Raw genomic sequence first — 111,430 nt, 5'->3', positions numbered from 1 at the left:
GGGTAGAGTTGCACAAGCTTTTGCTTTTCCACCGTTCCCGTCGGCAAGTGAAAAGTGTCTCTTAGAATTAGGGTAGTTTCAGCTATTGGGATTACTTGGCGAGAAGAGTTCTCTTCACCGCCCATCAACTTTGGGTCTTCTGAGTCAAAGCTTGTACACCAGTCAAAAGCCTTTTTGGCAGGGCTTGAGAAATGCTGGCTGAAATGATACCTAACCAGTACAGGCTTCATGGCAACCAATTCCTCATTGTGAAAAGTGATTATATTACATTTTTGCTATCAACACATCGCTAAATTAAGAACTGTTAAATGTGAATACGTAGTTGTGTAAGGTGGGTGAAATCGATTGGTTAATGTGGTTGCCATCTTAGGAGGCTTAATCGTGGTTGCGCTGGGGATTTTGGCTGGTGTATACATTGTTTTTGAAAAGCGACGTGGCAACCTCCTGTTTAGCCCCCTCTCGCTTAAATCAAACGTGACTGGGAATCTCCCGTTTGGCTTGGTCATCATAGGTGCCGTAATTGTTGCCGCTGGCTTTCTGACACCTTAACCTTAGTGGCTGAAAAGAAAAACCATGGTGGGAGAGTAAGCTTTACACTCACGTCTTAACTGCCAACTTGTCACTTATTTAGTGGAATGAGGACAGAGCACACAAGATTTTCTACAATTTAATACTTTCAGCTATCAAACGTCTGTGAACTGTCTAGTCTACAAAAGAGGCATTAAATAGTAAAGTAAGCAGTTACATTTTGAGGAGCCAGTCACATGGAAAATGCAGAAGAAGAGATGAAACGCACCGAAGTTTTTGATGCTCTAAGTCACCCTACACGCATAACTATTCTAAAAGCTTTAGACGAAGAAGTGATGGGCTTTGCCGAGTTAAAGAAAAAAGTAAAAATCGAGAGCAATGGTCACCTTCAACATCATCTAAGCAAACTTAACGGATTAATAAAAACAGACGTTAACGGAAAATACGGTCTTTCCGACCAAGGCAAAGACGCTCTGCTCGCCATACAAACTGTTGAGAACATGGCTGGAGGAACAAAGAGGAAGGGAAAACGCGTGAACATTCTATGGCTTGCAACTACTCTTATAGCGGGTTCTTTGATTGCAACACTCTCGGACATTACTAAACAGACCCCTTGGCTTGTTCTTTACATAGGTGTTGTCTTAGCGTGGATTTTGCTGCTCACCGCAATGGCAACAACACAGGTCAAGGGCGACACAAGAAAAGAAGCCGCAAAATAACCGTTTTCAGGCAGTAGGCTTATTCAACATTGCCTCAAGCCGCTTTCTCGGCGGCACCGCTTGTGCGGCGTGCACAACCAGTCTGCAACCCGAAAAGCAAACAGAAACCAAAAAACAACGTTTTACGCAATCCATAGCTTGTTGTTGTAAGAGGGAAGGAGGTCACACACAACAACAACCAAAAAACAAGTCATGCTGTCTTCTTTAACAAAAGCTCACATATACCATCTATGACCTTAACCGCCTCAATCTCCTTATTCAATAGCGGAGTTTTGCCCAACATATCAGACTCCGTAACTTTAGCATCAAAGGGCACAAAATCAAGAAGCACCAAACCATTCTTGTCAGCATAACTCTTTATTGCCTCTTTCTGCTCAGCGTTCATAACACGGTTACCAACAAGATACAACTGCTTCATCCCAGCCGCTGAAGCCAAATCATGAATATGCTTAGCAATCTCAAGCGACTTCAAGTTAGAATCAGCAACGATAAGCAACACATCCACCTGCCTTGCGGTTCCTCTGCCAATATGTTCCACACCAGCCTCAAGATCCAAAACAACCGCTTCATCACGCTCAACCACAAGGTGCCTAAGCAAAGCACGAATAACAGCTGTTGGCGCGCACATGCATCCCGCACCCATCGACCGCACAGTCCCCATGACAATCAAATTCACACCAAGCGGCGTAGCAACAGCATAATCCTTGACAATGTCATCAACCCTAAAATTTAGATTGTAAACGCCACTGTAACCCGTGCTGGTCTTAGATTCCACAAGCTCCTTATTCTCAGAAATAGGCACAATCTTGCGTGCTTCCTCAGCGGTTAAACCTAAAGTTAAAGCTAAATTCGGAGAAGAATCAGCATCAATAGCGATGGTCTTATAATTGCGTTCAGCAAAGCCACGGGCTAAACCGCCAGCAATGAGGGTTTTGCCAACTCCGCCTTTACCAGAAACTGCAACCTTCATAACAATCACAAACTAAGAACAATTCAGTTGCCCAATTAATTTACGTTTCCGCCAGAAAACACAATAAACGATAGCAAACTTGTCAATCAATGTTTGGAGCGCAAAAACCTATAGGGGGTAGGTGCTGTTGGCGGTTTTTCAAGCCATTGGCATTGGTTTTTTACTGCGACCATACGCTACTACGACCATTACTGCACATTTGCCCCTTAGGTTGGTCGTAGTAAACCCGCCAAGTTCCATAAGCCCGCCTTCTGGATGGTCGTAGTAAAGCGCACAAAACCCCTCAACAAACTCGCTTTATATAGGGGGATAGGGTCTATCGGCAGAGTAACAAAACTTCTGTTAACACAGCGCCTATTTGCAATATAAATAAAGGGAGCTACAGAAAGAAGGCACCACAATCATTTAATAATCAAGCCATCAAAATCTAGCCACACAGCAAAGAAGGCAAACTAATTGTCCATAAACGAGAACTTAGAAAAACTCTCAAACGCCTGCGGCGTAACAGGCAGAGAAAACCAAGTTAGGGAACTGATGATTAAACTTCTCAAACCATACACTGACGAAATTCTAGTGGATAAGCTAGAAAACGTAATAGCCATCAAAAAAGGCAAACCAAAAGCGCCAAAAATCATGCTTGCAGCCCACATGGATGAAATCGGCTTAATGGTTAAAGCCATAACAAAAGAAGGCTTCATAAAATTCGCAAAAATCGGCGGCATCGACGACCACATCCTTCAAGCCCAAAAAGTAAAAATCCACACTAAAGATGGCAATTGCACAGGAGTAATAAGTTCAAAACCACCACACCTGCAAAAAGAGGAGGAACGCAAAAAAGTCATCACGTTTGACGAACTCTTCATCGATATCGGAGCAGAAAGCAAAGAAGACGCAGCCAACAAAGGCGTAGCAATCGGCGACACAATAAGCTTCGACATTAAGTATGAAAATCTAGGCAAAGGCATCGCTGTCGGCAAGGCATTCGATAACCGAGCAGGATGCGCCACCATGATTGAAACCTTAAAACTCATCCAAAAGACCGATTACACCATCTGTGCTGTTGGCACAGTTCAAGAAGAAGTTGGTTTACGGGGAGCAGCAACAGCAGCGTTCGGTGTAGACCCCGACTTAGCATTAGCCCTAGATGTAACCACCACTGGCGATGTCCCAGGAATAAAAGAAACTGATACCAGCATCAAAATGGGCAAAGGACCAGCGCTAACAATTTCTGACGCTGGATTAATCACGCCGCCAAAAATTTTACGCTGGCTAACCCAAACTGCTGAACAAGAAAAAATCCCCTTCCAACTAGAAGCAGGCTTACCTGGCAGCACTGACGCAGCAAGAATCTTCTTATCACGAGAAGGAATTCCAAGCGGAGTAGTCTCAATCCCAACGCGGTACATCCACAGCCCAGTTGGTATGCTAAACTTACAAGACATAGAAAACGCGGCAAAACTCACAGCAGTAGCCAGCCAAAAAGTGACAGATTACTTCTAGCTTTGAAAAAATAAGGCGAGTTAGACATGACTAAACCCGACAAATTCGCAGGAAAATTTGAGTTTCTAGAGCACACAGCAGACGTTTACATCCGAGCGCACGGAGCAACCATGCAGGAAGCCTACGAGAACGCTGCTCTTGCCATGTTTGAAACCATGACAGACACCAGCAAGGTTGCGCAAACCCAAGAAGAAACCGTTGAGGCTGAAGCTGAAGACCAATATGCAATTCTCTATAACTGGCTAGAAGCATTACTCGTAAAGTTTGAAACCGAGAACATGCTTTACTCCAAATTTCAAATCACCGATTGGCAAGAAACAAACGAAGGCTTCAAAATTAAAGCGAAGGTTTGGGGCGAAAAATTTAACCCGCAAAAGCATGCGCAGAAGGTTGCTGTTAAAGCAGTAACTTATCATCGCATGGTTATAATTGAGGAACCTGACAGGGTTCTGTTAGAGTTTATTTTAGACATTTAGACTATACTTAGCTTTTTTAGTTCAATTATCATTTGTTCAACTACGGTTTCTGGTGGTGTTTCTAGTGATGTTGTTGTGGATACTATGACAGGTATGTTTTTCTCCTTAAAATATTGCAGAATCGGCAGGGTTTGTTGTTTGAAAACTTGTAGCCGTTGCTTTATAACTTCAGGAGTATCATCAGTCCTTTGGTATAGTTCTCCGCCGCATTTGTCGCAGATGCCTTCCACTTTAGGCTTCAGGAAGCGGATGTTGTAGATGGTACTGCAGTTTCGGCAGATTCTTCGGGTTGATGAGCGTTCGATAATTATCCAGTCAGGGACATCTAGTAGTAGTATGACGTCGATTTTTGTTATTGTTTCCAAGGTTTCTGCTTGCTTTAGGGTGCGGGGATAGCCGTCCATCAAGAAACCTTTGTTTTGGGGCAGTTTGGCTAAGCGTTGTTTTAGTGTTTCTATGACTATATCGTCGGGAACAAGCAACCCTTTCTCAACGTAACTCTTAACCTTCTTACCTAGTTCGGTGTCTTGTTTTAGGATTTCGCGGAACATATCACCCATAACTATAACTTCTATGCCTAGCTTTGCTTGAAGTCTAGATGCGTATGTGCCTTTTCCTGAACCGGGTGCACCAAATATAATCGCCCTCAACACCAATTATCTCCCTACAGTCTTCATCATAGAAACATTGAATAATTAAATTTTTGTTCAGCCCCAATCAAGTTAGCTAAAACAGGATTCCATCAACTATTCGTACACCAAATAGGAAATATTTATGCCTCAATTACTTCACATCGGTGTTAGTGAAAAATATGCATACAACCCGAATTGGAAGAAATCTCTACCAAGTTGAACTCGACACTGGCGGCATTAAGCAGCTTATATGTAGCTACATCATAGCTGGCTCCAAACCTATGCTTGTTGAGTCAGGACCAACAAACTCTGTGCCTAACCTCCTCTTGGGCATACAGGAAATAGGAATAAAACCTGAAGCTATCGAGTACGTTGCGGTTACGCATGTGCATTTAGACCACGGCGGCGGCGCAGGAACCCTACTAAAACAGCTACCTAACGCTAAAGTTCTTGTTCACCCACGCGGCATGCCACACCTAATTGACCCTGAACGGCTTTGGCCATCCTCACAAACTGTTCTTGGGTTTGTCAGCGAAATTTTTGGCAAACCTGAACCAGTGCCAAAAGACCGCATAATTCCGTTGACTAAGGGGGCTTTCGATTTGGGCGATGGCGGCAAACTCACAGTTCTGGAAACGTTGGGTCATGCGTCGCATAATTTGAGCTTTCACGAATCATTCAACAACGGCATTTTCCCAGGCGACGCTGCGGGCACGTACCTTGCCAAATACGACGTGGTGGTTCCAACCACTCCGCCGCCGTTTTATCTTGATTCAGCTTTGGCTTCTTTGGATAAACTAATCAGCCTCAAGCCTACGGCGCTTTACTTTAGTCATTTCGGGAAAGCTACAGATGCAGTAAAACGGCTCAAAGACTACAAGGTGCAGCTTCAGTTATGGGCTGATGTTGCCGAGCAAGGAGTTCGAGAAAACTGGAGTCTAGAAAAAACTCGTGATGCAATCATCGCCAAAGACCCTGTTATGGGCAGAATAGCAAACTATGTAAAAAATCACCGCATCTACTCAAAGACAGTACTGGAAAACTGCGTGAGAGGCTTCATTGAATACGCCAAACAAAAGCAGACAAGGGAGACTTCATAAACATTTTATAGTCTCCGTCAACTTTGTTTTGGAAAGGTGAAAAGAGTTTTGGGCGAAAGTGAAAGCCGAGCTGCTCCCGAGAAAGTTCCGCTAGAGAAAGTTAACGATTACATGTGGCAGATTCCCAAATACAAGTCTGCGATGCGTGTGCCAGGCATGGTTTTTGCCAACGAGGCACTCTTGGATAAAATGAAGACGGACCGCACGTTGTGGCAGTGCTCAAATGTCGCGCAACTACCAGGCATCTACAAGCATGCAATAACTTTGCCTGATGGGCATGAAGGTTATGGGTTTCCCATCGGCGGAGTTGCCGCAACCGACTATGAGAACGGCGTTATTAGTCCTGGCGGTGTCGGCTACGATATTAACTGTGGCGTTCGCCTACTAGCAACTACACTCTCCGAAAAAGACATCAGACCTAAGCTTGCGCCGTTGGCGGAAACAATTTTCCGTAACGTGCCCTCTGGCCTTGGAAGCCGACGCAAAGACCTATCCGTATCCAACCGTGACCTAGAAACGTTAGTCGTGGAGGGTGTGCAATGGCTTATCGACCGCGGTTTAGGCTGGGCTGAGGATGCGGCGCATTGCGAGGAAGGCGGGCGCATGGCTAACGCTAATCCTGACAAGGTTTCAAACACCGCTAAGAGTCGTGGGCTAACGCAGATTGGCACGTTGGGTTCAGGCAACCATTTTTTGGAAATCCAAAAGGTTGACAAAATTTTCAATGAGAAAACTGCTAAGGTTTTTGGGTTGACGCATGAAGGGCAGGTTACGGTTACTATTCATTGTGGTTCACGCGGCTATGGGCATCAGGTCTGTTCTGATTATCTTCGAGTGATGGAGCACGCGGTGCAGAAGTACAAGATCAGTTTGCCTGACCGCGAATTAGCTTGCGCACCCGGCAACAGCAGTGAAGCTAAAGATTACATTGAAGCGATGGCTTGTGCAGTGAATTATGCGTTTTGTAATCGGCAGGCGATTATGCATTGGGTGCGGCAGAGCTTCCAGCAGGTTTATCGTGAGGACCCTGAAAAGTTTGGTTTAAAGCTGGTTTATGATGTTGCTCACAACATTGCTAAGGCAGAAATGCACAAGGTTGACGGCGGGGAAAAGCGGGTTTGGGTTCACCGCAAAGGTGCGACGCGTGCTTTTCCAGCAGGGCATCCTGATATTCCCAAAGACTACCGCAGTGAAGGCCAACCTGTGTTGATTCCTGGAAGCATGGGCACGAGCTCTTGGGTTCTGGTTGGAACTGAGAAGGCTATGGATTTAACGTTTGGCTCCACGGCGCATGGCGCTGGCAGGATGATGAGCCGTTCAGCTGCGAAGCGTCAGTATTGGGGTGGCGACATTAAGGCGGGTTTGGAGAAGCGTGGGATTGTGGTTCGCGCTGCCAGCGCGTCGGTTTTGGCTGAGGAAGCTGATCCTGCATACAAGAATGTGGATGTGGTTGCTGAAGTCAGTGACAGGGTCGGGATTGCTACTAAAGTTGCGCGGCTTGTTCCAATAGCTGTTGTGAAGGGTTAAATTCGCTGAAATAGCGCAAGCTTTTTGCTCTGCCGATAGACCCTATCCCCTATATAAAGAACTTAGCATAAAGTTAGCATAATGATGAAAGCGAATAGGCAACAGCCGGTTGATGCAATAGTCATTGGAGCAGGCCCAGTTGGTTCCTACGTAGCGTTGCAATTGGCTAAGCTAGGCGTTAATGTCTTGGTTTTTGAGGAGCACCCAACTGTCGGTGTTCCTTCGCATTGCGCTGGGCACATCAGCATAAGAAGCCTCAAAAACATGGGGCTGTATCCGCTTCCAGAGGGTATGGTGGAGAACACGTTTAGCGTAGCCAACTTTTACTCGCCTGCAGGCACCAAGTTCTCGCTACATCTTTCACGCCCAGTCACCGCCGCAGTTAACAGGGCTATGTTTGACCAGTACTTGGCGAAGCAGGCGGAGGCGGCTGGGGCAAGTTTATCTCTGAATTCTCGCGTGCAATCACTGGTGATTGAAAACGGCTTTGTCAGAGGCGTCGATGTTAATTTAGGTGGAACTAAAGAGCGAATAACTTCTAAAATTGTTTTAGACGCTGAAGGAATCTCTTCAAGGCTTCTAAGACAAACGGGCTTAACAGCGCTCAAAGCAAACGGGTTACTTTATGCGGTGGAGGCTGATGCAGAAAATGTTCAAGACTTTGAGCAGGATGCTGTCAGCGTGTTTTTCGGCAAATCTTATGCGCCTGGCTTTTACGGTTGGCTCATCCCACGGCGTGATGGCACTGCAAAAGTGGGGTTGGCAACCAACAATGGCAACCCGCAGGAGTTTCTCAATCGGCTCATGTTTAAGCATCCCATAGCCTCCAAAATGTTGTCTAAGTCAAAGATTACTAAAATAAACTATCATGCCATCAGCTTGGGCGGTCCAATCGAAAGGATTTACGCTAATGGGTTTTTAGCTGTCGGCGACTGTGCTTCGCAGGTTAAGCCGACCACGGGCGGCGGAGTTATTTTTGGGTTAACTTGCGCCAAACTGGCGGCGGAAGTTGCAAGTCAAGCGCTCAAACAGGGTGATGTTTCAGCAGATTTCTTGCGGGTTTACCAGCAACGTTGCGATGAGCTATACAGGTTTGATTTCCGTGTCATGCTTAGGCTGAGACGTTTTCTAAACTCTCTTTCTGATGATAAGTTAGATGAAATGCTAAGGTACTGCGGCAAGCTGGGCGTTGACAGAGCACTCAGCAATGCTGACGAGATTGATTTTCAGGGAAGACTTTTGCTTGAGGTATTATGGAAGCCTTCAGTGCTGGCGACTCTAATGTATTTTGGCTTCGCCTATCTGTTTGCAAGCTCGTAAGAATACGGTTTGATTAGGGCACATAAACGCTTGCTTCCTTGAACACACCCGTAGCTGGGTCAAAACAGTAAGTTCCAGCCGTTATCGAGTAGCCCGCTAAGGGGTCTCTGATGCCGCGAATGGTGCAACGGATTTTTTTGCTGAAAAAATTGCAGTCAAAGCTTTGTTTTTGTTTGCGAGTGTATGTTTTGCTTTCTATATTCAGTATCATCTCTATCCAGTTTGAGACTTTTAGGTCTGCAACTTCTTGTTTTATGAAATTCTTGTCTTCTTCAGAAAGCTCCGCCACATTGTGGATGTGACTGTGATATTCTCCCACAATGTTGAAGCCCATGGATTTTATAGTATCAACTATTCGATGGTACGCACGTATGTTTTCAGGCTGCCAGAAGGATTTGCCGCTTTTGCAAGTTCTAATTTGGTAAGCAACGTCCACTGTTAGGCACGCAGTTCTTCCGCCGTTTATGAAACGGTTTTCTTCTTTGCCTATAAGGAATCCGCCGACTTCTTTGTGCGGTATTTCCAGACATGAAGTGATAAGGGCTACTAGGCAGTTCTCTGTGATGTATATGGGGCGCTCCATTTTCAAGCATCCATCACGGGTATCTGCTGGTTGTGCTAATTAGTTTTTTCTAAATGCTTAAAATCTTGGGCGCTAACCTATACGGTGGGACATCACTATGGGTGAGTTTGAGTATAAACAGGTGCTTGTGTTTCGTTCAGATTTAAAGATGGGTAAAGGCAAAATTGCAGCACAAGCAGGGCACGCAGCGATTTCCGCCGCTCAAGACGCGTTTGTTCATCATAAGAAGTGGTGGGACGCATGGATGTATGAGGGGCAACGCAAAATCGCGGTCAAGGTTGAGGGAGAAAAAGAGCTCTGTGAATTGGAGGAGGCTGCTGAAGATTTGGGTTTGCCGCACGCGTTGATTGTTGATAGAGGTTTAACACAGATTCCTGAGGGTACAATAACTTGCCTAGGAATTGGTCCTGCGCCAGCTGAAAAAATTGACCGTTTAACTGGCAAACTTAAGTTGTTGTAGGCGATTTTTTGTCTGCCCCCGAAATCGATAAGCTTCTTGGAATTGAGGCTTACGCAACCAAGACCAGCGGTGTTGGCGGTGCCATTCGGGAGGCGGTTGATGATTTTGTTGTTGAAGAAATTCTTGTCGACGGTTCTAAAGCCAACATCAATGGTATTTTGCCAAGCAAAGTTTTAGCATCCACCGCTCATAAGCAGAGGTTTCTGCTTTGTGTTTTGGTCAAGCGGAACTGGGACACCTTTGTCGCAGTCAAAAACGTTGCAAAGACATTGGGGGTTGAGCAGGGGCGCGTCCAGTTTGCAGGGATAAAAGATGCTAAGGCGGTTACTGCGCAGTTTATCACTCTGGAAAACGTTGCGATTGAGGATGCTAAGAAAATTAGCGTCAAAGACGTGGCGGTTTATCCTATCGGTTACCTTCGGGAACAGTTAGCGCTGTTTTATCTTTTGGGCAACCACTTCACCATAACAATAAAACACCTAAAAGAGCCGAAAGAAATTATTGAAAAACAAGTTGCCCAAACAATACACGAACTTGATGCTGTCAGCGGCATCCCAAACTTTTTTGGGCACCAACGCTTCGGCACCACACGCCCCATCACACACTTGGTTGGGAAAGCGCTGGCTCAAGGCGATTTTGAGGGCGCAACCATGCTTTTTTTGGCTAAACCAAGCGTACATGAGCATCCCGCTTCAAGGCAAGCGCGCCAAGAGCTAGCGGAGTCTGGCAATTTCAAGCAAGCAGTGGAGAATTTTCCCAAGCAGCTTCGTTTTGAGCGGCTAATGCTGAGTCATCTGGCTGAGAACCCCTCTGATTTTGTTGGCGCATTCAAACGGTTGCCCGTTAAGCTTTTGGCACTTTTTGTTCAAGCACACCAGTCATACTTGTTCAACCGTTTCCTAAGCGAACGCATCAACCATAAGTTGCCTCTAAATGAAGCTACGGTTGGAGATTTCGTGGTTGGGGTTGAGCGCTCAGGATTACCACTCACCAGCATGGTTAAAGTGGCAACGGCTGAAAACCTTAACGAAATTAACGCTCAAGTAAAGGCAGGAAGGTTGCGTGTGGCTCTCCCAGTTTTCGGCGTTAAACAGAAGCTTTCTGAGGGTGCCATGGGTGCGCTTGAAAAGGAAGTTTTATCGCAAGAAGGCGTGGAGCCAGACAAATTGCGGTTTAACACAGTGTCTAGAGTCGGCGGCAAGGGCGGTTTGAGAGTTGTCAGTGCTCCAATTAGAGATTTCAAGTTGCAAAGCGTTTCTGAAGGCACAAACGGCGAAGGCTGCCAAGCTAAACTTAGTTTCATGCTGCTTAGAGGCTGCTATGCAACAGTGCTTCTCAGAGAACTCATGAAGCCCTCTGATTTGATTGCGGCAGGCTTCTAATAGTTTGGCAACGCTGATAAGGAAGTACCTAGTTCATTGTTTACTGGAGCCTTATAATTATGGAGAATCAACGGCAATGCGTTATCCCCATTCATAAACCTGGCATAAAAGAACTAATCTTCTTCTTTTCCTCGGGAATATTGGTGAGCATTCCGTTTACGTTTTTCTTTTCCCAAATTTACGTTTACTTTCCAGCGTTCATATCGATTGTCATTTTTGCTCCCCTCATTGAAGAGCTAGCCAAAGTTTTCCCACTTTTCTATCGGCACGGTGAAACAGAACGTTCCATAGTAACTTTGGGTTTGCTGATTGGGTTAGGCTTTGGAATCGCTGAATTTGTCTTATACGTTTTCTTTTTAGATACGCCGTTCATAGCTAGAATTCCAGGGATAGTATTTCATACCTCAAGCACAGCCATAACCGCCTTTGGCATTGCCAAGAAAAACTTTCTGCCGTACTATTTTATCGCTGTGTTGCTTCATTTAGCTAACAACCTCTTTGCGGTCATAGATATTCCCTTTAGCCTTTTTGTTGTTTTACTAGTCATAATTACTGCGTATTACCTAGCTTGGAGATACTACCATCAAGCATCAAAAGAAAAAATAGTTGTTTAGGTCACCCTGTCAGTTCGCGCTAAATCCCTAACCCTGTTAACGCCATCTATCTCCAAAATGAACTCAGCCACGCTCTTGGGGACAAGTTTTTTCCAGCTGTCGCCCTCAGCCATTTTCTCCCTGATGATGGTGGACATGTAGACTCGCCTATCAAACAGGGGGATGTTTTTGACCTCGTAGCCTGCTTCCATGAAAAGCCTCCGCGTCAACGGCTCATTAGAATACAGGGTGTTGAATTTTGGCGTGTAACCTTCAACCGCGCTCACCCATAGCATGTGCAGATGCACGTCTGGAACTGGCACAACCCACAGCTTCGAATAATCCACTCCTGCCTCTAAAAGTGCTCGGCGAATCATAACCAACCTCTCCCCAGCGGTGAACGGGTTGTTGCTGTTGTGGCTGTACTGGGCACTGCCGATGACTATCACTAACTCGTCCACTTGGTCTAAAACATATTTTATGGCGTCAAGGTGCCCAATATGGAATGGCTGAAACCTGCCAACGTAGAGACCACGGTTAACCACGGTTTGCTCCTCAACCTTTGAGGTTGCGCTCGCCTGCTTTTATGATTTGCGTAACCACGCACACTGAGGAAATTTCCTTAGAACATATTCAACGGGAAAAATCTCAAGTTGCCCGCCGCCAACTTGAACCTCTTTTGGCGATGAATAGCCGCGCTTTTCTTTGCCTAAAAGTTCCAACTTTACTTTCAAGCCGCCGCCGTAACCGCCTAAGGTGAAATCTGACTTCACCACCCTGTGGCATGGCACTATGGGCATGAAAGGGTTAGACGCCATAACGTTCCCGACTGCTCTGGGTCCACCGCCCGCGGCTTTTGCGATTGCCCCGTAAGAAGTCACGTAACCGACTGGAATTTTTAATGCCGCCGCAAGCACTTTCTGGCTGTAAGCAGGTAAGCCATCCATTGCTAAAGCTACCTCTTCGCCTGCATCCTTACCGTCATAAATTTTCTTTAGAGTGGCGAGTACTTTTTTGGCGAAAGCTGAAGGGTCAACGAAAACTTGGAAGGGCTCATTATAGGGGATTCTGGGCAAGAGGCTACTTAGGGTGGCTTGCTGATTAGCGCTGAAACATGAGCCTACGATTGCTTTTTCTCGGAGAGCTACGCCGAACCATACCCCATCAATGTTTTGAGTATAGACGCCTATCATCTTGCTTTTCCCCTTGCAGTCATGTCTTGCAAAGATATGGCTGTTGTTAAAAGTTTCTGCGTTCAGTTTGTTTTTCGGGCGCATTCCATGCAAATCCCCACCAACTTAACATTCGTTACTGGTTGCTGGAAACCAAGCAGTCCTTTGGCAAGCGAGGTTACGTAACCGATGGGTTTTTTGCATTTCTGGCACCTCAACGGTTGAGAATCATTCATTGAAGGTCACCTTGTCAGGCTACAATGGTTATAAGTAACCTTAATAGATTGTCTTGTGTATATCAAACCGAAAAGGCGAAAAATTATGGAAGGATATGGTCCACAACTCCCTCAATTACCAAAAATTCCTCAAATTCCGCTCCTGCCACAGCAAGAACAGCAGCCACCGCAAGGTCAACAAGCCCAGCAGGGTTACGCTTGGGTTCCAGGCGCCAGCACCGTCGGCGTAGTCTTCAAAGACGGAGTCATCTTGGCTGCTGAAAAACGAGTAACTTATGGCTATTTTGTCATGAGTAAAGGCGGCAAAAAAGTTTTCAAAGTAACTGACAGCATCGGCGTAGCATGCGCAGGGCTCGTCGGAGACATGCAGATTCTCGCTCGCGAAATGGAGGCGCAAGCCAACCTCTACAGCATGGATGTGGGCAGAAAAATCAGTGTGAAGTCAGCAGCAAAACTCATGGCAAACGTACTGTTCAACCGCAGATACGCACCACTAATCACACAAACCATAGTAGGCGGCTTAGATGAGGATGGACCATCGCTGTATGTTCTGGACGTTTTAGGCTCACTTATTCCCGACAAGTATGCCGCGGTCGGCTCAGGAACAGAGATCGCAATAGGCGTCATCGAAGAAGGCTACAAGGAACACATGACCGCCAAAGAAGCAAAAGAACTTGTCACGCGGTCAATAAAGTCAGCCATAAGCAGAGACGCCATGAGCGGCGACGGCATAGACTTCCTCATCATAACTAAGGAAGGCGTAACAGAAGAATCCACAAAGCTTTAACCCGCTCTTCCCAATTACTTTTCTATCAAAACAAGCAATCGGCTAGACATCTGCCAGTAGAAGGTAGCATTATGAGCTTTGAACTAACCCCCCAAGAAGGAAAACTCCTAATCCAACTTGCCAGAAACGCCGTCAAAGAATACTTAGAAAACGACAAAACCATCAAACCCCCAAAAGGCACACCAAAAAAACTCTTCCAACACTGCGGCGTCTTCGTAACCATAAACAGCATCAACAAAAACAGCAAAGAACTTCGCGGCTGCATCGGCTACCCCTACCCAACCAACCCGCTTGCGGAGGCAGTTATTGATTCAGCCATAAACGCGGCAACACAGGACCCACGGTTCTACCCCTTGGCGCTAAGTGAACTGGACAAGGTTGTTTTTGAAGTCAGCGTCTTAACACCGCCAGAACTCGTCGAAGCAAACAATCCCAAAGAATACATGAGCAAAATCAAGGTCGGCGAAGACGGCTTAATCATTGAACGAGGCTACAACAAAGGATTGCTCTTGCCGCAGGTGCCTGTTGAGTGGGGCTGGTGTGAAGAAGAATTTTTGTGCCAGTGCTGCATGAAAGCAGGTCTACCGCCTGACAGCTGGCTGACTAAGGATGCGAAAGTCTACAAGTTTAGAGCCATAATTTTTGAGGAACAAGCACCCAACGGCGAAGTGAAACGCCTAAACCTTGCAGAACAGCATTAATCCAGCAGAGTTTCTACAATAGCTACTGTCCTGTCTAAGCCGTTGAATTTACCTGAAAACTCCGAGAGCGCCTCAACGTTTCTTGTGTAAATACCCAGTTCAGACTCCATCTTCTCTACGGCTTCTTGCAACTGATTCCTGCCTTTTGCAACTATTGCGCACTTCATCTTTTCCAGTTTAGCCGCGTTCCCTAACTGCTCTGGCTGAGTCGGGATACAGATGCTTGGCTTAGCATACTTTATGGTTTCGAAACATGTCGCATGGCCACCGCTGAAAATCACAAATTTAGCATTCATCATAGCTTGCCTGCGCTCCTCAGCCGAGAGCCAAGTGTAAAGTTCATGAATGCGGATTTTAGCTAAAGCCTTCTTGCCCGGTGTACCCAAACTTATGATGCATTTGCTTTTTTGCTTCTCAAGCACCGGTAGCAACGTTTTGAGCAGTTTAGAGCGGGTTCCAATTGGCCCGCTGATTGGTGCAAAAATGTGTTCTTGTGCACCTTTTACTGGTGTTGTGTCTATGAAGCTTCCAACGTATTCGGTTCGGTCAGCTAAGCCCATGTTGGCTATGTCGCCGATGCTGTATTCTGAAACCGTGTAGGGCGGCGGATTGTCGGGGATGACTATTTTTTTGCAGGTTTTGTAGTAGCGTTCGATGAAGCGTTCGCCTGGACTGAGGAATGATGAGAAGCCATAGCTTGGTCTAATCATGTTTTCAATGTAGACCGCTGGGATTTTCCATCGTCCTGCAAGGCGAAGCGCGTTTACGTCTCCGTCCGATATCAGGATGTCGGGTGCGATTTTGAGTATGTTTTTTCTAAGGTCGTAGTAGCGGTGGATGGTTTCCATAGCGTTAGAACTCTTTATTTCAAGCGTGTTTTTTTCCAAATTAAAAAGCGGCAGTGGAAACAGGAGGTTGATTAAAGAGGCAGAAGTAATTATGCCGTGTCCGTTTTCGTACCAAGAGATTGGCGTGCATTTGTAAACTTGCTTAAACTCTTTGCTCAAAAGTTCGTAGGCTTTGCCGCCTGAAAAAAAGAACAATTCGTGACCATGCTTCTCAAGCCGTTTCCCCAAAGGTATGATTCTTGAAACGTGTCCTAAACCGAGTTCGGAACAGCTGAGTAGCAGTCTCATAATGTAAACTGTAATGGCTGATTCATTTTTAACTATCGCTTTTAAACCTAAAAAAGCAAGAATTTTAAGCAGTAACCGCCACAAATACACAGTATGTTTATTCCCCGCAGGATTATAGAGGAGAAGCTCAAGCAAATCCTAGCTGAAGACATTGGACAAGGCGACAGCACAGCAGCGCTTGTTCCTAAGAATTTAACCGTAAAAGCAGACGTGATAGCTAAAGAGGAAGGCATAGCCGCTGGTATAGAAGAAGCAACGATTTTAGCCGAATACGTAGGGCTCAAAGTGAAAGCCAAAGTTGCTGATGGCGACAAAATCAAAAATAAGCAAGCTCTAATGGAACTTTCAGGAGACGCCCAAACAATTCTCTCAGTTGAAAGAACACTGCTTAACCTTTTGTCACGTATGAGTGGCATCGCAACCAAAACCCGGCAGCTTGCAGAAAAACTGCAGAAAGCAAACGCTAAAGCTAAAATTGCAGCCACACGCAAATCAGCGCCTGGGCTACTTTATTTTGACAAAAAAGCAGTAGTGGTTGGAGGCGGAGACCCGCACAGGCTCCATCTCGACGACATGATTCTCATAAAAGATAACCATTTAGCAATCATCGGCAACGCTGAAGAAGCAGTAAAAAAAGCTAAAGCTGAAGCATCGTTCACCAAAAAAATCGAAGTTGAAGTAACAACAGTTGAGGATGCCCTCAAAGCCGCAAAAGCGGGGGCAGACATTGTTATGCTGGACAATTTCTCTCCAGCAAAGGCAAAGAGTGCAGTGGAAATGTTGAGAAAAGCTGGGTTTGGCAACGTGTTGCTTGAGGTCAGCGGCGGAATCACAAGCGAGAACCTGTTAGATTATGCCAAAGCACAGATTGATGTCATAAGTATGGGCGAGTTAACTCACAGTGTTAAAGCCTTAGACATAAGCTTGGAAATACTAAAAAATTAAAAAATGGTTGTTAAAGCCCAAGCGATAAAGTGTACGTTTCCACGATAGCTCCCACTATCAGCAGCAACGCAACAATTCCAATGAAGATGGCAAGGTACTTGAGTTCACCCTTCCATCGATTCTGTAATAGTCGGCGGAACAGCCATATGCTTTCTGTCATGCCGATTGAGTAGGAAACGTACTCAAGCAGGAATACTACTCCTATCAGCGCTAAAGCTAGAATCGCTGTCGATGCTTCTATCTGTGTAGTTGCCCCTGAAAGCCCACTAGCGGCTTGTGCGTCAAATATAGCCCTAAACGCCATGCCTGTGCTAAATAGTATAAACAGGCCTATTGCTAATCCAATGAGAGGAATGAACATGAGCAGGCACAGTGAAAAGTTGTTTATGAAAATAGCCGGGATTAATGTGCCTTGAGCAGTATTTTCAGTTACTGTTCGGTTTAGTTGGTCAACTATTAATTGCGCTTCTTGCGGGCTAAGAGGAACTAACATGCCCACCAAAGTTGCTATTATGGATAGGATTAACACAAAGATTACAGAGTAGATTCTTTTGCGTCTAAGCGAAGCTTCCTTCCAGAACTGCGGATAGTTCATTCAAAGTCAACCTTAAGTTTGTTTTGGCACTATTTTTACAGCGCGGAAACCGCGCGCATTAGGGTTTAACGTTTCTGACAATTTAACCTTTCTTAAAACTTGTTGTGCATCAATGCTGAATCCCCTAAGGTCATGCTCAGCCGCAATCAAAGAATGCATGTAAACACGGTCATCGAGAACTCTTGGCTGGCACATGCGCGGTAAACCAAGCAAAACCTCCGCGCCATCATCAACCGCCTTTTTGCAGGCAAACAAAACCGCCTCCGCACCAGCAGTTAACTCAGCAACCCTCACAGGAACGCTCTCTTTACCAATAGCTAGCATGTCAATGCCGTGGAGCCGTTTTATTTCACCAGCAACCTTTCGTAGCCTTGGAAGAATTTTAAGGATATTTTGCCTTCCCGTTCTTGAGGCACGCAGATACGAAAGCTCCACAGGCGATAAATCTTCAATCGAAACACCGCCCAACGACATATCTAAGTGTACCACGTCAGCTTTCACGTTGCCAAGCAAGCTAAGACATAACTCCGCCTCATGCACAATCGCTTCGAACCCCGTATCAACTTCCTTAAAAATTGGGTCGGCCAATCGGCATGAGGGTTCCCTGTATGGCGGTTCAACCAGCACAGAAACCGAAGCCACAAGATAAACTGGCTTAAACTGACTGTCTAGTATTGCAGCGCCTGAATCAGCAGAGATAATTCTCAGTTCCTTTTCGCCTCACAAACAGTGAACTGCGGAGCGGAACATTAGCTTTCTGTTTCGTCGGCGCTAGGCGATTTCAAGCCCATTGCTAAAAGGTACATTTCAGAACTTTTCGCTCGACTTGCTTGAGGCTTCACAATCTTAACAACCTCAAAATTAGCCTTTACTGATTGGATGAAGTCATTTAGCAAGTCGCCCTCGAAAACTTTGACAAAAAAGTTGCCGCCTGGCCGCATTATGCGTTGGGCGATTTCCATGGCTTTGGTTGCTAGGTCAATTTGTCTTGCGTGGTCAACTTCCCAGACGCCTGTGATGTTTGGTGCCGCGTCAGAAATTACCACGTCAGCTTTGCGGGGCAGAAAAGATAGGATTTGCTCTGCAACGTCAGGCTCGGTTAAGTCAGCAACAATGGTGCGAATGTATTCTTGGGTGAAAGGGTCAATGGGTTTCAAGTCTACGCCTAAAACAAAGCCATATTTGCCTGTCATTTTTCGGGCTGCTTGAATCCAGCCGCCTGGAGCAGCGCCTAAATCAACAACTATGTCGCGTAGTCTGATGAAGCCGTATTTCTGGTTAGCTTGAACCAGTTTGTATGTAGCCCGAGAGCGATAGTTTTCTTCTTTAGCTTTCCGGTAGTAGTACTCGCGTTTTCTATCTTTGATCCAAGCTTTCGGCATCCGAATCATCCTCTGGCATGCTGGGTTCGCTTGGACCTTGCGGGCTATCTGGCGCCTCCTTGCCTAAGTTAAGTATCCAATCGGTTAATCTTTGACAACTCTTCGGAGAAATCGCAGTAGTAGGGTCACATCGCGGGTTGTCAGGGCACAGCAAGCAGGGGCAATCCACAATGGTTTCAATGGAGGCTGGCAACCTCTTTGGGTAGAGCCTATATGTCCATCTTCCTTCTTGGAGCTCTTTTTCTCGTCTAATTAACCCCTTCTCTTCGAGTTTAATCGAGACGCGGGAGCCTTCACGGCTACTTGCGCCAAGTTCCCGCCATAAATCTGATTGAAGCACACCCTGAAACCCCGTGTTAACGATGTAGTGGAGTGCTTTCTGTTCAAGGTCATTACGCTTTGGCATATCTAGGTCAATTCCAAATAATACAGTAATATAAGCGTTGGATTCACATAAAAATATGTATCCCCCGAATAACTGTGGAACAGCATGAAGAACATTAGGAAACGCGAATCGGGCTCTTACTGCTTGGGAATCGAATCATCAGCCGACGACTTCGGAGTAGGCATAGCCACCTTTGGCGGCGAAATCTTAGCTAATCAGTCAGACGGCTACATACCAACCGAAGGCGGCATACACCCAAGAGAAGCCGCACGACACCACGCCGAAGTAGCAGACAAAGTTTTAAACCAAGCCCTAAAAACCGCTGGCATAAAACCAAAAGAACTTTCAGTTATCGCTTTTTCGCAAGGTCCAGGCTTAGGACCATGTTTACGCACAGGAGCCACTGTTGCCCGAGCCTTGGCTTCGTACCTTGAGATTCCGCTTGTGGGAGTTAACCATTCCGTAGCTCACATTGAAATCGGAAAACTAAAAACAGGCGCGACAGACCCAGTGACGCTATATGTTTCAGGAGGCAACACTATGGTCACTGCTTTCGAGTCGGGACGTTACCGCGTGTTCGGCGAAACGCTTGACATTGCGCTTGGCAACTGTCTTGACGTTTTTGCGCGTGAGGCGGGGCTTAGGCACAGGCGGGGTTTGCCTCTTGGTGCTGCCGTGGAAAAACTGGCGGCGAAGGGCAGAAGGTTGGTAAACATGCCTTACGTTGTGAAGGGTATGGACCTGTCGCTTAGCGGTCTGTTGACAGCGGCAACTGCTTTGCTACAGAGGGGCAATTGCAAACTGGAGGATTTGTGTTATAGTCTCCAAGAGCACGCTTTCTCCATGGTTACCGAGGTTACGGAGCGTGCGCTGGCACACACCGAAAAGAAAGAAGTCTTGCTAACTGGCGGAGTCGCGGCGAACAAGCGGTTGCAATCAATGCTTGCAGTCATCGCGGAAGAGCATGATGCGCGTTTCAGCGTGGTTCCGCTCGAGTTTGCAACCGATAACGGTGCCATGATTGCTTGGACTGGTACGTTGGCGTTTAAGCATGGGTTAGTGTTGCCAATCGATGAGAGTTACGTGAAGTTGCGGTGGCGGGTTGACAAGGTGGATGTGCCATGGATACAATAGACAAAATAAACCAAACAAAACTTCTAAAGAAAGGTGCAGAAGCCAGCCTCTATGTCGTCGATTGGCATGGCAGAAAAGCTGTCATCAAAGTGCGCATACCTAAACGGTACCGTCCAGACGAGCTTGATAAGCAGATTCGTGGTTACCGCACAATACATGAGCCACAGTTGATGCATGAAGCCAAAACCGCAGGAGTGGCCACGCCCCTCATCTACATGGTGAATGTGCCTGAGAGCACGATTGTTATGGAGTTTATTGAGGGCGAGCAAGTTAAGCAACTTTTGAATAAGGCAGCTAAAGCCCAGCGCCATGACGTTTGCGTTAAAATCGGCGAATCCATCGCGCGACTGCATCAGCATGGCTTGATTCATGGCGACCTTACCACGTCAAACATGATTTTGAGCTGCAACGGCAGAGTGTTCTTTGTTGACTTCGGCTTAGGAGAAAAAAACACCGAGATAGAAGCGCGTGGTGTAGATTTGCATTTGATGAAGCGTGCCCTGCAGAGTACACATTACAAGTTCTGGGAAGAATGCCTTCAAAGCGTTCTGTGCGGTTACACGTCGGTTTTAGGTGTTGAAATGGCGGAAAAGGTTTATGAGAAAATCAGGGAAATAGAGAGGCGGGGGCGCTATGTCGAAGAACGCAAACAATGACTTCAGCCTCAAGGGCAGAGTTGTTTTTTTCGCCACAGGCAACATCAACAAGTTCAATGAAGCATGCAGTATCCTGAGCCAGCACGGTATTGCTGTAGGCATGCTAAGGTTAAAGGGCGATGAAATCCAAAGTGAAAACCTAAAGGACATAGCCAAAGCAAGCGCAAAAAACGCTTACCAGCGGAGCCGCTTGCCGATTTTTGTAGAAGACGCTGGCTTATTCATTGATGCATTGAGCGGTTTTCCAGGTCCTTACGCTGCTTACGCTTACAAGACAATCCACAATAGCGGAATACTAAAGTTGATGGAAGGCGCAACGGATAGGCGAGCGGTTTTTCAGTCGGTCATAGCGTACTGTGATGAAGAGACTTCTTGTGAACCTGAATGTTTTTGTGGCGAGTCCAAGGGCGAGATAACCACAGTTGAGCGCAGAAAGCAGGGGAAGTCAGGGTTCGGTTTTGACCCCATCTTTCAACCAGAGGGAAGCAAGAAAACTTTTGCAGAGATGACCATCGAAGAGAAGAATGGCTACTCGCACAGGGCAAATGCAATTAGAAAATTCGCTGAATGGTATAAACGGAAGCAGTAATTGACGGATTGTTTATTGGCTACTAATGTCGATTGCCCCGATTTTCTTTTTGAACTCTTCAATTAAACGCTCTATTCTCTGAGCGGCTTGCTTTTGCTCATCATAGAAGCACTCGGGGCTTTCGCCTTTTCTGAGCATTTCTCTTGTGTAGGGCCACTTGATTGACAATTCAGTGCCGCCTTCGACTTTCTGGAACATGAATTCGATTTCTAATGCTTTGCCTACCCAGCTTGGGCTGTACTGCATAAGCAAGTATCGTGGCGGCACAAACTTTTTTACAGTTACATCTTTTAAGCCTACTTCGTTTAGTGCTCTCTCGATTAGTTTTGAAGCGTGTTCAACATCCATTTGCAGGAGGTATTTCTCTTCTAGAGCTTTCAATCGCATCTTAATCCCGTCGGATGAGAGCAATTTTTTAAATAAATGTTTCTAAGCGAATGTAAGAAAAATGACTGCCAAAGCTGAGGCGATACAAATTGTTAAATTCTAACCCTCACATAAGAGATTATGCAGGTGGATTGAACAGTTATGAGTCAAACACCCAGAAACAGACATATCTACGAAGGCTTAATCACTGCCCTAGCAGTAGGCGGATTCTTCATAATATTAGGCTTTGTAATCGTATCAACACCTAACATAATCGATGGTACATTTGATTTCTTTTCAGACATAACCTTTCAACACTTTCCACTTGGAGGCTCAAGCACCCTATCTTTGCCTGCGCCAGCCCATCCAGCCCAACACATCACTGTATTCACGGCTGTGATGAATTTTTTCTTAGCCATCGGCATACTACAAATTGTCATCTTAGCGCTCAGGTTAACGTTTCGGTCACCACTTGGGCGCATTTCTGAAACTGTGGGCAACTTGGTGTTCTGGCTTGGCGGAGCCCTTGTGGCGAACATTTTCCTGCTGACTGGCACACTTAACGGTTGGTTCCAATTCTGGTCAGCACTAATAATACTTGTAGGAGCATCCTTGATAGCCAGATTCTTCATCTACTTAGCAGCTAGAGCGACACGACGGTCTCGGTAGAACGGTTAAATGGCCCTTAAATTTCCAGCTTTTGGCTTTCGATAGGATTACTTTTAAATATTTGTGCAGTGTGGTTTAGGTGCACATTGTGGTGTAACGATGCCAAAGCAGGAAAAAGGAAAATCACATTCAATTCGACCAGTCAGCAGGCGCCCTCCAAGCTGGTGCAAGTACCAGCCTGAAGAAGTAGAAGCCTTCATCATAAAACTCGCCAAGGAAGGTCACAACACAAGTAGCATAGGCACTATCCTAAGAGACCAATACGCCATACCGCTCGTGAAGCCAATTACGGGAAAGAGCATAAGTGACACGCTTGAAGCCGCAGGATTAGCTCCAACCATGCCAGAAGACCTTGGCAACTTGGTTAAGAAGGCGCAGAGGCTTGCGGTTCATATGGACAAGAACAAGAAAGACCTCCACAACAAACGCAACATGCAAATTATCGAAGCCAGAATCCACAAACTTTCACGCTACTACAAACGGGAAGGCGTCTTGTCTAAGAACTGGAAGTACGAAGCAAAAATCGCCTCCGTAACCTAAACGGTTTTCTTTCCCCAAACTTTAGGGTTTTATTCTTTATTGTGGATGCGCCAGCTTTAAATCCAATCGTAGCCTTTAAGCCAAAGAAGTGAAACAGCAACATGGCTGAGCAGCAAGCAAACATCAAGCAATTCTTAGCCTCAGCAGAGGAAGCCGCCAACGCTATTCGAGAGACGGCAAAGAAAGACGGCTTCATTCATGTTTTTTCGCATTTAGACGCTGATGGAATTGCTGCTGCAGGAGTCATGGGAAAAGCGCTTTTTCGGCTTGATGCGCGGTTCCGCATCAGGGTGATGCAGTGGGTTGACGAGAAAATCATCAGCGAAGTTCTCGCTGACAAGCCGCAACTGGTGATTCTAACAGACTTTGGAAGTGGCTACCTTGACCTGCTCAACGAGAAAATCCCAAACTTCAAAATAATAATCCTTGACCACCACCAGATAACAGGCACTGCCTCGAACGGTAATTTTGTTCAGGTTAACCCGCACTTATTCGGCATTGACGGCGCAAGCGACGTCAGCGGTTCAGGCGTGGCTTATTTTGTTGCTAAAGCCGTAGATTCAGCGAACGTGGATTTGGCGCCAATCGCTTTGGTGGGTGCTCTGGGCGACATGCAGGACAGGTATGAGCAGAGAAAACTGTGTTGTTTAAACGAGATAATCGTTAATGATGCTGTCGCCGCTGGCTTGCTTAAAGTGGAGAAGGATTTGACTTTTTTCGGCAGGGAAACACGACCCATTCACAGAATGCTTGCTACCACGACCAACCCGTTCATTCCAGGTTTGAGCGGCGAAGAAGACAAAGCCTTAGTGTTCCTGTCAAATTTGAACATTCCAATCAAGCGGGGCGATAAGTGGCGGGCACTGGTAGACTTAAACGATGAAGAGCGAAAGCGGTTATGCTCTGCTTTAGCTGATCACCTTTTGTCTAAGGGTCTGCATCTGGAAGTTGAGAACTTAATCGGTTACATTTACGTTTTAACCAAAGAAGAACCAAACACTCCACTACGCGATGGAAGAGAGTTTGCGGTACTGCTGAACTCGACGGGACGAATGGACCGCCCGAGCCTCGGCATAGCCATCTGCATGGGCGACCGCCAAGCCGCCTTGGAAGAAGCAAACAAAATCCTCGAAGACTACCGCAAAAACATAAACAAGTACCTCGGTTGGGTGATGGAAAAACCTGAACGCATGCGAGAATTCAACAACATCTACGTTATATATGGCGAGGATTTTATTAACGAAAAAATCATCGGCACAGTATCATCCATAATCGTCTCAAGCCTAGCAAACAGCGAGAAGCCGCTTATAGCCTTCGCAAACGTGAAAGAAGAGCAAGCCGCCAAATTCTCAGCTAGAACAACCGAAACCGCAGTCAGCAAAGGCGTCAACCTTGGCAAAGTTATGCTTTTGGCTTCTGAAGCACACGGCGGCAAAGGCGGCGGGCACAACATCGCGGCAGGAGCACAAGTGCCCCTAGACAAGATTGAGGATTTCGTTAAGTCAGTAGATGATTTGGTTGGTAAACAGTTGCGAGGCGAAAAGCTTGGAAGCGACAATAACGCTTGAATACAAAGACGAGAAGACTGCTCAAGCTGTTGCACGAGCGGTTTCACCTGATAATTTCAAAACCCCAATCGGTCTACAAGTTAAAACCATCAGAGAAAACAGTAAAGTGGTCACGCAAATAGAGTGTGATGGAAAACTCGCAACTTTCACCGCGACCATCGACGACTTGCTCTGCAGTGCATCCATAGCTGAAAAAACGCTTAAAACAATAAAGAAAAAGTAAAGCAGCATTCTTCAAACCCAAGTGATTTTGAACATATTTGTATCCTAATAGTGGTTCTATGTTGAAACCTATAGGGGGTAGGTAGCTAACGGTTCCCAGAGCATGTTTTAGTTTGCTCTTTTAGTAAGCGTTCTGCAAGTTGAAGTTCCTGCACTGTGTTTATGTTGACGGCAAGTTCTTCGCGGTCAAAGAGGAAGATGTCTTGGTCGAGCCATTCATCGCCATAACGTTTGCTTCCATCGATTACGTTAATGCCTACGGGAACTACATCGCGGTTTTCCATTTTGAAAGAGTACTCGATGCACATTCCAAGCTTTGTTTTTGTTTCAAGCGGTGCCGCAACTGTTAAGGCTGGCTTACCGCATCGCTCATAACGCTCAACTATAGTATCTATCATTTCGGCTCGCACCAACGGCAAGTCAGCCGCGATGGCTAAAAAAACGCCTAGTTTGAGGTCTTGAACGGCATACCCCATGTCAGAAACGTAGTCTTTGCCTGGTGTTTCTATGACTTTTATGTCTAATTGTTTGATGAACTGTGTTGTTTTCGGCGTCGAAGCTGAAGTTGCAACTATAATATCATCGATTTTTTTAGCGTTCTTTAACGCCGCAAGCACGTATTCGATGACGGGTTTGCCGCAGACTTTTATGAGCGGTTTTTCCTCGGCGAGTTTCATGCGTGTGCCTTTGCCGCCAGCCATAACAAGCGCAATTACCATGCAGCCACCGCCAACAATGCAATCACACTAACCATTCGGGCTATCTCGTTGGTAGCACCAAACACGTCGCCTGTTACGCCTTTAAAGTGCTTGTGTGCGATGGAAACCATAACTAGACCCGTAATAACTCCAGCGATTACCGCAAAAACACCTCTCCAACTCAACAATGGCAAAGCTACAACAAAAGACAACGCTAAAGCCGCAAGCAAACGCCAATTGCCACCACGACCATGCATGGCTTCCAGAAACGAGGAGTTCATTCCTTGATGAACCGATTTTCCAGCCCAAGCAGCCACAACCATAGAAAGCTTTGCCGACAACTCAACTACAATCAACGCTGGAACAATAATGGGAATAACAAAACGCCCGATAAACACGTTTCCACCGAGAGCCACGAAAGCAAAAGCCGTAATCAAATAAGTCATCAAACACAAACCAATCGCTCCTGCACCTGTTAACTGGTCATGCATAACTTCAACCTTATGCTCGGCTGAACCATGCACCATGACACCGTCACCGAAGTCCAACAATCCATCAGTGTGGTGCAAACCAGTCATCCATAGCAGTAGAGCTAAAACTAAACCGCCAACGACAATGCCTGGCAAGAAGTATAACATCACCCAGCCGAATAAGCCAGCTAACGCACCGATGAAGGCGCCGATGAGTGGAAAAGCCCACATGTTTTTAGCACAATCAGTGAGCAAATCCTTATCCATCGCCACTGGAAAAACGGTTAGGAAAGATAGGAGATTTTTTAGTTCTTTAACGACCAAGCCTTGTCACTTTATACCCATCAACAAGGCATAATTACGCTCAATCTCCTTAAGAAGAATTTCCCTGTTTACTGCACCGCCAGTCTTTGCCATAGCTGCTATCGATGCCCCGCCAGCGCCCACGCCTTCCTTTACAAGCCCAGTTTCATAAATTTGGAGCCCCGGGAACTTTGAGGACCCAAAGTTCAAATCGGCGGCTAAGATGGGCACTTGACAGAACTGTTTAACAATACCGCATATGTCCGATGATTTGTCTTTTGCAACCCACCTTGTCGTTCCCACAGCCACGTTACAGAGTGCATCAGGCTCCAGAGCATTAATCACAGCTAAAACAGCAGTCATCTGGGTTCCACCAGCCATCAAAACAGGCACCTGCCTCGCACCGCCGATGACCAATCCAGCCATCGCGGGCATCATCGGGTCGCCAAGACAAGAAATCGCCTTCACTGGGTTGCCTTTTAGACTTCCGAATTTTTCGCCCGCAGCTCTAAAGCCAGCCGCAACAACCTCAGCCTTCAAGCCATGCGGGTTTTCTGGAAGTGTGCTGCTGACTTTACCCTCGGCTTCAACGCCCAAAGCCGACAGAACACCAAGCGCAGTTGTGGTTCCGCCGGGAATGCTCTCTCCAATAACTAAGTAATCCGACGCTTTAGCAAGCTGTTCGCCTAAAATTTTTGCTCGCTCAATAACTTCCTCAACATTGTCAACAGCATCGCCGCTTCGAATGTCTCGTCCTGAGTTGCCGCCTAAGTCAACGTAAGGAATCTGCGGTTTAACCTTCACACCACCATTCACAATTAACACTGGAATGTCGGCTAAGTGCAAAGCAGAAGTTGTTATAAGGGCTGGTGTCGGAATGCCATCAGGAGTAATTGGGACACCTTGAATGGATTTGCATTTGCCCAACAGCAAAAGTTCAGCATCCGCTGGCGGGGTGAAATCAGTGAAATCTGGGTTCGCACCAGCCGCCGATAACCCTGGGATTTTCCCTGTTTCAGTGGTGGCGATTGTAGCGATGAATAAGGGGTTTTTGCCTTCGATTTCTTCCATGAAGGCTTTTGCTTTTAACTCATTATTAGCGATTAGAACATCCATACGGCGTCCTTCCTCATTTTGGTGTTACTTTGTATTTTTTGATTTCTAGATATCCGTAGCCGCCGTCTAACTTGTGCTTTTCTGTTTCTGTAAGCTCAATTTTTTCCTTGAACGTAGGACCGTCCGTAATCACGGTGTGGTACTCGCCGCCTTCACCGCATGGATCAACATTATCAAGTTTGGAGATGTCGTCATAGAATTTAGAGTCTAGCACTCTTCCAAGCCAGTCCACGCCGAGCAAGCTCAGTTTGGTGCGGACGACCGTGGCTTTAAATCCAGTTTTGAGGTAGTCTTGAAAGATTTGTTTTGTGTCGCCCATCCACAGCGGCTTTACAGGTGTTAAACCTACTTCTCTGCAGATTCTGCCAAGCCAACCTTCTTCATGTCCAGCTACTTCGTAAATGTCGCCTGTGACTAAGCCTTCTGCGCCTCTATCTTTGCACTGCTTCAGTACGGCTTTGAAATCTTGCTCGTAAGTTTCGGGAGTTGTGGTTTTTTTAATCAACGGAATCCCAAGAGCTTTTGCTTGCGCGTCAAGAATACCGACGGGTATCATGTGGAAGTTTGATTTGGACTCGCTCATCATCATCGTTAAAAGGTTCATGACTTTGTGTCCTTGCTGGACAGCTAAATAATAAGCAAAGCAACTGTCTTTTCCGCCGCTCCATGATGCTACAACTTTCATTTTTTTCCTCCTCTATTTTGCCTTCACCATAAACCATTCGTTGTGTATCTCAAAAACATGCAACCATAAAAACAGGCTTTTACTAATCAAAATTTCAATTAATTTTCTTTTCAGTAAAAGTTTGAACGAAATAAGGTTTCTGTTCTTGATGTTCGGCAAATTATCACTACTAAGTGTGGTTGGTTTATCCAACGTTTTCATATAAGGCTTACGGTAATCAGGTCACGCAACACTTAAAACAAACTTCACCAGTAAACCGTGAGGTAAAACAAAATGACTAACACTGTTCCGCCATTGCTGGAGTACCTCGAAAAGAAAGATATTTCGTTAAAGAGCCTGATTCATTGCGCGCTTGAAATGTTTGTGCCTCACCCAGGCATAGAAAGCGAGGCAAAAGCCGCTGAGTTGCTTAGGGAAGAGTTTCTTGATGCTCTAAATGATGTTAACGTTTCCACTCTCATAGTTGCCGCCTTCCGTGCGCAGGAAGATGCGGAGAAGGGTTTGATTCCAGGGTTAACCAAGGAGAGGTTTTTGGGAAGGCCAGGACTAGTTGCTGATGAACTCATCGGCATCGCAATTGCGAACTACATTGGTGGAGCAAGAGGCACGTTTGAGTTTGTCCGCTTCGACCAAGCAAAACCTGGGGTTCTGAAGCTGTTGCCGCCGCTTACCAATGATGCGATTGGCGGTTTGGTGGCTGGTGTGTCCTCAAACGTGTACACTTATGCTTTGAAGGCTGCAGAAAAAGCGTAGAACCGCCTTTTGCTTATTTTTTCATTAGGTTTATCGTTTGCCGTGGTTTACCATAAGTTATAATAGTTTGTGATTGAGCATTTACCCGCTGGGCTCCCATGGTGCAAACAAGGCTATGCATAGTTACACACACCTTCCTGCCGCATGTCGGTGGAATCGAGAAAGTTGTTTATGAGCAGAGTAAGCGTTTGCGCCAAAAAAGTTTTGAGCCCATGGTCGTCACGAACCGCATCGACACCCCCAAGAGTTATGTTGTTGAGGGCATACCTGTTGAGTGTTATGAATCGTTGAACACTGGCTTTCGCCTTGGAATTCCTTATTCGATTCCGACAGTGACGAGCCTTCAAACATTTATGAAAGCGGTCAAATCAAGCAAGATAGTTCACGCGCATGGGCACCCATACTTGACTTCACTTCTTGCGGCTAAGCTGGCTAAATGGTACTCAAAGCCTTTCGTGCTCACGCAGCACAACACTTTCATTGAGTACGACAATTTTTTTAACGAAATTGAAAGGTTAAACGACCTTGCCGTTGGAAAGCAGACGCTCAGGGATGCGGACAAAATTATTGCGGTAAGCAACGCCACCAAAGATTACGTGTTGAGTCTAGGTGCCAAGCCAAACAAAGTCACTGTGCTCCATAATGGGGTTGATTTGGTAAAATTTAGACTGATAGAGGGCAAGCAACGGGAAATGCGCAAAAAACTCGGCATCGCACAGGATGCTGTTGTGGTTTTGACGGTTAGGCGACTTGTTTACAAGAATGGCATTGACACGCTAATTGACAGCGCAAACATTGCGGTTAAGAAGAATCCGCGGATTGTGTTTGTTGCTGTGGGTAAAGGTCCAGATTCTAACAGTGTCAAGTTAAAGATTGAGCAGTTGGGAATTGAGAAGAACTTTAGGCTTGCAGGTTTTGTCAAGGATGAGGATTTGCCATCTTATTATAACGTTGCAGATGTTTTTGTGTTGCCGTCAAAGTCTGGGGAAGGGTTACCTTTGGTGGCGCTCGAAGCGATGGCTTGCGGGTTGCCTGTGATAGCAACCAACGTTGGCGGAATAAAAGAAATCATGGTAAAGGATTACGGGAAGCTGGTGCCTCCTAATGAGCCAGAGTTGCTTGCCGAGGCAATTTTGGATTTTGCCAAGGACGACTTTTCTTCGCGTAGAGGCGAGCTTCGAGCGGTGGCAGAGGAGAGATTTGGTTGGGATGCTAACGTTGAGCGGCTTTCGGAGATATACGAAGAGCTTATTTAACATCGTTGCGGAAGATATATAGCCCTTTGGAAAATTGGATGTTAGCAAATGACATCAAAAGTTGAAATGGTCTCGGTGGTCATTCCGACACTTAACGAAGCAGGAAACATTCAAGAAGCAATTGAAACGATACACAAAGACTTAGCGTACCCCAAAGAAATCATTGTGGTAGATGGAAATTCCACAGACGGCACCATAGAAAAGGTCAAAGAAACTAAACTCTGCAGGCTAATAATTGAACCCAGACGTGGCTATGGTTTAGCTCTCATGACAGGCATGAAAAACGCCAAAGGCAACATCATAATCATGGTTGACGGCGATGGCACTTACGAGTTTAGACACATGAACCGCATGATAGAGAAAATGATTGAGAAAGACGCCGACATGGTTTTAGCCACACGCATGTATGACCCCAACAAAGCCATGGGCTTGATGAATTTTATCGGCAACAAGGTCATCACTTTCGTCTACGACTTTGTCTTTAGCCAGTTCTTAAGTGACACGCAGTCAGGTTTTAGGGCTATATCGCGCGAAGCAATCAATAGCGTCCACTTGAAAGAGGGAGACATGGCTTTCGCAACAGAGATGCTCATACAGTTCGCTAGGGAAGGCTACATTATGGTTGAAATCCCCACAACGTACAAGGCGCGAAAGTATGGCAAGCCGAAACTGAGAAGATTTAAGTCAGGGATTGAAATATTTAGCACAATATTCAGAGGATTTCTGGATGCGGATACGTTTAGAAAGTGCCAAGAGAATTGGAAGAAGAATCGGTTTAAACGATGACAATGGCTACTTGGTCGCCATTCTTTTAGCATTAATAATTGTATCCTCTATAATCGCAGGGTACTATCTTGTGCTTAGACCGCAACCAGAAGCATACAATACGATTTACTTGCTTGACGCAAACAATAAAGCGGTTGATTATCCTGAAGTTTTAGTGGTAAACCAAAGCAGCACTTTTAGTGTAAAGGTCATTGTTGAAAACCATATGGGCGGAGCTGAAAACCAGACTTATCAGGTTCAAGTCAAAGTTACCGAATACATCTCTACATTTCCGATTGATAGCCAACCCATCGAAATTTACGATTTTACCCTAAAAGATGGCGATAACTGGAGCCACTCTGCAACCATGACTCAAAAGGAAGTGGGCAGTTACTCAGTGATTTTTGAGCTTTGGCGGCTGGGGGACTCAGGAAGCTACGAATTTACACATAACTACTGCGTTTTAAACATCGAAGTAACAACTAACCAATAGTTTAGTGGGAAAAGTCACGATTTTATTTTGGGCTTCTTAATGGTTGCTTTTACGACAAGTTTAGGTTTGTTTATTTGGTTTTGTCTTTCAGCGTATGCTTTTTCTATGGCTACACGGTGCACGTTGTTGTAGGCGCAGAACGGAATTATCTTCTTATCAGGCGTAATATAGTGGACTACGCATCGGCGTACACGGTTAACGTCAAAGTTGTATGAGTCCATGAATGCCATGCACCCGAGCAGAAAGATTCTTCGGCGGATTTTGCCCAGTGACTTATAAGATGGCGAAAGATGCATCCGTATGATTGAATTCATCAGGGTATGCATGCCGACTTCCTTGGTAACTAAGACCATGTTCATCGATATCATCGAAGCCATGAAAAGTGATGAAAGCAAAGACATTTTACCTCTACTTTCAGCCGTCTCAGCAGTTTGGCGAATGGTATTGAAGAACCTTTCAAAGTTTACAAAACGGTTAATGGGAAACATTTTGCCGCTTTTTGAAACATAAACCCAGTTAACAATACCACACTGGGGGCTGCAAGAGAAAAGCGGCCAAGGTTTCTGCATAAATTTCCGCATTATCTTAATCGGAGAAGTCATAACCGACATGGGAAACAAATCAGTCGTTTTTATTTCGCCGTAGGTTTGTTTTTCCACGTCTTCAGCAAAAGACCATTCCCTAAAATTCTCGCGGAAAGGGTTCTCAGTTGCTCTGCCAGTGAAAGCGATGGGCTGAAAAATTAAGCCTCTGATTATGTCAGTGTTTTTAGCGGCGAAACGTATCATGTCGCCGACTTCTTTATCGTTTAAACTTTTCATCAAAGTGTTTACGAGTATAATTTCAATGTCGTATTTGCGGCATACATCGATAGCTTTGAGTTTTATGTCTAAGAGTTCTTGTCCCCTGACTTTCTTGTTAAAATCTTCATGAAAACTGTCAAATGACAAGTAAACAATGTTTAAGCCATTATCTTTCAACTTTTGTGCCAGCCCTGGCGTGTCAACTAAATGTGTTCCATTCGTTGCCAAGATAGTCATGAAGCGCAGTTTATGGGCAACGCCGATGATTTCAGGCATGTCTTCGCGTTCAAGGGGTTCGCCACCAGAAAACAGGATGGCTGGCGGTTTGGGGTTGGCTTTGCTTACGAACTCAAGCATCTCGATTAGTGCTTCTTTGGTGGGTTCATAATCTACTTCCTGCTCTGGAAACGTAGAGAAGCAAATTGCACATCTCATGTTACATCTTTTAGTAACATCAATCACGCCGATTACCGTGCCTGAAGCGTGAATTTTACAATTTTCACAGTTGTAGGGGCACCCTTCAGGGTTTTTAGGCGCGTTCAGGTCGCCCAGATACTGGTACTGGTCATATTTTAGCATGTGATCAAAAATGGGTTTGCTTTGCCAGTGAGTGGCTTTGAATTCGCCGTGCTCTGGGCATACTTTTGTAATTAAGATTTTGTCCGTAACTTCAGTTAATTGCGCATCGATTTTTTTCTGGCACTCAGGACATATACTCTTGGTTTTTGTCACAGTAGTCCTCCAATCAACGGTACCAGTGCCTCAATTATCAATGCTAAGGGAAGCAGCATCATCGACATGGTTACGATACGCTCGTACTTTCGTACATTTTGCAGTGAGGAACCTGAAGTTATCAAACGTATGGAAGAATAAATGAGGAGTGCACTCCAGAGGAGAATAAGCGGCAAGTAGTAAACTGTAAAGTGATTTTGGAACAAAGGCAAGGCAGGCAGAGGCGCAAGCAAGCCTGTCAGCAAGAAAAACACTGCTCCAACTTTGGTGGCGTTGTAGTTGCCGATTTTTTGCGGAAGCGTGGGGTAACCAACTTTGGAATCTCCTTCTACACTAAGTACGTCACGAAGGACGTTGCCGCCGATGGTTCCGAAAGCAATCGGATAAAGACTCAATGAAATCAAAGTTAGTGTGCCAGAGATTGAGGCTTGACCGTATAAGAATGCTGTACCAGTTAAAATTCCAACCAAGATATTCGCGATGAAACCAGATTTGCGTTTAACCATGTAAGAGTAAACTAAAAGCAAACTTGAATCAGCCGCAATAATGGCGAAGCTTAACCAGTTGATGAAAAAAGCCATTACCAAACCTAACGCAAAAAGCACGCCTGAAACAGCCACCACCTGCTTTAGCGAGAGTGAACCTGCAGGAATGGGGCGTTTCGGCTTGATTACTGCGTCGCTTTCTCGGTCAAAGTAATCGTTTATGGCAAATCCTGCGGATGTGATAAATGCCATGGAGAAGAAAATGAGCAGGATGTTTAGTGGTTCAATCATGCTTTTGGTGATGGCAAACGCCGTTAGAAGCGAGAGCCCGCCTGTCATGAGCCAGTAGGGAAGCCGCAGAAGAGCGAGTAATCCTCGAATTGGTGAAGAAGGGTTCATATCGAGATTTTCCTGTCAGCGATGACTTCTTTTATGCTGTCTTCTAAGGTTACTCTGGGGTTCCAGTTGAGTTCTTTCTTTGCTTTTTCGTTGTTGAACCATATGGTGTGGATGTCGCCTTGCCAAGATACACCTGTAGTAGTCACAACAGTTCTGTCTTGCAGGTTAAGGATTTGAAGTATCATTTTGGCTAGGTCGATGATTTTTGTGGTTTTCCCAAGACCCACGTTGTAGGTTTTGCCGTTAGCTGATTCAAGCGAGCCAACAGTAACTAAGAGGTCAACAACATCAGAAACATGAACGAAATCGCGTGATTGCTGACCAGTGCCGATTATCTCCAGCTTATTTGGGTTTTTCGCAAGTTTATCAAGAAAATCGTGGATGACTCCATGGCATCTTAACCCGTAAACGTTGGCAAAGCGTGTGATTACAATATCTAAGCCATATTGTTCATGGTACATTTGGCAGTATTCTTCCCCGACTACCTTGGATAAGCCGTAGCAGGAGAACGGGTGAAAACCGTAATCTTCGCTGGTTGGCAATTGTGTTGGGTTGCCGTAAATGGCGGCGCTTGAGGCAAAAACTAGTTTTGCATCGTCTTTACGTGCCTTTTCAAGAACGCATAGCGTGCCTTTCGCGTTGGTTTCGAAGTCTTCCAGCGGATTCTCCATGGAATAGGGCACGACGACTTGTGCCGCTAAGTGATAGATCAAATCGGTTTTTTCTAGTCCGTAGAGTTTTTTGGTGTCTAAGATGTCGCCTTTTACGAATTTTGCTTTTGGCACATCTTGGACGTTTTCTATTTTCCCGCTTGACAAGTTATCGTAAATCGTCAAGTTGTCGGTTAATTGTGAGAGTTTTTTGCACAAGTGGAAACCTATAAAGCCTGCTCCACCAGTGACTAGAATTTTTTCCCCCTTAAGTTGCGCCATCGAGTTCACGACAAAGCCTATATTCTTTATTGGTAAGTTTTAGGTATATGTCGCCTGTGAAAACTATAAAAACTTTTAGGGATTTGCTATCTTTCCTAACCATCATACCGGTAGGAGGAAAGGAAGATTTTGTTTTCACTACAGCTGAACATGTGTATCTGTTCCCGTTGATTGGCGGGTTCATTGGCTTGTTGGCTGCATTGTATTTTGTAGCTACAAGCTACATCGTGGGGTTTCTGCTTGGTTTAGCGAATTCTTTGGTCTCGTTGCCTTTTGGTTTTTTGGCAACCTTGATTCCTGCCGCGATGACCGTGGCTTTTCTTTTAGTTATAACTGGACTCCAGCACTTCGACGGCTTAATCGATTTGGGCAACGCTTTTGGTTTGCGTAATGTTCATGACCGCAAAATGGTGGCTCACGCTTGGACTGTTACGTCTGCTGGTGCTGTTTTGGCAATTGTTGTGGAGTTTTTGGCTTGTGTTGGGTTGTTTTTGGTTAATCCAGCGTTTGCCTTTGGAGCGATTATTTTGGCAGAGGTTTCTGCAAAGTTGGCGATGGTTACAATAGTTTGGGTTGGCAAGCCTTCGCATAAGGGGTTAGGCTCGATTTTTCTGTCTAAAGCCAAAAAGAAGCTAAACATTGTTGCTTATGTGATTGCTGTTTTGATTGTTTTTCCGCTTTTCTATTTCTTGGATAATGCCTTGTTAGGTTTAGCCGCCGTTGCTATAGTGCTGGTTAGCATTCCAGTGGCTTTTTTGATGGAGAGGGTTTCGCGGAGCGTTTTTGGCGGAGTTTCAGGTGACACTATTGGGGCAACTAACGAGGTTGCGAGGGCTGTGGTGCTGGTTGTGCTTGCGGTGGTGTTGATGCTGCTTTGAAGGTTCCTGCTTTGATTATGGCTGGCGGCAAAGGCACCCGCATGGGATTGCAAACTGAGAAGCCACTGTTGCCGTTTTTGGGTAAGCCGCTTATTGATTGGGTTTGCGAGGCAGTGGAGGGAGCAAAGAAAGTTTCAGAGTTCTATGTAATTACTAGCACCAACACCCCTGAGACTGAAAAGCATTGTCAACAAAGAGGCTGGCGGGTTCTGCGTACTGATGCGAAGGGTTATCATAACGATTTAAAGCAAGCTGTTCTGAAAGCTAATTTGATGGGGCCAGTGCTGACTATGCCTTCTGATGTGCCTGCGATAACTGGACAGTTCTTGGACAATGTTGTTGATGCGTTTGAGGTTTGCGGGAAGGATTTTTTGGCAGTGTTTGTTCCTATAGAAAAAAGGGCAGAGTTGGGATTATCTGTTTCTTCCACTGACGAGTACAAGGGCGTGTGGTATGCAGTTTCAGGCGTCAACATCGTTAACGGTGCTAAAATTCAAGGCGAAGGCAAGATTGAAACAAGCGCCATAATCACCGAAGACACAGAGGTTGTTTTAAACGTGAACACAACCAAGGACTTTGAAATCGCCCAAAAGATAATGGCTAAAACAAGAAGAGAATAGTTTTTTAATTTTTCAATAGCCCCCATAATAAATACTATAAGTTTTTCCAAGCTTCAGGTTGTGCTGTGCACACTTGAGCCTTTCCATTAAACCAAATGTTCGCTTAAGCGCCCTTTTTCCGCTTGAAAATTAGAACAGGAGCGGCGTTAAAGCACCCAGCAATGTGAACAAACCAACAATCAACGCTATTAGAGCAACTACGGTACGCTCACTTAAGGGGCGCTTGTAAGTTAGCACCGTAACTAAGCTTCGCCTATTTTCAGAATACATTTTTTGCCCGTCAAAGTGAACATCTGCTTTTTTGTGCGTAAAGAAAACTGAGAGCAGGATTATGGATGAATTAAAAATGTAGGGCAAAATCGAAACCAGCAAACTAAATTTGAGGTCGGAAATTATTGCAAACGCGGCTATGGTCATTCCAATTGCAAAGGAGCCAGAGTTGCCCACGAAAATCTTGCCCGTGAAGTTTAAGGTGGCTAGGACGAGCCAAAATATTAGGGGTCCAAGCATAAGCAAGTACGATGGGGATAGCACCGTCAAGCCTGTGAGCACTATAGCTGGGCAGACTGATTCTAAGCCGTTTAAGCCGCCGAGCTGGTTCACTGTGTTGGTTACTATCATGACGATTAACGGGATAATCAAGTAAAAGTACCAGTCGCCGAACTGTATGGTGCCGATTAATGGTAGCGAGATTGAAGTTCTGATGGTTTCGGCGTTGGCGAGGGCGAAGTAAATTAGCGGCAAAGCAGCGATGAGGGGCATGAATGCTTTGTAGCGCCATTTCAGGTCCATCCAGTCATCAAGCAGCCCCATGAAGCCTCCGAAAAGTATGCATGCCGCTAAGGTTAAGGGTGCAGACACAGCAGAACCAGTTCCAGCAAGTCCTGTGAAGTAGAGTAGGAAAAGGTAAACGGTTGTAAACAAAATGTAGAGAACGCCTAAACCGTTGGGGATTAAAGGTCGATCAACTTTGTGCTGATCTGGAACCTTTGGAAACAATCTGCTCGCTTCCTGTTTAGCCAGTTATGCCCATTGCCGCGTTGTATGCGTCCCAGTTGATTTCGTAGATTGCAACGATTGGAACTATGCCGTATTGGGTTGGTGATACGTTTATGCCTGAGAAGTATGCTTCTTTGAAGTATGTTGGTGTTCCGCCTTCTTCATGTGGACTTACGCTGACTCCGCTTTCTGTCATTCTGGTGCAATATTGCGTCTCAACATAGCTTAACAGTTTGTAGATTGTTGTTGCTTTACCTTGAGTGTTCCAGTCCCACAGATTGGTTTGCTGATTGGTGCTTCCGAAGGCTGTTTCGTCAGTCCAAGTTGAAGTTGGCGTCATGTATCCCTGATTCGTAAGCCTTTGTTGGGCTTGACCTGAGATTTTTGCCATCCAATAGAATTTGCCTTCATCGCCGTAACCTTGCGGGTATGCAACGTATGATGAAGTTCCACTGGAGGATTGACTTATTCCAAGCACGGTGAAAACAGCTATGTATTTGGTGCGTTCTGGATTATAGTTAGATAGCATCCTCATTGATTGGTTTTCGTTGCCCATGAATATGAAGCCGATGTTTTCTATTTGCGTGGCGTTCACTGTAGTGTTATCTGCGAGGCTCGTTACGTTCCCAAGGTCGCTGAGCCAGTTGCCATAGTCCCACCACATAACCACAACGTCGGTTGATTTTACGTTGTTCTTGAGCCAATTCACTGCGTCAAGCCATGCGCCTACAGGTTCCGAAAGACCTGCGCCGCCTACGGGTATACTTGCTGAACTTATGGCTGTTGGGACGAAAGCGCTGTTGATTACACGCGGCATTCCGCCTGTTTGCGGTGAAAACGCCAAGTTTGTAACAAGAATCATGAATATCACAAAGACGGCGATGCCGCTGTACTCTTTGCTTACGCGTGCCAATTTATGTTTAGATTTTGCCAAAGCCCGCGGCGTTTCCTGTAGCAGAGTGTAGAATGGTTTGAGTAAGCCAAGGATGCCCATTGCTGCGATTATAGCGAAGGCGGGAGCAAAGATGACTAGCAAGCGAACCATTGATGTCGCGAAATAAAGTGATGTTGCGGCAAACACCACTAGGAAAATGTTTCTGTTTGTGGGGTTCTTTAGAACGAAGTAAAAGCCTACTAAGAAGAATAGAATGCTTATGCCAAGTTCATAGTAAATGTTGCCCCAAGCTGAGATTCTCTGTTCAGCTACTGAATCGACCAGCGGCGAAGCAGCTCTGATAAAGGGATTGAGGACTGTGAGGAATTTACCAGCGATGCTTCCAAGTTCCCCTGTGATGGCTAGAACAATAAATCCGCCCACAATCGCTACTATTGCAGAGATTGTAAGTATCATTTTGCTTCGCATGGATATGTTGTTGCGTAACAGTTCAGCGACAAGAAGAACGATAAACACTGCTACCACTGGAAGCACAGCCCCTGAAATTAAGTAGTTGAGTGAAATGTAGGGCACTTTGGTTCCGATAAACAGCGCCAGACCAAAGGTTATGCTGTAGGTTATGAGCATTCTCTGGCTGTAACGCTTTAGCAAAACCAGTATGAATACGAACAGGCTGGCTAAGCCGATAGCGTAGTATGCCACACCCCAACCAGCAATAAAGTATGCAAGGGTAAGTCCTGCACCTAAGGCGTAAAATATTGATGCTCTTAATGACCTGTTGCTATCTAGTGACCGCAGGAACAGGAAAATGAATAACACTAACGCAAAGACACCGGGGATTTCCGTGTCAAAAAAGCCAAGAGAGCTTCTTTGTAGGAACGATGGTGATAACGCAAGGAAAAGAGCGGCGAATAACCCGACTGTTCTTCCGCCCATGTCTTTGCCGACGAAGTACATTATCAAGCATATGACTACAGCGATGAAAGCAGGTAGAATTGAGCAGAAAGTCATTAAATTAATGTTTGCTCCAAATAGTGAAACAATCTGGTAGAGAACGGCTGCTGTCATTGGCAAAGCAGGCAACGAACTGGACATGTCTAAGCCGTCTGGGTACCATTTCTGCATGTTAACCCATCCGTCTGGCCAGTAAGGTGAAAGCAAGCCGTTGTTTACCATGTGATTGGTTATGCTGTATTGGTAGTAGGGGTCAAACTCGTTGAGAAGGACGGGACCTTGTGCCATGTTTTCCCAACGTATCGGCAACATGCGAACCGTAAAGGCGATGAAGAGTATGAGAAAAAGCGCTGAGTAAGCTATGATTGTGCCATGGCTTACTTGGATTCGTAGTCTACCGAAAATTGAGTTTAAACTTCCGAGCCGTTCCTTAATAGTTTCCCCCACTTTAGCCATCTCTCACGTGTATATGCGATTGTTAGTATTTTTCGCGGTTAAATATTAATCTACTCATTAGACGTTTATTTATGGCTTTCCAAAAGGCACTCATAAGATTCAGAGCGTTCAGGCTGGCTTTAAAACATGTATTATTACCCAAGGACTAAACCTGACAACTCTTCGAAGCCCCAGATACTTTTCGAACGCTGTAAAAATTGGCACCAGCGGGCTTTGAGAAGTTCTGCCAAAGAGTAACCAACTATACCCTTTCTTGCTTTTTATCATGAACCCTGTTTTAGACAGCTTCTGCATGACTTCTTTGTAGGAATGGCGATAAGGTTTTCCTTGCATTGCTTTTATTTTTGCTTTTAAACTGGATTTGTTACCAAAAGATAAAACACAGGAAGCGTTTGGCTTCAAAGTTCGCTTTGCCTCTGCAAAAGCAGCTTCTACGTCAGGGATATAGTCGAGAACCTCAATCATGAAAACTATATCAAACAGTTCTTCTTTCAAGGGGAGATTTCTTGCATCGGCTTGGATAACATTAACTTGGTTAGTCTTTAACTTGAGCCGTCTTAGCGCATAAGAATCCAAATCAACACTTACAACTGTAGCTTTGCTGGTTTCTGGCAATAATGAAAAACGTCCCGCTTCTGCACCAACATCCATGACAGCAATGTTTTCTTGGGAGAGGTCTACTGATTTAGAAATAAAATCGGTTTCAATTTTTGTTAAGTATTTGCCCATTCTTGTTTTTGCAGCTTTCTCCCAATGCGTTTCAACTGACAAATCACTATATTTTTTTATGGAAGCCGCCAATTTTGGTTCAACGCTTACTTACAGGTTTAACTTCCACATCTATGGGCAACAAAGACAACTTCTTGTTGCATTTTGGACATTTTCCACCATTCTCTTGAATAACTTCATCTGGCGGTTTAAGCTCAACCCCTTCATACAAAACATGGTTGCATCCATGGCAGATGACACGTTGCGGCATCCCAATACCTCTCCGTAGTTACATATTTATGAAATATTTATTGGTTGCTAGAAAACCTAACCGCTGACTTGCTGTTGAGCAGATAGCTTTTTCTGTAAAGCTTATGTGGCTGAGAGAAACATTGCATTGATAGCGGGTTAACAGCGCTTGAAAAAATATACTCTGGTCATAACAGAAAAGCCTGATGCAGCAAACAGAATAGCATTGGCGATAGACACGAATAGCGCACCCAAAAAAGCCGTCAGCAGAGGCGTGCCATATTATGAAGCCTACAGAAACGGCGACATAGTTGTGGTTCCAGCGTTAGGACACCTCTATACAGTTACCAGCAAGGGCAAGCGTGAGTTTCCTGTTTTTGATTACCATTGGGTTCCCCGCTACCAAGCCGAGCGTGATGCCTCAAGGATTCGTGTTTGGCTCAAAGTGATTGCTGAGCTAGCAGAAAATGCTGATGTCTTTGTGGACGCTTGCGACTTCGATGTGGAAGGCAGTATCATAGGCTACACTATACTCAAGTATGCTTGTGGTGGCAAAGAAAAGACTGCTAAACGGATGAAATATTCAACCCTAACAGTGGAGGAACTGCAAGAAGCGTACGCGCACCTGTTGCCCCAACTAGACTTCGCCCTCATCGAAGCGGGATTAACCCGTCATGAAATTGACTGGTTATACGGCATAAACCTCTCCAGAGCCCTAACCTCAGCGGCAAAAGCAAATAGCGGAAAATACGCAACACTGAGCACGGGCAGAGTGCAGGGACCAACCCTCAAATTCATAGAAAAACGAGAAAAAACCATTAACTCTTTTGTCCCGACGCCTTACTGGACCATAACTGCAAAAATAAGCATACATAACACTGCTTTCGAAGTCCAATACGAAAAAATCATTGATTCTTTGGCAGAAGCCACAACCATAAGGGACGCTTGCAAAACCAAAGAAGGACAAATAGACAAGGTTGCAATAGAAGAGTTTGCGCAGAATCCGCCGCTACCCTTTGACTTAGGCACCTTGCAGAGTGAAGCCTACCGAGTATTCAAGTACACACCTATGCGCACCTCAAACATCGCCCAACATCTGTACTTAGGCGCGTTAATTTCTTATCCTCGCACAAGCAGCCAAAAACTTCCACCAGCAATCGGCTACAAAACAATACTAAAGAAACTATCAAAAACTCCTGCTTACGCAACATATGCCGCTGAACTCCTCTCTAAACCGAAGTTGAAACCTAACGAAGGCAAAAAGTTTGACCCTGCGCACCCAGCCATTTACCCGACTGGAAATCTGCCTGAAAAACCGCTTGCGACTGCAGAAAGAAACATCTTCGACCTTATTGTTAAACGGTTCATGGCGGTGTTTGGTGAACCTGCAATCCGCCAAAGCGTAAACGTGACCATTGGTATAAACGGACACGCTTTTCTTTTGAATGGCGCACGGACGTTGATGGAGGGCTGGCTCAAGTTTTACAAACCCTATGTCCAGTTGAAGGACACTTCTCTGCCGCCCATTGCCGAAGATGAAAAAGTAAGCGTTAAGCAGGTAGTTTTAAACGAGCAGTTCACTAAACCGCCTCCACGGTATAATCCACGCATACTTCTGCAGAAGATGGAAAAAGAGGAAATTGGAACCAAAGCCACACGCGCGGCAACGATACAAACCCTCTATGACCGCAAATACCTGCAGGGAACAGGCAACATAACCATAAGTGACCTTGGTTTCGAAGTTATAGAAGTCCTCTCAAAATACTGCCCAAAAATCGTCTCGCCAGAGCTGACAAGAACGCTGGAAGAACAAATGAATAAAATACAAGAGGGTAACGAAACAAAGGCAAACGTCCTTCAAAGTGCCGTGTCCACGCTTAAACCTGTCCTTCATGAGCTAAAAGTGAACGAAAACGCAATCGGCACCCAGTTAAGTAAAGCGCTACAAAAAGCAAGGATAGAGCAACTAACCATTGGAGCCTGCCCACGATGCGCTGACGGAAAACTTGTAATTCTACACTCCAAGAAAACTGGTAAACGTTTTGCAGGTTGCACAAACTATTTTGAGGGAAAATGTAACGCGTCTTATCCATTACCCCAAGGCGGCACCGTGAAACCGTCAAGCAGCGTTTGCAGAACATGTCATTGGCCTACTGTGCATGTCTGGTTTAAAGGTAAAAAGTCTTGGGAGTTATGCCTCAATCCTGACTGCCCAGCAAAGGAGACACGCAAACATGAAATGCAAAATATGTGAAAGAGAAGCGCAAGAAAACGGTTTCTGTGCCCTGCATTTGTTGGCTTATAAGAACATATTGGAGAAATTTGACGTTTGGGAGAGGGCGTCAAACGTTTCTTGGAGGCAATATCTCGTTGAGATTCAGAAAAATTCATTAACTGGAGAATGGGCTAAAGAAGTAATAAAGCACCTAATCAAGGACGAGAACCAAGAATGTCATCATATAAAATGAAGAAAAAACAAGAACAGGCAAGATCCTCGTCTGTACCGTTTTCGCTGAGCAGATGGTTCCGTAAACTCTCCACAAACGCACCTTCAGCAGCCCTAGTCACTATAGCAGGAATCTCTTATGCTATCTTTCTCTTCGGCGGTGGCTTGTTTACCCTAATTACACAGCCACAAGCCTCAGGCTACTACAGTGGACGGTTCCTTTTCATCTACCCAAGCCTCAGTGGTCAGTTCATTGCTGACACCATCATTTCAATAACCCTCTACGCACTCGGATTCATTGGACTATTAGCGATTTACAGAAGCACAAAAAGCGCTTACAACCCCAGACAAGCCTACATGATGCTAATCATAGGCGTAACATTCCTGTTGCTGGCATACATATTCTTGGAAGGAGCAATTCTATCCAAAGCAGGCTCATAGCAACCTTAGAAGCCAAAATACTTCCTTTAAAGCACCATAGTGATGCTACCAAGGGTTCTTTTTCAGCTTCAACTTGTAAGCCAAGAAATTAGTAAACAAGTGAATCGGCGGAGTAATCAGCAAAACCACAACCGCCACTTCCCAACTCAAACCCTGCCAACTTATCAGACTCAAAGGAAGCGCAAACACAACTGCGCCAACCACGAAGTCAATTTGGTCCACAACTGGCAACAGCCCCCCCGGCGCAATGTTTAATCTCCTTTTTATGAAAGCGCCCGTCAAGTCGCCTAAGAGTGCACCCAGCGGAATCAGCACACTAAACAGCACCGGGTATTTGTCAAAGCCAAAAACTAAACCCTCAACTAAACCTACGCCAAAGCCCACCGCCCAGCCGAAGAAGAAGCCGCGAAAAGTTTTGTTGTTCCCGAAGATGCGTTTGCCGTCAATGAAGTTGCGTCCGAAATCCATGCGTGTGCCGCCTCCCGCAAGCACTGGCGTCGCGTTGGCACAGTAGGCTGGGAAAATAAAAATTAAGGCTTGGGCAATTAGCAGCAGTATGTCCATGCAGTTTTTCAACCATTTTTTCAGTGGAATTCAGTATCTTGTATTCCCGCTTCACCTATTTGTATGTAGCAGGTGGCTTCCTGCATGTTTTCTTGAGGTTTCTCGATGACCGCTTTTATCGTTTGAGGGTAATCCGCTGGCTTAAGGTTAATTATTATGTCAGCCCAAAATTTGAGAACCCTCGTCGCCACAGGCCTAACGCTTGAGCTTTGCTCATCGAAAACGCTGCGCACTTGGCTGGTTATTATGACTGGGATTTTGCGGATTTTTGCGGTTTGCGCCAAAATGGCAAGTTGCCTGTTCAACTCGCGGTTTACGCTAAACGCTTTAGATGTTTCAGCGACTCTTGCGCTGTACAGCGAAGTGAAGGTGTCAATGATGATTAAGCCAAAGTTTTGGCTTATGTACTCTTGAATGTTGTCTATGAGCGCGGTTTGCTCCCTAAAATCCTTGGGTTTAACCAGAATAATCCGTTCTGCCACTACATCAAAGCGGTCACCTGCAACCTGCGAGAGCCTCTTAGCTGAGAACGTGTTATCGCAGTCTACAAAGAGCACCTTCAGATTCTGGGCGGCGCAGCTAACGGCGCATTGCATTGTAAGCGTGGTTTTTCCAGTTTCAGGTTCCCCATAGATGAGCGTGACCGTTTGGGGCGAAATGCCTCCGCCGAGGTGGCTGTCAATGCATTTGCAGTTGGTCTGGATTTTATCCATGGGTTACACGTCAAGGATTATTAACTGGAATCTAATATTGTGTTTTGCACTTAAACGTATAACTCTTAAGGATTGCTTTATGAAAGAAAAAGCCGCTGTCGCCACAGTTGAGGGCAAGGCGTACTTCCTCATAGTCAACGAGTTAAAGGAGCAGAACATACCCTTCATCAGCTTAGTTCCAGGCGAAGCCATACCTGCTGAAGTGAAAGCGGTTATAACGACGGAAAAAGAAAAGCCTAAGGTTAAGCATGAAAAAACCCTCATATTTCAAGGCGAAAAGGAGCTTGATGTTTTAGTTAACGAGGTAAAACGCATCCTAATAGGAAAGGATGTTTACGAGCGTATAATCATCGGCGTCGACCCTGGCGAAGCTGTTGGGTTGGCGGTGGTGGCTGATGGGAAGGTTATTGTGGAAGGCAACTGCTACAGCATCCCAGAAGTAATCAATACCACTACGAAGACAGTAAGAAATGTTGATTTTTCTAAAACTTCAGTTACTATAAAAATGGGAAATGGTGTGCCGCTTTACAAGGATTTGCTCGAAGAGTTAGATGGCGCGCTGCCGTCCAAGGTCGGGCTGGAAGTGGTTAACGAGGCGGGAACCAACAAGCCCTTAAAGGAGAATGGACACAGTAGAGGCATAAGGCACATTTCTTCAGCCATACGCATAGCCGGAAGATCCGGACATATCTTTCCAAGGAGAAAACACGTTGCAGCAAACAATCAAACCAGATAGAACCTTAATAGTTGATGGACCAGCCGCGGTTCAGCTTGTTTCAGGGAATGCTGAAGTGTTCGGCTACCCAATCAAACAGGCAAAAATTTTAGTTAGGGTAGGGAAACGCTTGCCGTTTTTCGTTTTAGAAGAAGCGCTTTTTGACATTTCTTTAGGCGCAGGCGCAAGTATTCAAGAGGTTGAAGGCAATACGATTCCGTCATCATGGAATAAGCCTGTGGAAGCGGTTTTAGCTTTAGAAAAGCGCCCTGCGGTTGTTTTGGTCGTGGGGCAGGCTGATTCTGGAAAAAGCAGTTTCTGCACCTACATGGTAAATAAGTTGGTTGAGGCTAACTGCAAGGTTGCTGTTTTGGATGGCGATTTAGGGCAGTCAGACATTGGGCCGTCAGCCACGGTTGGTTACGCAGTTACCTCTAAGCAGGTGACTGAACTTTACAATCTGCGGTTGGCGAACGCGTTTTTCGCTGGAGTCACTTCTCCTGTTATGGCTGTTGCTAAAGCCCTTGGGGGCTACAATGGTATGTTGAATGAGATTATGCAGCGTCAGGTTGATTTTGTCGTTGTTAACACGGATGGTTGGGTTTCAGGTGATGACGCAGTTAGGTATAAGGCGTCGCTGGTTAAAGAACTCAAGCCAGATGTTTTGGTGGGTGTTCAGGTTGCTGAAGAACTTGCACCCTTAGTTCCTAATTTGGAAAGTAACCTTATTGTGGTTGAGTCGTCTTCAGCGCTTAGTCCGCGGAGTCCTGAGAAACGCAAGAGCCTGCGTGAAATGAGTTATGCACGCTACTTGCAGGGTTCAAAGGTGCAGTGCTACCCCATGAGCCAATTGACCGTTGAACCGAGAAACGCTGTCCCCAAAGACCTTGAGCCGCAAAAAAGCATACTCGTAGGACTATACGGTTCCGAAAACAAATTCTTAGGCATCGGCGTATTGCGCGAACTCAATCCAGAGCGCAAGGTGCTGAAGGTCCAAACTGCAGTTTCAGCCAAGCCTAAACGGCTTGTCATCGGAAAAGTTCGGCTAAACGAGAAGCTCCAAGAAGTAGAAGATTAGACTTTAAAGAAGCTGCTGACTTCGCTGGCTAAAACGCCTGCTTTGTCAGGTAACACTTTCATGTCTTTAGTTACCCATGCTGGGAGAAAGCTGCGGCAGTAGTTAGTGGCGTAGCGGTAATCCAAAAAGATTATAGCGCCTTTGTCCTCCAGCGTGCGGATTGGTCTGCCAGCGGCTTGGGCTGCCTTCTTCATAGCGGGCAATACATAGCCATATTCGCGACCCAGCCCGGGGAAACATTTCTCGTAATAATCTATTTGGGCTTTGACGCGTGGCGTCGGCTCAGCGTAAGGCACTCCGACAACAACTACAGAGTTCATTTGGTTGCCTGGAAAATCCACACCCTCAGAGGTTCGTCCGCCTTGCACACCTAGGAATACGGCGCCGCCTTTGCTGCCGCAGGCTTTAAAATCTGAGACCAGTTTTTCGTTGGCTTTCGAAGTCATGCCCCGCTTCTCGGAGAAAAGCGGTTTCAACAGAGAATCCTTTAAGCCTGCTGCCAGCAGTGAATTTAGCACTTCGAATGAGGCTGCAAAAACGCCCGTGTTGGTTGGGGTACTGTTCACAACTTCGTTTATGCGTTCTATCATAGTCTGGTACATGGCTGGCGTCCGCTTCTCCATGGATGTCGTGACGCCTAGGCAAACGGCTGAGAACACGTGTTCTCTTGGGAACGGCGATGGCGCGATGAATCTCAGTGTGCTCTCTGGCAGATGCGTGATTCTTGCAAACGCTTCTAGCGGTTGGAGTGTGCCAGACATTATCACGTTAGCGTAAGTTGATGAAAAAACAGGTTCTGTGACTTTCGCAGGGTCAAGCGCGACTATCTCGAGTTTTGCGGTTTTGTTGTTTTCCTTGTTAAAGTAGCGGCTGGCAATGTTAATGAACGAATCATCGCTCCGTGTCTCCTCCCATTTGAGCAGAAACTCGCCCATGGCGTGCACGTAGGAGCGTGGATTTTTGCCCTCCGCTAACAGCGCTTTTTTTATGGCGATGCCTGCTTCATGGAGGTGCTCAAAGAAGTCTTTTGGTTTATCGATGTTTCCCTGCTTTTCGATGGTTTCAATGATGCTGTCAGGTGAGATTATTTGTTCTTTGAAAATGTTCTCGGTTATCTTTTCCACGTGAGCTCTAAAGAAACTGGCGAACTCTTCGATGTCTTTGTACCCGAACTTGTTAGCTTCCAGTTCTGCTTGCCGCATAACGAAAAGCGAGAGAGTGCTACTTGAGATGTCGATTGCGGTCTCTGGCAAGTTATGCGCTTCATCCACGACTAATATGATTTTTTGTAGGTCAGTCTCCAAGTTTTTCAGAAAAGCCGTGCGTATAACGGGGTCAAAAACGTACAGGTAACTTAAAGCAACAACTCTTGCATCTGAGAGCGCTGCTTTTATGAGTTCGTAGGGGCAGATTTCTTTTTTCTTGCAGGTTCGCATGATTTCCGATGCCGTGTATGGGCGAGCTGCCACTTGCTGTTGTAGTTGTAGGTAATCGTAGGTGCGCTCGTCTACGTTGACGTAGTAGGGGCATCGGCTCTTGGCTTTGAGCAGTTCGCAGACTTCCATCATCGACTTAGAGTCGAAAGCACCCCTAGCGGCGAACACGTTGAGGCACATTTCGTTGCGTCCACGGATGGAAACGCCGGAGATGTGGTGTTGCTTGTAAATTGCCCTCAACTCCTCAATCACACGGTCATGCTGACGATGCGTGCGTGCAACGTAGAGTATTTTGAGGTTCTTTCTTATGGCAACTGGCAAACAAGCCGAGAGCGCGGAGATGGTTTTTCCAAGCCCGTTGCTGCCTTCAATTAGAACGGATTGCCTGTAGTTAACAGCGTTGTTGATTGTGGTTATGAAGTCGTCTTGGTGGGGGCGCACGCTAGTGTAGGGAAAATATTGAGCAACTTCGTCAGGTAACTTGATCATGCCTTATCCCCCAGACCGTTTGATGGACAGTAAGTGTTCACGGGGCAATCTGGGCAGTTTGGTTTGCGTGCTTTGCAGTACTTTCTTCCAAGAGCAATTAAAAGCAAATGAACTGCCAAGTAATCTTTTGGCTTGAAAAGTGATTGAAGACTCAAACGCACCTCTTCGTAACCGCCGCCTGCTGGCGCAAGACCAAGCCGCTTCGATACACGATTAACATGAGTGTCCACTGGAAGTGAGGGCTGGTTTGCTGAGAAGAGCAACACAACATCCGCTGTTTTTGGTCCAACACCTGGCAATTCCATGAGAGCTTTTCTTGCCTCTTGTAGTGGCAACGCCAAGATAGGTGCAAGTGAACCGTTAAAGTTTTCAAGAATTATTTTTGAGATTGTTTGTATTGTTTTGGCTTTGCTTTTGTAGAGCCCGCCAACGTGAAGGCACGACTCAACCTGGCTAAGAGGAGCATTTGCCAATGCTTGGGGCGTTATTTCGAAGTTGTTCGAGAGGTTTTCGAAGGCGCGTTCGGTGTTGATGTCGGCGGTGTTTTGAGAAATAATCGTGACAATGAGTGTTTGGAAGGGGGCGTTGTTGGTTTTTACAAGTTTAGGAAGGGCGAGAGTTTCACGTAGTGCCTTTAGAATTGTTGATGCACATTCTTGAGTTAACGTTCGCCTTCACCCGTCCCGATAGATTATCGCCAGAGTAAGGTTTGTTAGGCTATAAATACCATCTTAACAGGAAGATGAAAAAATGACAAAAACAGCAAAAGGTTACCTTTGCCTTTGGTTATTACGCTTTGACTGAGAAGTTTTTGTACTCTTTCGCGGAGCTATGCGCCTAGGAAGCTTGCAAGCCTAGTTAACCCGATTATCTCGTCAAAATTCAAGCCCAACGCATCCAAAACTTGGTCAAACGTGGACTGCAGGTACGCGATGTATTTGTCAACGTCAACTTCGTTTCTTGTTGTGAGCTCCACTGGTTTGACGTGGTCTTTGCTTTTGACTTTAACGAAGCTTATCAAGTCTCCTGCTCTCAGTTCTCTGCCGCTTTCCACCAGCATTTTTGCGGCTTTAACGTGTTGAGGCGTAGTCTTAGTGTAGCGTTCCAAGTTGTCGCCTAAAACCACGTGGAAAGCCAGTTCATTCATGTTTTTCCATTCTCTTTTTTTGAGGGTGGCGTGGCGTTGGCGGATGATTTCGGCGATGTCTCGTTTTGCCTTCTCGAAGTCTTCAGGTGTTTTGACTTTTGCAAGCCTTTCTTTCATCTGGTTGAAGGCATCTTTTATGAAGAGGGGGATGTGTTTTTTCTTGCCAGTTAACCCCTTAACGTCCACTGTGCCGTCTTCGAGCACGCCAAGGTAGTTTTTCTTGCGTGAGCTAAACACGGCGTAGCGGTAGGTTTTTTCCATGTCGATGCCCATGCCTAATTCGTGCTCCGTGTAATGGATTACTTCCTCGATTTGTTCTTTAGATGGGTTTTTGAGGAATAAGCTGTCGGTGTCGCCGTAGAGGACCTGAATGCCTACGGCTTCGGCATGCTTTAGTATTTGAGTGATGGAGTAGCGTCCGATGGCGGCTGTGGCTTCTGCGACTGGTGGGCAATAGAGGTCAAAGCTGTCAGCACCGAAGACGCCATAGCTGGCGTTTAAGATAACTTTTAGTGCTCCTTGTGCTATGCTGTACCAGCTACGCAGTTCAGGCGGCAGGGACTTGTCTTTGGCTCGGTTCTTGTACCAGCGCACACGCAAATCCCGCAGTGAACCGATTAGGAGACTTTCGAGGGCACGTTTTTCTGTGCACACCCAATGTTGTGTGTCGGGGATAACGTGTTCCCTGCAGTTGGGGTGGTTGCAGCAGATTGATTGGTAGCCCAAGTTCCAGACTTTTATTATTGACGGGTATAGGCTGGGAAAGTCCATAACGGCAACGTTAAAGTGCACGCCTGGCTTTGGGTCAACGACTATTGCGCCTTTGTATTTTTTGCCTTTTATGATGGCGGTGGTGCTGGTTTTGCCTTTTTTTGTCAGGATGTCTTCAGCGTTTGGGATTAGCATATTGCGTTTGCGGTGTTCACGGTGCATGAAGTTGCGTATCCATCGGCTTACACCTTGACGGCTGACGTCTTCCATGGGCATGCTGGCGATTCTTGCCAAAACAAGAATTAGTTTCATGGCGGCGTCGTTGTCGTAGCTGGTTAGTTTGTAGGTGATTTCTGAGTCGCGTAGGCAGTATGCGGCTAGTTCGTTGCAGGAGAGGTCGCCAAAGTCCTTGTCTAGTTTGATTTTTGTAGTGCCGATGAGTGCGTTGCCTACGTCGTCTAGGCTTACGTCTTTGTAGCGGTTGCTGTAGGCGTAGATTTGTACTGAGCGGTTGAAGAAGAACTTGTAGAGGTCAATATGAATCCCATAGCGCAAAAGGCAGACGCGTTTGCCGATGTCTATAGGGATGTCGCGTTTGTTAAAGCCCAAGTTTTCGGCGCGGTGCGCAAGGTAGCGGAGGTCAAAGTCGTCTCCGTTAAACGTTAAGATGAATGGGTAATCCATGAGGACGTCGAAGACTTTTTTGAGAAGTTCTTCTTCGGTTTCGCAGTACTCGAGTTCTATGCCCGCGCATAACTGGGGGTCTCCTTCAATCATGCCTTCCCGCTTGAGCAGGAGCACTTTTTTGTCGCCGTCTGAACTGTAGATTGAGCAGGCGATGACGGGGCATGCGCCTTCGCGGGGGTCAGGAACCCTGTTGGCTAGAGGCGAGTAAACTTCGATGTCTATGGCTGCCCTGCGGAACTGCGGTGCTGGGTACTCAAGCAGTTTAGCCCACATCATTGAGAATTCAGCGTACTCGCGTTCAGCGTCATTTTTGCAGTCAGCAAAGAGCGCTTGGATTCTGTTTAGGTTTTCCGTTGCAGACTCCACGACCACGGGCACCAAGTTGCCTTCTTTTACTTCGTAAATCATGCCGGGCAACAGTTGCCTGTCGTAGATGTATGATTGGTAATACTTGATTTTTGACTCCCAAATCTTGGCTCCGCTGTCTTGCATGCTCATGCCGAAAAGTTTGGGGTAGTCTTCGGGGATTATGTCTCGGATTGTGCCTGCGGGTCTGCCGCCGATGGCTAAGGGGTCTTTGGTGACAATTTTTGTGACTTCGATTACTGTGTTGTTTAGGGGGTCGAGTTTTTTTTCGGTTTGGAAGCTGTCGAAGCCCTCGTGGTTTTTGACGCGCTCGAATTTTTCCATTTCTTGTTTGGGTATGTTTGTAAGGCAGTAAGGTTTGTGCCCCGTATTATCATACCAAAAGTACATTTGCCCTGATTCTGGCTCGTAGAGTTTGATAACTGCCTTCCTTTGGCGTCCATCATAAGTGGCTGAAACAAGGTATGAGGGAGGCAAGTTCTCAGGCGCAATCGGTGGGAAGGGTTGGCGTTGGCGCTTCTTTTTCTCATGAGGAATTGGGGCTTGTGGTTCGGGTGTTTTTTGTGGCGCTTCCACTTTTGTTTGTTGTGTCTGCGGTTTAGCTTCTTGAGTAATGCAGTAATCTAAGAGAGTGCGCGCCATCCCTGTTTTAACCTTAGTGTTACATGGTGGGAAGAGACTAAAATCTTTACTCTCTCAAACTAGCGGAACTGCCCGTTAACTTGCAAGAGCAAAATTTGTGTTTAAACGATTGCTCCGATAGTTCGGAGGTGGTCTTCATGCTCCTTGCAGAGGTGCCTGTCAACCTGTTTTTTAGTATCAAAAATTTTGCCGCATTGTGGACACATGTACTGTCCTGCTTTAGTTTCAGGAGTGCTTTTGCGCTTTACGGCCGAACTCAAAGTTTCACCTAACTAAGAAAAAGGAGCAAAGTGTCTTAAACTGGTGTGCAGGGGAGTTTGTGACGCACTATTCTTCTTCTTGTTCTTTTCCTTCGCGTACTAGTTCGCGGACTCTTGGACCGCCCCTTGCTCCGCCGCGTCTGCCAGCTTCGCTCACCGACATTTTTCCTCTTGCAGTCGCTTCTTCATCCCTTCGCCTCCTTGACAAAAACACGTCACCTCCGTTTTTGGAGTTTGGTTTTTTAGAACATAATGGTCTAGCACGATGAATGATTCATAAACGTATGTGGCTGTGATAATGCAGTAACAGCGGCCTTACTTTGAAGTCTTATTTAGAAGCTTTGCATCTTGTTTACGCTGTGAACTGTAATTGTTGAAGGATGCTTGGACAATCGCCATTGAAACGTTAAGCTGGATGGACATGCGCCGCTTAAATGAGCGCTCAGCACTAATGCGAACAGTCAAGCAACTGGGCATCCGCAACCCCGATGCCGTTCGGTACGCTTACGGCTTGGTGGTTGAGACAACACGACGCAAAAACCTCATCGACAAATTCATCGACAGCGTGGTGGCGCCTAAAAAAGTCGGCGAATACAACCTTGGAATCCAAGCGTTCCTGCGACTCTACGTTTATCAGGCGCGTGTTGTGAAGAACTGGGGCAAATTCAACCTCAAAGAAGCAGAAAACATCGCAAGCTTAGGCAGGTCAATTCTGGGCTGGAAAACCCTGCGCGAAGTCGAACCATTCTTGGGCTTTCTGCTGACCCGCCAACTCCAGCCGATTCTGCAATCGGTAAACGATGAGGAAAAAGTTAGCTTGCAGACTTTTCATCCGCAGTGGTTTGTAGAGTACTGTTTTAAGCTGTTTAGCAGAGACGAGGCAGTAGCGTTTTTGGAGGGCAGTGTTAATCCGCCTCCCACGTACATCCGCGTGAACACGCTGGCGGAGACTGAAGAGAAAATCGTGCAAAGGCTGGGTTCTGAAGGGGTGGAACTAGAAAAAGTTGAGCCGTTGCGGTACACTTACAAAGTCAAAGCAACTAAACAGCCGCTAAACGCTTTGCCCAGCTACAGAGAAGGCTTATTCTACGTTCAAGACAAAGCCAGCTGTTTTGCCACGCTAGCCGCCAACCCCAAACCAAACAGTGTGGTCTTGGACGTTTCTGCTGCACCGGGCGCAAAAACAACGTTTCTTGCTCAACTCATGCAAAACCAAGGCACCATCTACTCACTTGATTTTTCAGTTAAACGCATGAAGACTTGGCAGAGCGAAACCAAACGCATGGGAACAAAAAACGCGGAACCCGTGATTGCGGACGCTACCGTTTCTATCCCTGTTTTGGGTGAGGCTGACTTGGTGGTTTTAGACCCGCCATGCACCAGCACAGGAGTCTTCGCCAAGCAACCCTCAGCAAAGTGGCGTTTGAGCCCAAACTCCATAGCGAACATGGCAGAAATCCAGTGGAAAATGATTAACAACTGCGCCGAAAAAGTCGCCAAAGGTGGCTACCTAACCTACTCGACATGTAGCATAACGGTTGAGGAAAACGAAATGATAATCGAGCAGTTCCTCAAAGAGCACACCGATTTCCTTCTGGTGGATATTGAGCCGAAAATCGGGTTGCCGGGGCTACATGGGCGTGCTCAGTGTCAGAGGCTTTATCCGCATCTGCATCAATGCAACGGGTTCTTCATAGCAAAACTACAAAAACAATAGAAATCTTGCGCTTTTTCCCTATACCATAGTTAAAACAGAGCAAGACTGTTCGCATAACTTGAGACTATTAATTCAGCATTCCGAATCGGTATAATTTTTTAAAGGAACAAGGAAAAAACTATTAAATATAAGCGTAGTGGATAGAAGGACTTGATATGAACTTTAGGCTGGGAGAATTATTTTGCGGTGCCGGCGGCTTAGCTTACGGAGCAGTTTCATCCAAGATAGTCAAAGATGGTGAAATATTTTCAATCACTCCAACATGGGCTAATGACTATGATGAAGATGCTTGTAAAACATACCTCCACAATATCAAACCCGGCGGTTCAGAAAGTGTCATTTGCCGAGATGTCTCAAAACTTGACATGAATAAACTCCCAAAAATCGATGCTCTTGCATTTGGCTTTCCATGTAATGACTTTAGTGACGTAGGAGAGAAAAAAGGCTTTAATGGTGTTTATGGTCAGCTTTACACTTACGGTATAAAAGCACTTAGGCATTTCAAGCCTCTTTGGTTTCTGGCAGAAAATGTAGCGGGATTAAAGAATGCAAATGAAGGAGAGGCACTCAAAACAATATTGCAAGAAATGGTTAACACAGGGTATAATATTACCCCTAATCTCTATAGATTTGAGCAATATAATGTTCCTCAATCGAGGCACCGTATTATTATTGTCGGAATACGAAAGGATTTAGGCAAAACTTTTAGAGTGCCAGATATTTTAAGCCCAAAACCAATAAAATGCAAGGACGCTTTAGAGAACCCTCCTATACCAGATGATGCTCCTAACAATGAACGCACAAAACAAGCTAAACATGTAGTAGAAAGATTACAATACATTAAAGCGGGCGAAAACGCTTTTACAGCAACAAATATGCCTGAGCACTTGAGGCTTAAAGTTAATGGTGCAAAAATAAGTTCAATATACAAACGATTAGACCCTGAAAAACCAGCTTATACAGTTACAGGAAGCGGCGGTGGGGGCACCCACATGTATCATTGGAGAGAGAATAGAGCACTGACCAACAGAGAAAGAGCCAGGCTACAAACTTTTCCAGATTCATTTCTTTTCTTTGGTTCAAAAGAAAGCGTAAGGAGGCAAATCGGCATGGCAGTGCCACCGAAAGGCGCTCAAGTAATCTTTGAAGCAATTCTCAAGACATTTGCAGAAGTAGAATACAATTATATTGAACCCAATATTGCATCATCACTCTACAGTAGCCTTCAGACAACCCTAATTGAACCCCAACAGATACGCTTATAAATAATTCAAGTTGGAAATAGACAATTATGATTACCAATGATTTATTCAATCGTGTTCTAATAAAACCAGCAGAAAAAGGGTGTAATAAACTTCGCATCATATCGGGGTATGCTACTCCAGCTATGGCTTTTCATCACTTAAACACATTGAAAAACATAGGCGCCAAAGTAAATGTCGAATTAATAGTAGGTATGACCTCACAGGATGGACTGTCAAAAAGCAATCACCGTGGCTTCCAACAGCTTGTTAACGAAGATTTCAAGAATTCCTTTTATTGTAGCTATTTTGTGAAAACTCCTCCAGTTCACTCTAAAGTTTACGTATGGTTCAAAAACGACATGCCGTTATTTGCATTTACAGGCTCAGCGAATTATACGCAAACTGCTTTTAGCAACCAACAAGAATTAATGGTTGAATGCTCAGCTGAGAATCTTTCAGAATATTACAAAAGTTTAATAAGTGACACAATTTATTGCAATCACATAGACGCCGAAAATTTTGTAACTATTTATAATGATCAAACGTACAAGCGACTGCAAAGACAGAAAAAACTCCTTGAAGATAAAGAGATACCCCCTGATTTTGTTCTACAAGGTCTACCGCAAATACGAGTTTCCTTGCTTGATAACTCCGGAAGTCTTCCAAAAAGGTCAGGATTAAATTGGGGGCAAAGACCCGAGTATGATAGAGACCCTAATCAAGCCTACATCAGATTGCCTTCGACTGTTTACCGCTCTGACTTCTTCCCTGCCGTCGGGGTTCATTTTACTGTTTATACCGATGATGATAAAGTGTTAATTTGCACTAGAGCACAGGCTAATGGTAAAGCTATACATACCCCTCACAACAATAGCTTAATAGGGCAATATTTCAGGCGTAGACTTGGCTTGAGGTCTGGTCAATTTATCAGAAAAGAGGATTTAAATAGATATGGTCGAACACATCTCGACTTTTATAAGATAGACAATGAAACTTATTATATGGACTTTTCTAAGTAAAAAATATGGATAATTTAACGCCCGAACAACGCAGAAAGACAATGCAAAGGATACGTTCTACAGATACAAAGGCAGAGCGAATGATAATAAATGAACTCAAAAAAAGAGGTCTTCAATTTACTCGTTATGATAAGGCATTGATTGGCAAACCTGACATTGTTTTTTCTGAAAAAAGAATCGCTGTCTTTATCGATTCTGATTTTTGGCATTGTAATCCTAAACGCTTCATTAAACCTCAATCAAATGTTGAATACTGGAGGAAAAAAATTGAGCAGAATAAAAAAAGAGACCGCCTAGTTAATCGAGAGTTAAAAAAGGCAGGCTGGACAGTTATTCGAATTTGGGAATATGACGTAAAACATGACTTGGAAAAAAGTATTAAAAAAATTCTTAGTAAACTATACGGTGGGTAACCAAACTATCTGTCTTCATAAAATCTATTTCTTAACATGTTATGTTCAAATGGAACCAAATTCGGTTAGTGTTTTTTGCGGTGTTTCTTTGCTGTATAGTGGATAGGTTATCTTTGTTCCTTCCACATGCGCCATCTCGTTTAGTTCATGATTAATCGTGCTGTCTTTGCCTATGATGTGCTCCACTTTCACATGCCGTACCACGAGGGCATCGCTGATGAGGTTTCGGTGGCAGCGCCAAGGCAACGCTTCAGCACACATCAGTGCCAAACGGTTCTCCCGTGCAAGCGCGATGATTTTTAGTAGGTTGTCGGTGAATTCTTTGGTTTGCATGTAGTCGGCGTAGCCGCGGAAACTGCTGTTCTTCCAAGCCAAGTTGACGGAGTCGGGTTTGGGTCGCCTTAGTCCGCCGATTTCTGGCATATGAATGTAGCGTATGCCAAACGGTTTGAGGGTGGCGGGGAGGGTTTCTTTGTTGAATTGGGGGTTGTGTCTGCTTCTTGGAACCGTGCGAACGTCAACCACCAGCGCGACGGCGTAGGCTTGGAGCAGTTCGATGAATTCGTCTAGGGTTCGGGTGGAGTGCCCAACCGTGTAAACCACTGTTGCTGGTTCTTTAGCCAAACCGTAGACACCAAAACTAACTATACTCGCGCGTGGAATATAAGAATCAAACAAACGCCAGTTGCAACGCCTGCGCTTCTAGGCATATTTGGATGCTAATAGAAACTCTATGCAGAAACCTATAGGGGGTAGGTGCCATTGACGCTTTCTCAAGCCATTAGCATGTTGAAAATCAGCGCTTTAAATAGGGGGATAGGCTCTATCGGCAGAGCAACCAAACTGCGTATATACAAACGTATATGCAAACCGTATATACACCGCCACCACTCCCCCCTGAAACCTTCACACACAGCGCTTATTAATACTATAAATAAGGGGGCTATAGTTTCCCCTGACAACAAAACATGACAGCCTAGAAAAGGCGAAAAAACTCAAAAAAGACCTAAATTGCATTTTCAACAAACTGTAAAACACGCGTATGAAAACATCAACAAAACAAAGAAAATAAAAGGGCTGGTTTACTTCAGCGGCACATACATCGAAGAACGCGACGCACCAATACCAGGAGTTCCATGCCTAACAGGCTTGTTAGTAATGGCAAACTCACCAAGATAGTGCCCAATCATCTCAGGCTTAATCTCCATAGCAACAAATTCTTTACCATTATGCACCTGAATCTTCGCACCCACCATCTCGGGCAAAATAATCAAGTCCCGAACATGAGTCTTTATCCCAGCATCTTTACCCTTTTTCTGAGCCTCTTTAGCAACACGCAACTTTTCCAACAAGGTACGCTGCTCTGCAGTTAAACCACGCTGCAAACTTCTCCTCTGCCTAGACGGAAGCAAAGCAATAAACTCATCCATAGACATAGCTGACAAACTTTCAAGATTGTGCCCACGATAGCTAAATTCTTTCGGCATCTTTCATCTACACCTAAACTTCATTTAAACCTCTATTATACTTATCCGCGAATAGCACGCTTTTTCTTCTGTCCTGGACCACGAGCAGCAATCAAACCGACCTTCTGCCCTGGAGGAGCACCATGAGATGTTGTAGTTGTTCGCCTTGCACTACGTTTGCTGCTTCCATAAGGGTGCACTGCAGGAACCATTTTGCGACCGCTAGTTCTTGGATACTTGTGACCCTTAGCCTTCATCAAATGGTATTTCTCGCCTGCTTTAAGGAAAGGCTTCTCTATGCGTCCAGACGCAGAAACCACACCCACAGTTGCCAAACAGTAATCGTTAATGTACCGTGTCCGTTTGGAAGGCAGACGAATCATCGTACCCTGAGGAGTGTGACCAACAACAGTAGCATAAGCACCAGAAGACTTCGCCATCTTGCCACCATCACCAGGATGCAACTCAAGAGCGCAAACCAGTGTTCCTTCAGGCACTTTCCCTAACGGAAGAATGTTTCCTATCTCGGCAGGCGCATTACCTCCGAAACAAATCTTTTGCCCAGTAAATACTCCTTCAGGAGTAACAGTGTACATGGACAAACCATTCTCAAACTTAACCAACGACAACGGCGAACCACGACCTGGGTCATGCACAAGGTCTTGCACTACACCACAAAGCAAACCATCAAAAGCTTCCTTTGGTGGAATAGAGGGATACTTGGCAGGAGCCACACGTTTGTGAGTGGAAGCGCGGAAGTTCTGTCCACCGCGACCACGCCTTTGAACACGAATTCTCTTTCCCATAAATCATACCTTCTATTAGTTTAGAGTATTCCAAGTTTAATAGCAACATCTGAAGCCCTAAATTCAGGAGATAGCTTCACGAACGCCTTCTTTACTCCTTGAGGAGTGATGAGCAAGTTTACTTTGCTGACTTTTACTTCGTAGAGTTCTTCCACAGCACGTTTAACGTCTGCTTTGCCAGCTTTCAAGTTAACAACAAAGATTAGTTTGTTGTCTTTTTCAACCATTAAACTAGCTGACTCAGTCATCAGCGGGTACGAAATTACCTCATTAGTATTCATTATGCTTTCTCTCCATAAAGAGTGTTTAATTTTTCAATAGCGCCGTTAGTCCAAACAGTTAATCTTCCAGGATGAGTCCCTGGCGCAAGCATCTCCGTGTTAAGATTGTTTACGGTTGCTACTTCTACACCGGGAATGTTGCTTGCAGCATTAACTATACTTTTGCCGTCAACAACCACTATTAGTGGCCCAACGGCTTGCTTCATTTTTCTGCCTCGATGCTTACCCTTTCCCGCTCGAATGTTGCGGCTTTCCTTTACGCGTAAGATGTCAGCGGCAACACCAAGGCTTGCAAGTGCCTCTTCAACTTCTTTAGCCTTAGTTAATCCTTCAAGCGCATCATCAACCACCAAAGGCAACCCAATACCCTCGATTTTGTGACCGCGAGAAGCCACAGTTTCTTTCTGCGCTGTTGCCGCAATGGCAGAAGTTAAAGCTAACTTTGCTTCTTTCTTCGGTATATTTTTAACTATAATTTTTTCTACTTTCGGCGGATGAGGCTGTCTGCCTTTAACAGTGCTGGGAGCAAACGCTGCTCTTCCACTTCCGCCTTTAACACGAGGAACCCTTGCAACTCCGCTGCCTGTTCCGCGTGATTCTGCAGTGGTTTTCTTTCCAGCCATGGGATCTCTGCCTTGCGGTTGCAACCTGCGAGATTGTATGGATAGCACTGCACGTTTAATAACGTCTGGTCTTAGCGGTGTTGAAAACACAGCTGGAAGAGTTATTTTTCCTTTTGATTTACCTTGTAAGTCGAAAATTTCTGCGGTTTTCTGTTGCGCCATGGCTTATTTTCACCTATTTTCCTTGAGGAGAATCCAGCGATACATATGTGACTTGTGGTGGAGCGTCTGGAATTTCTCGCGGTGGACGTGCTGGAACTCGGAGACGAATTTGGCGTTTTTCTGGTCCAGCTATGCTGCCTTCAATTAGTATGTAGGGTCCTTTCACTTCGCCGTAACGGATGAATCCGCCTTTAACGGTGACTTCTTTGCCGTCTTTGCCGATTTTTAGAATGCGTTTGTTGTATTCTAATCGTTGGTGGTAACCCATTTGTCCTGCTCGGGCTACTGAGTACATGAGGTGGTGTGGGTTCCATGGTCCAAGGGTAGCGATGCCACGTTTTGTTTTTCTGCCTTTGTGTTGGAGTTTGGTTACTCCCCAGCGTTTTACTGGTCCTTGGAAGCCTTTGCCGACCGTGACTGCTGCAACATCGATATATTGTCCGTCTTTGAAAACTTCTTCTGGTGTGACTGTTTTTCCTAAGAGCTGCTTAGCGTATTCAAGCTGCTGCTGGATTGTTCCTCCGCCAAGCTGGATTTCACAGAGGTCTGGTTTCTTTTTTGCCAAGTTTGTTTGTGTGGGTTGAGTTGCGGTGACTACACGGACTGCAGCTGTTTGTTCAAGGTTTTGTTGGAGTTTTTCGAGCATGGCTTCGGTGTTAAAGTTTTCTGGCAGTACCAGTGCTCTGTCTAGGATGGCTGGTGGGTCTTTCATCCATGCTTCGGTTATGTTTTGGAGCCCATACGGTGTTTTTCTGTAAGTTCGAATGCCACATACAAGGATTGGTGGCGTTTCTAGGATGGTTGCAGCTCGCATGACTTCTTTGCCGAAATGTGGGGAGCGTTTTCGGTCTTCTATAGTGAAGATGTAGGTCATGCCTGCTTTGTAGGCTGAGAAACCTAAGAGTCTAGGAGAGTCCGCGTTTATTTGTGGCCAGTATCTGATGCGTGCGACTGGTTTTTTGGCGCGTTTCCTAGGTAAGTATGCTAGTGAACCATGTCTTGGAGCATGTACTTTTCGATGTCCCATTGTACTTCAGCTTCGCGCCTTTAGCAAATAGTAAAAGAGGTTATAAACGTTACCATCAAAAACGCAAAACGACGTCGCGAGCATTGAAAAATCAATTAAGTTTTTTGGGCGTGCTTTGCGGTGCTAGATGCGATTTTTGCAGTTATCTTTCGTTTGCAACCTTTTTGCGTAAACGTTATGTTTTGTTGCTCTCTGGCTACCCCCATCCCCCTATATAAACAGAGGCGCATTTGCTGTTTTGTCATATTTGGTCGTTCTTTGCGCAGTGAAGCCTTAATCGATGGGCATAGCCTTTTTTAAATTGGAATAACTTTAAATTTTATCTTGATTAAAGGAATGATTTCCTCGATGAAAAATTCTTTTCAGCAAAGCAGAGCAACCGCGCTCAAGTTATTGCCCATAATCGCGTTCATTGTACCCTTAGCGTTGTTGTTCTTGCTTAACCCCTATGACCCCTACCTCAAGCTGTCGGGGCAGGACTCGTTTAACTTCATGTGGAAAGGCAGAACCTTCCTGTTGTTCTTTGTCTGGCTCATAGCTCTGGAGTTTATTTTGAGTTGGGAAAAAATCGTGCCGAAAATCAGCAGGCAAAACAAGACACGCCTAGTCGCCCTTACAGTGGCGCTGCTACTACCAACGTTGTACGTGGTGCTGGCGAACTATTTTGGTTTGAACGGTGCAATCGCAAACTGGGCACAGACAAGCGGGGTTGCTTTTTACGATTCTATGCCGCTTGCCATCGAATACCTTGTTTTCTCAGGCTTGTTCTGCCTGACAACGCTTCTGTTGTACGGAAAAAAAGGCTTGATGGCGTTTATTTTGCCAGCCATATTCGTGGCGCTAGTGGGCATTCTCTATACTATAGACAACGTATTTCCGTATGGAGAGTTCACACCTTTCCAGCTACTTGTGCCGACAACTGCCATGCTGGCATCTAATCTGCTTGGCTTAATGGGCTACACTGCAGTGCTTGGAACCGAAGTCGGCACGGGCATGCCGACCATACAAGCCACTGGACCGTTGGGAACAGCAAAGTTCGCGATAGCGTGGCCATGCGCAGGCATCGAGAGCTTGCTGATTTTCACGGCTGTGACCTTGTTGTTTTTGAAGCGGATTCCAATGTCGTGGAGGGCAAGAATAGGATACTTTAGCATGGGCATCATAGTCACCTACTTCATCAACGTGCTACGTATCGCAACCATATTCACCATTGGCATGGAGTTTGGCACAAACTCAAACCAAGTGCAAATGTTCCACTTCTACTACGGGCCACTCTACGCAATGGCATGGATAATCTCCTACCCGCTACTTATCATAGCAAGCCAAAAACTCTACCGAAAATTCAACGGTAAAAAACAAGCCGCGCCCACAGTGCCGCTAGGAAACGTCAACCAAAACGGCTAAACCCTGTTTAACCAAAATCTTCGCGTTATCCGCTGGCAGAGAAGCCACGTCCTCAGCGGCAAACGGGCCATACGACTTGAGGTCAGCGCCCATGATTGCTGGAATGCTTTTCGAAAAGCGGACTGTCAACCGCTTATTAGCCACTGAGGGGGCGCCGCATGAGGCAGTGGATACGTCAAGTTTGGTTGCAGATTGCCCCTGCATCAAGCTTTCAGAGAACTTTTGGTAGTTATCAGTAAAGGTGAGAAAACACTCGCACAGTTTGGTTTCTTCAACCGTTAACAATTCTGACGGCACTTTTTGAAGTTCCGTGACGGCGTCGATTATTTTTTGGTACCTTAATTTTAGCAGTTCCTCAAGCATGCGTTTAACATTTTGCGCTTCATGCTCAAGCAAGTTTATCTTTACGGATCTTTTGTCAAGCGATTTGTCTTCTTGATTAATGCGTTTTATGTAGTCTTTGATGCGTGCGTAAAAGTCAGGTGGTAAACCACCAAGGGATTTCTCAGTGGTTTCTCTTAGCCATGCCGAGTAAAGTTCATTATACACTAGTTTGCCACCTCAGCCCGCCTCTTACAGATAAGCAACACTGCCGCAGCAATGGGCAGCTCAACCGTCTCGTTTTTGTATGGACCAAACGTTTCCCCACTCATCCTAAACTCTGGCGCATCAGACACCAACACTTTCACTTCACCCTTTTTAAAAGCTACTGCTCCAGAAAACGGGTCAAAATCCGCCAAGTCTTTGGCTGGAAACTCAACTTTTTTTAGTCCCGTTTTGCCGTGCAGGGTGCCGTTCATTCGGATTAAACGGTGAATATCCGTGGTTACAACCGTGTCAATTTTTGATGCTTGTGTGTCTTTTACGTGTTCGGCGAGTTTTAGCCATGTTTGAACGCTCACGCCTTTGATGCTTTCCCATCTGCCTTCGTTTATGGCGCGTTTGATTATGGTTTCTTTGTTGTTTAGAAGTGCAGCGTTTTTGATGCCTACGGCTTTGAGTTCTTCTTTGGTGGCGGTTTGCAGAAAATTTTCCATCCCCAATTTCAACCGCTTGTTCCAGCCGAAGTTGTGCAAACTAAACTTTTTAGCAACAGAACGTTTGCCCCGACGTTCCGTGGCTTCCCTATCCAAAACTGTTAAGCCTAAGCCAGTAACGTAATCAACAATCTCTTTTCTTGCCATAGCATCCAGCGAGCGAACCGTTTCCTCCTCTACATGCACGTGGTAACCGCGGTGCCCAGAGAAGAACACATGCAACTCGTCAGTTGAGAAGCCGAAATCATTCGCAAGCATATCAAGCAACTTAACGGCTTCGTCTCGAGCGGATTCTATGCAGAGGTCGCAAGCCCAAGTTTTGGCTGCAAACTTGGTTGCGCCGCAGCAGGGACATTCCTCGGGTGTTATTCCTCTGCCGCTAAAGCCGCATTTAGTGCACGTGAATTCGTCGTGGATTTTGTTGCAACTGGTAGGTATGTGGTCTGCGTCTATGTCAAAGACCAAGTCTGCGCCTAACCAGCCTTTCTTGTCCATCTCAAAGTCAGGGTTTTCATAATAGGCACATGAATGATAAACATCTGAGGGCACAGTCTGGGCAAGAACTACTCGGAAGTTGTTGAAACTGGTAAACTTTTTGTGTCTAACCATGAATCGTTCTTTGAACATTAGGTAGCCGAATTCTCTTTGGTCAAACCCAACAGGTGCGGGAATAACTGTGGCGGGGTCTTGGTAGTATTCGCAGAACTTTTGGTAGACGAAATCTCTAGAAGCCTCCAGTTGCCTCACACGCTCCCTCTTTTGTTAGTAATTGGGGTTTCCTAAATTTAACTATAACCAACTCGGCACTTTAAAACTGTCAATAAATTACAAGTCAAATTATTAAACAGAAATTGAAAATCACGTGCCTCAGCATATATTGGAAGTGCTCAAAAAGGCTAAAGGGATTGAAGGCGGCGCCGCCAAACGAGAGCACAAAAATCATGAAGATAAGCCAAATAACTGTTGCTTCCAACTCTTTTTTCTGTTGAGGAATTAGCACGTAAATGAATATGAAGGGTAAATACCAGTTTTGGAAGTAAGGTAACATAAAGCTCGGTAACAAGAGGAAAAGCGCTGAGAAAGCAAGCAAACTATTCTTATTTAGCATATAGAGCACGTATAATAAGGTAATTGCAAGCGCCAATAAAACAGAGGAAGACTGCAGGCTCCAAGAGATTTGAGTGTTAGAGGAAAAAGCGTTGATACCATTCATCACCAACTCGGGTCTGGTGTTCATAAGAAAAGGCGCACTCAAACAAGCCGTTACCCCGCTTGCAACCATAAAGGCAGTACCGCCAAGAACAGGTTTGTTTCGCAGTAAACCGCTGAGTTGATTCTTATCATACAACTTTAGAAAAGCTACGACAATTAAGGGTGCAAGAAAAATTCCTGTTTGATATTTAAAAAACAACGAGACGGCGATGAGCAAGAAGAAGAGGTCGTAACGCTCTGTTAGAAACATTGTTAACGCCAGCAGGGCAAACAGGAAAGGAACTGAATCAAACATGCCGTTGGCGGCATAAATTATCAAAGTAACATAGATTATGTAAACACCCACAAGCTTCAGCAACATGTTCATATCTTTTTCCCAATAAGAGTTTAAGAAGAAATACAAACAAACATGAGCTATAACTAAGAAGAGCGCAATCTCAAGTTTGTAAACCATAACTGCGTCAACCCCGTTCTGCAACAAAGCGCCAAATGGTGAAAAAAGCAAAATGCTACCCAAAGGGTACACGTGAGGCATTTCAGGCCAAGTCACAAACTTAACGGGTGAGTTGTCTTGGCTTGCTAACTGTCCTAACGATTGGTCAAAAACTGAGAAACCGTCTTTGAAGAAGAGACTGGAAACATACGAGTGTCTTGCATGGTCAGTGTACCAATTCTCGAAGGTAGCAAGTGGAGTAGAATTCACCGCTAAAAGAACAAGCCAAACCGCAAGAGAAAGCAAAACCAACGCTCGTAAACGGCGACGACCAGTTTGACCCAGCAACAATGGTGCCCCATTAAATGAGAAGGTTTGCTTGGCTAATACAAGCCTCAACACACAGAGCATCACTAAACCCAAACTAATTAAAAACATGATTTTTGCAGGAGTAGTTAACCATGAAAAAGGAAAAGTTACCTCAGCATTTTCAACAGATACTTCAAAATGTACCATACCAGCGTTAGACGCGTTAGAGAAGAATACTGCTTCGTAGTAGTCAGCACCTGCTGGAAAAGTGAAAGCTATATCCACGTTTGAATAATTAGAATAAAGCACCCCACTATAGGTTACAATTGAAAAATTTTTCAGAAAAGTTGTTTGGGACGCTACCAACACAGAAATGTTTTGTTCTTTACCGTGAAAGGACCCCAATCCTTGTCTTCGTGTTTCATTCGGGCTTAAATTGAATGAATCGTTAATTATGACAGTTGATTGCCTTTCGCCTGTGGCTACTGGAAACAAGCTTACAACAGCAAGGATGATGCTTAATACCAAAACCATGATGGAAAACAAGAGAAAAATTCTGTTTGTGCCGAATCTCTTCATCAAGCGCCGCCGTCGTCCCCTGCTGAGAATTATCAAGCCCTTATCTGCATTACTCCTAAAGATGTAAGGTTGCTTTGAGCGTGTAAGAAATAAAACTTGTGATTTCAGTCCACGTGAGTTTTGATTTTCCATGTTTCCTGTTCATAAAGACAATGGGTGTTTCTTTAACACTGAAATTTCTTAAAACGGCTTGCCGTACAGTTTCTATCTGGATCTCATAAGTCTGGCTATGCAAACTTCCAATGACTAATTTCAGAAACCGCGTTGAGTAACAACGGTAACCGCTAGTGCAATCTTTCAGTTTCAATCCTAAAGAAGCCTTAGCGACATAATTAGCAACTTTACTTATAATTTTCCTTGTTGATGGCCAGCCAACAATTTTTCCACCTTTTACGTACCTGCTACCGATAACTATTCCGCAACTGTCATTATTCATCTTTGATAAAAGTTGGGGAAGCGCCTTTGGATCATGCGAGTAATCAGCATCCATAGTCACAATGTACCGAGGAACCTGTTTTGATGACAAGAAAAATTTAAAGCCGTCAGTTATGGCTGAACCTAACCCACTTTTTTTGGGTCTAACATACAATAGCACATTATCGTATTCCTTCTGTTTCTTCTGGACAATTTCGGCTGTGTGGTCGGGACTGGAATCGTCAATAACTAAAATCGAGACATCCAAATTCAAGCCTTCAAGGTCATCAATTAATTTTGAAACATTGTCAGCTTCTCGATAGGTTGGGAGAATTACTCCGATCTGAGAGGGTACCATATTATCGCTTATTAATTGATGACACATAAAAAGCCTTCAGTTTACTATTCAGAAATTGACTAATAAATCTTAACTGAACATGCAAGACAACAAATTTTCAGACTTAGGCTGGTTTCAAAGTAGCTTGCTTGCGTCTGTAATATGCAAGCGGATGATAAACGCGGCGGCACAACTCATCGCGGTTCTTGCAGACACCGTGCGTTTGCAGAGTTGAACATTGAGGCGGAGTATATCGTGTTGCCGAGCCGCGCTCCCCCGCGATATGTTCGATTTGGTAGCGTGTTAACCGTTCATTGAAGTCTGAAAAACTCTTGAACAGTTCAGCCACATTCTCAGGCGACATGCCGATGTTAACAAGAAAAGAAGTTAACGTGAAGCGACCAATATGCGAAAGGTGATGATTCGCAGCCATATCAGCATACAAAGCATTAATGCAGGGAGGAAAAGCAGCTTGCACAACAACCTTGGGAAACTCTTCCATTTCACCTTGCCCAAGTTTCTCAGCCGCCAATTTCTTTATTCTTTCAGCTATAATGCTGAGTTCCTCAGGGTAATGTGGAAGTTTTGCCTCAAGCCTTTTCTCGATGCGCCTGCGAATCTCTTCCTGCAGAAGCCGCGCTACATCTTTTTGGTTTAAGTAAATCTTGCCGTTTGAGAGGATACTGTTTGTCAGCTTCCATTTTTTATCATGCAGGTGACCTGTGTTTCTCAGGTAATCAGTAAAGTGAACAAGGAATTCTAATGGAGATTCGCTAGTTTCTTTTTGGTTTAGCGTTATCTTCCACCCAAAATCTAAGGCGACTTTGAGAACTTTTTCTTTAGGCTCAAGGACTAAGTCATTTGTAGCCTGCTTTGCCTCCGACAGAGCATACCGTTTTTTAATAAGCGAGTTCTCAGTGGCTACCACAAGCAGGATTGCCACGGGAAAAGAGAGAATTTCAAGGTCTAACTTCTTGAGGTTCCTTGTAACTATGCGGTGCTCGATTGCTTCGTTAACTCGCTCTTCAGCACGCTTTAGAATTTGGTCCATTCCTACGCTTTTTAAGTCGCCTATCTGCAGGTCTAAAGGCTTAATGTATTCAGCCGTGTCTTTTAAGAAAGGGTACTTCGCCAAGTCAACTCTAGTGAAACCCGCCGTTTCCATCTGCAAGGTTGTCACATTATTCGGTTTCGATTCTTGGCGCCAAGAAGAACGTTAATTTGCCCTCTTTTGTCTGCTGAAAGTCTATCCTAACAGGCATGTCCGTGGAGAACTCTAGCGTTGCAATCTCTGATGTAGCCGCCGCAGCCTTGATGATTTCTGAGAGGTAGCTTAAGCTAAAGGTTGCTTTTGCACTTTCTTTAACTTCCAAATCAAGCAAAGCATCACTGCCCTTCTGAAGAGTAATGGTTGCACCCATCAAGTCACCCGAAGCAGTAAGAGTCAACTTTTCTGGCTCAGCCTCAATGCGCACATGGTCGCTCACAAGCTGTGCATCTTCAATAGCTTGACTCAAGCCCTGAGTAGTGGTTTTCGCTTTAACGTTAAAAGTAATCTTGGGCGTGGGCACTTCTTCTTCAGAGGCTTCAAGCGTAGGCATCGTAAAGTTACGACTATACTTACCAGCAATAGTTACTAGTAACCGCCCAGTCTTATCGTCGAGAGATAACTCAACTGACTCGTCCTTACCAGCACGCTTTAGGAGTTTTAGTAACTCACTAATATTAAGGCAAACCTTTGATGGTTCGGTAGCTTCATATTCCTGAAATAGGCTTTTTGGCCATTCAAAATCAATCATTGCTACGCGTGACGGATCCATGGCGCGGAGTTTTAACCCTTCAGAGTCAATTTTGAAGGTTGCTTCATCTACAAGAATGGAAATGGCTGTAGCCATATCTCTTAGGAGTTTAGCGTCAGACACTTTAAGCTTAAACATGCTCTTCTCTTCCTCGCTCTAATGCTTATTACACTGTAAAGTTATATCGCTTATCATTACACTGTGAGCTAATAAATAAATTCTTCTAGATAAACCCACAAACGTGCAAGAGTTAGCTAAAAAGTGGTGGAAAGCCGAGAAACCCCTAAAAGTAAAAAAGAAACAGGGTTAACTGTATTCTCTAAACGTATAATTACATTTAGTGCAACGCAAAAACTGTGTCGAAGACTCGTCTGCCCCGCGCGTTTGCACTTGCCAAACGTAAGCCGTATTGTTCCCACACTTGGGACATTCAATGCGCACAGTAGGCAGAGTGCTAAGTTTCTGTTCTTCTTTACCGATGACGGCTACAAACTGCTGAGGATTATGCTGAATAACTTTTTTCGGCGCAACTTTAACCTCAACTTTTTTACCAGCTTCAGACTTCTTATAGCCGCATTTTGGGCACGCAAGAACCAGAGTTGCTTCTTTGCCACTCTTAGATTTTTTCGGTTCCAACCGCGAACCGCATCTGGGGCAGAATTCCATGTTTCGTTTACACCGTATCCGTTTTTGATTCCCTTAGCATTGAGACTTTTAAACTTTTTCTAAATCGCCCTCTCAAGGGCTGATACCAGAAGCGATTAGATGGGCAACACGCAACGGTTCAGGATAACTACTCCTAGTAGAAGTTAACTCAACAATCCTCAAAGCATCTGGCAGTGAAATACCAGCCAGCCCCATGTAACTTTTCGACCCCTTACAATTGACCTCGTGGATTTCTCCAGCCTCAAGCACCATACGCCTTCGCTCCTCGCTATCGGGCAAGTTTTTGAGCGCTTGGTGAATCGCTTCTAAATCGGGCATATCTCTGGTTAACACTATGACTGGAAGTCCAGTTGCCACATTAAGCCGTTTAATGTCAACAATGTTGAAACCTGCAAACGTCAGCCCATTTAACATTACTATCCGCAACTGCTTACGGTGAGGCGAATCATTAATCATCAAAGCCAACTTTTCTGTAGCATCTAACCCGTCAATGGCAATTCTAGTATGCATGACGCCGTCAATCCAGCAGCCCCCGCGGAAAACAACCCCGACCACAATCACAGTGCCTTGCGTGTGAGGAGTAAACTGACCATCATCTATGCCGAGCACTCGAATCTCAGATTTTATAACGCGGAACCTTTTTGGGCGACTCAAGCTTTAACGCCTTAAACTATTCAATTCAATTAATATAGCTACCGCTTCTTAATTAAAACCAATTACGCCAGCACGCACGCTAAGAGGCTAAAAGGTTTGAAAAATAGGGGAAGTTACTTCTTAGCTTTTAGAACACGGTCTAACTCTTTGCCGAAAGCATCGTTTGCTGCACGAACTTTCTCGGCAGCCTCAATCAAAGCGTCCTCAGGCTTAGTTCTGCCTTTCATTCGAACATAAATGATTGGGCTTGACGCTAAAGGATGGGGGACATCGTAGCCTGCGAAGTCCACTCTTTTGTCCTCTAAAAGCCTCTTCTGCAGTAGGTTGCATAAGCCGTGGCTTGAACCTTGAATTTCAATCTTTAATTCCTTATCAGATCTTTTCAAGACATTTACTTTCATGCCTTTTTCTCTCCTCAAAGTGGTTCTTTTCCATAGTCAGGAGCAAGTTTTCGTCTCTCAACACTTCCACATTTAGAGCATTTTAAATCATAGCGCTGTTGCTCAAGCAGATTTCCGCATTTTGAACAGAAAGCGTACAGGACACCTAAGCCCTTGTCATTGGTTGACAAATGATAGATTTTGTTCTTTTCGCTGATAACTTTAGCCCTAACAATGTCTCCAGGCTTACAAACATCGCTCATGGCGTTAACATAACGGTCGGAAACATCAGAAACATGAAGAATACCGCCGAAGTTGCCTGTTAGTTTCTTTTTTCCAATTTTAAAGATTTTCACCAAAACATTGTCAGATTGAGCGTTGCCAATTTGCCCAATGACAACCGTTGAAACTTTCGGCACAGTCGCGCTATTGGCCACTGGGTAAACAGAAACTCGCTTGTTTAGCAAATCTAATAGCGAACGACCTACAATCTTAGAGTATATGACGCCGTCTTTGACGTATGTCCCTGAGTCAGGGATGAACTCTTCAATAACGCCCAATCGGTCGCCGGGCAACACTAAATGACCACTTTTTTGTTCAGCAGGTTTTAGAGTCATGATGATTTCCCTTTATCTTTGCGAAATAAGTTTGATTTTGGAATGCATATGCTAAGTTTCTATTCCTCGCAATAAACCTTTTGATTAATAAGCATATTTAATCCCTCTCAGAGAGCAGGGAACACTATAGCCTTTTTATGACGTACATGTCGATAACGAAATCATGTTTTAGTTTTTTATGGAAATCAAACATGCGTGGTATGGTCATTAGCATAGCGTATACAGCTTTAACAGTGCCGCCATGCTTAGCGATGAACCGCTCAAGGAAGGGGTTAGGTTGAACTTGCAAGAAGCCTTGGCTGGCTTTAAGCTGCCTAATCAGCTGTGGGTCGGTTTCAGGGTGATTGTGCAGTGAATAAATTGATGTCGCAGCTTGCAGTGCTTTCACTAAGAAGGGGCGGTCAGCCTCACGAGCCTGTACTCCAAAGGGGGGATTTTCAAGAACAGTATCAAACTTGCCGCCGATTGCGTTTATGTCTCCAAGAATCCATTGAACATTGTCTAAACCCGTTTTTCTTTGGTTTACATGGGCGGTTTCAATTGCTGACCTGTCAATATCAATACCCACAACACTTTCGGCACCAAGATACGCTGCTCCAAGCGATAGCCTGCCTGTTCCACAACCCAAATCCAGCACTGACTTCCCAACGATATCATTGTGTGTGTATGCAACGATGTAGAGCATCGTTGAGGCAACATGCTCAGAAAGTGTATACTGCTCCAAACGCGCCTGAGGGGTTGGCTGAGGCGCGATTTTTGAGAGGAACCGCTCTAAGTCTAATTTTCGAATAAGCCTTTTTTGAGTAAACTCTCCCATGAAATTTCGCCGCAAACCACCATAAACTCGTTAACGGTTAAAACTGGCTTTTGAAACTTTCCAGTAGCATCCAACGAAATGCGTGGGCAAGCCGTATTAACATAAGCGTCAATGCTTGGAAATTCCATAAACGTTTCAGGAGTAAATTCTCTGCCAGCCAAAAGTATAACTGTTTTTTCATGTTTTTCTGCTAGCTCTTTGGTTTTTATGGCAGTTTCAAGGTGTTTTTGTCCTGGCTTGAGTCCTATGAGGATTCCGAAGGTTTTTGCTTTTTTTGCTTCTTGGATGGATGCGAAGCGTTGCTTTAGAATTGTCTGTGCTTGCTCGTTAATTGGAAAGGCTCTGTCGTCATATGGGTCGGCTACAATTGTCGGTTTAGACGTGCTCAAGGCTATGCCTAGGGCATGGAATATTCCGCCGCCGACAAAAAGGAAAGTTTCGACCTCGTTGGCGATTGATTTGACGTTGCTATAGTTGCAACCGCTGACCTGGCCAGCGTAGCTTATGTTGCCTGTGTCGCCTATGATTACTGTTTTGCCAGCGCGGACAAGGATTTCTCTGGCTTGGTTTAGTGTTTGCAGATGCTGCACGCTGGTGGCTAAGCCGATTTTCTTGTAGTCCCTCAATAAGGGAAGCGCTTGTTCTACTGCCTTGTCTACGGTTATGGTGGCTCTTGCTTCAACGTAGATTGTTGCCACTTGCTCATGCTTAACCATCTTAGAGTGGCCAAAATGCACTATCAAACCTGCCCCTAAACTATCTGCTTCATTAACCGCTATGTCGCAGGCTCCGTAACATGGGTCTGATGAAATTATTGGAAGCGCACCACTCTTCTCAATAATCTTTGCCAGCTTAGTTGCTTCGGGCTTTAGACCTTGAGGTAGCTGAATCAAAACTCGTTTGGCATCACGTTTGATTATTTCCTGCTTTATTCTCTCTTCTTCAAAATCAAAAGCTAACAGCGTTACCACCCATAAAGATAATATTAAAACAAAGGAAAAATAAGTGTTGCACTGGATTTGTGCAGACTCAGTTTACTGTGGCCATTCCCAGTCGGGAGTTGGCTTCTTTAATGGTTGACCCCGAGCGATTGCTGCTTGTTCAGCGAGGCGTTCAAGAATTATCTTTTGCTCAATGCTTGCAATATTCTTTCTAGTCGTAACTACGGCATCGTTGTTTACGGATATGCTGTCGATTCCTGCGCGAACAAGGAATTCTGCGAAGTCAGGCAGGTTCGATGGCCCTTCGCCGCAGATGCTGACTGTGCATCCGTTTTCATGTGCAATTTTAATTAGGTGCGCAATGATGCGTTTTACTGCTGGGTCGCGTTCGTCGAAGTATCCCATTTGGCCTAAGCGTTCGGAGTCGCGGTCAATCATGAGTACGCCTTGTGTCATGTCGTTTGAGCCTATGCTGAAGCCGTCAACAAGCTTGCTGAATTCGTCTGCCATGATGGCGATTGAGGGTGTTTCAGCCATGAACCAGACTTTGAAGTCTTTGTTGCGTTCTAAGCCTTCTTCCTTCATGATTTCAAGTACTTTTTTAGCTTCCCAGACTGTGCGAACCATCGGCAGCATGACGTAGACGTTTTTGAGCCCCCAGTCTGCGCGGCATTTCTTTATGGCTTGGCACTCAAGTCTGAACGCTTGGATGTACCATTTGCTTATGTACCTGCTGCAACCTCTCCAGCCGAGCATGGGATTTTCTTCGAGGATTTCGTATTTTTCTCCTCCTTTTAATCCGCGGTACTCGTTGGTTTTGAAGTCGCTTAACCGTACTACAACTGGTTTTGGCTGGATTGCTCTTGCAACGGTTGCTATGCCATCAGCGAGTTTGTCAACGAATTGTTGTCCTTGACCCGCATCGACAAATGCCATTGGGTGCTGTCCTATGGCGCTGGCTAGGATGAATTCTGTGCGCATTAAGCCGATGCCTTCGAACGGCAGGTTCTTGTATTGTTCAATCATCTCGGGGGTTCCGAGGTTCATGTAGATTTTTGTAGCAGTTACTGGAGCAGAATCTGCCACTTGAGTGACTGCGCCGCCGTTTTGGGTTGTTGCTGGTTGAACGGCTTGTGCCATTATGCCTTCGTAGATAACTCCGTTTCTTGAGTCCACAGTATATTCTTGACCTGTCTTCATCACCTGTGTAGCGATTTCAGTGCCTACAACACAGGGAATGTTGAGTTCTCGGCTCACGATGGCTGCGTGAGAGGTGATTCCGCCTTTGTCGGTTACGATGGCGCTTGCCATTTTCATAAAAGGCACAAAGTCAGGGTCAGTCATAGTTGTCACGAGAATGTCGCCTTTGGTCATGTCTCTGTGTGCATCTTCAGGGTTTAGGACAACTTTGGCTTTGCCTGCGCCATAGCCTCTTCTGCCAGCAGAGATCCCACGGACAACAATTTTTAGGGCTTCTTGGGGAGCTTTGGTTTCTTCCATTTTAGGTACTTCCATTGTTTTTGAACCGAATACGGTTTCTGGGCGAGCTTGAACTAGCATCATGTTCTGTGGGAAAGACAGGTCTTGGTCGATTGCCCATTCAATATCCATGGGTTTACCATAATGCTTCTCGATGCGTTTAGCAAGTTCAGCAAGGAAAATGATTTCCTTGTCGCTCACGCAGGTAACTTTCTGCTCAGCCTCAGGAACGTCTAAGTGCACGGTTTTACCTGTTTTGGGGTCGCGAATGTACTTGATTGTTTTGCGGGAAATTCGACGCTCTTTAATTTGTAAGGTGTTTTTGTCCACAACAAAGTCGTCAGGATTAACAGCACCAGAAACAACTGATTCGCCGAGACCATAGTTACCTTCAATAACAATTTCGTCATGGTTACCGCTAACAGGGTTTATGCTAAACATGACTCCGGCGGCTCTGGAGTTAACCATCTTTTGAACACCGACGCTAATGAAGACTTTTTCATGTGCAAAGCCTTTCTCGTTTCGGTAGAAGATTGCTCGCGGCGTGAAGAGGCTTGACCAGCATTTCACAACTTTAGCAAGCAGGTCGTCAACACCTTTAACGTTGAGGTAAGTTTCTTGTTGACCCGCAAACGATGCGTCAGGTAAATCTTCGGCTGTGGCACTTGAGCGGACAGCAACAAACATGTCCTCAAGCTCTAGGCGCTTGTTCAAATCAAGATATGCCTGCTTTATAGCCTTCTCGATAGCCTTCGGTATCGGAGTTTTTTCTATTAGTGCACGAATCTTTTTTGACGCTGTATCATATTGTTTAGGATCATTTGGGTCTGTGATTGTTTCCTTAAGAATTTTGTAGATTTTCTCTGCAATTTTTTTCTCTAAAATAAATTTCTCGTAAGAATGGGCAGTTACCGCAAACCCAGGTGGAACGGGTAAGCCTGCATTGATCATTTCGCCCAAGCTGGCGTTCTTGCCGCCGACAATAGGTACATCAGTGTTTCTTATATCATCAAACCATAAAACCAATTCTTTCTCTTTTGCTACATTCAAGGCGTTTCCGTCTCCGGTTGAACCTTTTCGGGGGTGCTTGGAGAAACTGGAATCTTGTTGATAACTATTTTACAGGCTATTGGAAGTTTTGCGCTTCCTCGTTTTAGGGACTCTTTGGCTATTTCAGCCGCTGCGGCTTTTACTCTCACAGTTATTATGGGCTGGTCTACTTCTACTTTTGCTGCTGTGCCGATAGCTGTTCCGAAGGAACGTCTCATTCCCTGTTGGAGACGGTCAGCATGAGCGCCGAATATCATCTTGTTTTCCCTCAGGATGATGTGCGGGTATGGATGGACAACCATGTAGTAATCGTTTATGAGTTTGTCCATTAAGACGCGGTTTGTAGCGACACGCGCGGCTTCTAAGGCACTGTGGCGCACTTGGGCTCGTTTGGTAGAGATAAGTTGACCTTCAATTTCAAAGGTAGCTTTCGTATCACCCATAGTGAACTTTACAATTTTGGGTGGCGGGAAGCCTCTAGCATATTCTTTCCGTGTGTAGGCTCGATTTTTCACGTGCCTATAATTTCTTGCGTGCATGCACTGTCCCTTTCGTAGCATACTCACAGGTTTAGCGATATTTAAACGATTTGTAAGTCACGGTTAACTTTACGTATTTTTCCGTTTAGTTTCATTACAGTTTACTTTATAGCGTCATTCTCCCATGCGCGGTCTTTCACTTATATAGGTATTCTACTTTTTATCTTGACAATGCCCACTTTATTGTTTACATCAGGTAAAAACTGGATGCTTTCCTTAGCGGAGCTTACTTGCTACTTTAAAGCCAGAGCGATCAAGTTCCAAATTGAGTATTTCTCAAGAGAATTCTTCACCATCAAATTCGAGGAACCACTTGACGCCTCAATTATCGATGATTTGGGTGGAACAATAAAAATCGCCCAAACAGAAGCCAAGCTTTCAACAGAAACCCTCAAAGAAGCCTTCCAGCAGAAAAACAAGCAGGCAGAAGCCCAGTTAATTAAGGTCTTAGTATCAAGTGGCGCCATAGATGCTATGGGAAAGACAGTCGGTAAAGTGTTTTTTGGAGTAAGCATATACTGCTCTGAAAACTCACTACGACCATTCTCAGGCATCATGCAACGATTCGTAGGCAGCGCCGTAAAGAGGGAGTTGGCTGGGCAGGGCAAGAAAGCAAGGTTCATGGGCTTTTCCAAAGACAGAAAACAAGCTCAACTCAGTCATGTTGAGGTTCTAAAGAAAGGGTTAGTTGAGGCAAAAGCGGAAGTATTGCTTTGTATTGGCAGAAAAGAAGCGTGGGCTGGCACAACAATTGCCGTGCATAACCCCTTTGAGTTCCAAAAAAGAGACATCTACAAGCCCAACCAACGGAAAATCTTTGCCATGCCCCCACGCTTAGCTAGAATTATGGTTAATCTTTCTGCTTGTACGTCTGGCAAGGTTTTGCTTGATGCTTTCTGCGGCGTGGGCACGATTCTTCAGGAAGCACTACTTGAAAAAGCAATGGTCGTAGGCATGGATGTCAATTCTTGGTGCGTCAAGGCAGCAGAGGAAAATCTTGAATGGCTCAAAAGAGAGTATGCTTTGGAACAGGCTGATTTCAGGGTCGTACAGGGAGACGTTGGCAGGTTAGCGGAGAAGATTGGTCAGGAAGTTGTGGATTGTATCGTGTCTGAGCCTGATTTGGGACCAGCTCTGCGGCAGGTGCCTACTCGCCCGTATGCACAGAAGATTATTGAAAAGCTTGAGCCATTGTTTTTTGATTTTGTTGAGCAAGCGTACAGGGTTTTGAGGAGCGGTGGGCGGTTGGTTTTGGTTACTCCCTACATCAGGACTCGTTCTGGGCAAGCGGTGACTATGCCTATCGGCGAGAGGCTTGAGGCTTGCGGGTTTAGAAGAGTACGAGCTTTTTCGAGAGACATGTTCTCTGAAGCAGGGGTTGATGAGTATCATTTGATGGATATTTCTTCACTGGTTGAAATGGATGAGCGCCACAAGATTGGCAGAGAAATACACATCCTCGAAAAATAGCAACTTGAAATGAATAGCAAATTTATTAATTTGTTCAGTGAACTATGTTTCTAAAAGGTTTGAGGGCAAAGCGGTTGGAGAAGAGTTCAAGACCAAACTGGGACAGGTACTTTTTAGATTTATGTGAAGCAGTTGCTAAACGCGCAACTTGTGACCGTGGAAGAAGCGGTTGTGTGATTGTTAAGGACAAGCGCATCATGACGACGGGTTACGTTGGTGCTCCTGCAGGGTTGCCCCATTGTGACGAAGTTGGGCACGACATGCGCAAAGTGTTCAACTCAAACGGAGAAGTTACTCAACATTGTGTACGCACGCTTCATGCGGAACAGAACGCGATTATTCAGGCAGCACGGTTTGGTATTCCGCTTGAGGGGGCAACACTTTTCTGCAAGATGACGCCGTGCCGAACATGCGCCATGATGATAATCAACGCTGGCATAAAGCGTGTTGTCTGTGAGAAACGTTATCATGCTGATGCTGATACGATTGAGATGTTTAAACAAGCAGGGATAGAGCTCACGATAGTTAATAATGAATTCGAGAAATATGACAAACAATAAATCTTAAACTCAGGGCACCATACTTTCACGCGACATATTTGGAGCCTATTAGTGGTTCTATGTTGAAACCTATAGGGGGCAGGTTACTATTGGCGCAAAATCAGTTCAGTAGCTTGTTGTTTTACTGCGACCATTGTTACTACGACCAGTACCCAATTAATCCCTTACAGGATGGCCGTGGTAAAACTGCCAAAGCCGCATCAGCCAAACCCCTGATGGCCGCGGTAAACCGCGGTGCGTGCAAGCAATTGTCTAGTCAACAACTACTAAAGAAAAAACATTCAAGCTTTATTAAAAACGCTGAAATTAACCATTTTTGAGGAACCACCCCTTGTCATACGACGAAAACGCCATCTTAGAAATCATCGAAAAAGTCAGCAAAAGCGTAGTAAACATAAGCACAATAAAACTAATCCACAACATCTTCTACCAAGCCGTTCCAGTAGGCGGCATGGGTTCAGGCACAATCATCCAAGCAAACGACAACAACGGACTAGTCCTAACCAACAACCATGTGGTAGGCGGTGCAGAAAAAATCAGCGTAACCTTATGGAACAATCAAGTTGTAGAAGGCATCATTGCAGGCTCATGTGCCATCCATGACCTAGCAGTTGTGAAAATAACGGCAAAGAACTTGCAGGCTGTTGAGTTAGGCGATTCAGACAAGCTTAGGATGGGACAACGAGTTTACGCCATCGGCAACCCCTTCGGTTTAGCAGGTGGACCCAGCGTAACTTCAGGAGTTGTCAGCGCAATAAACCGCACTATCGAATCCGAGAGGGGCTTAATAGAGAACCTTGTGCAAACTGACGCTTCAATCAACCCTGGAAACAGCGGCGGCCCACTCGTCGACATAACGGGAAAAGTCATAGCGATAAACACTGCCATCATTCCATATGCGCAAGGCATCGGCTTTGCAATCCCCATAAACGCCGCTAAAGTTTGTACTGATGACATCGTTGCTGAAGGTGTAGCTAAAAGACCTTGGCTTGGAATAGTCGGTTTAACCATAACCTCACAAATTGGGAACTATTATGATTTGCCAGTGGAACAGGGGGTTTTAGTTACCAAGGTTGCTGAGGGAAGCCCTGCAGAAGCCGCAGGTATGGCAGACGGCGACATAATCCTAGAAGTTGACGACATGCAGATTCATAGCATTGAAGAGTTAGTTAGTGAGATTCATAAGCGCAAGGTTGGCGAAGGAATTAAGATTTATGCGTTGCGTAAGGGTAGAGAGCACTTTTTTGAGCTAAAACTAAGTGAAGCTCCTTAAAGCACAGTGGTGATTAATTGAGCCGAGAAGTGATTAAGGAGATTTTAAGTAAGTACAAAGTTATTGCAGTTGTCGGGTTATCCGATAAAATTGGCAAGCCAAGCCACAGGGTTGCGGCTTACCTTAAAAACCATGGTTATTGCATCATTCCTGTTAACCCGTTTGTTGATGAAGTGTTTGGTCAAGAAAGCTACAAGAGCCTGCTTGATATGCCCCCAGAGATTCAGAAGACCTTAGATGTTGTTGACATTTTCAGGAAAGAGGAAGATGTTCCGCCGATTGTAGAGCAAGCCATCAAACTCAAGCGGACGGTTGGGCGCCCTTTTGTGGTTTGGATGCAACTGGGGATTGTTAACGAACAGGCTGCGGAAGCCGCCCAAAAGGCGGGTTTGATTGTGGTTATGGATAAATGTTTAATGGTTGAGCACCAGCGTTTACACAAAGACAAGCACCAATGAAGCAAAAGGCATCTGAGATTTTAGAAAATGTTGCTCTGCCACAGACCCTACCTCCCTATAAAAACACGATTTTCAACATGCCTTTGGCTTAGAAAACAGCCAACAGCACCTACCCCCTACAGGATTCTGCAATGAGTTCCTAATATGCTCCAAATATGTTCGTCTGGACCATTTTTTCTGGGCTGAGTACTGTTGAGCTGAGAACACCAACGGTGACGCATAACAAGTTTATATAAAAATGAGTTATTAGTGTACTGCGTATTAAGGTGACACCCGCTGAAGGCATTGATTTTAGCAGGCGGCTTTGCTACGAGGCTACGACCGCTAAGTTGCGCTAGGCCAAAAACTCTTTTCCCAATCGTTAACAAACCATTACTCCAATGGATTTTTGAGCGGTTAGCAAGAAACGGTGTAGACGAAGCCATATTGGCAGTAAACGCGCTAACACAGTTCTATATTCGACAGCAGCGCCCGCCCAAGTGCGGCTTAAAAGTCAAGTTTTCCATTGACCCGCCAAAAATGCCCTTAGGAACCGCTGGGCCAATCAAAAAAGCCGAGCAACTCATCGGACACAGCGAGCCTTTTATCGTCTTGAACGGTGACATTTTTGCGGACATAAACTACCGAGAACTGCTTGCTGAACACAAAAAATTGAGCGCTCTGGCAACAATCGCGCTCTGCAAAGTTGAGGACCCGTGCAGTTTCGGCGTCGCTGAACTAAATGGCGAGCAAATCAAAAGATTCATTGAGAAACCAGCCAAAGGGGAAGCGCCAAGTAACCTCATAAACGCTGGAGCATACGTTCTCAGCCCAAAAGTTTTCGATTATATTCCGCAGGGAAGAGCAGTCTCCATCGAACGCGAAGTCTTCCCCAAACTAGCTGCTGAAGGCAAGCTTTACGGTTACTGTATTAATGGCTTGTGGATGGACATTGGCAAACCCGAAGAGTACATAGAGACAAACAAGGTGATCCTTGATTCAATCGCCAATAGCCTAAAGCAGAAAAACGCAGAGAAGTTTGAGGTGAAAAAGCCAATTGCGCTGGATGGGGACGTTTCTGTGGGTGAAAAATCAGTAATCGGTCCATATGCCATCATAGGAAAGAACACCAAGGTTGGCAAGAAGGTGCATATTTCTAATTCCGTAGTTTTCGCAGACGTGGAAATCGGCGATTTTGCCACGCTCAATGGCGCCATAGTTGGCGAGGGAGCACGAGTAGGGAAAAACGTGAAACTGTCTGAAGGCTGCATTGTCGGTGACCAAGCCAAAATTAAAGACGGCGTTCACCTGCCTGAAGGCTTAGCTATATGCCCAGCTAAGGAAGTCTCTGAAAACGTTTTAAAACCCAAGATTGACTGTAAAAGAGTATTGAGCTGAAAATATTATGAGCGCACGAAAACTTTTTGGAACAAACGGCATACGAGGCCTTGTCAACGTCGAATTGACGCCTGAAATGGCCATAAAAGTCGGAGCCTCTATTGGAACGTTTTTTGGAAAAAACAAAAACTTACTGTTAGGTTATGACGCACGAACCAGCGGCCCCATGTTTGCTAGAGCAGTGATTGCTGGCTTAACAGCTGCTGGATGCAACGTTTACTTTGCTGGGATAGCTTCAACCCCTGCGATTCAATTCGCGGTTAAGAACCACAAGATGGACGGCGGAGTCATAATCTCAGCTTCGCATAATCCGCCAGAGTACAATGGCATTAAGGTGATTTGGAGCGACGGCATAGAAACCTCACATGAGCAGGAGACAGAGATAGAGAACATTTACTTTGATAACAAAATTGTCTTCGCTGATTGGGATAAGTTAGGCGAAAAGCACGATTTGGAAGGGATCAACGATGAATATGTTCAAGCCATTAAAAAGCACGTTGATGTCGAAAAAATCGCCAGCAAACACTTCCACGTTGTCGTTGACGCCGCAAACAGCGTCGGAGGAATAGCCGCGCCAGTGCTTCTGAGAGAACTTGGCTGCAAAGTCACCAGCATAAACGCAAACATCGACGGCACTTTCCCCGGCAGAATGCCTGAACCCAGACCTGAAAGCTTAGGTGATTTGGCTTCGACTGTTAAGGCAATAGGCGCTGACATGGGAGTTGCTTTTGATGGCGACGCTGACCGCTCAATCTTTGTCGACGGAAACGGCGTGATTTACTGGGGCGACAAAACCTTCGCAGTAGTAATTAAGCAGTATCTTCTCCAGAACCAAGGCGCAAAAATCGTTACACCTGTAAGCTCATCCACCTTAATCAAGGATACTGTGGAAGCATACAAGGGCAAGTTAATCTGGACTAAAGTGGGAAGCGTCACGGTTTCCCAAACCATGAAAACTGAAAACGCTAATTTGGGCGGGGAAGAGAACGGCGGAATTTTTTACCGTCCACACCAAGCAGTCCGTGACGGCGCAATGACCACTGCACTGTTGCTCAACATTATGGCACAAACTGGTCAATCGCTAGCGCAACTCGTCGCTGAGCAACCGCAGTACTTTATAGAGAAGGGCAAAATCAAATGCCCCGACGAGAAAAAAGAGATTCTGCAACAGAAAATCTTTGAACAAGTAAAAGGCGAAAACGTCAGCACCATTGACGGCGTCAAAATCTGGTTCAGCGACAGTAGCGCCATTTTGATTAGACCAAGCGGCACCGAACCAGTTTTCAGGCTGTATGCTGAAGCGAAAAACCAAGAAAAAGCATTAAAGCTAGTTGAGGACTACAGTTCAAGGCTCAAAAAACTCCTTGAAACAATATAGAGCCAGCTTGTACTCGGAGAAAATACGGTTGCCGTCAGTCCTACATCTCAAACCCGAAGAAATCGATTCTGCGGAAAAACGCTCAGCATACACTGTAAGCGTTGTAGGCTGCGACCAAAGAGGAGTCACCCTTGCGAATACCTTCGCGGATGCAGGTTTCAAAGTTGTATGCTCAGATGCTGACCCAAGCGTCATGAAAAAACTTGCCAGAGGAAAAGCACCGTTCGCCCAACCGAACGTTGAAAGCAAACTAAAAAGCCACATAACGGCAGGAAGAATAATCACCAGCAACGACCTAAAAAGCACGGTTCCTCAAAGCGACATAATCCTCTTAACCGTCTCCCCTAAACTTGATGACAAAAACAAGACGGATTATTCACCAGTCATAAATGCCTGCAAGCAAATAGGAGCATCCCTGCGAAGCGGCACGCTGATAGTTTACAGCGGCGTTGCAGGCTTCGGCTTCACAGAAGGCACAATAAAAGAAACATTAGAGAACACGTCAGGGCTCAAAGCAGGTCAGGATTTTGGTTTAGCTTACACCTCAGTCCCCTCAACGGAAACATCAAATGTGAACTTGAAAGTTGCGGCTTCTGACCAAACCAGCCTTAACGCAGCGACAACAGTTTTCAACACGTTATCCAGAAACGTGAAAACTGTTAATCAAGTAAAAGTCGCGGAGATTGCCGCGCTATTCGCCGCCGTCAAACATGATGCAAGCAGGGCGTTAGCCAATGAGTTGGCGGTTTTCTGCGAAAAGGCGAACGTGGACTATTTTGAGGTTTTAAAAGTACTAGACCTTAATGACTCAAGTTTTCTTCCAACCACCGTTGAGGAAGAAAACAAGAACGAAGCCTATATGCTACTTGAAAGCGCAGAGAACTTGAATGCCAAGCTTCGGCTTCTAGCGTTAGCGCGTCAAATAAATAAGGACATGGTTAAACACGCAGTTAACCTCGCTCAGGAAGGGTTGCGGAGTTGCGGCAAGACCTTGAGGAGGGCAAGGGTTGCAGTCATAGGCTCAGCTAACCCCACATTGGCTATGGATGTTTTTGTTAAAATGCTCGGAATGAAAGGCGCTAAGGTCAGCATCTATGACCCCAAAGCAAAGAAGGAGCAAACAAATTTGCGAACGGTAAAAACGGTTTTGAATGAGGCAGTGGAAGGCGCCGACTGCATCGTTATCCTGTCAGGACAAGAGCAGGTTACCCGTTTGAACCTAAAAAAAGTTAAAGCTATTATGAAAAAGCCCTCAGTCATCGTGGATTTAACAGGTACAATGGAGCCTAAAAAGGTGACAACAGAAGGATTCATATACTGTGGGCTGGGAAGAGGAACAGGTAGTTGGCAATGAAAAAGCTGGGTGTTGCAGTAATCGGAACAGGGCAATGGGGAAAAAACCACGCTAGAGTCTACCATGAATTGCCCTCAACAGAACTCATCGCAGTATGCGACGTTAACCGCGAAAGAGCCCAAGCCATGGCTAAACAGTACGGCGCCAAAGCCTACACCAGCAGCGCACAAATGCTAAAAAACAAGGAGATTGAGGCAGTCAACGTTTGCACGTGGTCAACAATCCTTGCCAAAGAAGCCCTAAAAGCGCTGAGGGCTGGAAAGCATGTTTTAGTTGAGAAGCCCATGGCAACCAACCCCAAACAAGCAGAAAAACTAGTTCAAACTGCGCAGGAGAATGGTTTGCACTTGACGGTGGGCTTCCTCATGAGGTTCATACCTGGCCTGCAACACATACGGCAGTCGGTTGAGAACAAGAAAATCGGGGAATTAGTCTGCGCAACAGCCAAACGTGTTTCACAGTGGCCTGAAAGAATCGGAGATGTTGGCGTCGTGAAGGACACAGCCATCCATGACATTGACGTTATGCGGTTCATCTCAAACGAAGACCCCCTTTCCGTCTACGCAAAGATGGGCAGCATGAGAATCAAAAAATTCGAAGACTACGCCCAAATAATGCTTACCTACAAGGATGGCAAGACCGCGTTTATCGAGACCAACTGGCTCACGCCCTACAAGACCCGCCTGTTAACTGTGACGGGGAGCGAAGCCATAATGAAACTTGATTACATAACGCAGGACCTGTGGATTGAACAGCAAAAGGAAACTGTGCAACCGCGGTTGCCCTTCCAAGAACCCCTTAAAATGGAGCTCCAGCACTTTGTGGATTGCATAGTGGAGAAAAAGAAACCCATTGTTACTGGAGAGGATGGCGTGAGAGCGCTACAGGTCGCTACTGCAGCAATCAAGTCTTCAGCAAAAGGTATGGCAATAAAATTAGAAAGTTTTTAGAAAGGGCTATTTCAAGTTGAAGGGCTTGCCTTCAGAAACGATTTTTTCTGGAATCTGCGCTTTCCACTTCTTTAGAAACGGCAAATCTTCCGCTTCTTTGCGCAACTCGTCAGGCAGCATTTCTGGGATTTCCTCACGGATTGGGTACCAGCGCAGGCATTTGGGGCAGACGATTAAGCCTTCAACTATTTCGTCTTTTTCTTCGAAAACGTGAAGTTCAAGCGGATGATACTTGTCGATTGGGCAAGCCAAGATTTCCATTAGCTTTCTCTTCATCGAAATCACAGCACAGATAGATGTATCAGTGATAGCTATTAAAATATTCTCGCCTTGATAATTTAGAGACCGAGTTCTAAGAGTTTTCGTGGACTATTGATTTCTAGGGCTTTTGTACCTGTTACTACACTTGACAATTTAGGTTTCGCTTTAGAACCCATAGTAGCAACAAGGTCGCCTTTGTAAGAGAGGGTGACTGTTATGCCTGCTTCAGAGAGTTCTTCAGCGACATCCTTAAGCATGCCAAGAGTGCTTCGGGCAGACTTGATTAGCCCAACGGTTCCCTTGCTTTTGTTTCCCCGCGTAGCTGCAAGAGTTTGTTTTATGAAATCCTTGTTGACGGAGTTTACATCGATTTGTTTATTGTCTGCAGTGATTTCTACGGCTTCGACATTGTTGGCGGATACAGTAATTTTTCCTGATTTGAGCATCTCAGCTATGAAAGTAGCGAGAGGCATCTTCAGCCTGCCTTGGCGTACTAAGTAGTGACGTCTTTAGAGTAAACGATGTCTAAAACGACTGCGCCGTTAAGTTTAGCCTTAAACATGCCCATGTCGAGGGTTAAGTCTTCAAAGCTTAATTTTATGTCGGATTCTTTTCCCGCAAGCTTATCCATTATGGCTAAGATTGTGTCAGCCATTTCGTGGCTGGCTTTCTCTAAGGTTGAAGAAGCCGTTTCCATTTTTTCGGTTTTCAAAATTCAACACCATATTAGGATAGAGTGCAATAACATAAATAGTTACCGTAAATTAGATAGCTCCATCTTTTAACAGGCAAAGATTGAAGAACAAAGGCTACGTTGCTTTCTCTCAAGAAGCAGTTTGCACATTGATTATACTTAAAATGGATACGTAATGCTGTGGTTAGTTACCCAATGAGCGCATTTATATCAGCAACAGTTTGGTACCAATTTGGACCCGTACTACGTACAACACGAGAGTGGGCAAACGTGTACCTTACACCTATGTGATCAAGTTTTTGGACTATCTTTGACTTCGTTTTCTCCAGTGGGTCTTCGTTTCCCAAGACATGCTGGAAATCGTAATAGTGAATCCAGCCGCCCCCTTTCTTTAACGCTGAAACCGCAACAGGCAAGTACTCGAGTGCTTTTTCTGGCAGGGGCATCAGAACCCTGTCAGCGACACCTTGCAGTTTTGCTTGAATGATCTCTTTTGCGTCACCAAGCAGAGGAATAACCCTGCCGTAAACACGATTGATTCTTACATTCTTCTGCATGCACTCAAACGCGGTCGGATTAACATCGATAGAGTAAATCTGGACTTGAGGCACGGTTTTGGCAATGATTACGCTAAAGCAACCTACTCCTGAAAACATGTTTACGACTACTTCACCAGCCTTAACTTGGCTGGCTACTCGTGCACGTTCGTGAGATAGGCGGGGTGAAAAATAGCATTTTTCCACGTCAACCGCAAAAATGCAGCCTGATTCCTTGTAAGTTGTGTTTGTGTTGCCTTCGCCTGCTAAAAGCCTTAACTCGCGTACTCTAAAGTCGCCTCTGACGGCGCTAGTTTGCGCGAACACTGTTTTGACGTTTTTGTGCACTTGCATGATTTGTTTTGCGATTATCTTCATGTCGACATTGCTGTCGGGGGGTGTTTTTACAATGGCTATGTCACCGATTATGTCGAACGAATTGTAAACCTGACCAAGCTGCCCTGATGGAAGCGCAAGCTTTTCTTTGAGCCTTTTTCTCAAGTATGCATCCTCTTTGATGTTAAGGTATTGGAAATGTTTAAAAGTAAAATGCTTTTCTTTGTAGGAAGAGGCGTTTCGTTGGAAAGAACAGGAATTGTTTATGAATGCATGCGTTGTGGCTCAAGAGTGCCATCTGAAGAGCTGGAACTACGTGGCGGAGAAACCAAATGCATCATTTGCGGTTATAGGATTTTAAAGAAAGTTAAACCGCCAGTTGTCAAGAGAGTTCAATCGAAATAAGAAATAGGAAACCGTGTATAGTACACGGGAATTTTTGTTCACTTAAGTTTAGTAAAATTCTTTGTCGCCGAGTTTCCGCAGTGCCTTTCCTTTAAGCTTCACTGATTCACCTAAGAAGTCATCTTCTATGTCTTTTTCAACAGTTTTCCGTTTCACAGTTTCGCCGCAGATTCCGCCGGGCAATAAGCGTCTTTTCATGCACATTGAATAGGTGCAGTTTGCGACGTTGCACACGTCTTCTGTCCAATTGCACCAAATGCTATCTCTTCGGTAGAATGCTGAGTTTTTAGCGCATTTAAAAGATGGACATTTTGGGGAACAAGCTTTTGATTGAGCCAATAGGTACACCTCAATGCCATAATCAAAATCTATGGGTTGTTGTTTCCTCGTCTTTTGTTTATGACCTTTAGTTGCCATATAAACTTTTTTCTAGTAAAGGGGGCAAATTTAGGCGGGGGTTTCGCTGCTGGAAGGCTTGGTTTTTCTTCGTCTGTATATCTCCACTAAAGCTAGCAATATTATACCGATTAGTATGATTATTACTGTGAACAGGGAACTTACGGGTATTAACCATGAGCCGAAAGCAACGAATTTGTCTATTTTCAGTTGCACGGTAGTTGGCTTATCAATAGTTAACGTTATGGCTTGGTAATCTTGGCTTCCAAGAGCACAAGCTATTATCTGCATGTCTCCGCCTATTATGTTGCTAAATGTTGCCACGCCATTACTCTTGGTCATATCCGAGAACCTTTCGTTTTCTGGACCGTTTAATGTAACATTGGCATTTGATATGGCTCCACCAAAGAAGTCAACAACTGAGACTGAAACTTCGATGCCGTAGAGGGTGCAATGTATTTGTTTTTGGGCTGTGCTGAAGGCTTGTATGGTTGTTTCGTTGATTAAGATGTTGTTTTTGTAGATGCGAGCGCGATACATGCCGAAAGTGACCTGCGTGCTGACTGTGCCAGAGTTGTCTGTTGTTGCGGCGTAGAATAACCCGTTTGTTAATTCAACAAGTTCTATACGTGCCTGAGGAATTGCTTCTCCGCTGTAGCCGATTACGTTGAGTGTTACGTTTTCATCTGGACAGGTAATTATGATTTCTGCCGTTGCCTGAGTTGGAAGATTTGCGAAGGTGTTGTTGTTTGGATTGAAAACTTGCCCATAGAGCGAAGCTTCCACCGTGTATGTTGCTCCTGCTAACGTTGACTTTAAGTAGTAACTGCCTGAGGGACCTGTTTGTCCGGTGGCATTGCCTGTTTTTGATCCGATAGTTGTTGTTTGATAATTGTATTTTATATTTAAGTCGACAAAGGGCATTGCAATACCCTGCGTGTTTTTAACTGTAATTTTAAGGTCGGTTAATTGGCACCGTAAATTGAAGGTGCCTTCGCCAGTGACGGTTACGTTTGTTTCTCCAACGTTAACGCCGTTCCAAAAGGCAGTCAAAAGGTGAGGACCTTTCTCAAGTTGAAAGCTTGCTGTGCCCTCCGCATTGGTAGTTGCATTGTACGTGTTCTGGCTTGAGTAGTCTAGTGCTTTGACCTCGATGTCAGGTGTAGGGTTCCCCGATAAACTTGTGGTCTGAACCTTGACGGCGTACCCTGGAACCGTGAAAGTTTGTGAGTCCTGTATTGACTTTTGGGTGCCTTCCGCCACTATTTTTAGGGTGTATTCGCCAATACTTGCTTGGGCTGGAACTACCCATGAGGTGCTGATTACTCCGCTTGCCGAAGCGGTGACAGACTCGGTGGCAAGAGTTGAACCTGTCTTGGTGTTGGTTACGGTTAGCGTTGCGGCTTGATTAGGCTGGTACCCTGTTGCCTTTATGTTTACGGTTTGGCCTCTGTGATATGAGGTTAAATCAAGAAAGTTAACCGTGAACGTGTTTTCAGCCAGCGCACTGGAGTCTGATTGGTTAAAGTAGATGTTGTAGGTTCCTGCATAGTCAGTGAGGGAGCCATCAGGCGAAAAACTATTATCAGGATAGTTAACTTGAGCATTCGCAGTTCCTTTGATGTTTGCGGTTCCCAAGGAAACCGTCTGAGTATATGTGGTGCCCAGTGAACTGGGAAGTTTAACTGTGATAGTAGCACCATATTGAGTGCTTGGTTGACCTCCTAAAACACTGACGTTTAATTTGAGGCTGCCTCCTTCCTGCAATGTTGATGGAACAGCGTTTATGGCGTAGCTTGTTTTTACCGTGAACTGTTTGGTGTAGTTAACGTTTATTGCAACATCTCTTAGAGTTAACGCGTAGGTACCGCTTGGAACTTCTGGCACGGTGAAGCTTGTATTGACGTAATATCCTTCAGCCGCGCCGCTTACGATAACAGTTTTACCGAATAAAAGTTGGTAGGCGCCGTTGCTGGTGTATATGCTTCCTTGAATGCTACCGCTACTGCCTACTACTCCGCTTGCGTCGTCTGGCTTGAGTTCATATATGTATACGCTCATGGTTGAGCTCTGTGCGAGGACCTGAAGAGGCAAGAACACAGCGCCGAGCGCTATTAAAAGCATGAGGGTAACGGCAACAATTTTGTTATTCAAACCACTTTGCTCTCCTAAATAGATAGCCATCTTCTTGTAATGCTCATGATAAACTAAGAGAGGATTTTAAACCTTACCATTTAATCGTTTATACATACTTGAACCCGAAAACAAGTCGCCATTTCTAAAGCGCAAAATGGGTTATTTCCATAGCGATTTTTAAATGTCTGTTTTTCTTTGGTCTACTAGAATTTCGGTGGAACCTGTGGAAAACACCCCTTTCTCTTCGCTTTCATGCGCATTAAAAAAGCAAAAATACCATTTGGTTGGTAAGCATTCAGCGGTTAAGCGGTGCAAGTGGCTCTACGAATCCATCGTTAACAATAGACCATGTTATAAACAGAAGTTTTACGGCATCCAATCACACCGTTGCATCCAGATGACACCTTCGCTCTATTACTGCACGCAGCAGTGCCTGTTTTGCTGGAGGGCACAGAGCGGGGACTTAGGCGTTACATGGGACGAGATGAAGAACCCTAACAAGGATACTCCTGAGGAGATTGTTGAGGGCTGCTTTAGGGCACAGGAGAAAATTATTAGCGGTTATAAGGGCAATGAGAAGACGGATTGGCGCAAGTTTCAAGAAGCCCACCGACCCAATCAAGTTGCGATTAGTTTGACAGGTGAACCTACGCTCTATGAACCGTTGGGTGAACTTATCCGCGCATTCCACCAAAAAGGGTTGACAACTTTTCTGGTTTCAAACGGTACCCTGCCCAGTAAACTTTCAAAGCTAAGCCAAGAGCCCACGCAACTCTACATTTCCGTCTGCGCTCCAAACGAGCAAGTGTACAAGCGCGTTTGCAGACCGCAATTCCCAAATGCTTGGGCTAAGCTGAATGAGACACTTGGTTTGTTGCAGAGTTTCCGTTGCCCCACCGTGACCCGCATGACGTTGGTGAAAGAGCACAATATGGACTTGGTTGATGAGTACGCTAAACTTGTTGAAAAGGCTAATCCAACATACATCGAAGCAAAAGCTTACATGCATATTGGCTTTAGCAATCTGCGGTTAGTGTTTGACAGCATGCCCATGCACAAGGAAGTCAGGGCTTTCGCCGAACAGCTATCAAAGAAAACTGGGTACAGTGTTATTGATGAAGCGCCAGAGAGCCGTGTTGTATTGCTGAGCAGGTTAAAGAAGCCGATACAAGTTAGTGCTATGTGAGTATCGTTTGAAAAGTTCAGATAAAACTTATATACAATCTAGTCCCTTTCAATGAGCGGTTGCTACCATGGTAAGCGAAGGAAAAGGACGCCTCTTTCGAAGAAAAGACGGCAAGTACCTTGTCTATTTGCCAAAAGACTTGGCAGAAGACAGCATGTTTCCCTTTAAAGGCTCAGACACAATTTTCGTCAAGGTAAGCTTCGAATTAGGCGACAGGAAACTACTGGTTGAAAAGTGGGGCAACTCAGAAAAACGCTAAAGAACAGAGCGCATTTAAGAAATTGAAATAAATAACAGCTCAATTACCTTACTTTGTGGTGTTGTTTTGGCAGCTTTAGAAAAAGTTATTCAAGAAGTAAAACAGGAACTGGTGGAGAAAAACAAGGTTCGTGACGAAACGCATGAAAGCATGCGGAAAGCCACGAGCCTTTCAAAGCAGGCGATTTTGCTTATTCATCAAAAAAGAATCAAAGACGCACAAGAAATGATTGCGAGCGCTAAAGAAATGATCTCAAACCTCCAAAAATTAGCTGATGAGTGTCCTGAGATTATTTACGGAGGCATGTTTAGCGCTGCCCTACAAGAGTATTCGGAGGCTAACATTTTTCTGATGCTTGTCAAGGAAGGCCGTTTTGTGACGCCTTCAGAGATACATGTACCATCTGTCGATTACGTTTTGGGATTAGCGGATGTAATCGGCGAATACCGACGCTTAGCATTGGATAATTTGCGTGAAGGCAAGGTGGAAGCAGGCGAAGAGTGCCTTAAAATTATGGATCAAGTTTTCATGCAGTTGTTGGCTTTGGATGAGGCTTACATGCTTGTGCCGGGACTCAGGCATAAATCAGACATTGCCCGAAGAATAATAGAGAATACCCGCGGTGACATAACGCTTGAAGTACGCAGAAAGTCACTTGAGGATCAACTAAAAAGAGTTGAATCAGCCAAACGCACGACTAAGCGTAAGAAGCAAAAAAAGAGTTAAGCACTTGAATTGCCCAAACTGACGAATTTTTCAGTAAAAAAAGCTCACGAAATCCAAGTTTGCTTATCAAAGAAGATTATCCGTGAAGACAGACTACCAGAAAAGTTGGAGACCGTCGGCGGCGTTGACGTTTCATACGTGGACAATGCGGGCATTGGAGCAGTAGTGGTTTTAGATTATGAGTCGTTGCAGCTTTTGGAAGCCCAAGTTGCGGTGCGCCAAGTGAAAATGCCCTACGTTCCAACTTTGCTGTCTTTTAGAGAAATCCCTTCTGCAGTGTCAGCCATCCAGCGGCTAAAGATTCAGCCTGACGTTTTCTTAGTTGACGCGCAAGGCTTAGCGCATCCGTATAGGTGCGGGTTCGCCAGTCACCTTGGGCTTGTAATAGGCAAACCGACTGTGGGTGCGGCAAAGAGCAGATTGATTGGCACGCCAGTTGAGAAGGGCGGGAGAACTTTTTTGGTTGACAATAGCGAAGTCATCGGCGAAGCAGTAACAACCAAGCAGGGTGCCAAACCCGTCTACGTTAGCGTCGGTCACATGGTATCCTTAGAGACCTCAGTTCGAATCGTAAAGCACTGCGCAAAAAACCGAATCCCAGAGCCGCTAATTCAAGCTCACAAGTTAGCGACTCAACAACGCATACAGCTTGCCAGTGAAAGCAAAGTAAATATCTAAAAGCTCAGTAACTATCCGCTTGAGGGTTAAACATTGGCTGAAGAAGTATCGTTTGCTGATTTCCAAAAGTTTGATTTTCGAGTAGGAAAAATAATTGAAGCTACGCAAGTCCCTGAATCTAAGAAGCTGATTAAATTAATAGTTGACTTTGGCAGTGAGAAGAGGCAAGCGGTGGCGGGGCTTCTCAAGTATTATACGCCTGAGGAGTTGGTGGGTAAAAAATGCGTCTTTTTGTTGAATCTGCAGAGGCGCATGTTGGCGGGTCTGGAGTCGCAGTGCATGATATTAGCCGCTGAAGACGAAGCAGGAAACGTTACAGTTTTGCAGCCAGAAAAGGACATTGCTGAAGGAAGCAAAATCGGCTGATACCTTGCCAAACTATTTTTTCTTGTCAGGGAAAGATAAATTAGTAAAGTAAAAGCACCTATTGTAATAATAATTGTTGAAGGTTTACCTTAATGGCAGCTAATGAAGAAGGACTTATGTGGGTGGAGAAGTACCGCCCAAAAACACTCGATGAAGTCGTAGACTTAAAAGAGATAGTAGATAGCCTTAAAGCGTTCATGCGAAACCCAAAAACCATGCCGCATCTGTTGCTGGCAGGCATCCCCGGCACAGGAAAAACCACCGTCGCCTTATGCATCGCTCATGAACTGTACGGCGCAAACTGGAAAAGCTTCACGCTTGAGCTAAACGCTTCCGACGAAAGAGGCATCGACACAGTCCGTGACCGCATCAAAGACTTCTCCCGTTACAGCCGCTCAGGCTTCGGCAACATACCATTCGCACTAATCATCCTTGACGAGTCTGACCAGATGACTGGTCCCGCCCAAACGGCACTCAGGCGCATCATGGAAGTTGGCTCCCGCACGTCAAGATTCATACTTATCTGCAATCAATCCAGCAAAATAATTGAACCCATCCAGAGCCGATGCGCAATTTTCCGTTTTTCACGCCTAGATAGGCAAGCCATGAAAGACCACCTGCAAGCAATCGCCAAAAAAGAAAACGTGAATCTGCTTCCTGAAGCCGCAGAACGGATTGTGGATTATTCGGAAGGCGATTTGAGACATGCCATCAACGCGTTACAAACAGCCTCAGCCTACAAGGAAGGCGTCGTGGACGAGAAAACTGTTTCTTTAGTTATCGGCGAAGCAAGTCCCGTGCAAGTTCAAAAGATGATTCGCAAGGCGCTGTATGGCGATTTTATGGAAGCAAGAAAAACAATGTATGACATCATGGGCTCCTATGGCTTCTCAGGCTCAGAAATCGTGCGCCAAGTTCAACGGGAAATCTTTAAAATGTCCGACCTCACCCCAGAACAGAAGGCTGACTTGTCAGGCATCATTGGCGAGTATGATTACCGTTTAACACAGGGCGCAAACAGCGACATCCAGTTAAGCGCGCTTTTGGCTCAGTTTGCCAAGTTTGGGAAAGGCATAGAGGAAAGTTATGCTGCGAAATGACCTACTGTGGGTTGAAAAGTACCGCCCAAAAAAAATAGAAGACGTGGTTGGGAACGAAGAAGCTAAATCACTCTTTGTTGAATGGCTGAAAAATAAGAGGCACACCAAGAAAGCTGTGTTGCTTTATGGTCCGCCTGGCGTGGGCAAAACAGCGCTGGTTAATGCTACCGCCAACGAGTTTGGGTTTACAGTAATTGAGATGAACGCAAGTGACACCCGCTCGGAAAAAGCTGTGAACGCTGTGGCGAAGCCTGCCACGTCATACGTTGCCTTAGACAACTTTTCTGGCTCAACAAAGACTGGCGGAAACGTGCTTTTCCTAGATGAGGTTGATGGCATCGCAGGCAACGAAGACCGAGGCGGCGTTAACGCCATCCTAAAGATTATTGAGCAATCGCTTGTGCCAGTAATCATGGCGGCTAACGACCCTGACATCGACAAACTTCGCCCGCTAAAGAAAGTGTGCTTGCTTGTGCGGTTCCACCAAGTGAGAATCCCACTGATAATTACTCTTTTGCAGAAAATTTGTTTGCTTGAGCACGTTAAAGCAGAGTTCGAAGCCCTTGAGCGCATAGCACAAAACAGCAAAGGCGACGTGCGCTCAGCCATAAATGACCTGCAAAGTCTCAGCGAAGAAAACCATGTATTGACCCTGCAAGACACTGTGATGTTGAGTTCTCGAAATAAGGACATAAGCATGGATGAAACACTGCACGGCTTTTTCACTGCGCCATCAATCGCTGAAGCCTCAAGACTGCTAAGTTACTCAAGCGTTGATTATGACGATTTTCTGTTATCAGTTGGCGATAACTTGCCAAAACGGTACACCAACCCCGTGGAGTTGGCTACCGCTTACGATTTTGTGTCTCAAGCTGACGTTTTCAGGGGCAGAATTGGAACCGAAAATTGGCATCTGCTGAAATACTTTTATAACTCTTTAGCGCAGGCTGCCGCGGTAAATCCTGAGTCGTATAAGCCCTTCACTTTCATTTCGCCCCCAATAAGAATCATCACATTATTTTGGACTAAGGGCAAGCGAACCACACTAGACAACATCTGTGCAAAGATTGGCGCTCAATGCCACGTTTCAATCGAGACTGCCAAGCATGATTTTGTTCCTTTCGTAAAAGCAATTTTGCAGAAAAAACGAAAAAGTCCACTTGCTGATTGGTTCAAGTTTACGCCTGAAGAAGTTGATTTCCTAACAAAAATGAACAGGTTCTGAGTAGGCATGGTGGTTTTGAATAGTAAGGCGTTTAAGCTTCCTCGTGTTGATAAGGAAAAATTCCTCACTCTGCTTCGCCTAGGGTTGGAATATGACCGCAACGAAGGCATCTTCTCCATCAAAAGCTACAATAACATCGAAAAGTTACTGGGTACCATAGAAAGCATATTGGGCACAGAAGTAGTGTTCCTGCAGAGTTGCACGCGATGCGGCAGAGACTTCCCCTGTAAAGAGTGCAATTACAAAGACATATGCACTACCAAGGATCTACCGTTCAGTTGCGTTTGCCCCCAGTGTCTGCGTGACAGGAAAAATTTTGAAGAATATCTTGAAAAATTTTAGACAAATATCCAACCGTTTGTAAGTTAATTTTGTTCTTTTGTCACCATATATTGTTGAACGTGTGTTTCATTTATTTTCCCTAGCTGTCGTTTATTTGCATATAGAAGCTATTGAATAACATTATATATTATACGAGTGTTCATGCTCATCAAAACATCGCAACGAAACTTGGGGAATTGAACAAATGAGCGAAAGAGTACATAAAAACAGTTCATATTTAAACGGTAAATCAACAGTTGGAACAAACACACGTGTGAAAGACACAAGCACAATCAGCGGCATGTGCCCCATATGCATTCGGGACTGCCCAGTGCTCTGTGAAATCAGCCTATCAGCTTTCAGGGGAAGAGAAGCACTCTATCCTGAACCAGCCCAATTCGGAACCAGCACAGCTGGTGCACTAAAGAACTTTGGGTTAGACTGGTCGCATTTTAGCATCCAAGCAGGACTCTTCGAAGCGCAAGGCATACCGGAAACATCAGAAGCAGCCATATTCCCAAATGTCAACACGGAAACAGTCGTCGGTGGAATGCCACTCAAACTCCCAATTCTAACAGGCGCTTTCGGCTCCACAGAAGTAGCACGCGCAAACTGGGATGCCCTAGCCATCGGCGCAGCTCTCTCAGGCGTATCAGTAACCATCGGAGAAAACATTGCAGGCATGGACGTTGAAGCATCACTAGCTAACGGAAAGATAACCCATTCACCAGAGCTAAAACGCAGAGTTGATTCATTTAGGAAGTTTTGGGATGGAAAATACGGAGACGTAATCATTCAGACAAACGTCGAAGACCAAAGACTAGGCATAGATGTATACGCTCTATCGAAGCTGGAAGTTAACATTATTGAACGCAAATGGGGTCAAGGTGCCAAAGCCATCGGCGGCGAAGTACGCTTAAAGAGTCTAGAAAAAGCCCTTCTGCTCAAGAAACGCGGTTACGTTGTCATCCCAGACCCTGAAGACCCAGTGGTACAGCAAGCATTCAAAGACGGCGTATTCAACACTTTCGAGCGCCACAGCAGAGTCGGAATACCCAAAGAGAAAAGTTTCCTAGAAGACATCGAGTGGCTCCGCAAACAAGGCGCCAAGAAAGTTTTCCTCAAAACAGGTGCTTACCGACCCAGCGCGGTTGCATACACTATGAAATGGGCTTCCGAAGCAAAAATCGATGCACTCAGTTTTGACGGCGCAGGCGGCGGAACAGGCATGAGCCCAGTGCCCATGATGGATGAAATGAGCATCCCAACACTGTACCTGCAAGCGCTAGTGCTACAGTGCGCACAGATACTCAAAAAGAAAGGCAAATACGTTCCTGACCTTGTGATGGCAGGCGGCTTCATCGAAGAAACTAGCATATTCAAAACAATCGCCCTCAGCAACTTCGGGCAAGGACCACTAGTCAAAGCAGTCCTGATGGGACGCTCACCAATCACTGCAGCCATGAAAGCAAGCTACTTCAAACAACTCGCAGCAGAAGGCAAACTGCCAAAGAATTTCGTGGAAAAGTTCGGCGCAACACCAGACAAATTCTTCATAGCTATCCCAGAACTCAAAGCAAAATACGGAAAACGCTTCGGCGAAATCCCGCTGGAAAGCATAGGCGTCTACACTTACCTAACCGACAGAGTCGGCGTTGGCCTCAAGCAACTCATGGCAGGCAACCGCAAATGGAAACTTAGCTTGCTCAACAGAGGCGACCTCATGAGCCTGAGCACAATAGCCACACAAGTCACAGGCATTCCATTGGCACATGAAGTAGAAAACGACGTAGTCAAAAAAATCCTTGACTACTAAACCACTTCTTTTATTTTTTATTTTATAAAACAAAGGTCATAATTTATCATTCGATACAAATCTTTAATTCTGAAAACTATCTTTTTTAAATAAGAGAGATGCTCACAGCTGAGACCAATAGGTATTTTTGTATACGAAAGCATCAACCAAACACATGAAAAAATAAAACGGCAATTCTTATCTAACCATTCCCAATTACAATTTAATAGAGAAGGCGTTTTCATGTCGGAAGAACAAACAACATTAACTACCGCTTTATCCCAGCTAAAACTGGCATCCGAAAAACTCGGATTAGATTCAAGCCTCCAAAAAATGCTCAGCCACCCCAAACGCTCCATAACCGTGAGCATGGACATCCGCATGGATGACGGCTCAATCGGCGTCTTTAACGGCATCCGTGTTCAGCACTGGGATGCACGTGGACCATTCAAAGGCGGAATCCGATATTACCCAGACATCACTCTGGATGAGGTGAAGGCGCTGGCTATGCTGATGACTTGGAAATGTGCCATAGCCGACATACCTTTCGGCGGAGCCAAAGGCGGTGTTTGCGTAGACAGCAAAAAACTAAGCAAACACGAACTGGAACGCTTAACACGAAGATACGTGAGCCTAATTGGCGATTATCTTGGTCCACACCGCGACATCCCAGCACCCGACATGTACACTGACGCGCAGACAATGGCTTGGATAATGGACACCTACAGCCAACTAAAAGGCTACATCATACCTGAAAGCGTCACAGGCAAACCCGTAGAAATCGGCGGTTCATGGGGTAGAACCGAAGCCACGGGACGAGGAGTCATCCACTGCGTCAAACAGGCAGCAGAGAACAACGGCTTAAAACTCGGCGGCGCCTCAGTAGCCATTCAGGGTTTTGGCAACGTAGGCTACCACGCGGCAACGGCGGCGAGGGAAATCGGATGCAAAGTCGTAGCTGTTAGCGATTCTAGCGGCGGCATATTCTACGAAGAAGGCTTAAACCCTGCAGCAGTTTTGGCGCATAAAGAAAAAACAGGCAGCGTGCAGAATTTTGAGGGATGCAAGGACATAACCAATGAAGAACTGCTTGAGCTTGAATGCGACGTGCTTATTCCAGCGGCGATTGAGAACCAAATCACCAGCAAGAACGTTGACAAAATCAAAGCCAAAATGGTGGCTGAAGCTGCTAATGGACCGACAACCCCTGAAGCTGACAAGGCGCTCTACGAAAAAGGCATCTGTCTCATCCCTGACATTCTAGCAAACAGCGGCGGCGTCACAGTAAGCTATTTTGAGTGGGTGCAGAATTTGACGCGTGAGCAGTGGACACTTGAAAAAGTGAATCGGAGGCTGGAGGAGAAAATGACGAAAGCCTTCAACGATGTGGAAGCGATTGTTGCACGGGAAGAGAGCGACATGCGAACAGGCGCCTTGATGTTGGGCGTGGGCAGAGTGGCAAACGCCATAAAAACACTAGGACTATGGCCATAATCCCTTCACCAGATATGATTGAGAGAGGTTTTTAAGCGCAAGCAGCATAATGGGTTGAGGGCTCTGCTGTGAAGAATTAAAGAGTGAGAACAACACTCGCTCAATTCTGCCCTTGAAAACTAGGCAGGTGTTGAGAGTTAAATAAGGGGGGCTATAGAAAAAAATCACACGACCGAGTTGACGAATGTTGGTTTTTGTTATGCTTGTAGAATCAGCCTCAACCAACCTCCAACCTGTAGCAGGTGCAAAAGCCAAAAGGAAGTTGACCTCCAATCCCGCTTGAAGAAGAGTAAGGGAAACCACCCCATCATCAACTAATTTTAAAAAATCAGCCAAAAGCAGAAAAAACCCACAAATCAGCGTTGGGAAAAACAGTTACCGTATACACATAAAAAAGGCTAAAACAGCCAAAAAAAGACCTAAATTTCCTTTCCACGGCATCAAGCAGTCAGTGCAAAACGCTTAAAACCATTATCGCTATATCTGTTGAACCCCACAAGCATTAAGGGGAAGAGGGACGAAGCGTTGGCAGCCAAAATTTGCACACTAGACTTTTGCTATGAAAACTCAATGGTAAAAATCGTTGCAAACCGCAACTGCCCAGAAATCAAACTCGCAGGCTTAAACGTTGGTCCATTCGACGAAGGCAACGAATACGAAACTTACTTCTGGGTAGCTAAAGAACTCGCCAACGCAGGAATAGCCCATTTCAGAGAAGACGAAATCCTTGACGCTACCAAACTATTCAAAGTCCAATGGAAAGAAGGCGTACAAATCCCAAGTCAAATCTCTGAACTCCCACCCAACTTCTACCCCAAACTTCGCAGATTCATCTCTGAGTTGAAAGAACAAGCATCAAAACAATCAGAGAAATACCAAGAATACGACCGAGCAAGACAACTGGCACGTGACGTTGTCAATTCAAGGCTAAAGAAAATCGTTGCCTTATCTGCCGCTCCAGCACAAAGCGAACAAGTCCTCAAAAAATTCTCAAGCGAAGAAAAAATCATCTACGAACAACTAGTCAGAATAATCTCCGAGTGGAAAACTAAAATCTTAGAAAACGGAGCTGAAAAGTAACATGACACTAGAAGCCATCGACCCCCAACAACGCTTCCAAGAATTCTTCAAAAAAGAAAAGTATCGACAACGTATAGCACAGTTAGCAATCACAGGTAAAGGCTCACTCACAATTGATTTCGAAGAACTCTACGGATTTGACCAAGCACTAGCCGAGCAACTCCTAAACAAACCCGAAGAATACCTCCAACACGCAGGCAAAGGCGCATACGAACAACTCAGAATCGAGGACGCGGAATACGCTGAAAAAATCGAAAAAATCATCGTCAGAATCGTAAAGCTCCTAGGAAAAGAACAGCTCCGCAGACTCGGCTCAAGACAAATGAGCAAACTAGTAATGGTCGAAGGCATAGTCGTCCGAGCAACACCTGTGCGACCCATGGTTCAAGTCGCAGCCTTCAAATGCAAACGCTGCGGCACCATAAACCAAGTTGAACAAACAGGACAGTTCCTCAAAGCACCAGCAGTCTGCATGGCTCCCGACTGTGGAAGAGATGGACCCTTCGAATTTGTTCAAGAAGAATCAAGCTTCATAGACTCACAAGACCTAAGACTACAAGAAAAACCCGAAGACCTTCCCCCAGGGCAACTGCCGAGAGTTTTAGCGGTCAAGCTAGTCGGCGACGAAATAGTTGACGTGGCAAGACCAGGAGACCATGTTTCAATAGTCGGTATCGTGCGAGCTTTTGCTCCATCGCTAATGGGCATGGGAAAACTACGTACATTCATTCTCCAACTAGACGCCAACTCGATAGAAGTGCTTGGCAAAGAGCCCGAAACATCACCGCCCACACCTGAGGAAGAAGAAAAAATAATCAAACTCTCAAAAGACCCGTGGGTGCACCGCAAAATCATGAGTTCAATTGCGCCCTCAATCTTCGGTTATGAACACATCAAAGAAGCCATCATGTACCTGCTCTTCGGCGGAGTTTCAAAAAGCCTCCCAGACGTAACGGTAAGAGGTGAAATGAACGCGCTTCTCATCGGTGACCCAGGCACAGCCAAATCCCAAATGCTCCAGTACGTTTCAAGAATAGCACCAAGAGGGCTCTACACTTCAGGCAGAGGCACCACCGCGGCAGGATTAACCGCAGCGGTAGTCCGAGAAAAAGGCGGAAGCATGAGTCTTGAAGCAGGAGCACTAGTCCTCGCAGACAAAGGCATCGCATGCATCGACGAAATGGACAAAATGCGACCTGAAGACCGCGTTGCCATTCACGAGGCCATGGAGCAACATACCGTCTCAGTCGCGAAAGGAGGCATAGTCGCCACGTTAAACGCTAGAACCGCGGTTCTTGCAGCCGCCAACCCATCACTAGGCAGATATGAACCCAACCGAACCGTAGCAGAAAACATCTCACTGCCAGTCACCATCTTATCACGTTTTGACTTGATTTTTGTGCTTCGTGATGCCCCAAACAAGGAGGCAGATGGAAAAATGTCGCGGCACATCCTAGAAATTCACCGAAGAGGAATGAGCCCTGTCGAAGCGCAAGTTGATGCAGAACTATTGCGCAAATATATCAGCTACGCCAAGGGAGTCAAACCTGAACTCGGTGAAGAAGCACTGAAACGGCTCAGTGACTTCTATTTAGCCATGCGTTCGGCAAGTGAAAGTGAAGGCTCGCCAGTGGCAATTACTGCTCGCCAGCTAGAATCACTTGTTCGTATTGCTGAAGCTCGAGCACGCGTTGCCTTGCGAAACGAAGTGACTGCTGAAGATGCAGAAGCGGCTATAGCGATAATGAAGAGGTCGCTTGAAGAAGTCGGCATTGACATGTCATCCTACAAAGTTGATATTGATTTGATTATGACTGGCAGACCCAAAAGCATCCGTGACAGGTTACATGTTGTGTTGTCAACGCTCATGAGTATGGAGAAAGTAACAGGCATGGTAGAAAAAGACCTGCTGGTGAACGAGTTGGAAACCAAGCACAAGATTCCAAGAGGCGAAGTAGAACGCATGATAAGCCAACTGCTCCGTGAAGGCACAATTTACGAGCCAAGAGAAGGCAGCCTAAAGAAAACCTAAAAGAGGAAAATCATGAAACATGTTGCAGTGATTGCAGGAACTAGACCTGAAATAATCAAGATGGCTCCGATAATTCGAGCCCTCCAAAAAGCCAAAATTCCTTTTCTATTTGTTCACTGCGGGCAACACTACGACTACAATATGTCCCAGCAATTCATCGAAAATCTTGATCTACAAGCACCAGATTATGCTCTAAAAATTGAAGCATCATCCCCTGGGGCGCAAACAGCAGAAATAATGATGAAGATGGACCAATTGCTGGAAAAGGTTGAGCCCTCCATCGTTCTCGTTGAAGGCGACACCAACAGCGTCCTCTCAGTAGCATTAGCGGCAAATAAGCGAGTTATTCCAATTGGCCACGTGGAGGCGGGGCTTAGAAGTTTTGATCTTCGAATGCCTGAAGAGCACAATCGACGCTTAACTGACCACATTTCTGAGTACTTGTTTGCACCAACAGAGCGAGCGAAAGCTAATCTTTTAAGAGAGAATGTTTGGGGCAAAATCTTCCTCACAGGCAACACAGCTATCGATGCTGTAAACGAGCATCTGCCGATTGCAGAAAAGAAATCAGCCATAATGGAAAAGATACCGTTTGAAACTTTCGCATTGGCAACGGCTCATAGAGCAGAAAACGTGGACAACATTGAGGTTCTCAAGGCTTTTGTGGGGGTTCTCTCGAAATCGCCTATTCCGATTGTTTATCCAATGCATCCCCGAACTAGAAAAAGGTTACAGGAAAACGACATACTAACGAAGATAGAGAAGCTGAAGAATTTGCTGATTCTGCCACCTTTAGGTTACTTGGATTTTCTGATGCTCATGAAAAAATGTAGCTTAATAATCACTGATTCGGGTGGAATCCAAGAAGAAGCAACTGCGCCAGTCATACGAAAACGTGTGCTTGTGATTCGCTTGTCAACTGAACGGCAAGAAGCGGTGGAAGCGGGATTTGCCAAGGTAGTTGGAACTGAGGAGAACAAGATTATGTTAGCCCTTAAAGAAGCGGTTGATTATGAGGGAGAGTTACCTGCGGTTTCGCCTTTTGGTGATGGCACTGCCGGCGTGAAAACTGTCGAAATAATTAGGAAAAGTTTTTCTTAGGATATATATGTGGTTTTTTTGTCTTCTTGCTTGCGTGTTTCCTCAGCTTGGATGGCGCGTTTTTCTTCAATTTGTTGTAAACGTGCAGCCATGATTTCAGCTCGGCTTATTTCTTCATCTAAGCCCTCAAGGTCTAGGTCAAAATTGAAAGCTCCTTTCAACACCTCTAAAACACTTTTTGCTGCGAGAGGATCAGGCAAATAGCCACGTGTTTCACCTAACAAGCATATTGCCTCTATTTTTTTGAATTTTGCAAGCCCAAGTATCAGCCCTGCGGTTCCGACGATTGGACTACCTGAAGCGCTAAGAGTTGCTCCTGCTTGTATGGCTTTGTCTCGGATTTCTTTGCTCGTTGCTGCTATGTAGACTTTAGGTCTTTCTTTAGGTTCCATGCGATAGCCACCGATGGTTGCGATTGTTTTCACATTATTTTTTTCTGCAAAGTCTAACACGCGGTCGGCGATTTCGTATTGTCCTTCGATTGTTTGTGATTGGCTATCGCCTGTGAAGAGAAGAACGTCGTTGCCTTTGGGATTTTTGTAATAATAGAATGCTCCTCGCAACAACCGTGCATTGCCTTTTTTGTTAACTAAAACGAAGTAAGGGAAGTGTGGTGAGTATAAATAAGCGATTTTTTTGGCTTTTAATTGTTTGATTAAGTAACGTAAAGCGATTTTACCGACTAAGCCTAAGCCTGGGAGACCTTCAATTAAGACAGGGTTGTTAGGCTGGATTTGAACGAATTCTTTGATGTATGTTTCTTTCATTGTGTTGTGCTCCTTTTTTGTGCCATTCGGTATTTAAGGTATTTATCATCTGGGGAGAACTTGGGGGGGTGCGGGATTTTTACTGGTCCACCGCAGTAGGGGCAACTGGTTTTGTTTAGGGTGTATTTTTCGCAGTTTACGCATTTGCGTAATTGCCATCCCACTATTTTTCCCTTCTAAAAGTGCCTTGTCCGCCCACTTTTGTTATGTTTGTAATTACGTTCTCTGCGGTTTTTTGCATGACCTCTTCGGCGCGTTTATAGTTTTCAGCTAAGACTTCGATACTATATTTTGGCGCAGCTATAACGTAGAACTTTATGTTGGCGTCTTTTATTTTTTCTTTTTTTGCGTTTTTGAAAGCATCTTTAATTAGTTTTACACCGTTAGGTTTCATGCAACGGATTTCAAGAACACCTTTCACTTTCACCATTTTTACGTGTATACGTTCCTGTGCTACCTGAGCAAATGCTTTGGCGATGTTTTCTGGAACGCCGATTTCTGTTAAGGCTTCTGGACCTTCGATTGCTGCTTTTTCAAACCCTTCGTACAATCCGAATTTTTCTTCCACTATTGTGCCAGCTTTTTGGTAGACTTCTTCGCTGGTTAAGCCAACTTTTTCTGCCACTCCGCGGATTAGGGCTTCGGCTTTTCTTTCTTTTTTCCATGAAAGAATTTTTTCGATTCTTTCTCTTTTTGTGACTCTTCTTAGGGATAAGTCGATGTGGCCTTTTTCTGGGTCAACACGCAGAACTTTCAGGACTACCTTTTGTCCTTCTCGGACAAAGTCCCGGATGTTTCTTATCCATGAGGATGAGATTTCGGATACGTGGAGTAAACCGCGTTTCTCGTATTCATCAAGTTTTGCGTAAGCGCCATAGTCAGTGACTGTTTCTATGGTGGCGATGACTAGGTCGCCTGGTTCTGGCCATTGGGGCTTACGCTCAGCCATTTTTGGTTGGTCACCTGTTTATTCGAGAACTGTGAGGACTTCAGCGTTGAGTTTTGCTCTGCCGCCTGTAGGTGTGGCAAGTGTTTCTCCGCATACGTTGCAGGTGATTTTGTTGACTGCGTTGCTGAAGAGGAGTTGTTCGTTGCCGCATTTTCGGCATTTTACGCGCAGGAAGAGGCTTCTTGGTTTGGGGATGAGTTTGTTCCATTCTGACATTTTTTCCTTTTCTCCTTTATGGTTATTGTATAACTAGTTTTCTTAGGCGGATGCCGTCTTTGTGGCGCATGTAGTTGCATTTTTTGCATTTTAGACGCAGGGTTTGTTTTTTGGTTGTTTTTGCGAATTCATGTTGTAAGGGGTATTTTTGTCCGCCGTAACCCTTCTTTTCTCTTTCGTGGTGGCGTTCGCCTTTGGCGAGTGCTCGGCGTTTGCCGGCTTTGTAGAGGGTTACACTGTGAAGTTGGTGAGTTTTACATTTTGGACAGTAAGTTTTTACTTCTTTGGGAACGTTCAAGTTGTTCACTACCAGCTTTCCATTAAAGAAACATACCTGTTCTTATACTTTATGACTTATATATCGTAAAGAGTGGTGGCATGTGGTTGTTTTGAGTTTGTTTTTCCTATAGTAGTAGCTGTTGAGTAAACCCCTCTCCTCTTACAACAACAACCTATGGATTGCGTAAAACGTTGCTTTTTTGTTTCTGTTTGCTTTTGGAGTTGTGAATGTTCCACAAGTGCTTGTTGGTTAACGACAGAAAAGGCATTTCTTTGCCCATTCCTGCGGCATGGCTTCTTGACATTTGGAGCACATTAAGCCTTTTTCGCGTATGGTTGTGCAGGTTTGGCAGAAGAGTGCGAGGATTTTGGCTTTGTTATCGGGTTCTCTTATGAGTGAAGAAACCATCTGGTCTATGAGTACTGCTACTTCGGCTGTGTTTTCTATGGTTAAGTGGTTGCCTCTTTCTCTGCCAACGTATCGACTGACTGCTGATTGTGATAGCCCTAAAAGGTCAGCGGTTTGTTTTTCGTTTAAGCCGTGTTTTTCAACAATGGAACGCGCCATTATCGCTTTTACTGCAGGTAGCACCGTCTTTACTCCCACTTCGCACGGCAGTATCAAGTTTTACACCGAATAACCTATTTTGTTGGAGAAAGCTATTTAAATATGACGCTTGTCATATTTTATGACGCGTGTCAAGACGGGTCACCAATCGCAATGGCAAACGCAGTTTTACACCCATTCTTCACTCCTTCCCCGTCTGACACACGCCGAAAGGAGAAATAAACCAACATGGGTAATGTCCTCCAACCAACCCGCAATGGTGAAAACCACCGCGACCTAGCATCAATGCTTAAGTCACTAGATGCAGAATGCCGCAACTGTGCACCAATATCACCACTCCAATGCATAACACGCTGCCAAGCCTATAAACTCAAAAATGAACTCCGAAAACTCCGCGAGACAATGGATAACCCAAACTACATAAAAGAATTATTCAACGTTTTAAAGAACGAAACACGCCTCCACATCCTAAACGCCATAGTTAACGGCAGGTATTCTGTAAGTCAACTCCAACAAGAACTAAAAAGAACAGGACGCTCACACAGCCAAGAAACCATAAATGAAGAATATCTCCAACCATTAATGGCGGTTGGACTAGCTACTGAATCACGAGATGAATACTACGCCACAACATTCGGCGGACGACTAACCGAGCTTCTGGGGTGTTTCCCAGAATTTGCTGAAGTTTTGCCAGCTCACTCTGAATGTTACGAAGAAACACTTCTTCGCGCTCTGTTGTCTGGTCCCAAAACTTTTGAAGAGATAGAGGCGTTAATCTCACCGAAAATAGCATCCAGAATACTCAAACGCTTACGCTCAGTCGGATTAATACAGACGCCTGAAGAAAGAGATTACATTTTCTTCTTTAGGTCAAAGCGTGACCCAAACAAAGAAACATTCACAGGTACCGAACGAAAAATCTACGATGCCATCCCCAACGAAGGTATCTCTGCTGGAAAACTCTCGAAAGAAACAGGGCTATCAATGAGAAGAGTTTACAAGTACCTCAGAGGATTGAAGGGCAAAAAACTTATCTTTATAAGGAGAACACCGAAAGCTTACGGCTTAACCTGCAGAGGCGAAATGCTGGCTTCTGTGTTGCAGGAGCTTCAACAAATAGTTGAAGAAACATGGACTTCTTCAGAGCAAGTGGTTAACAACAACTCTTAAACTCGAATTCTTTTTTTATCCTCCACCAGGTGCACCATGGAAAGGCACGTTTTCCCAGAGCAGTTTCCACCAGTCAGCTTCAGTTATAGTTTCCCCATGAACAATTATGTCTAGAACCATCTTTAACATTTCGTGATGCCTTCTCTCATCGTTTAAAATAGCTTTCAATAAAAACTTCACTTTCTCATTTTCTATGGTTGGCAACATTTCTTCTAACTTCTTGATGAGGTTCGCCTCTATTGCTATGTGTTTTTCAACCACGGCTCTTTGCTGGTCAAGGTTTTGTTGAGTCAACGCTGTTGAGACATCAGTTAGCAATGTTACGGCTGACGTGTATAACTCTGCGTGCTTAACAGAATCCAATGATACCCCCTTCAGAACCCCTTTGACAGCAGGATTCTTCATCCCAACGAGAGCTTTTTCGAGAGAATCAACAATCTGTTTTTCAACAACAATCTGGTTTTTCAAGAACTTAACCAGCCTCTCATCATTAATATTTTCAGCCATTTTATAACCCAACATATAATATGTTAACTTAAAGAATAAGCATTTTGGAAAAAACAATATCTTCTCGCGCTTCCTTCAGGTCTTCTTGGCCCGGTTTTCTCCACCTTTTCGTCCGATTTCTCTGTAAAACTCAGAGCCGCGTTCTTCTGCAACTTTTTCGCCACCTTTTCTACCTATTATCCTGTAGAAGTCAGAACCCCTTTCTCTCGCTACTTTTTTGCCGCCTCTTTTTCCAGCCTCTTGCCTCGTCATTTTTCTTTTTCCTGTTGTTTTAACTGTCAATCCAACTTCACCTCCATTAAAAATAGTCTGCGATGCTCCTTTCAAGAAAGCCATAATAAAGTTAACTATTTGGGCTACTCGATTTTTCCTATTTCTTTTGTTATATCAATAGGTGAGTTGTATGTTTTATCAGGTAGCCTACTGATTAAGTTCATTACGTCATCAGGTGCATCTTTAGTCTTTGCGTTATTGACAAGGTTTTTCTTTTCTGCTGGATAATGCATCCCTTTAAGATATTTTTCAACTATTGCTGGGCTTACACGCCCAGATCGCCCGCTTTTATCTGTGTATTGCCTTCTTGTACCTCTGCCCTGACCTATTCCTCTACGCCTTGTCGCGGTTGATTGACTACTCGTGTTTTTCACCTCCCTTTACAAAGCTATTTTATAAATGAAAACAAGATGAATGCTAACGGTAAATTCTATTCTTCTTCTCGGGCTTTTCCCTCTTGTATGAGCTTGCGGACTCGTTGACCACCCTTTTGACCGATTTCGCTGTAAAATTCTTCACCATGGGTCTTAGCGGTTTTTTCTCCACCCAGCCGCCCGGCCTCCTCAACAGTCATTTTACCTTTCTTTTTTTCACTCAAACATACCACCTCCAAAAACATCTTGACAAAAAACCAATGATTCAAGAAACCGCTCATTCTTCTTCATGCTCCTTTCCTTCCTGAATAAGCCTGCGAACTTTTTGTCCACCTTTATGACCTATTTCTTCATAGAACTCTCGCCCATGAGTCTCAGCGGTCTTCCGCCCACCTTTTTGACCGCCCAATCGACCGGCTTCTTCAACGCTCATCTGTCCCTTCTTTCTTTCCTCTGCCATACGCATTCCACCTCCTACTAATCCATAATCAAAAGCAATATGAGAAAAGTTAAACTAGCAAGGAATTTTGAAAAGTCGCTAAATTATTCTTCACGCGCTTTCCCTTCTTGGATTAATTTACGAACTCTCTGCCCACCTTTGTGCCCTGCTTCTTCTAAACTTGTTTTTCCCTCAGCTTCTGCTGTACCCTCATGTTGCATAGCCCTCTTTGATCCTCCTTTGCTACCTATTTCGCTGTAGAATTCTGGTCCGTGTGTTTGAGAGGTTTTTTCTCCGCCTCTTCGACCTGCCTCCGCAACGGTCATCTTGCCTTTCCTTTTCTCTTCGCCCAAACAGTTCACCTCCCAAAAGTTAAACGGTCGCTTTTTTCTCCAACTTCCTAGCCCGAGGCATAGCTCATAAACATATGTGGCTGTAAAGATACACCAACATCAAAATGTCCCCTGTTTTGGTAAAAAAAATGCTAAAATTAAAACAAAAGAGGAGAATTCTACCAACTTTGTTTAAGAACAGCTTGAGGAATAATTATTATTCTTCCTCATGTTCTCTCCCTTCTTGAATAAGTTTACGGACTCTTTGTCCACCTCGCGGTCCACCAATTTTTCCACCCTTACGACCAATTTCACTATAGAAGTCTCCCCCATGAGTCTCTGCTGTCCGTTGACCACCTCTTCGGCCAGCTTCCTCAACAGTCATTTTCCCTTTCCGTTCGTCCCTTGACAAAAAACATCACCTCCAAAACAGAATTTAAAAAGAAACAATTGAGTAAACGAAAAAGTTTTATTTTATTCTCCTTCATGTGCTTTTCCAGCTTGGATTAACTTGCGGACTCTCTGTCCGCCTCGGTGACCTGCCTCTTCAAGGCTTGTTTTTCCTCGTGCCTCAGCAGTGCCTTCATGTTGCTTGGCTCTCTCAGACCCTCCTTTGCTACCTATTTCGCTATAGAATTCTGGACCCCGCTCAGCGGAAACTTTCTCGCCGCCTTTTCGACCTATTTCTTCATAGAACTCTCGCCCATGAGTGGCAGCAGTTCTTTGTCCGCCTTTCCTTCCTGCCTCAGCAACAGTCATTTTGCCCTTTCTAGTTTCTTCAGTTCGGGTACTCAAAGCGTTCACCTCCTACTAATCTATGGAAAAGTTAACAATAATAGAGCCGAATAACCGCTCATAAACTTATGTGGTTGTAATATAACAGTAACATGCCAACTAAGCTTCAGGGAAAATACGGGTAATATTAACTATTAGACAAAAATCAGCTTACCCTATTGCTGTTTAGAGGGATTGAATTGTTATAAGTTGATTTAAATATCTCTACTTTGTCAACTAAATAGTCACTGGTAACAGCGAATGAAAGTACTTTTCATTAATCCGCCGCAAACGTTTTATGCAGGTTCAGAGCCGCCTGCAGGCAACTTGCCTTTAGGTTTAATGTATATAGCGGCAGTCCTTCAGAAAGGCGGGTATAAGGCAGAGATTTTGGATGCTTTCATGACAGATTCAGCGTTCGAAAAAAGCGGTGAAACCATAAGCGTTGGCATGCCCTTGGAGCAGATAAAACAAGAAGTAAGAACACGAAAACCAGATGTTGTTGGCATAGCAGGACCCTTCACATGCCAAATCGAAAACACACTCAAAATCAGTAGCCTAATCAAGCAAGTTGACTCAAAAATCTTAACAGTAGTCGGCGGCCCACACGTTACGTTGGTTCCTAAAGAATTTTTAGAAGAGGCACAAGCCGTCGACATCGTAGTTTGTGGTGAAGGCGAGTACACTATGCTGGAAGTGGCTCAAGCCTTTGAAGGCAAGAAACAACTGAGCGAGATTTTAGGAATCGCATACCGAAAAGACGGCAAAGTCGTTGTAAACCAGCCCAGACCTTTCATTGAGAACTTGGACGAGTTGCCTTATCCAGCCTATGACTTGGTAGATATGGAGCAGTACCTTAACCCTAAGAAGATAGGTTACCGCAGTTTTCAGAACCGAGCCATATCGATGGTGACAAGCCGTGGGTGCCCCTTTAACTGCTGTTTCTGCGCGGTTCACTTGCACATGGGCAAACGGTTCAGGGCGCACTCTGCCGATTACGTGCTAAACCACATCCAATACGTCGTTGACAAGTTTAAAGTAAAGAACATCTTCTTTGAGGATGACAACTTAACACTTGACCTTGCAAGGTTCGAAGCAATCTGCGATGGAATAATCGAGCGGAAAATCAAAATCGGCTGGGAAACACCAAACGGTGTGCGGGCAGACTGTTTGAGCATGGATTTGCTTAAAAAAATGAAAAAATCAGGAGCCAACAGCATATTTATCGGCGTTGAATCTGGCGACCAACAAGTTTTAGACAAGGTCATCTGCAAAAGCCTAGACCTCAACCGTGTGGTGGAGTTTGCGAAGAACAGCAAGGAAATTGGGTTAAAAACGGGCGCTTTTTACATCATCGGCTTCCCAGGCGAGACAAAAGAGAGTATGCAGAGAACTGTTGATTTCGCTCTGTGGCTCAAACGGGACTATGATGTAGGTATGCACTTGTTTATGGCTACGCCGTCATACGGCACAAGGCTCTATGAAGAATGCAAAGAGAAAGGCTACATCCAGAAAGACTTAACGTGGAACGCCTTCGCTGCGGCTCGGCAACCCAAAGGCATGCCGCTGATAACAACTAACGATTTCACGCCAGCAGAAGTTAAAGAGATAGCTGCAAAAGCCTTGGCAGAATACAAGAGGCTATCCCTGATTAATCATATTAAGAACCCGTGGAAGGCACTCAAGACTGCTTATAACCAGCCTCAGTTGATTTTAAAATATTTAAAAAATCTTGTTTCTGGCTAGGTTAGGTGGTTGGCGGGTCAGCTGGGATTTGAACCAAGATGACAACTCCTTGCTAAACGTTTCTCCACATTGGTTTTGGTTATTCTCCAAGTTAGGGCAGTCCCCAAATCGAAAACGGGCGGTCGCTCGTCTCGCTTTTTTGCCGAGTCGCCTTAGGATTACTCCACAACCAGCCAGCAACCCAAACCAAACGCAGACACCAAAACCGACAAAGCCACAAAGCCCCCATAGAAGATGATGAATAGGGGCGCTCATTTCTTCTTCTAATACTAAAAAACAATCATGCACTAAGACGATGGGTGGCGGGCCCGCTGGGATTCAAAAGATTTGACTGGAATTTAGCCTGTTTTTTCATTGTGTATCAGCTCCTTAATTTGGTTGCTTAGCACTATTAGTTGGTGGTTTTCTATGTCGGTTTGGTTTGTGTAGGTGATTGCACCTTCAGCT

133 protein-coding genes (1 of these 133 cut by a window edge) are annotated in these 111,430 nt (G+C 45.1%); 60 read left to right on the top strand and 73 right to left on the bottom strand.

The genetic code is table 11. The features are described from left to right. A protein-coding gene (locus tag NWE95_10270; GenBank protein ID MCW4004282.1) for a hypothetical protein crosses the window boundary here: on the bottom strand, positions 1–230 show its 5' portion. It extends 229 nt beyond the left edge of the window; the window shows 230 of its 459 coding nt (coding positions 1–230); the start codon lies at positions 228–230; its stop codon lies off the left edge, out of view. Positions 231–345: 115 nt separating this feature from the next. Here NWE95_10270 and NWE95_10265 point away from each other — a divergent pair, with 115 nt between their 5' ends. Further along, positions 346–549: a hypothetical protein gene (locus NWE95_10265; GenBank protein ID MCW4004281.1), complete on the top strand. Its 204-nt coding sequence runs from the start codon at positions 346–348 to the stop codon at positions 547–549. 215 nt (positions 550–764) lie between these two features. Further along, positions 765–1,247: a winged helix-turn-helix domain-containing protein gene (locus tag NWE95_10260; protein ID MCW4004280.1), complete on the top strand. Its 483-nt coding sequence runs from the start codon at positions 765–767 to the stop codon at positions 1,245–1,247. Between the two features lie 190 nt (positions 1,248–1,437). On the opposite strand, the gene NWE95_10255 is transcribed toward NWE95_10260, so the two are convergent. Then, entirely contained in the window at positions 1,438–2,217 is a 780-nt protein-coding gene (locus tag NWE95_10255; protein ID MCW4004279.1) for an AAA family ATPase, read from the bottom strand. A gap of 462 nt (positions 2,218–2,679) precedes the next feature. Between NWE95_10255 and NWE95_10250 the strand changes: the two genes are divergently transcribed. Continuing rightward, the gene (locus NWE95_10250) at positions 2,680–3,717 is read left to right on the top strand and encodes a M42 family metallopeptidase (GenBank protein MCW4004278.1); all 1,038 of its coding nucleotides are present in this window, start codon (positions 2,680–2,682) and stop codon (positions 3,715–3,717) included. A gap of 26 nt (positions 3,718–3,743) precedes the next feature. Continuing rightward, a complete protein-coding gene (locus NWE95_10245; GenBank protein MCW4004277.1) occupies positions 3,744–4,193 on the top strand; it encodes an archease in 450 nt (149 codons plus the stop codon). On the opposite strand, the gene NWE95_10240 is transcribed toward NWE95_10245, so the two are convergent. Beyond that, positions 4,190–4,843, bottom strand: coding sequence for a nucleoside monophosphate kinase (locus tag NWE95_10240; GenBank protein MCW4004276.1), 654 nt, complete (start codon positions 4,841–4,843; stop codon positions 4,190–4,192). The two genes, NWE95_10245 and NWE95_10240, sit on opposite strands and share 4 nt — an antisense overlap. A 161-nt stretch (positions 4,844–5,004) precedes the next feature. Here NWE95_10240 and NWE95_10235 point away from each other — a divergent pair, with 161 nt between their 5' ends. The 3 genes from NWE95_10235 to NWE95_10225 all read left to right on the top strand — a co-directional run bounded on the left by NWE95_10235 (position 5,005) and on the right by NWE95_10225 (position 8,772). Beyond that, positions 5,005–5,925: an MBL fold metallo-hydrolase gene (locus NWE95_10235; GenBank protein MCW4004275.1), complete on the top strand. Its 921-nt coding sequence runs from the start codon at positions 5,005–5,007 to the stop codon at positions 5,923–5,925. 111 nt (positions 5,926–6,036) lie between these two features. Continuing rightward, a complete protein-coding gene (locus tag NWE95_10230; GenBank protein ID MCW4004274.1) occupies positions 6,037–7,452 on the top strand; it encodes an RtcB family protein in 1,416 nt (471 codons plus the stop codon). A gap of 81 nt (positions 7,453–7,533) precedes the next feature. After that, positions 7,534–8,772 (top strand): NAD(P)/FAD-dependent oxidoreductase, encoded by a 1,239-nt coding sequence (locus NWE95_10225; GenBank protein MCW4004273.1) that lies wholly within the window; start codon positions 7,534–7,536, stop codon positions 8,770–8,772. 13 nt (positions 8,773–8,785) lie between these two features. Here NWE95_10225 and NWE95_10220 read toward each other — a convergent pair whose 3' ends face one another. Next, on the bottom strand, positions 8,786–9,355 hold the full coding sequence (locus NWE95_10220) for a Mov34/MPN/PAD-1 family protein (GenBank protein MCW4004272.1): 570 nt from the start codon (positions 9,353–9,355) through the stop codon (positions 8,786–8,788). A 97-nt stretch (positions 9,356–9,452) separates the two neighbouring features. Between NWE95_10220 and pth2 the strand changes: the two genes are divergently transcribed. Genes pth2 through NWE95_10205 form a run of 3 tightly spaced genes read left to right on the top strand, consistent with a single transcriptional unit; the run spans position 9,453 to position 11,811 of the window. Beyond that, positions 9,453–9,815 (top strand): peptidyl-tRNA hydrolase Pth2, encoded by a 363-nt coding sequence (gene pth2 / locus NWE95_10215; GenBank protein MCW4004271.1) that lies wholly within the window; start codon positions 9,453–9,455, stop codon positions 9,813–9,815. Between the two features lie 8 nt (positions 9,816–9,823). After that, positions 9,824–11,197: a tRNA pseudouridine(13) synthase TruD gene (truD, locus tag NWE95_10210; GenBank protein MCW4004270.1), complete on the top strand. Its 1,374-nt coding sequence runs from the start codon at positions 9,824–9,826 to the stop codon at positions 11,195–11,197. A 59-nt stretch (positions 11,198–11,256) separates the two neighbouring features. Beyond that, entirely contained in the window at positions 11,257–11,811 is a 555-nt protein-coding gene (locus NWE95_10205) for a PrsW family glutamic-type intramembrane protease (protein ID MCW4004269.1), read from the top strand. Here the strand turns inward: NWE95_10205 and NWE95_10200 are convergent. The 3 genes from NWE95_10200 to NWE95_10190 are packed head-to-tail and all read right to left on the bottom strand — an operon-like array spanning position 11,808 to position 13,198. Further along, positions 11,808–12,335 (bottom strand): nicotinamide-nucleotide adenylyltransferase, encoded by a 528-nt coding sequence (locus NWE95_10200; GenBank protein ID MCW4004268.1) that lies wholly within the window; start codon positions 12,333–12,335, stop codon positions 11,808–11,810. The two genes, NWE95_10205 and NWE95_10200, sit on opposite strands and share 4 nt — an antisense overlap. Before the next feature lie 39 nt (positions 12,336–12,374). Then, positions 12,375–13,067 (bottom strand): methylated-DNA--[protein]-cysteine S-methyltransferase, encoded by a 693-nt coding sequence (locus NWE95_10195; protein MCW4004267.1) that lies wholly within the window; start codon positions 13,065–13,067, stop codon positions 12,375–12,377. Beyond that, positions 13,046–13,198, bottom strand: coding sequence for a hypothetical protein (locus NWE95_10190; GenBank protein MCW4004266.1), 153 nt, complete (start codon positions 13,196–13,198; stop codon positions 13,046–13,048). Before NWE95_10190 ends, NWE95_10195 begins: the two co-directional genes overlap by 22 nt. An 85-nt stretch (positions 13,199–13,283) precedes the next feature. Between NWE95_10190 and psmB the strand changes: the two genes are divergently transcribed. Continuing rightward, positions 13,284–13,985: an archaeal proteasome endopeptidase complex subunit beta gene (gene psmB / locus NWE95_10185; GenBank protein ID MCW4004265.1), complete on the top strand. Its 702-nt coding sequence runs from the start codon at positions 13,284–13,286 to the stop codon at positions 13,983–13,985. Positions 13,986–14,056: 71 nt separating this feature from the next. Beyond that, entirely contained in the window at positions 14,057–14,686 is a 630-nt protein-coding gene (locus NWE95_10180) for a TIGR00296 family protein (protein ID MCW4004264.1), read from the top strand. Here the strand turns inward: NWE95_10180 and NWE95_10175 are convergent. Next, the gene (locus NWE95_10175) at positions 14,683–15,822 is read right to left on the bottom strand and encodes a hypothetical protein (GenBank protein MCW4004263.1); all 1,140 of its coding nucleotides are present in this window, start codon (positions 15,820–15,822) and stop codon (positions 14,683–14,685) included. The genes NWE95_10180 and NWE95_10175 overlap by 4 nt on opposite strands. A gap of 93 nt (positions 15,823–15,915) precedes the next feature. On the opposite strand from NWE95_10175, the gene nadC reads away from it, so the two are divergent. Further along, positions 15,916–16,767 carry a carboxylating nicotinate-nucleotide diphosphorylase gene (nadC, locus tag NWE95_10170; protein MCW4004262.1) on the top strand — a complete coding sequence of 284 codons (852 nt, stop codon included), beginning with the start codon at positions 15,916–15,918 and terminating at the stop codon, positions 16,765–16,767. Between the two features lie 10 nt (positions 16,768–16,777). Here the strand turns inward: nadC and NWE95_10165 are convergent, their stop codons facing one another. Genes NWE95_10165 through NWE95_10150 form a run of 4 tightly spaced genes read right to left on the bottom strand, consistent with a single transcriptional unit; the run spans position 16,778 to position 19,150 of the window. After that, entirely contained in the window at positions 16,778–17,362 is a 585-nt protein-coding gene (locus NWE95_10165; protein MCW4004261.1) for a stage II sporulation protein M, read from the bottom strand. Positions 17,363–17,374: 12 nt separating this feature from the next. Next, complete coding sequence (locus NWE95_10160; GenBank protein MCW4004260.1) at positions 17,375–18,061, bottom strand: DUF4152 family protein; 687 nt, start codon at positions 18,059–18,061, stop codon at positions 17,375–17,377. A 50-nt stretch (positions 18,062–18,111) separates the two neighbouring features. Beyond that, complete coding sequence (locus NWE95_10155; protein MCW4004259.1) at positions 18,112–18,744, bottom strand: RlmE family RNA methyltransferase; 633 nt, start codon at positions 18,742–18,744, stop codon at positions 18,112–18,114. After that, a complete protein-coding gene (locus NWE95_10150; GenBank protein ID MCW4004258.1) occupies positions 18,719–19,150 on the bottom strand; it encodes a transcriptional regulator in 432 nt (143 codons plus the stop codon). The genes NWE95_10155 and NWE95_10150 overlap by 26 nt, the downstream gene beginning before the upstream one ends. A gap of 84 nt (positions 19,151–19,234) precedes the next feature. Here NWE95_10150 and kae1 point away from each other — a divergent pair, with 84 nt between their 5' ends. From kae1 to NWE95_10135, 3 genes are read left to right on the top strand one after another with little or no spacing between them, the layout of a single operon-like run. Continuing rightward, positions 19,235–20,263 carry a KEOPS complex N(6)-L-threonylcarbamoyladenine synthase Kae1 gene (kae1, locus tag NWE95_10145; GenBank protein MCW4004257.1) on the top strand — a complete coding sequence of 343 codons (1,029 nt, stop codon included), beginning with the start codon at positions 19,235–19,237 and terminating at the stop codon, positions 20,261–20,263. Then, on the top strand, positions 20,251–20,919 hold the full coding sequence (locus tag NWE95_10140; GenBank protein MCW4004256.1) for a KEOPS complex kinase/ATPase Bud32: 669 nt from the start codon (positions 20,251–20,253) through the stop codon (positions 20,917–20,919). The genes kae1 and NWE95_10140 overlap by 13 nt, the downstream gene beginning before the upstream one ends. Continuing rightward, positions 20,897–21,508 (top strand): XTP/dITP diphosphatase, encoded by a 612-nt coding sequence (locus NWE95_10135; protein MCW4004255.1) that lies wholly within the window; start codon positions 20,897–20,899, stop codon positions 21,506–21,508. The genes NWE95_10140 and NWE95_10135 overlap by 23 nt, the downstream gene beginning before the upstream one ends. 12 nt (positions 21,509–21,520) lie before the next feature. Here the strand turns inward: NWE95_10135 and NWE95_10130 are convergent, their stop codons facing one another. Continuing rightward, a complete protein-coding gene (locus NWE95_10130; GenBank protein MCW4004254.1) occupies positions 21,521–21,889 on the bottom strand; it encodes a hypothetical protein in 369 nt (122 codons plus the stop codon). A gap of 147 nt (positions 21,890–22,036) precedes the next feature. Between NWE95_10130 and NWE95_10125 the strand changes: the two genes are divergently transcribed. The 4 genes from NWE95_10125 to NWE95_10110 all read left to right on the top strand — a co-directional run bounded on the left by NWE95_10125 (position 22,037) and on the right by NWE95_10110 (position 24,874). Next, a complete protein-coding gene (locus NWE95_10125) occupies positions 22,037–22,543 on the top strand; it encodes a hypothetical protein (GenBank protein MCW4004253.1) in 507 nt (168 codons plus the stop codon). A gap of 99 nt (positions 22,544–22,642) precedes the next feature. Beyond that, positions 22,643–23,083 carry a 30S ribosomal protein S15 gene (locus NWE95_10120; GenBank protein MCW4004252.1) on the top strand — a complete coding sequence of 147 codons (441 nt, stop codon included), beginning with the start codon at positions 22,643–22,645 and terminating at the stop codon, positions 23,081–23,083. Between the two features lie 101 nt (positions 23,084–23,184). Further along, positions 23,185–24,651 (top strand): DHH family phosphoesterase, encoded by a 1,467-nt coding sequence (locus tag NWE95_10115; GenBank protein ID MCW4004251.1) that lies wholly within the window; start codon positions 23,185–23,187, stop codon positions 24,649–24,651. Continuing rightward, a complete protein-coding gene (locus NWE95_10110; protein MCW4004250.1) occupies positions 24,629–24,874 on the top strand; it encodes a KEOPS complex subunit Pcc1 in 246 nt (81 codons plus the stop codon). The genes NWE95_10115 and NWE95_10110 overlap by 23 nt, the downstream gene beginning before the upstream one ends. An 85-nt stretch (positions 24,875–24,959) precedes the next feature. On the opposite strand, the gene NWE95_10105 is transcribed toward NWE95_10110, so the two are convergent. The 4 genes from NWE95_10105 to NWE95_10090 are packed head-to-tail and all read right to left on the bottom strand — an operon-like array spanning position 24,960 to position 28,145. Further along, entirely contained in the window at positions 24,960–25,592 is a 633-nt protein-coding gene (locus NWE95_10105; protein MCW4004249.1) for an NTP transferase domain-containing protein, read from the bottom strand. Beyond that, on the bottom strand, positions 25,586–26,365 hold the full coding sequence (gene cobS / locus NWE95_10100) for an adenosylcobinamide-GDP ribazoletransferase (GenBank protein ID MCW4004248.1): 780 nt from the start codon (positions 26,363–26,365) through the stop codon (positions 25,586–25,588). Before cobS ends, NWE95_10105 begins: the two co-directional genes overlap by 7 nt. Before the next feature lie 6 nt (positions 26,366–26,371). Beyond that, a complete protein-coding gene (locus NWE95_10095; GenBank protein MCW4004247.1) occupies positions 26,372–27,460 on the bottom strand; it encodes a TIGR00303 family protein in 1,089 nt (362 codons plus the stop codon). Positions 27,461–27,473: 13 nt separating this feature from the next. After that, positions 27,474–28,145: a diphthine--ammonia ligase gene (locus NWE95_10090; GenBank protein MCW4004246.1), complete on the bottom strand. Its 672-nt coding sequence runs from the start codon at positions 28,143–28,145 to the stop codon at positions 27,474–27,476. A 273-nt stretch (positions 28,146–28,418) separates the two neighbouring features. On the opposite strand from NWE95_10090, the gene NWE95_10085 reads away from it, so the two are divergent. The 4 genes from NWE95_10085 (at position 28,419) to NWE95_10070 (ending at position 31,412) form a co-directional block, all read left to right on the top strand. Further along, positions 28,419–28,898 (top strand): alpha-ribazole phosphatase CobZ, encoded by a 480-nt coding sequence (locus NWE95_10085; GenBank protein MCW4004245.1) that lies wholly within the window; start codon positions 28,419–28,421, stop codon positions 28,896–28,898. Positions 28,899–28,996: 98 nt separating this feature from the next. Next, positions 28,997–30,154, top strand: coding sequence for a glycosyltransferase family 4 protein (locus NWE95_10080; GenBank protein ID MCW4004244.1), 1,158 nt, complete (start codon positions 28,997–28,999; stop codon positions 30,152–30,154). Positions 30,155–30,202: 48 nt separating this feature from the next. Further along, a complete protein-coding gene (locus NWE95_10075) occupies positions 30,203–30,940 on the top strand; it encodes a glycosyltransferase family 2 protein (GenBank protein MCW4004243.1) in 738 nt (245 codons plus the stop codon). Next, on the top strand, positions 30,882–31,412 hold the full coding sequence (locus tag NWE95_10070; protein MCW4004242.1) for a DUF1616 domain-containing protein: 531 nt from the start codon (positions 30,882–30,884) through the stop codon (positions 31,410–31,412). Before NWE95_10075 ends, NWE95_10070 begins: the two co-directional genes overlap by 59 nt. A gap of 14 nt (positions 31,413–31,426) precedes the next feature. On the opposite strand, the gene NWE95_10065 is transcribed toward NWE95_10070, so the two are convergent. From NWE95_10065 to NWE95_10055, 3 genes are read right to left on the bottom strand one after another with little or no spacing between them, the layout of a single operon-like run. Continuing rightward, positions 31,427–32,947 carry a radical SAM protein gene (locus NWE95_10065; protein MCW4004241.1) on the bottom strand — a complete coding sequence of 507 codons (1,521 nt, stop codon included), beginning with the start codon at positions 32,945–32,947 and terminating at the stop codon, positions 31,427–31,429. Next, positions 32,944–33,831 carry a UbiA family prenyltransferase gene (locus tag NWE95_10060; protein ID MCW4004240.1) on the bottom strand — a complete coding sequence of 296 codons (888 nt, stop codon included), beginning with the start codon at positions 33,829–33,831 and terminating at the stop codon, positions 32,944–32,946. The genes NWE95_10065 and NWE95_10060 overlap by 4 nt, the downstream gene beginning before the upstream one ends. Further along, positions 33,828–34,763 (bottom strand): GDP-mannose 4,6-dehydratase, encoded by a 936-nt coding sequence (locus NWE95_10055; protein ID MCW4004239.1) that lies wholly within the window; start codon positions 34,761–34,763, stop codon positions 33,828–33,830. The genes NWE95_10060 and NWE95_10055 overlap by 4 nt, the downstream gene beginning before the upstream one ends. Before the next feature lie 56 nt (positions 34,764–34,819). Here NWE95_10055 and NWE95_10050 point away from each other — a divergent pair, with 56 nt between their 5' ends. Next, positions 34,820–35,641, top strand: a complete 822-nt coding sequence (locus tag NWE95_10050; protein ID MCW4004238.1) for an adenosylcobinamide-GDP ribazoletransferase — start codon at positions 34,820–34,822, stop codon at positions 35,639–35,641. Next, positions 35,638–36,261: an NTP transferase domain-containing protein gene (locus NWE95_10045; GenBank protein ID MCW4004237.1), complete on the top strand. Its 624-nt coding sequence runs from the start codon at positions 35,638–35,640 to the stop codon at positions 36,259–36,261. Before NWE95_10050 ends, NWE95_10045 begins: the two co-directional genes overlap by 4 nt. Positions 36,262–36,390: 129 nt before the next feature. Here NWE95_10045 and NWE95_10040 read toward each other — a convergent pair whose 3' ends face one another. The 4 genes from NWE95_10040 to NWE95_10025 all read right to left on the bottom strand — a co-directional run bounded on the left by NWE95_10040 (position 36,391) and on the right by NWE95_10025 (position 40,544). After that, complete coding sequence (locus tag NWE95_10040) at positions 36,391–37,260, bottom strand: hypothetical protein (GenBank protein MCW4004236.1); 870 nt, start codon at positions 37,258–37,260, stop codon at positions 36,391–36,393. 16 nt (positions 37,261–37,276) lie between these two features. Then, positions 37,277–39,556, bottom strand: coding sequence for a hypothetical protein (locus NWE95_10035; protein MCW4004235.1), 2,280 nt, complete (start codon positions 39,554–39,556; stop codon positions 37,277–37,279). A gap of 117 nt (positions 39,557–39,673) precedes the next feature. Further along, positions 39,674–40,366: a class I SAM-dependent methyltransferase gene (locus tag NWE95_10030; protein ID MCW4004234.1), complete on the bottom strand. Its 693-nt coding sequence runs from the start codon at positions 40,364–40,366 to the stop codon at positions 39,674–39,676. Between the two features lie 7 nt (positions 40,367–40,373). After that, positions 40,374–40,544 carry a hypothetical protein gene (locus NWE95_10025; protein ID MCW4004233.1) on the bottom strand — a complete coding sequence of 57 codons (171 nt, stop codon included), beginning with the start codon at positions 40,542–40,544 and terminating at the stop codon, positions 40,374–40,376. Positions 40,545–40,691: 147 nt separating this feature from the next. On the opposite strand from NWE95_10025, the gene topA reads away from it, so the two are divergent. From topA to NWE95_10010, 3 genes are read left to right on the top strand one after another with little or no spacing between them, the layout of a single operon-like run. Then, on the top strand, positions 40,692–42,776 hold the full coding sequence (gene topA, locus NWE95_10020) for a DNA topoisomerase I (GenBank protein MCW4004232.1): 2,085 nt from the start codon (positions 40,692–40,694) through the stop codon (positions 42,774–42,776). Next, positions 42,757–42,990, top strand: a complete 234-nt coding sequence (locus NWE95_10015) for a hypothetical protein (GenBank protein ID MCW4004231.1) — start codon at positions 42,757–42,759, stop codon at positions 42,988–42,990. Before topA ends, NWE95_10015 begins: the two co-directional genes overlap by 20 nt. Continuing rightward, on the top strand, positions 42,972–43,409 hold the full coding sequence (locus tag NWE95_10010) for an OST3/OST6 family protein (GenBank protein MCW4004230.1): 438 nt from the start codon (positions 42,972–42,974) through the stop codon (positions 43,407–43,409). The genes NWE95_10015 and NWE95_10010 overlap by 19 nt, the downstream gene beginning before the upstream one ends. A 45-nt stretch (positions 43,410–43,454) precedes the next feature. Here the strand turns inward: NWE95_10010 and NWE95_10005 are convergent, their stop codons facing one another. Next, positions 43,455–43,973, bottom strand: a complete 519-nt coding sequence (locus NWE95_10005) for a CDP-2,3-bis-(O-geranylgeranyl)-sn-glycerol synthase (protein MCW4004229.1) — start codon at positions 43,971–43,973, stop codon at positions 43,455–43,457. Positions 43,974–43,993: 20 nt separating this feature from the next. Then, positions 43,994–44,686, bottom strand: a complete 693-nt coding sequence (locus NWE95_10000; protein ID MCW4004228.1) for an AAA family ATPase — start codon at positions 44,684–44,686, stop codon at positions 43,994–43,996. A 79-nt stretch (positions 44,687–44,765) separates the two neighbouring features. On the opposite strand from NWE95_10000, the gene NWE95_09995 reads away from it, so the two are divergent. Together NWE95_09995 and NWE95_09990 are read left to right on the top strand one after the other, a co-directional pair. After that, a complete protein-coding gene (locus tag NWE95_09995; GenBank protein ID MCW4004227.1) occupies positions 44,766–45,422 on the top strand; it encodes a hypothetical protein in 657 nt (218 codons plus the stop codon). Continuing rightward, positions 45,397–46,479, top strand: coding sequence for a Clp1/GlmU family protein (locus tag NWE95_09990; GenBank protein ID MCW4004226.1), 1,083 nt, complete (start codon positions 45,397–45,399; stop codon positions 46,477–46,479). Before NWE95_09995 ends, NWE95_09990 begins: the two co-directional genes overlap by 26 nt. Here the strand turns inward: NWE95_09990 and NWE95_09985 are convergent. The 5 genes from NWE95_09985 to NWE95_09965 all read right to left on the bottom strand — a co-directional run bounded on the left by NWE95_09985 (position 46,476) and on the right by NWE95_09965 (position 52,425). After that, positions 46,476–48,404 carry an ATP-dependent DNA helicase gene (locus tag NWE95_09985; protein ID MCW4004225.1) on the bottom strand — a complete coding sequence of 643 codons (1,929 nt, stop codon included), beginning with the start codon at positions 48,402–48,404 and terminating at the stop codon, positions 46,476–46,478. The two genes, NWE95_09990 and NWE95_09985, sit on opposite strands and share 4 nt — an antisense overlap. Next, a complete protein-coding gene (locus NWE95_09980; protein ID MCW4004224.1) occupies positions 48,401–48,958 on the bottom strand; it encodes an endonuclease III in 558 nt (185 codons plus the stop codon). The genes NWE95_09985 and NWE95_09980 overlap by 4 nt, the downstream gene beginning before the upstream one ends. Positions 48,959–49,233: 275 nt before the next feature. Then, positions 49,234–51,957 (bottom strand): DNA-directed DNA polymerase I, encoded by a 2,724-nt coding sequence (locus NWE95_09975; protein MCW4004223.1) that lies wholly within the window; start codon positions 51,955–51,957, stop codon positions 49,234–49,236. 101 nt (positions 51,958–52,058) lie between these two features. Further along, complete coding sequence (locus NWE95_09970) at positions 52,059–52,217, bottom strand: hypothetical protein (GenBank protein MCW4004222.1); 159 nt, start codon at positions 52,215–52,217, stop codon at positions 52,059–52,061. Between the two features lie 67 nt (positions 52,218–52,284). After that, positions 52,285–52,425 carry a hypothetical protein gene (locus NWE95_09965; GenBank protein MCW4004221.1) on the bottom strand — a complete coding sequence of 47 codons (141 nt, stop codon included), beginning with the start codon at positions 52,423–52,425 and terminating at the stop codon, positions 52,285–52,287. Positions 52,426–52,587: 162 nt separating this feature from the next. Here NWE95_09965 and NWE95_09960 point away from each other — a divergent pair, with 162 nt between their 5' ends. The 4 genes from NWE95_09960 to NWE95_09945 all read left to right on the top strand — a co-directional run bounded on the left by NWE95_09960 (position 52,588) and on the right by NWE95_09945 (position 56,610). Next, on the top strand, positions 52,588–53,934 hold the full coding sequence (locus tag NWE95_09960) for an RsmB/NOP family class I SAM-dependent RNA methyltransferase (GenBank protein MCW4004220.1): 1,347 nt from the start codon (positions 52,588–52,590) through the stop codon (positions 53,932–53,934). 155 nt (positions 53,935–54,089) lie between these two features. Further along, a complete protein-coding gene (locus tag NWE95_09955) occupies positions 54,090–55,199 on the top strand; it encodes a DNA cytosine methyltransferase (GenBank protein MCW4004219.1) in 1,110 nt (369 codons plus the stop codon). A 26-nt stretch (positions 55,200–55,225) separates the two neighbouring features. After that, positions 55,226–56,197 carry an NgoFVII family restriction endonuclease gene (locus NWE95_09950; GenBank protein ID MCW4004218.1) on the top strand — a complete coding sequence of 324 codons (972 nt, stop codon included), beginning with the start codon at positions 55,226–55,228 and terminating at the stop codon, positions 56,195–56,197. Between the two features lie 5 nt (positions 56,198–56,202). Further along, entirely contained in the window at positions 56,203–56,610 is a 408-nt protein-coding gene (locus tag NWE95_09945; GenBank protein MCW4004217.1) for a very short patch repair endonuclease, read from the top strand. A gap of 45 nt (positions 56,611–56,655) precedes the next feature. Here NWE95_09945 and NWE95_09940 read toward each other — a convergent pair whose 3' ends face one another. From NWE95_09940 to NWE95_09915, 6 genes are all read right to left on the bottom strand, one after another. Beyond that, the gene (locus NWE95_09940; GenBank protein ID MCW4004216.1) at positions 56,656–57,234 is read right to left on the bottom strand and encodes a DUF488 domain-containing protein; all 579 of its coding nucleotides are present in this window, start codon (positions 57,232–57,234) and stop codon (positions 56,656–56,658) included. Between the two features lie 458 nt (positions 57,235–57,692). After that, positions 57,693–58,097, bottom strand: coding sequence for a 30S ribosomal protein S19 (locus tag NWE95_09935; GenBank protein MCW4004215.1), 405 nt, complete (start codon positions 58,095–58,097; stop codon positions 57,693–57,695). Positions 58,098–58,138: 41 nt separating this feature from the next. Then, on the bottom strand, positions 58,139–58,882 hold the full coding sequence (locus NWE95_09930; GenBank protein MCW4004214.1) for a 50S ribosomal protein L2: 744 nt from the start codon (positions 58,880–58,882) through the stop codon (positions 58,139–58,141). Between the two features lie 20 nt (positions 58,883–58,902). Continuing rightward, positions 58,903–59,163, bottom strand: a complete 261-nt coding sequence (locus tag NWE95_09925; GenBank protein ID MCW4004213.1) for a 50S ribosomal protein L23 — start codon at positions 59,161–59,163, stop codon at positions 58,903–58,905. Continuing rightward, positions 59,163–59,948, bottom strand: a complete 786-nt coding sequence (rpl4p, locus tag NWE95_09920) for a 50S ribosomal protein L4 (GenBank protein ID MCW4004212.1) — start codon at positions 59,946–59,948, stop codon at positions 59,163–59,165. Before rpl4p ends, NWE95_09925 begins: the two co-directional genes overlap by 1 nt. 13 nt (positions 59,949–59,961) lie before the next feature. Then, entirely contained in the window at positions 59,962–60,975 is a 1,014-nt protein-coding gene (locus NWE95_09915; GenBank protein ID MCW4004211.1) for a 50S ribosomal protein L3, read from the bottom strand. A gap of 348 nt (positions 60,976–61,323) precedes the next feature. On the opposite strand from NWE95_09915, the gene NWE95_09910 reads away from it, so the two are divergent. Then, positions 61,324–62,379: an archaeosortase/exosortase family protein gene (locus NWE95_09910; GenBank protein MCW4004210.1), complete on the top strand. Its 1,056-nt coding sequence runs from the start codon at positions 61,324–61,326 to the stop codon at positions 62,377–62,379. Here NWE95_09910 and NWE95_09905 read toward each other — a convergent pair. The 14 genes from NWE95_09905 to NWE95_09840 form a co-directional block, all read right to left on the bottom strand. Then, positions 62,353–62,928: a hypothetical protein gene (locus NWE95_09905; protein MCW4004209.1), complete on the bottom strand. Its 576-nt coding sequence runs from the start codon at positions 62,926–62,928 to the stop codon at positions 62,353–62,355. The genes NWE95_09910 and NWE95_09905 overlap by 27 nt on opposite strands. Continuing rightward, positions 62,928–64,163, bottom strand: coding sequence for a DNA primase small subunit PriS (locus tag NWE95_09900; GenBank protein ID MCW4004208.1), 1,236 nt, complete (start codon positions 64,161–64,163; stop codon positions 62,928–62,930). Before NWE95_09900 ends, NWE95_09905 begins: the two co-directional genes overlap by 1 nt. An 85-nt stretch (positions 64,164–64,248) precedes the next feature. Next, positions 64,249–65,952 carry a hypothetical protein gene (locus tag NWE95_09895; GenBank protein ID MCW4004207.1) on the bottom strand — a complete coding sequence of 568 codons (1,704 nt, stop codon included), beginning with the start codon at positions 65,950–65,952 and terminating at the stop codon, positions 64,249–64,251. Positions 65,953–66,004: 52 nt separating this feature from the next. After that, positions 66,005–66,721, bottom strand: a complete 717-nt coding sequence (locus NWE95_09890; GenBank protein ID MCW4004206.1) for a polyprenol monophosphomannose synthase — start codon at positions 66,719–66,721, stop codon at positions 66,005–66,007. Between the two features lie 103 nt (positions 66,722–66,824). Beyond that, on the bottom strand, positions 66,825–67,865 hold the full coding sequence (locus NWE95_09885; protein MCW4004205.1) for a DNA primase large subunit PriL: 1,041 nt from the start codon (positions 67,863–67,865) through the stop codon (positions 66,825–66,827). Between the two features lie 16 nt (positions 67,866–67,881). Next, on the bottom strand, positions 67,882–68,637 hold the full coding sequence (gene pcn, locus NWE95_09880) for a proliferating cell nuclear antigen (pcna) (GenBank protein ID MCW4004204.1): 756 nt from the start codon (positions 68,635–68,637) through the stop codon (positions 67,882–67,884). Between the two features lie 168 nt (positions 68,638–68,805). Beyond that, complete coding sequence (locus NWE95_09875; protein MCW4004203.1) at positions 68,806–69,165, bottom strand: transcription factor S; 360 nt, start codon at positions 69,163–69,165, stop codon at positions 68,806–68,808. Positions 69,166–69,237: 72 nt separating this feature from the next. Further along, the gene (locus NWE95_09870) at positions 69,238–69,819 is read right to left on the bottom strand and encodes a DUF99 family protein (GenBank protein MCW4004202.1); all 582 of its coding nucleotides are present in this window, start codon (positions 69,817–69,819) and stop codon (positions 69,238–69,240) included. Between the two features lie 113 nt (positions 69,820–69,932). Next, positions 69,933–70,220, bottom strand: coding sequence for a DNA-directed RNA polymerase subunit L (locus tag NWE95_09865; GenBank protein ID MCW4004201.1), 288 nt, complete (start codon positions 70,218–70,220; stop codon positions 69,933–69,935). Positions 70,221–70,234: 14 nt separating this feature from the next. Next, entirely contained in the window at positions 70,235–70,816 is a 582-nt protein-coding gene (locus tag NWE95_09860) for an exosome complex RNA-binding protein Csl4 (protein ID MCW4004200.1), read from the bottom strand. Positions 70,817–70,940: 124 nt separating this feature from the next. Next, complete coding sequence (locus NWE95_09855; GenBank protein MCW4004199.1) at positions 70,941–71,633, bottom strand: METTL5 family protein; 693 nt, start codon at positions 71,631–71,633, stop codon at positions 70,941–70,943. Then, positions 71,594–72,604 (bottom strand): diphthamide biosynthesis enzyme Dph2, encoded by a 1,011-nt coding sequence (gene dph2 / locus NWE95_09850; protein ID MCW4004198.1) that lies wholly within the window; start codon positions 72,602–72,604, stop codon positions 71,594–71,596. Before dph2 ends, NWE95_09855 begins: the two co-directional genes overlap by 40 nt. Positions 72,605–72,667: 63 nt before the next feature. After that, positions 72,668–75,103, bottom strand: a complete 2,436-nt coding sequence (ppsA, locus tag NWE95_09845; protein MCW4004197.1) for a phosphoenolpyruvate synthase — start codon at positions 75,101–75,103, stop codon at positions 72,668–72,670. Continuing rightward, positions 75,100–75,642, bottom strand: coding sequence for a 50S ribosomal protein L16 (locus tag NWE95_09840; GenBank protein ID MCW4004196.1), 543 nt, complete (start codon positions 75,640–75,642; stop codon positions 75,100–75,102). Before NWE95_09840 ends, ppsA begins: the two co-directional genes overlap by 4 nt. A 207-nt stretch (positions 75,643–75,849) precedes the next feature. Here NWE95_09840 and NWE95_09835 point away from each other — a divergent pair, with 207 nt between their 5' ends. From NWE95_09835 to NWE95_09800, 8 genes are all read left to right on the top strand, one after another. After that, positions 75,850–77,112 carry a methyltransferase domain-containing protein gene (locus NWE95_09835; GenBank protein MCW4004195.1) on the top strand — a complete coding sequence of 421 codons (1,263 nt, stop codon included), beginning with the start codon at positions 75,850–75,852 and terminating at the stop codon, positions 77,110–77,112. Positions 77,113–77,156: 44 nt separating this feature from the next. Then, positions 77,157–77,672: a cytidine/deoxycytidylate deaminase family protein gene (locus NWE95_09830; protein MCW4004194.1), complete on the top strand. Its 516-nt coding sequence runs from the start codon at positions 77,157–77,159 to the stop codon at positions 77,670–77,672. Between the two features lie 331 nt (positions 77,673–78,003). Beyond that, positions 78,004–78,945, top strand: a complete 942-nt coding sequence (locus NWE95_09825; protein MCW4004193.1) for a trypsin-like peptidase domain-containing protein — start codon at positions 78,004–78,006, stop codon at positions 78,943–78,945. 17 nt (positions 78,946–78,962) lie between these two features. After that, entirely contained in the window at positions 78,963–79,403 is a 441-nt protein-coding gene (locus NWE95_09820) for a CoA-binding protein (GenBank protein MCW4004192.1), read from the top strand. Positions 79,404–79,688: 285 nt separating this feature from the next. Then, entirely contained in the window at positions 79,689–80,780 is a 1,092-nt protein-coding gene (locus NWE95_09815; GenBank protein ID MCW4004191.1) for an NDP-sugar synthase, read from the top strand. 7 nt (positions 80,781–80,787) lie between these two features. Beyond that, positions 80,788–82,158: a phosphoglucosamine mutase gene (gene glmM, locus NWE95_09810; GenBank protein ID MCW4004190.1), complete on the top strand. Its 1,371-nt coding sequence runs from the start codon at positions 80,788–80,790 to the stop codon at positions 82,156–82,158. A 28-nt stretch (positions 82,159–82,186) separates the two neighbouring features. Then, complete coding sequence (locus tag NWE95_09805) at positions 82,187–83,512, top strand: hypothetical protein (protein ID MCW4004189.1); 1,326 nt, start codon at positions 82,187–82,189, stop codon at positions 83,510–83,512. Continuing rightward, entirely contained in the window at positions 83,509–84,462 is a 954-nt protein-coding gene (locus tag NWE95_09800; protein ID MCW4004188.1) for a Gfo/Idh/MocA family oxidoreductase, read from the top strand. The genes NWE95_09805 and NWE95_09800 overlap by 4 nt, the downstream gene beginning before the upstream one ends. A 6-nt stretch (positions 84,463–84,468) precedes the next feature. On the opposite strand, the gene NWE95_09795 is transcribed toward NWE95_09800, so the two are convergent. From NWE95_09795 to NWE95_09780, 4 genes are all read right to left on the bottom strand, one after another. Continuing rightward, a complete protein-coding gene (locus tag NWE95_09795) occupies positions 84,469–84,738 on the bottom strand; it encodes a Trm112 family protein (GenBank protein MCW4004187.1) in 270 nt (89 codons plus the stop codon). A 62-nt stretch (positions 84,739–84,800) separates the two neighbouring features. Beyond that, on the bottom strand, positions 84,801–85,196 hold the full coding sequence (locus tag NWE95_09790; protein ID MCW4004186.1) for a hypothetical protein: 396 nt from the start codon (positions 85,194–85,196) through the stop codon (positions 84,801–84,803). Between the two features lie 20 nt (positions 85,197–85,216). Then, positions 85,217–85,435, bottom strand: a complete 219-nt coding sequence (locus NWE95_09785) for a hypothetical protein (GenBank protein ID MCW4004185.1) — start codon at positions 85,433–85,435, stop codon at positions 85,217–85,219. 170 nt (positions 85,436–85,605) lie between these two features. Then, complete coding sequence (locus NWE95_09780) at positions 85,606–86,454, bottom strand: class I SAM-dependent methyltransferase family protein (GenBank protein MCW4004184.1); 849 nt, start codon at positions 86,452–86,454, stop codon at positions 85,606–85,608. Between the two features lie 33 nt (positions 86,455–86,487). On the opposite strand from NWE95_09780, the gene NWE95_09775 reads away from it, so the two are divergent. Then, positions 86,488–86,694, top strand: coding sequence for an RNA polymerase Rbp10 (locus NWE95_09775; protein MCW4004183.1), 207 nt, complete (start codon positions 86,488–86,490; stop codon positions 86,692–86,694). Between the two features lie 48 nt (positions 86,695–86,742). Here NWE95_09775 and NWE95_09770 read toward each other — a convergent pair whose 3' ends face one another. Beyond that, entirely contained in the window at positions 86,743–87,033 is a 291-nt protein-coding gene (locus NWE95_09770; GenBank protein MCW4004182.1) for a hypothetical protein, read from the bottom strand. A 108-nt stretch (positions 87,034–87,141) separates the two neighbouring features. Then, entirely contained in the window at positions 87,142–89,244 is a 2,103-nt protein-coding gene (locus tag NWE95_09765; protein ID MCW4004181.1) for a hypothetical protein, read from the bottom strand. A gap of 205 nt (positions 89,245–89,449) precedes the next feature. Here NWE95_09765 and twy1 point away from each other — a divergent pair, with 205 nt between their 5' ends. From twy1 to NWE95_09715, 10 genes are all read left to right on the top strand, one after another. Continuing rightward, a complete protein-coding gene (twy1, locus tag NWE95_09760; GenBank protein MCW4004180.1) occupies positions 89,450–90,412 on the top strand; it encodes a 4-demethylwyosine synthase TYW1 in 963 nt (320 codons plus the stop codon). Between the two features lie 67 nt (positions 90,413–90,479). Next, positions 90,480–90,671 (top strand): hypothetical protein, encoded by a 192-nt coding sequence (locus tag NWE95_09755; GenBank protein ID MCW4004179.1) that lies wholly within the window; start codon positions 90,480–90,482, stop codon positions 90,669–90,671. Positions 90,672–90,737: 66 nt separating this feature from the next. Continuing rightward, on the top strand, positions 90,738–91,397 hold the full coding sequence (locus tag NWE95_09750) for a hypothetical protein (protein MCW4004178.1): 660 nt from the start codon (positions 90,738–90,740) through the stop codon (positions 91,395–91,397). A gap of 9 nt (positions 91,398–91,406) precedes the next feature. Further along, positions 91,407–92,075, top strand: coding sequence for an endonuclease V (locus tag NWE95_09745; protein MCW4004177.1), 669 nt, complete (start codon positions 91,407–91,409; stop codon positions 92,073–92,075). A 33-nt stretch (positions 92,076–92,108) separates the two neighbouring features. Beyond that, positions 92,109–92,441, top strand: a complete 333-nt coding sequence (gene metG / locus NWE95_09740) for a methionine--tRNA ligase subunit beta (protein ID MCW4004176.1) — start codon at positions 92,109–92,111, stop codon at positions 92,439–92,441. Between the two features lie 92 nt (positions 92,442–92,533). Continuing rightward, positions 92,534–93,541, top strand: a complete 1,008-nt coding sequence (locus tag NWE95_09735) for a replication factor C small subunit (GenBank protein MCW4004175.1) — start codon at positions 92,534–92,536, stop codon at positions 93,539–93,541. Beyond that, on the top strand, positions 93,528–94,766 hold the full coding sequence (locus tag NWE95_09730; protein MCW4004174.1) for a replication factor C large subunit: 1,239 nt from the start codon (positions 93,528–93,530) through the stop codon (positions 94,764–94,766). Before NWE95_09735 ends, NWE95_09730 begins: the two co-directional genes overlap by 14 nt. A gap of 6 nt (positions 94,767–94,772) precedes the next feature. After that, complete coding sequence (locus tag NWE95_09725; protein MCW4004173.1) at positions 94,773–95,108, top strand: hypothetical protein; 336 nt, start codon at positions 94,773–94,775, stop codon at positions 95,106–95,108. Positions 95,109–95,292: 184 nt separating this feature from the next. Beyond that, complete coding sequence (locus NWE95_09720; GenBank protein ID MCW4004172.1) at positions 95,293–96,903, top strand: glutamate synthase-related protein; 1,611 nt, start codon at positions 95,293–95,295, stop codon at positions 96,901–96,903. A gap of 222 nt (positions 96,904–97,125) precedes the next feature. Continuing rightward, on the top strand, positions 97,126–98,376 hold the full coding sequence (locus NWE95_09715; protein MCW4004171.1) for a Glu/Leu/Phe/Val dehydrogenase: 1,251 nt from the start codon (positions 97,126–97,128) through the stop codon (positions 98,374–98,376). On the opposite strand, the gene NWE95_09710 is transcribed toward NWE95_09715, so the two are convergent. After that, the gene (locus NWE95_09710; GenBank protein MCW4004170.1) at positions 98,365–98,712 is read right to left on the bottom strand and encodes a hypothetical protein; all 348 of its coding nucleotides are present in this window, start codon (positions 98,710–98,712) and stop codon (positions 98,365–98,367) included. The genes NWE95_09715 and NWE95_09710 overlap by 12 nt on opposite strands. A gap of 234 nt (positions 98,713–98,946) precedes the next feature. Between NWE95_09710 and NWE95_09705 the strand changes: the two genes are divergently transcribed. Genes NWE95_09705 through wecB form a run of 3 tightly spaced genes read left to right on the top strand, consistent with a single transcriptional unit; the run spans position 98,947 to position 102,589 of the window. Then, complete coding sequence (locus tag NWE95_09705) at positions 98,947–99,456, top strand: hypothetical protein (protein ID MCW4004169.1); 510 nt, start codon at positions 98,947–98,949, stop codon at positions 99,454–99,456. Position 99,457: 1 nt separating this feature from the next. Continuing rightward, entirely contained in the window at positions 99,458–101,488 is a 2,031-nt protein-coding gene (locus NWE95_09700; protein ID MCW4004168.1) for a minichromosome maintenance protein MCM, read from the top strand. A gap of 12 nt (positions 101,489–101,500) precedes the next feature. After that, positions 101,501–102,589 carry a UDP-N-acetylglucosamine 2-epimerase (non-hydrolyzing) gene (wecB, locus tag NWE95_09695; protein ID MCW4004167.1) on the top strand — a complete coding sequence of 363 codons (1,089 nt, stop codon included), beginning with the start codon at positions 101,501–101,503 and terminating at the stop codon, positions 102,587–102,589. Here the strand turns inward: wecB and NWE95_09690 are convergent. The 6 genes from NWE95_09690 to NWE95_09665 all read right to left on the bottom strand — a co-directional run bounded on the left by NWE95_09690 (position 102,586) and on the right by NWE95_09665 (position 105,425). Next, a complete protein-coding gene (locus NWE95_09690) occupies positions 102,586–103,356 on the bottom strand; it encodes a PAC2 family protein (GenBank protein ID MCW4004166.1) in 771 nt (256 codons plus the stop codon). The genes wecB and NWE95_09690 overlap by 4 nt on opposite strands. Further along, entirely contained in the window at positions 103,353–103,520 is a 168-nt protein-coding gene (locus NWE95_09685; GenBank protein MCW4004165.1) for an RNA-protein complex protein Nop10, read from the bottom strand. The genes NWE95_09690 and NWE95_09685 overlap by 4 nt, the downstream gene beginning before the upstream one ends. Next, complete coding sequence (locus tag NWE95_09680) at positions 103,520–104,305, bottom strand: translation initiation factor IF-2 subunit alpha (GenBank protein MCW4004164.1); 786 nt, start codon at positions 104,303–104,305, stop codon at positions 103,520–103,522. Before NWE95_09680 ends, NWE95_09685 begins: the two co-directional genes overlap by 1 nt. Before the next feature lie 18 nt (positions 104,306–104,323). After that, entirely contained in the window at positions 104,324–104,521 is a 198-nt protein-coding gene (locus NWE95_09675; protein ID MCW4004163.1) for a 30S ribosomal protein S27e, read from the bottom strand. Between the two features lie 22 nt (positions 104,522–104,543). Continuing rightward, complete coding sequence (locus NWE95_09670; protein ID MCW4004162.1) at positions 104,544–104,819, bottom strand: 50S ribosomal protein L44e; 276 nt, start codon at positions 104,817–104,819, stop codon at positions 104,544–104,546. Positions 104,820–105,050: 231 nt separating this feature from the next. After that, entirely contained in the window at positions 105,051–105,425 is a 375-nt protein-coding gene (locus NWE95_09665; GenBank protein MCW4004161.1) for a hypothetical protein, read from the bottom strand. Between the two features lie 171 nt (positions 105,426–105,596). Between NWE95_09665 and NWE95_09660 the strand changes: the two genes are divergently transcribed. Further along, the gene (locus NWE95_09660; GenBank protein ID MCW4004160.1) at positions 105,597–106,538 is read left to right on the top strand and encodes a hypothetical protein; all 942 of its coding nucleotides are present in this window, start codon (positions 105,597–105,599) and stop codon (positions 106,536–106,538) included. A 15-nt stretch (positions 106,539–106,553) separates the two neighbouring features. Here NWE95_09660 and NWE95_09655 read toward each other — a convergent pair whose 3' ends face one another. The 8 genes from NWE95_09655 to NWE95_09620 all read right to left on the bottom strand — a co-directional run bounded on the left by NWE95_09655 (position 106,554) and on the right by NWE95_09620 (position 109,222). Further along, complete coding sequence (locus NWE95_09655; protein ID MCW4004159.1) at positions 106,554–107,045, bottom strand: hypothetical protein; 492 nt, start codon at positions 107,043–107,045, stop codon at positions 106,554–106,556. A gap of 75 nt (positions 107,046–107,120) precedes the next feature. After that, positions 107,121–107,297: a stress-induced protein, KGG, repeat-containing protein gene (locus NWE95_09650; GenBank protein ID MCW4004158.1), complete on the bottom strand. Its 177-nt coding sequence runs from the start codon at positions 107,295–107,297 to the stop codon at positions 107,121–107,123. Positions 107,298–107,401: 104 nt separating this feature from the next. Beyond that, on the bottom strand, positions 107,402–107,692 hold the full coding sequence (locus NWE95_09645; GenBank protein MCW4004157.1) for a DUF2795 domain-containing protein: 291 nt from the start codon (positions 107,690–107,692) through the stop codon (positions 107,402–107,404). A gap of 56 nt (positions 107,693–107,748) precedes the next feature. Further along, a complete protein-coding gene (locus NWE95_09640) occupies positions 107,749–107,916 on the bottom strand; it encodes an Em GEA1 (EM1) (protein MCW4004156.1) in 168 nt (55 codons plus the stop codon). A 53-nt stretch (positions 107,917–107,969) separates the two neighbouring features. Next, entirely contained in the window at positions 107,970–108,152 is a 183-nt protein-coding gene (locus NWE95_09635; GenBank protein ID MCW4004155.1) for an Em GEA1 (EM1), read from the bottom strand. A gap of 83 nt (positions 108,153–108,235) precedes the next feature. Next, complete coding sequence (locus NWE95_09630) at positions 108,236–108,484, bottom strand: hypothetical protein (GenBank protein MCW4004154.1); 249 nt, start codon at positions 108,482–108,484, stop codon at positions 108,236–108,238. A gap of 196 nt (positions 108,485–108,680) precedes the next feature. Continuing rightward, positions 108,681–108,848 (bottom strand): Em GEA1 (EM1), encoded by a 168-nt coding sequence (locus tag NWE95_09625; protein ID MCW4004153.1) that lies wholly within the window; start codon positions 108,846–108,848, stop codon positions 108,681–108,683. Between the two features lie 89 nt (positions 108,849–108,937). Then, complete coding sequence (locus NWE95_09620; GenBank protein ID MCW4004152.1) at positions 108,938–109,222, bottom strand: general stress protein B; 285 nt, start codon at positions 109,220–109,222, stop codon at positions 108,938–108,940. Between the two features lie 276 nt (positions 109,223–109,498). On the opposite strand from NWE95_09620, the gene NWE95_09615 reads away from it, so the two are divergent. Beyond that, positions 109,499–110,983: a B12-binding domain-containing radical SAM protein gene (locus tag NWE95_09615; GenBank protein MCW4004151.1), complete on the top strand. Its 1,485-nt coding sequence runs from the start codon at positions 109,499–109,501 to the stop codon at positions 110,981–110,983. Here NWE95_09615 and NWE95_09610 read toward each other — a convergent pair. Then, entirely contained in the window at positions 110,960–111,238 is a 279-nt protein-coding gene (locus tag NWE95_09610; GenBank protein ID MCW4004150.1) for a hypothetical protein, read from the bottom strand. The genes NWE95_09615 and NWE95_09610 overlap by 24 nt on opposite strands. Between the last annotated feature and the right edge of the window lie 192 nt (positions 111,239–111,430).

This window comes from Candidatus Bathyarchaeota archaeon (assembly GCA_026014725.1).
Taxonomy (GTDB): domain Archaea; phylum Thermoproteota; class Bathyarchaeia; order Bathyarchaeales; family Bathycorpusculaceae; genus Bathycorpusculum.
The sequence above is the reverse complement of the archived record's forward strand: the minus strand, read 5'-3'. Positions and strand labels throughout refer to the sequence as shown.

Excerpts from the sequence above, each read along its gene's own strand:
- NWE95_10260 (MCW4004280.1), top strand. The coding sequence starts at position 765 with ATGGAAAATGCAGAAGAAGAGATGAAACGCACCGAAGTTTTTGATGCT.
- NWE95_10255 (MCW4004279.1), bottom strand. The coding sequence starts at position 2,217 with ATGAAGGTTGCAGTTTCTGGTAAAGGCGGAGTTGGCAAAACCCTCATT.
- NWE95_10245 (MCW4004277.1), top strand. The coding sequence starts at position 3,744 with ATGACTAAACCCGACAAATTCGCAGGAAAATTTGAGTTTCTAGAGCAC.
- NWE95_10235 (MCW4004275.1), top strand. The coding sequence starts at position 5,005 with ATGCATACAACCCGAATTGGAAGAAATCTCTACCAAGTTGAACTCGAC.
- NWE95_10230 (MCW4004274.1), top strand. The coding sequence starts at position 6,037 with ATGTGGCAGATTCCCAAATACAAGTCTGCGATGCGTGTGCCAGGCATG.
- NWE95_10225 (MCW4004273.1), top strand. The coding sequence starts at position 7,534 with ATGATGAAAGCGAATAGGCAACAGCCGGTTGATGCAATAGTCATTGGA.
- NWE95_10220 (MCW4004272.1), bottom strand. The coding sequence starts at position 9,355 with ATGGAGCGCCCCATATACATCACAGAGAACTGCCTAGTAGCCCTTATC.
- pth2 (MCW4004271.1), top strand. The coding sequence starts at position 9,453 with ATGGGTGAGTTTGAGTATAAACAGGTGCTTGTGTTTCGTTCAGATTTA.
- NWE95_10205 (MCW4004269.1), top strand. The coding sequence starts at position 11,257 with ATGGAGAATCAACGGCAATGCGTTATCCCCATTCATAAACCTGGCATA.
- NWE95_10195 (MCW4004267.1), bottom strand. The coding sequence starts at position 13,067 with ATGCGCCCGAAAAACAAACTGAACGCAGAAACTTTTAACAACAGCCAT.
- NWE95_10190 (MCW4004266.1), bottom strand. The coding sequence starts at position 13,198 with ATGAATGATTCTCAACCGTTGAGGTGCCAGAAATGCAAAAAACCCATC.
- psmB (MCW4004265.1), top strand. The coding sequence starts at position 13,284 with ATGGAAGGATATGGTCCACAACTCCCTCAATTACCAAAAATTCCTCAA.
- NWE95_10180 (MCW4004264.1), top strand. The coding sequence starts at position 14,057 with ATGAGCTTTGAACTAACCCCCCAAGAAGGAAAACTCCTAATCCAACTT.
- NWE95_10175 (MCW4004263.1), bottom strand. The coding sequence starts at position 15,822 with ATGAGACTGCTACTCAGCTGTTCCGAACTCGGTTTAGGACACGTTTCA.
- nadC (MCW4004262.1), top strand. The coding sequence starts at position 15,916 with ATGTTTATTCCCCGCAGGATTATAGAGGAGAAGCTCAAGCAAATCCTA.
- NWE95_10165 (MCW4004261.1), bottom strand. The coding sequence starts at position 17,362 with ATGAACTATCCGCAGTTCTGGAAGGAAGCTTCGCTTAGACGCAAAAGA.
- NWE95_10155 (MCW4004259.1), bottom strand. The coding sequence starts at position 18,744 with ATGCCGAAAGCTTGGATCAAAGATAGAAAACGCGAGTACTACTACCGG.
- NWE95_10150 (MCW4004258.1), bottom strand. The coding sequence starts at position 19,150 with ATGCCAAAGCGTAATGACCTTGAACAGAAAGCACTCCACTACATCGTT.
- kae1 (MCW4004257.1), top strand. The coding sequence starts at position 19,235 with ATGAAGAACATTAGGAAACGCGAATCGGGCTCTTACTGCTTGGGAATC.
- NWE95_10140 (MCW4004256.1), top strand. The coding sequence starts at position 20,251 with ATGGATACAATAGACAAAATAAACCAAACAAAACTTCTAAAGAAAGGT.
- NWE95_10135 (MCW4004255.1), top strand. The coding sequence starts at position 20,897 with ATGTCGAAGAACGCAAACAATGACTTCAGCCTCAAGGGCAGAGTTGTT.
- NWE95_10125 (MCW4004253.1), top strand. The coding sequence starts at position 22,037 with ATGAGTCAAACACCCAGAAACAGACATATCTACGAAGGCTTAATCACT.
- NWE95_10120 (MCW4004252.1), top strand. The coding sequence starts at position 22,643 with ATGCCAAAGCAGGAAAAAGGAAAATCACATTCAATTCGACCAGTCAGC.
- NWE95_10115 (MCW4004251.1), top strand. The coding sequence starts at position 23,185 with ATGGCTGAGCAGCAAGCAAACATCAAGCAATTCTTAGCCTCAGCAGAG.
- NWE95_10105 (MCW4004249.1), bottom strand. The coding sequence starts at position 25,592 with ATGGTAATTGCGCTTGTTATGGCTGGCGGCAAAGGCACACGCATGAAA.
- NWE95_10095 (MCW4004247.1), bottom strand. The coding sequence starts at position 27,460 with ATGGATGTTCTAATCGCTAATAATGAGTTAAAAGCAAAAGCCTTCATG.
- NWE95_10090 (MCW4004246.1), bottom strand. The coding sequence starts at position 28,145 with ATGAAAGTTGTAGCATCATGGAGCGGCGGAAAAGACAGTTGCTTTGCT.
- NWE95_10085 (MCW4004245.1), top strand. The coding sequence starts at position 28,419 with ATGACTAACACTGTTCCGCCATTGCTGGAGTACCTCGAAAAGAAAGAT.
- NWE95_10080 (MCW4004244.1), top strand. The coding sequence starts at position 28,997 with ATGGTGCAAACAAGGCTATGCATAGTTACACACACCTTCCTGCCGCAT.
- NWE95_10075 (MCW4004243.1), top strand. The coding sequence starts at position 30,203 with ATGACATCAAAAGTTGAAATGGTCTCGGTGGTCATTCCGACACTTAAC.
- NWE95_10070 (MCW4004242.1), top strand. The coding sequence starts at position 30,882 with ATGCGGATACGTTTAGAAAGTGCCAAGAGAATTGGAAGAAGAATCGGT.
- NWE95_10060 (MCW4004240.1), bottom strand. The coding sequence starts at position 33,831 with ATGAACCCTTCTTCACCAATTCGAGGATTACTCGCTCTTCTGCGGCTT.
- NWE95_10055 (MCW4004239.1), bottom strand. The coding sequence starts at position 34,763 with ATGGCGCAACTTAAGGGGGAAAAAATTCTAGTCACTGGTGGAGCAGGC.
- NWE95_10025 (MCW4004233.1), bottom strand. The coding sequence starts at position 40,544 with ATGCCGCAACGTGTCATCTGCCATGGATGCAACCATGTTTTGTATGAA.
- NWE95_10015 (MCW4004231.1), top strand. The coding sequence starts at position 42,757 with ATGAAATGCAAAATATGTGAAAGAGAAGCGCAAGAAAACGGTTTCTGT.
- NWE95_10010 (MCW4004230.1), top strand. The coding sequence starts at position 42,972 with ATGTCATCATATAAAATGAAGAAAAAACAAGAACAGGCAAGATCCTCG.
- NWE95_10005 (MCW4004229.1), bottom strand. The coding sequence starts at position 43,973 with ATGGACATACTGCTGCTAATTGCCCAAGCCTTAATTTTTATTTTCCCA.
- NWE95_10000 (MCW4004228.1), bottom strand. The coding sequence starts at position 44,686 with ATGGATAAAATCCAGACCAACTGCAAATGCATTGACAGCCACCTCGGC.
- NWE95_09995 (MCW4004227.1), top strand. The coding sequence starts at position 44,766 with ATGAAAGAAAAAGCCGCTGTCGCCACAGTTGAGGGCAAGGCGTACTTC.
- NWE95_09985 (MCW4004225.1), bottom strand. The coding sequence starts at position 48,404 with ATGATCAAGTTACCTGACGAAGTTGCTCAATATTTTCCCTACACTAGC.
- NWE95_09975 (MCW4004223.1), bottom strand. The coding sequence starts at position 51,957 with ATGGCGCGCACTCTCTTAGATTACTGCATTACTCAAGAAGCTAAACCG.
- NWE95_09955 (MCW4004219.1), top strand. The coding sequence starts at position 54,090 with ATGAACTTTAGGCTGGGAGAATTATTTTGCGGTGCCGGCGGCTTAGCT.
- NWE95_09950 (MCW4004218.1), top strand. The coding sequence starts at position 55,226 with ATGATTACCAATGATTTATTCAATCGTGTTCTAATAAAACCAGCAGAA.
- NWE95_09945 (MCW4004217.1), top strand. The coding sequence starts at position 56,203 with ATGGATAATTTAACGCCCGAACAACGCAGAAAGACAATGCAAAGGATA.
- NWE95_09935 (MCW4004215.1), bottom strand. The coding sequence starts at position 58,097 with ATGCCGAAAGAATTTAGCTATCGTGGGCACAATCTTGAAAGTTTGTCA.
- NWE95_09930 (MCW4004214.1), bottom strand. The coding sequence starts at position 58,882 with ATGGGAAAGAGAATTCGTGTTCAAAGGCGTGGTCGCGGTGGACAGAAC.
- NWE95_09925 (MCW4004213.1), bottom strand. The coding sequence starts at position 59,163 with ATGAATACTAATGAGGTAATTTCGTACCCGCTGATGACTGAGTCAGCT.
- rpl4p (MCW4004212.1), bottom strand. The coding sequence starts at position 59,948 with ATGGCGCAACAGAAAACCGCAGAAATTTTCGACTTACAAGGTAAATCA.
- NWE95_09915 (MCW4004211.1), bottom strand. The coding sequence starts at position 60,975 with ATGGGACATCGAAAAGTACATGCTCCAAGACATGGTTCACTAGCATAC.
- NWE95_09910 (MCW4004210.1), top strand. The coding sequence starts at position 61,324 with ATGAAAAATTCTTTTCAGCAAAGCAGAGCAACCGCGCTCAAGTTATTG.
- NWE95_09890 (MCW4004206.1), bottom strand. The coding sequence starts at position 66,721 with ATGGTACCCTCTCAGATCGGAGTAATTCTCCCAACCTATCGAGAAGCT.
- NWE95_09885 (MCW4004205.1), bottom strand. The coding sequence starts at position 67,865 with ATGGAAACGGCGGGTTTCACTAGAGTTGACTTGGCGAAGTACCCTTTC.
- pcn (MCW4004204.1), bottom strand. The coding sequence starts at position 68,637 with ATGTTTAAGCTTAAAGTGTCTGACGCTAAACTCCTAAGAGATATGGCT.
- NWE95_09875 (MCW4004203.1), bottom strand. The coding sequence starts at position 69,165 with ATGGAATTCTGCCCCAGATGCGGTTCGCGGTTGGAACCGAAAAAATCT.
- NWE95_09865 (MCW4004201.1), bottom strand. The coding sequence starts at position 70,220 with ATGAAAGTAAATGTCTTGAAAAGATCTGATAAGGAATTAAAGATTGAA.
- NWE95_09860 (MCW4004200.1), bottom strand. The coding sequence starts at position 70,816 with ATGACTCTAAAACCTGCTGAACAAAAAAGTGGTCATTTAGTGTTGCCC.
- NWE95_09855 (MCW4004199.1), bottom strand. The coding sequence starts at position 71,633 with ATGGGAGAGTTTACTCAAAAAAGGCTTATTCGAAAATTAGACTTAGAG.
- NWE95_09840 (MCW4004196.1), bottom strand. The coding sequence starts at position 75,642 with ATGCACGCAAGAAATTATAGGCACGTGAAAAATCGAGCCTACACACGG.
- NWE95_09835 (MCW4004195.1), top strand. The coding sequence starts at position 75,850 with ATGCTTTCCTTAGCGGAGCTTACTTGCTACTTTAAAGCCAGAGCGATC.
- NWE95_09830 (MCW4004194.1), top strand. The coding sequence starts at position 77,157 with ATGTTTCTAAAAGGTTTGAGGGCAAAGCGGTTGGAGAAGAGTTCAAGA.
- glmM (MCW4004190.1), top strand. The coding sequence starts at position 80,788 with ATGAGCGCACGAAAACTTTTTGGAACAAACGGCATACGAGGCCTTGTC.
- NWE95_09800 (MCW4004188.1), top strand. The coding sequence starts at position 83,509 with ATGAAAAAGCTGGGTGTTGCAGTAATCGGAACAGGGCAATGGGGAAAA.
- NWE95_09795 (MCW4004187.1), bottom strand. The coding sequence starts at position 84,738 with ATGAAGAGAAAGCTAATGGAAATCTTGGCTTGCCCAATCGACAAGTAT.
- NWE95_09790 (MCW4004186.1), bottom strand. The coding sequence starts at position 85,196 with ATGCCTCTCGCTACTTTCATAGCTGAGATGCTCAAATCAGGAAAAATT.
- NWE95_09775 (MCW4004183.1), top strand. The coding sequence starts at position 86,488 with ATGTTTAAAAGTAAAATGCTTTTCTTTGTAGGAAGAGGCGTTTCGTTG.
- NWE95_09755 (MCW4004179.1), top strand. The coding sequence starts at position 90,480 with ATGGTAAGCGAAGGAAAAGGACGCCTCTTTCGAAGAAAAGACGGCAAG.
- NWE95_09735 (MCW4004175.1), top strand. The coding sequence starts at position 92,534 with ATGGCAGCTAATGAAGAAGGACTTATGTGGGTGGAGAAGTACCGCCCA.
- NWE95_09730 (MCW4004174.1), top strand. The coding sequence starts at position 93,528 with ATGCTGCGAAATGACCTACTGTGGGTTGAAAAGTACCGCCCAAAAAAA.
- NWE95_09725 (MCW4004173.1), top strand. The coding sequence starts at position 94,773 with ATGGTGGTTTTGAATAGTAAGGCGTTTAAGCTTCCTCGTGTTGATAAG.
- NWE95_09720 (MCW4004172.1), top strand. The coding sequence starts at position 95,293 with ATGAGCGAAAGAGTACATAAAAACAGTTCATATTTAAACGGTAAATCA.
- NWE95_09715 (MCW4004171.1), top strand. The coding sequence starts at position 97,126 with ATGTCGGAAGAACAAACAACATTAACTACCGCTTTATCCCAGCTAAAA.
- NWE95_09705 (MCW4004169.1), top strand. The coding sequence starts at position 98,947 with ATGGTAAAAATCGTTGCAAACCGCAACTGCCCAGAAATCAAACTCGCA.
- NWE95_09700 (MCW4004168.1), top strand. The coding sequence starts at position 99,458 with ATGACACTAGAAGCCATCGACCCCCAACAACGCTTCCAAGAATTCTTC.
- wecB (MCW4004167.1), top strand. The coding sequence starts at position 101,501 with ATGAAACATGTTGCAGTGATTGCAGGAACTAGACCTGAAATAATCAAG.
- NWE95_09690 (MCW4004166.1), bottom strand. The coding sequence starts at position 103,356 with ATGAAAGAAACATACATCAAAGAATTCGTTCAAATCCAGCCTAACAAC.
- NWE95_09680 (MCW4004164.1), bottom strand. The coding sequence starts at position 104,305 with ATGGCTGAGCGTAAGCCCCAATGGCCAGAACCAGGCGACCTAGTCATC.
- NWE95_09675 (MCW4004163.1), bottom strand. The coding sequence starts at position 104,521 with ATGTCAGAATGGAACAAACTCATCCCCAAACCAAGAAGCCTCTTCCTG.
- NWE95_09660 (MCW4004160.1), top strand. The coding sequence starts at position 105,597 with ATGGGTAATGTCCTCCAACCAACCCGCAATGGTGAAAACCACCGCGAC.
- NWE95_09655 (MCW4004159.1), bottom strand. The coding sequence starts at position 107,045 with ATGGCTGAAAATATTAATGATGAGAGGCTGGTTAAGTTCTTGAAAAAC.
- NWE95_09650 (MCW4004158.1), bottom strand. The coding sequence starts at position 107,297 with ATGACGAGGCAAGAGGCTGGAAAAAGAGGCGGCAAAAAAGTAGCGAGA.
- NWE95_09635 (MCW4004155.1), bottom strand. The coding sequence starts at position 108,152 with ATGGCAGAGGAAAGAAAGAAGGGACAGATGAGCGTTGAAGAAGCCGGT.
- NWE95_09625 (MCW4004153.1), bottom strand. The coding sequence starts at position 108,848 with ATGACTGTTGAGGAAGCTGGCCGAAGAGGTGGTCAACGGACAGCAGAG.
- NWE95_09620 (MCW4004152.1), bottom strand. The coding sequence starts at position 109,222 with ATGACTGTTGCTGAGGCAGGAAGGAAAGGCGGACAAAGAACTGCTGCC.
- NWE95_09615 (MCW4004151.1), top strand. The coding sequence starts at position 109,499 with ATGAAAGTACTTTTCATTAATCCGCCGCAAACGTTTTATGCAGGTTCA.
- NWE95_09610 (MCW4004150.1), bottom strand. The coding sequence starts at position 111,238 with ATGAGCGCCCCTATTCATCATCTTCTATGGGGGCTTTGTGGCTTTGTC.